Genomic DNA, 115,343 nt, shown 5'->3' on the forward strand with positions numbered 1-115,343 from the left:
TCCCCCTTTGCTTTTACGGGCAACCGTTTCGAGTTCCGTGCGGTAGGCTCGGAGGCTAACTGTGCCAGCGCAATGATTGCATTGAATACTGCCGTGGCAGAGCAGCTGGTAGAGTTTAAACAAAAGGTAGACGAACTTATAGAAAAAGGTGAACCGAAAGTGTCCGCCCTCATTCAGGTTATCCGTGAATATATCAAGGCTTCGAAGCCTATCCGTTTTGACGGTAATGGCTACAGTGAAGAGTGGAAAGCGGAAGCGGCACGTCGCGGCCTGGATTGCGAAACCAGTTGTCCGGTTATTTTCGACCAGTATCTGACACCTGCTTCGGTGAAGATGTTCGAGTCGCAGGGTGTGATGACACAGAAAGAACTGGAGGCGCGTAACGAAGTGAAATGGGAAACGTATACAAAGAAGATTCAGATTGAGGCACGTGTATTAGGCGATTTGGTGATGAACCATGTGGTGCCGGTCGCCATCGAATACCAAAGCAAGCTGATAGATAATGTGTACAAGATGAAGGGACTGTTTCCAGCTGAAGAGGCAGAGAAGCTTTCTGCCGAGAACGTTGCCATCATCCGGAAGATTTCGGAGCATACGTCTTATATCAAAGAGCACGTGGATACGATGATAGAAGCGCGTAAAGTGGCAAATAAAATTGTGGACGAGCGTGAAAAGGCCGTGGCTTACCATGACACCATTGCGCCGATGCTGGAACAGATACGTTACCACATCGACAAATTGGAACTGATAGTAGACGATCAGATGTGGACGCTGCCTAAATATAGAGAGCTGTTATTCATTAGATAATATCATTAAATTTACCTCTAATTTCCTTATTGGTTGTTTGATGAAAGCGAGTCGGGGTCTCCGCGAGGAGGTTCCGGCTTTGTTCTTTAAAATTTTTGAGGCTTTGTTTTTGTCTGCATTTCAGAGGCATTGATTGAAGCATGCCTTTTGATGAACATAAGTGAGTTGGGTGTTTCACATAAGTAACTTGGGCGTTTCACATAAGTAAGTCAGTCGTATCACTTATGTTCGTTTGAGGAGGCATTTATAGTGTTGCATTTCCTTGAACCTTTCACACCGTTTCCGTAGAGATGATGAGGGTGTATCAAAATAAAAATCAACTTTCATTTTGATACACCTTCTATAATGACATCGACAAAATGCATCAATAAATGCTGCGGAAGTATAATGTCAGTTTTTCCATCCACCTCCTAATGCTTTGTATAGGCGGACAACGGTGATTTGCTTGTCACGTACAGCATTGCTAAGTCCGATTTGCGCATTAAGATAACCACGCTGTGCATCCAGCAGGTCCATATAGCCGATCACACCATTGATGTATTGCAGCTGAGCGAGATCGAGGGTACTTTTCGATGCTTGTTCCAAGCGGAGGCGGGTTTCATAGATTTCCTTGCTTTTGTTGAAGTCGGCAATGGCATTGTAGGCTTCTTTAAAAGCGTTGAGCACTACTTTCTCATAGGCTTGGGTAGCTCCTTCCAAAGCGGCTTTTTGTGCTTTCAGTCGGGCACGGTTCTTACCCCAACTGAAGACCGGTTGTAGTAGGTTGGCACTGAGCAGGTGCCAGGGAGATTTCAGCAGTTCGCTGAGCACATCGCTCTCGCCTCCGTAGCTGGCATTCAAGGTCAGACTGGGGAACAGGCTGGTGAAGGCAATACCTACCTCGGTATTGGCTGCTATCAGTGCCTGTTCTGCTTCGCGGATGTCGGGGCGGCGTTCCAATAGGCTGGACGGCAGCCCTACAGGCAGACTGGCTGGCAACAATACGTCTTCGGGCAATGCTGTGCGCCGGATGTGGTGTGGATAGTCGCCGGTCAGGAAAGCTATGTCGTTTTCTTTTAACGTAATCTGACGTTCCAGGTCGGGAACCAGTGTGGCTGTACGTGCCAATTCCACTTGTGCTTGCCGGAAGGCGGTTTCTGAAGTCAGTCCTCCTTCGTAGCGGATGCGTGCCAGGTGGAGACTTTCGCGTCGCGCATCTACGGTTTGGCGCACGATGGCAAGTTCATTGTCGAGGGCCACCAGTTCGAAGTAGGTTTGTGCCACTTCGGCTACCAGGCTCATTTTCAATGCCCGTTGGTTTTCTATTGACCCGATGAGGTCGGCTACGCTTTTGTCTTTAGCCCAACGCAGTTTACCCCAAAGGTCAATTTCCCAGCTCATGGTACCTTTCAGGTCGAATTCATCGTCTTGTGAATAGTGATTGCCACCATAGTTTTCCCGTTCACGCTCGGCGTAGACGCGCAGTCCGATTTGGGGCAGCATATCTCCGATGGCAATGCGCTTACGTGCTGCCAACTCCTTCACCCGTGAGGCAGCTATCAGCATGTCCTTGTTGTAGGTCAGTGTTTTGCGTATCAGTGCCTGCAGGGTCGTGTCGGTATAGATTTTTTCCCAGGCGTAGTCACCTATTGAAGCGGTGTCTACGCTAAGACTGTCCAGGGTATGGGGCAGGTTCAGTTCGGGACGTGAATAATGTTTCCCTATCTGGCAACTAGCCAAGAGTGAGGTTGCCAAGATGATGCAAAGGAAATAATATGTGAGTTTTGTTACTTTCATAGGTTGCAGCAATTAATGAGTATGTTTCACTTTGAGTTTGTTTTTTGCCTTGTAAATCATCACGAAGAAGAAAGGAACCAGGAAAATACCTACTGTTACAGCCACAATCATTCCGAAGAATACGCCCGTGCCGATGGCTTGACGGCTGGCAGAACCCGGTCCGCTTGCAATGACCAGTGGCACCATGCCCAAAATAAAAGCGAGTGAGGTCATCAGGATGGGACGGAAACGTAAATGTGATGCGTGCAGCGCAGCTTCTATTACATCTTTTCCTTTGTCTACTTCGTCTTTGGCAAACTCTACAATCAGGATGGCGTTTTTGGCAGCCAGTCCGACCAGCATTACCAGGCCAATCTGGAAATACGTATCATTTTCCAATCCGCATAAGGCGACACCGGCATATGCTCCCAAAGCGGCTACCGGCAAGGAGAGCAGTACAGCGACTGGCACGCTCCAGCTTTCATACAGGGCTGCCAGGAAAAGGAAGACGAAGAGGAATACCAGTGTCAGAATCATACCGGTCTGTCCGCCTGCCTGTTTTTCCTGGTAGGAAAGTCCACTCCATTCTACTCCGATGTTGTCGGGCAGATGTTCTTTAGCCAGTTGCTCGATAAGTTCCATTGCTTGTCCTGAACTGTAACCGTGGGCGGCTGTTCCGCGGATGATGGCGGTGTTGAACATATTAAAACGTTTGATACTTCCGGGACCGGTGGTATATTCGGTATTGCCCAATGCCGTTAATGGAATCATATCGCCGGAACTTCCCCGCACGAAAAACAGGTTGATGTTGTCACGATGTTCACGGTAAGGTGCTTCAGCCTGGATGTACACACGGTAGATACGGTTGAACATATTGAAGTCGTTCACATAAAGCGATCCGGTATAAGCTTTCATTGTTGTGAAAACATCGGCCATCGGTACGCCCGACAATTTTACTTTGTCACGGTCTACGTCGAAATAAAGTTGAGGGATTTCCGCCTGCAATGAAGACGACAGTCCACTCAGCTCTTTGCGTTGCGAGGCGTAGTACATAAGCGTGTCTGCAGCAGCCACCAGATTGTCGTACGTAGCATCTCCACGGGCTTCCAGCTGCATTTCAAAACCTCCGGAGGTACCTAATCCGGGAATGACAGGTGGTGTGGAGAGGTAAACCTTGCATTCAGGGTATTTCTTGAACTCGTTCTGCACATCTGCCATAATTTGTTCAATGGTAGTGTTGTCACGTTCTTTCCATTCTTTCAAGATGACCGTAAGCGTGGTGCGTGCCTGGCTGGTACCGACACGCGGGCTGGAACCTGCTACGCTTTGTACATATTCTACAGCAGGATCTTTCATCAGGAAGGCTACGGCACGGTTGGTAATTTCGCGGGTACGTTCCAGTGTAGTACCTTCTGGCATTTCCAGTTCGACGGTGAAATATCCTTGGTCTTCCGTTGGGAGAAAACTGGTTGGTATCAGCCGGTAGAGCACGAATATGAAAACGATGACCATACCGAATCCTGCCGTCACGCGTTTAGGGTTTTTGATGAGCCGGCTGATGCCGCCTACATATTTATGATTGCCTATGTCCAGCCATTTGTTGATAGCCCGGAACACACGGTTCTTGGGTTTGTTCGGGTCTTGTGGACGTAGAATCAGTGAGCACATCACAGGGCTGAGTGTCAGTGCCACGACGGTGGATAGCAGTACAGATACTGCAATGGTGATACTGAACTGTCGATACAATTGTCCTGAAATGCCGGAAAGGAAGCTGACCGGAACAAATACGGCAGCCAGTACCATAGAGGTGGCAATCAAGGCTCCGGTCAGACCGTCCATTGCTTTTTTGGTAGCTTCGTAAGGGCTGAGGTGTTCTTCTTCCATAATACGTTCTACGTTTTCGACTACTACGATGGCATCATCCACTACCAGTCCGATGGCCAGTACCAAACCTAGCAGGGTCAGGATGTTCAGCGAAAAGCCGAAAATGAGCATAAAGCCGAAAGTACCGATCAATGAGATAGGAACGGCTATGGTAGGAATCAGAGTCGCACGCCAACTTTGTAGCGAAAGGAACACTACCACGATGACGAGGAACAAGGCTTCGAACAGGGTCTTGTATACTTCGTGGATGGATTCGGATATATAAGATGTCATGTCGAAAGGTACTTCGTATTTCATGCCTTCCGGAAAATTCTTGCTGATTTCATCCATGGCGGCTTTCACACGTTCTGCTACTTCCATGGCGTTGGCACCTGGCAGCATGTAGACTCCTAATACGGCGGCATTGCCTCCGTTGATACCACTCTCTGTATTGTATGACTGGGCTTCGAGCGATACACGCGCCACGTCCCGCATGCGTATCAGTGAACCGTCGGGGTTGGCACGCAACACGATTTCTTCGAATTGGGCAGCACTTGACAGACGCCCTTGTGCCGTTATCGGGATAGTAATGTCGAGACCGGTAACGGGTTGTTGTCCCAATACACCGGCAGCCGATTCACGGTTCTGGTCTTTCAAGGCATTTTGTACGTCTTGTACGGTGAGACCGAAATTGGCAAGACGGGCAGGGTCCAGCCAGATTTGCATGGCATAGTAGCGGCTTCCGATGTTGGATACGCGTCCTACTCCCGGTATACGGCGCAGCAGGTCGAGTACATTCAAGGTAGCAAAATTGCTCAAGTAGATTTCGTCAAACTTGGGATCGCTTGAAGTCAGGCAGATAGTCATCAGCTGGCTGGCGGCTTGTTTCTCGATTTCGATACCATTCTGTACCACTTCGGCTGGCAGACGTGATTCGGCCAGTTTGATGCGGTTCTGGATTTCCACGGCAGCAAGGTCGGGGTCTGCCGAGATGTCAAAGGTGACTGTTGCCGAGAATCCTCCGGAATTGGAACTGTTCGACTCCATATAAAGCATGCCTGGTGTACCGTTCAGTTCTTGTTCTATCGGGGTTGCGACGGCTTGTGATACCGTGAGTGCGCTCGCACCCGGATAAGATGCACTGATTTTTACCACAGGTGGCGTAATTTGCGGATATTGGTCGATAGGCAGCATGGTAAGTCCGATGACACCGATGATGACTATCAATATAGAGATGACGATTGAAAAGACTGGCCGGTCGATAAAGAAACTTACTTTCATTTTGTGAATACGTTTTGGTGATTGTGCGATTTATTCATCCTTATTTTCTTCTTCTTTTTCTATCGGGGCTGTGCCTATACGCATCTTGATGCCCGGGCTCAGCTTGTGGTAACCTTCTACTACAATGTTTTCTCCCGGTATCAGTCCGCGTTCTACTACTGCATTGTTGCCAAATTCCGGTCCCAATTCGATGAAACGTTTTTCAGCTGTAGAGTCTTTGCGCATCACGTAGATATATGCACCTCCCTTTTCAATAATCAATGCTTTTTGGGGAACTACTGTGGCATTTTCGCGTACGTCGAGCAGCAGCTTTACTTTTGTAAACTGTCCGGGCAGCAATACATGTTCGGGATTGCTCATTTCTGCACGTACGGAGAATGTTCCGGTTTTGGGGTCTACCTGCGGTTCGGCGAAGTCTACCAGTCCTTTGTAAGGATATACCGTGTTGTCGGGGAGGGTGATAGTGACAGTTGGTTGCCAAGAACGGGTAGAATCTTTCTGGCCGATGATGATGTTCCGTTCCTTGCTTTTCAGGTAATCGAGTGCTGTCATGCTGAAATCCACCAATACGGTATCACTTTTTACGATGGTGGCCAGCAGAGACTTGCCTGATGTGCCGACCAAGGTACCGAGGTCGACGTGACGTTCGCTGATTTGTCCGGTTATCGGCGAACGCACTACGGTGTAGCTTAGTTCCTGTTCTGCCTGGTCAAGGTCTGCCTGGCTCATGCCTACGCTGGCTACAGCGGTTTCGTAGGCAGCCGTGGCGTTGTCAAGGTCCAATTGGCTGGCAGCCCGTTGTTCATAAAGCGGGCGGATACGGTTCAGGTCGCGCTCTGCCTTGCGTGCCGTTGCTTCGTCTTTTTTCAGTTGGGCACGTGCCTTATCCACTTTGGCTTGGTATTGGTCTTGATTGATGATGAACAGGACTTGATTGCGTTTTACTTGTGTTCCTTCCTCGAACAGCATTTGTTCCAGAAAGCCTTCCACGCGTGCGCGTACCTCTACAAATTGTTGGGCGCGTATGCGTCCGACATATTCGCCGTAAATCTCTACGTCTTGTTGTTGAGCCGGAGCTACACTGACAATAGGCGCTTCTGGTTCTGTCTTTTTCTCTCGTGTCAGGAACAGGTATATTCCTATAATTACAACGACACCGATAATGGTGTAGATGGTTTGTTTTTTCTTCAGTTTCAAATCTTTCTTTGTTAAAAAGCGTCTCATACGAATTTTAAGTTTATGGGTTAGATGCCGTAAAGGACAAACAATACTTGTGCCAAAGATACGATAAATTTTTATATATTGAGAATCAGAAAGCTAAATCCTGCATGCAAATTTGTGTCTTGGGGAATTTCTGGCGAAGATTGTGGAATTTCTCTACACTGAGATAGCGGGAACTAGGGATATTTTTCATACCTTTGCGGCCGGAATTAAATTTAGACAAAATGAATTTAGAGGAACATTTAGAAACGACTTTGAAAGCCCACGACCAGATGTTGCATCGTCGGGTAGACCTTTTGCTCCGTACCGGAAAGCTTTTGGTGGAAAGTTTGGCGGATACCAACCGGATTATGAGAAACATGAAGCGGACAGCCGCTTATCTGGGTATTCCGGAAGAGAAACTGCATATCAACATCGGATTTACGATGTTGATGGTGAATGTGAGTGATGAAAACTTTTCGTTCACCAAATTTCAGCGTATCAACGGACATGGAGTGAACATGACTGCCATTTCGGAAGTGAGCAAACTTTCCTGGAGGGCGATAGAGAACGATTATACGCTCGACCAATATGAGGAGGAGCTGGAAAAAATCCGTACCAAGAAACGGAACTATACTCCTTTGCAGACAGCTGTCGGTGCCGGATTTGCCTGTGGCGGATTCTGCATTCAGTTCGGATGCGACTGGATGGCATTCTTGTATGCTTCAATTGCAGCGATTATCGGTATGCGCGTGCGTCAGAAATGTAATGAGTCAGGTCTGAATGGCTATGTGGGTATTGCTATTGCGGCTTTTGTTGCCACTATGATTGCATGGGCTTCTACTTACCTTCCCGAAACGTGGACTAATACACCTTGGCATCCGCTGTTGGCGTGTGCTTTGTTTATCGTTCCAGGAGTTCCTTTGATAAATTTTGTGGATGACATGCTCGACAATTTTATCCAGGTGGGTATTGTGCGGGCTGTCAATACGCTTCTGATGATGGGAGCCATGGCTTTTGGTATTGCATTTGCTGTGAAATTGTGTGCCATCGACAACTTTTTCCCGACCATCAGCATGGTGCCGCACCACGAGTATTGGGAATATGCCTTGGCGGCTGCCATTTCGGCAATGGGATTCTCTATGATTTTTAACATTCAGCGTCGTTTGCTTTGGGTAGTAGCTATCGGAGGTATTTTGGCTGTTTGTACACGTAACTTTGTCAATCTAGGACCGAGTACCAACAACATCGGTCTGGACATGGGATTGGTGGTCGGTTCGTTCACCGGTGCTTTGCTGGTCAGCCTGATAGCTGTAAAGGCGGTTCACTGGTTTCATGTCCCCAATCACGTACTGACCATTCCTTCGGTTATCCCGATGATTCCGGGAGTATTGATGTATCGAATGCTTTTCGGGCTCATCAATATGAATGTGCAGAATCTTGAAGGGGTTACTCCGTTGATGAAAGCTATTGAAAGTGGAGTAAATTCGGGATTGGTTATTCTTTGCATTTCCGTGGGGGTTGCTATCCCGAATATTTTTGGTCGTAAGTATATTGCTTCGTCCAAGAACAAACATTTGGCGGAAATATTGGAAGAACGCCACAAGCGAGGAAAGTTTGTCGAATGGTAAAGCTTTTTTGATAAAGAATGAAGTATGAAGAATGAAGAATTGTTTCGCCTGGAATTCTTCATTCTTCATTTTTATACTTTGAGCGGTGTGCAATTGTGCATTTTTAATGGGATACACACTGCCGGTGTCACTCCTGTTGCCAGTGTCACGCTGGATCGCCAATCCGCTTCTTCAATTACGCCGGGTTACACATCCGGCATGACAAGCAGGCTTTGGTCTTTCCGCAATATAGCTGCGTCGTTTGTAAGATTATTAATCTTACAGCGTGAAGATTAATAATCTTTCGGCATGAAGATTAATAATCTTACAAGCAAGGCAGCTATGCGGATTGGATTTTCAGACTAAACTGATGTTCTGGTTTGGCTTGGAAAAGCAACCGATGGACATAAAATGTATGGGCGTAAATCCGGCTTGACAAATATGACAAGCGGCAAAAATGCACACGTTAATAAATATACCTATAAATGGGGATTGACCGATTCCCGTGGATTGTCTTACTTTGCAAACAGAAATCAATTATGAATTCATTTTTTGTTATGTGTAAACACAAAACATATAAGCCGACCGATAAGATGAGCGACTTGATCTGTGAGAATTATGCGTTGCTGCAGGTGTTGAGCCGTTTTGGAGTATCTTTAGGATTTGGTGACAAGTCTGTTCAGGAAGTATGTGACATGAACGGGGTGGATTGTCCCACATTTCTGATTGTGGTTAATTTTCTGACAGAGGAGAACGACCGGATGCAGGACCATCTGGCACGACTTTCTGTGCCGGCATTGATGGATTATTTGCAACGTGCCCATTCGTATTTCCTCGATTTTCAGCTCCCCTCTATCCGGAAGAAGTTAATAGAAGCAATTGACTTTTCATTAAGCGACAAGGTATCGTATCTGATTCTTCAGTTCTTTGACGATTATGTGGGAGAAGTGAGGAAGCACATGGAATATGAGAATAAACAAGTCTTTACTTATGTGAGAGATTTGTTGGAAGGAAAGAAGACTGAAGAATTCAGCATCGGAGTGTTTGCCCGTCATCATGACCAAATCAATGTTAAGTTGACCGAGTTGAAAAATATTATTATCAAATACTATCCGGCCAATGGAGACAATCAATTGTTGAATGCAACATTATTTGACATATTTTGTTGTGAAGAGGATCTGGCATCGCACAATCGGGTAGAAGATTACCTGTTCGTCCCTGCTATAATGGAGTTGGAAAAGGGGGTAAAATGAAATCAGAGGAAAACATACTGGTGGCTGTAGCCGAGACTTCAGTCATTGTCCGGAGCGGGTTGGTTACAGTGCTGAAACGTTTGCCGGACCTGAATGTTCAGACTGTGGAAGTAACATCGCAAGAAGGTTTGCAACACTGTATGGAAGCGCATAGCCCGCAATTGCTGATAATAAATCCACAGTTCGAAGGCTGGTTCGATGTAGAGGCTTTCAGAGAATGTTACCAATCATTGGACATTAAATTGGTAGCTTTGTTGAGTTCGTTTGTTGATTCGAACCGTTTGAAGGGATATGATGAGAGTATCAATCTGTTCGAAGATATAGAATCATTGGAAAAGAAGATTTCGGTGTTGATGAATTTTACAGACGATGAAGATGCCGATCAGGATGCCTTGAGTCAGCGGGAGAAAGAAATTATCTGCTGTGTGGTGCGCGGAATGACCAACAAGGAAATAGCCGAGAAACTTTTCATTTCGGTACATACGGTCATTACGCACCGGCGAAACATCACCCGTAAGCTGCAGATACATTCGGCGGCAGGTCTGACAATTTATGCCATTGTCAACAAGTTGGTTGAGTTAAGCGAGGTAAAGATGAAGTTGTAATTGGACTATTGTTTGGAATGTTTCTAAAATACCTATATGTAGGTATTGTCTGAATGTCTGAAAGCCGGTATCTTTGCAGCGTTAGTCATATGAAATTACGTAAACCACAAAAGTAAAAAGTTAGTTATTAGTTGGGCACTCCCTGCGAAGTGATTCGCGGGGAGTACGCGCATATAGAGGGTAATTTTCTTTCCGATATCGGATAATTCTTTCTGCCAATAAAGATAATCAGTGTCTTTTCTTCAGATAGCTGTTGTTTGCTTTATCACAGAAGCGAAAATGCTTTAAAAACCCATTCCTAATCAGCGCATGATAAATTAAAATAGTCGATTATCAATTGAAAACTCTTATCTTTGCCATCCGAAAATACAGAACGACGAATTATGGAAAACTTCAGCGAAATGATAGCACGGGCACTCAAGCTGCCAGCGCATCGCGTAGAAAATACATTGAAACTATTGGAGGGCGGCGCCACCATCCCCTTTATCAGCCGCTACCGCAAGGAAGCCACCGGCGGGATGGACGAGGTGCAGATAGGCGAGATACAGGCGCGTAACGAGAAGTTGCGCGAGTTGGCGAAACGGAAAGAAACCGTGCTCTCTACCATTGAGGGGCAGGGAAAGCTTATCCCTGAACTCCGTGCGCGGATAGATGCCTGCTGGGATGCCACGGAACTGGAAGACATTTACCTGCCCTACAAGCCCAAGCGCAAGACACGTGCCGAAATGGCGCGCCAGAAAGGGCTGGAACCGCTGGCGGCGTTGCTTCTGATACAGCGCGAGAACCGTTTGGACGCACGTGTGCATGCCTTCGTAAAAGGCGAGGTGAAGGATGAGGAAGAGGCCTTGAAAGGGGCACGTGACATCATCGCCGAGCAGGTGAGCGAAGACGAACGGGCACGCAGCCTGGTGCGCGGATGTTTCGCCCGGCGGGGAGTCATCGTTTCGAAGGTGGTGAAGGGAAAAGAGGCGGACGAGGCGGCGCAGAAGTACCGCGACTATTTCGATTTTTCCGAACCTTTGAAGCGTTGTTCTTCGCACCGCCTGCTTGCCTTGCGGAGAGGGGAGGCGGAAGGCATCCTGAAGGTGAGCATCACGCCCGAAGACGACGAGGAATGCATCCGGGGGCTGGAGCGCCGCTACGTGAAGGGCGGCAATGCCTGTTCGGCGCAGGTGGCAGAGGCGGTGGCGGACGCTTACAAGCGTTTGCTTAAGCCTGCTATCGAGACCGAGTTTTCCGGCACCAGCAAGGAGCGTGCCGATGAGGAAGCCATCCGCGTGTTTGCCGAAAACCTGCGCCAGCTGCTGCTTGCTCCTCCGTTGGGGCAGAAGCGGGTGATGGGCATCGACCCCGGATACCGCACGGGATGCAAGGTGGTCTGCCTCGACGCGCAAGGCGCCCTGCTCTGCAACGATACGGTCTATCCGCATCCGCCGAAATCCGAGCGGCAGGCGGCGGCACGTAAGCTGACGACGCTGGTGGAGCAATATAAGGTGGAGGCGATAGCCATCGGCAACGGCACGGCGAGCCGGGAGACGGAACAGTTTGTCAATGCGTTGCGCTTCGGGCGCGAGGTGCAAGTGTTTGTGGTAAGCGAGGACGGGGCTTCCGTTTATTCGGCTTCGCAGACCGCCCGCGAGGAATTTCCCGACTATGATGTGACGGTGCGCGGGGCTGTGTCTATCGGCAGGAGGCTGATAGACCCGCTTGCCGAACTGGTGAAAATCGATGCCAAGTCTATCGGGGTGGGGCAGTACCAGCACGATGTGGACCAGACGAAGCTGAAAGCGGCACTCGACCGCACCGTGGAGAGCTGCGTCAACTTGGTGGGCGTGAATGTCAATACGGCAAGCCGGCATCTGCTCACGTATGTGTCAGGGCTGGGTCCGGCATTGGCGCAGAACATCGTGGACTACCGTACCGCTCACGGACCTTTCTGCTCGCGGAAGGAGCTGCTGGACGTGCCCCGTATGGGTGCGAAGGCGTTCGAACAATGTGCGGGTTTCCTCCGCATCCCGAACGCTGGCAATCCCCTCGATAATTCGGCGGTGCATCCTGAAAGCTATCCCATTGTAGAGCAGATGGCGAAAGACCTGAAATGTGCCGTCTCCGACTTGATAGCGGACAAGTCGCTCCGTGAGCGTATCCGGATGGAAGACTATGTGACAGACGAGGTAGGCATCCCCACCTTGACCGATATTCTGCACGAGCTGGAGAAGCCGGGACGCGACCCGCGCAAGCGGTTGGAGGCATTCTGTTTCGACCCTAACGTGCATACCCTTGACGACCTGTGCGAGGGCATGGAACTGCCGGGCATCGTGACCAACATCACCAACTTCGGGTGCTTCGTGGATATCGGCATCAAGGAAAAAGGGCTGGTGCACGTATCCCAGCTTGCCGGTCATTTTGTGAGCGACCCCACCACCGTGGTAAGCATCCATCAGCAGGTACGTGTGCGGGTGTTGAGCGTAGACAGGGAGCGCAAGCGCATCCAACTGACGATGAAAGAAAAATGATTGATTTTTTTCACCACACGAGGACGCAGAGGAACACAGAGTTTTTTAAATTTTTCCTCTGTGCCCCTCTGTGTCCTCTGTGGTGAAATATATGACAAATAGGAATAATTATGGAAGAACAAATAGAGAACAATTGTTATTGGTTTGCTTTTTACGAAGGGCAGGTATTGATTGAGAAACGGGTAGGCGGGTGGCATATCCCCGTGGGCACAGAGCCGCCGGCAGCTATACCCGAAGGGAGTACCGTGCACGAGATAGGCGTGATGGACGGGTGTGCGGCAAAGGCATACGCTTTGGCGGCGCCCATAGAAGGGGATGATGAAAGTCCCCGTCGGATGAAAGACCTGCGTGCCTCGTTCGACGTATTGCCCTGGGACGAATACCGGATGGCGGGGAAAGCCTCAGAGATACTGACGTGGGACCGCGACAGCAGGTTCTGTCCCCGTTGCGGAGCGCCTGCCGGACAGGTGGCGCCCATTGCCAAGCGGTGTCCCGTGTGCGGTATGGAAATTTATCCGCGCATATCGCCTGCCATCATTGTGCTCATCAAGCGGGGCGAGGACGAAGTGCTCCTGGTGCATGCGCGCAATTTCCGTGGCACCTTCAAGGGGCTGGTAGCGGGATTTCTCGAGCCGGGCGAAACGCTCGAAGAATGTGTGCGGCGCGAAGTGATGGAGGAAACGGGGCTTACCATCAAGAACCTGAAATACTTCGGGAGCCAGCCGTGGCCCTATCCCAGCGGCATTATGATAGGCTATTCCGCCGAGTACGAGAGCGGCACCATCAAGCTTCAGGATGAAGAACTGAGTGCGGGAGCCTTCTACCACAAATCGTGCCTGCCCGAGATTCCCAAGAAACTGAGCATAGCCCGCCGGCTGATAGACGCTTGGCTGGAAGGAAAACTTAATGACTAAAGGGTTATGGACTAGTATTCATTGGGCGATGTGAAAAAAGTGAGGACGCTTTGCATCAGTTGGGTGCGTGCTTTTTCTTCTTGGATACATTCGAAAGGAAAGCCAAGGGCAAAGATGCGATGGTTACCTTTGTAGGCAATGGCGGCACTGGCTTCAGAACCGGCATAGAGATAGACGGAAAAAGCATCGGATACGGGTGTCAAACTTTCGGGCGAAGGAACAGCATAAATTTCGGCATTAGCTTCACGGGCTATGTGGAAATTCAGGTTGTTGCCTTGGATTTTGTTGGTGGACGAATGACGCATGCTTCCTCCATAGTTGTATTTCAAGGTGTTCTGTAGGAAAGTATCGCTGCCTAGTTGGCTTCCGGTATATGTGCCACTAAGCAGCAAATTTCCTCCAGAGTGGCAATAGTCGGTCAGTGCTTGTTGCACGTGAAGGCTGAGCGGTTGGTTTTCTGCTCCACGGATAAGGTCAACGATTGGATAGTGTTGCAATTGGGTCGAACCACTTTCCAATGTCTCGTCACTGCACGATACGAATGACCAGTTGCCTGCCATTTGGATAGCTTTACCATGGATAAAGGGATAGTCAAATGTATTACCGGCGATGTATTTTCCTTCCAGTTCATTTCCGCTGTACCCTAGTCCGCCTTCAGTTTCTATTCCGATGCGGCTGCGTTCGAAACTTTGTTGGTATCCGCAGAAGGCGGTTGTGCCGATATAAGGTATGCCGGGGTCGGCTTTTAAGTCGAAACCTTGTAGCGTAGTGGTTTCGATGGTGGCAGGTGCGCTGGTACGGTGGAAACTGTTTACTATCAAGACTGTTCCTTTGCTATGTTTTGCCTTGTATGCCGACAGAATTTCGGAGGGGAAGCTTTCTCCGCCTCGATTAACTGCTGTGACGTAGAAACTGTAAATGATGCCCGGTTCTGCCTGAAATGTGTATTGGGGTTCGCGTACGTAGACTCCGTTGTCGAATCCTCCTCTTCCTATGCGGGTGTAGACAATGTAACCTTGTGCCTTGGCAGTAGGTTCGAGAGGGTCTTCTGTTGGTATCCACCGGAGAGTGAAAGTATTTTTCTTTTTTCCTTCATCGATGGCGAAATGCGTGACAGGGAGAGGTTGCACAGTATATTGTTCATCGTGCATGTCGGCAAGGTATTTCAGCAGGGTTTTGTATACGGAACGTGCTGTGGTAAACTTGAAAGCAGGTTCGTATCCTAGTTTTAAGTCGGCGAAATTTTGGTGCGACAGGGTTTCCAATATGGCTGAAGGCACAGCAGGCAGCCGGGTCTCACTATAGTTACGGTTCCACAAGGAGCGTCTTGCCCACTGGATGCCGAAGCGCGAACTGATATCCCGTTGCAGTTCTGTGAGGAGCATGTCGGCAAGGTCGCGCGAGGCATAGCGTGAAATACCGCAAGCCAGCTTCCCTTCATTGAAGCGGGTGGTATAGATGCCAAGTGAGCCTACCAAGCTGTTGTCTGGCTTGAAGCCGGCATCACTGTGTAGGGCGAGACTCAGTTCGAATGGAATGCCAAGTCCTTTTTCCTGTGGGTTGTAGACGGAACTGCCGCTCAGGTAATTGAGCATAAGTGAGCGGGCATTGATATCATCGTTGTAATCGTTTTCACCTTCGCTTTTACTGTAGATGGAGTAAGGCATGCCTGCCCATTGTGCCCAATAACGTGCACCTTCCGCCCATCGTGGCATGCCGCTGGTTTGTCCTTGCCGTGCAATGTTTCCCATTCCTCCCCCGAAGCGTACGGCATCAGCACACACGACACCTTTTTGCGAACTTTCGTTGCTGAGTACCACCATGCCGTAATCGTTCATACCTTGATCGAATTCGAAGGTACCCAGATAGACCCAGGTGCCTCCACCTATACGCTGGTTTACCTTAAATTCGGTCACTCCGCCGTTATGGAATACAAGATAACGTGCGTCAGTAACGCTTTCAGGAAGAGATTGATAACTGATGTAAACGGCATACCGGCCTTTTTCGGGGATGTAGGGAATCCATTCGGCAAACGCTTTTTCAGGTTTCTTGTGAGTGGGGATAAACCGGGCTGTGCCTTCGCGGAAAGGGTTTTGTCCGTCGGTGTATGTCGTGCGTTTTTGTGCAAATCCAGGCAACGATGTTGTTTGCCATACACATTTTTTCTTGTAGTTTACTTCCAGGTATTTGCTTCTGGGGGTGGAGATGTTGTTGTCTACGATGACTTCATGAGGTTGTCTGTCGCGTTCACGAGGGGTAAATACTATGGCTCCTGCATTTTCCAACATTGGAATCAGATAAGGCACTACGATGGATTGGGTGTAGAGGTCTTCGGTAGTGCCGAACAGGCGCGGACGTTGCCAGCACCATTTGTGTGTATCGTTCTTGTAAAACTTTCCGTGGCTTTGCCAAAGTGCAATGTGTTTGCCTTCCAGACCTTGGCTGGGTCGGTAGGCTTTCGAGAGGTTGCTCACCCACGGTTCGCCCCGGTATGCTGTTTTTCCGTATAGCCGTGTTTTGTCTTTCTGTTTATTGCGGAAGGCGTTCGGTACAAGGTTTTCGATAGGTTGCCCGTCGGTATATAGGGTCAGTGTGTAATAGTTTGCTGGTCCGGGCAGAAGTTGTTTCAGTTGGCGATAGATAGCCGTTGTGTTTTCTTCGGTGAAAGGTTGATAACCGAATACATCATTGGCGTAGATAGCAAGAGTTTTCTTTTGATGGTCGATAATGAAATGGTCCAGCCGGCATGTTCCGATGTCGGCGTAGTGGGTCTGGTAGTTTGCAAAGAAGTCTTCAAGCCGTTTCTCCACGTTTTTCTCCAGGCTTTGTGCCGGTGCATGGAAGAAGGAAAGGAAAAAGAAGAGAGTGAGGTATAGTTGTTTCATAGGAAATATATGTGTTTACATCCCTGTCATCCCAGTTCTCCTAACTCGAATTTTTCGGGATGTCTGCCCTTGAAATGTCTGAAATAAAGTTTGATTTCGCGCATGTCGGTTTCTATATCTCCACTGGCATAGAGATAACGTTCGGCAAAGATACATTTCTGCTGGTAGTCGATACCTACCAGGATAATTGGAATGTCTGCTCCTGCTGCGATGTAGTAAAAGCCTTTTTTCCAGTTGGGATTTGCCGAGCGTGTCCCTTCGGGGGTAATGGCCAGATGGAATTTCGTGCTTTGTTTTATTTTTTGAATCATCTGTTCAACCAGCGAGGTATGTTTATCCCGATGGACGGGTATACCGCCCATCCATCGGAATAAGATTCCCAACGGGAAAAAAAACCATTCTTTCTTCATCATAAATCCGGAATCGCGTCCGATGGCTGAAATGAACAGCTTTCCGATGAGCAAATCCCAATTGGTGGTATGTGGAGCGGCACAATAGATGCACTTGTCGAAGTCGGGGACAGATACACGCGACTTCCACCTTAATACCTTATAATAGATGAAGCGGCAGAGTGCTTGTTTCATTCCGTTTTTCCGTCTGCTAATTCGTCAATCTTGCCGATAATGGCGTTGATTCCCTCCTTAAAGTCTTCTTTCAGCTTTTTGTAGAATGGTTTGACACTTCCCGGTTCGGTGTGGCTGATACGTCCCACGATATCGTGGTGCAGGCAGACGATTTCATTTAAAAGCTGGTCGTATGCCGGACGCTTTTCATCGGATGCCACAGCCATTTCCCATAAGATAAGGCTTGTTACGTGATCGGATGTGTACTTCACGAATTTCTTTAAGTCTCTTCTTTTAGCCATAATGATATTCCTTTTTAGATAAATTGAGTATTGATTGTGGGGTAAAGATAATGTTTTTGTTTGAATTTACCGCTTTCTTTGCGAAAAAATCTTTCAAAACTCTTGTCGGGTGATTTTTTATTACAGACATTTTTGTCGTTACAAAAAAAAAAACGAAATTTGCGAAGCAGAAAAAGTGAATAACTTATATACACCTTTTTAAAATATAAACAATTATGACGAAAAGTGCATTACAAATTGCAAGAGCTGCTTATCAGCCGAAATTGCCTAAAGCATTGAAAGGTGCTGTAAAGGTAGTAGAAGGAGAAGCTACCCAGTCTGTAGCCGATCAGGAGGAAATCAAGAAATTGTTCCCCAATACCTATGGTATGCCTTTGTTGAAGTTCGTAGAAGGCGAACAGAAAGAATTTGCTCCGGTAAATGTAGGTGTCATCCTTTCGGGTGGACAGGCTCCGGGCGGACACAATGTGATTTCCGGTCTGTTCGACGGTATCAAAAAGATGAATCCAGCCAACAGACTGTACGGATTTATCTTGGGTCCTGGCGGTTTGGTAGACCATAATTATAAAGAACTGACTGCCGATGTCATCGATGAATACCGTAATACAGGTGGTTTTGATATCATCGGTTCAGGACGTACAAAACTGGAAAAGGAAGATCAGTTCGAAAAAGGATACGAAATCTTGAAAGAATTGGGCATTAAGGCACTGGTTATTATCGGTGGTGACGATTCGAATACGAATGCATGTGTGTTGGCCGAATATTATGCTGCCAAGAATTATGGCATTCAGGTAATTGGTTGCCCGAAGACCATCGACGGTGACTTGAAGAACGATATGATAGAGACTTCATTTGGTTTTGATACTGCCTGCAAGACTTATTCGGAAGTAATCGGTAACATCGAACGCGACTGTAATTCGGCACGCAAGTACTGGCATTTCATTAAGTTGATGGGACGTTCTGCTTCTCACATCGCATTGGAATGCGCTTTGCAGACTCAGCCGAACATCTGCTTGATATCAGAAGAGGTGGAAGCCAAGAATATGTCTTTGGATGATATCGTGACTTATATCGCCAATGCAGTAGTTGCCCGCGCTGCTGAAGGCAACAATTTCGGTACGGTGCTGGTTCCGGAAGGTTTGATCGAGTTTATCCCTGCAATGAAGAAGTTGATAGCAGAATTGAACGACTTCCTGGCTGTACATGCTGACGAGTATGCTGCTGTCGAGCCCAATAAACAACGTGAATATATCATCAGCAAACTGTCGGCAGACAATGCTGCTGTTTATGCTTCATTGCCCGAAGGCGTTGCACGCCAGTTGACGCTTGACCGTGACCCGCATGGAAACGTACAGGTTTCTTTGATTGAGACGGAAAAACTGTTATCGGAAATGGTGGGCAAGAAGTTGGCTGCATGGAAAGCAGAAGGCAAGTTTGCTGGCAAGTTCTCTGCACAGCATCATTTCTTCGGCTATGAAGGACGTTGCGCGGCTCCTTCCAACTTTGATGCAGACTATTGCTATTCGTTGGGTTATACAGCAGCCGTATTGATTGCAAACGGAAAGACCGGATACATGTCTTCCGTACGCAATCTGACTGCTCCTGCAGAAGAATGGATTGCAGGTGGTGTGCCTATCACAATGATGATGAACATGGAACGTCGTCACGGAGAAATGAAACCTGTTATCCAGAAAGCATTGGTTAAGTTAGACGGAGCTCCGTTTAAGGCATTTGCTGCTGTACGCGATACGTGGGCAAAAGAAACGGCATACGTATATCCGGGTCCGATTCAGTATTTCGGTCCAACAGAAGTATGTGACCAGCCGACCAAGACTTTGCAGCTGGAACACCAGAAATAAGAATAAGACGAGTTAGAGATATGCCAATGTAGATAAGCGAACGGGTCGGTAGTGCTGTGAAAAGATGTTTTTGCAGGCTGTCCGGCTCGTTTTCTTTGTCTGTTTGGATACATTCCTTTTGTGAAAAGATAGGCATTTATTTTTATGGTAAAAGAACCATCTGTTACACACACAGGCTCTTCCAGTCGGACTGTGCGGACAAAGACAAAGGCTCCTTCACGGAATCCGGTTGGAACGGGTAAGAAGAGGAGACCAACCGGCAAGAAGAACCGGCCGAAGAAGAAAATTCGCTTGAGTTTGCCGGTATGGTTGAATTATGTGGTGATGGGAGGGATGGCAGCTTTGGTTGTAATCGGTTTTTATTACCTGTTTATCCGCCCGTATGCATACCGGTGGAAGCCTTGTTACGGAACAAAAGCCTATGGTGTCTGTCTTCCGGCTGGATATACGGTGCATGGTTTTGATGTCTCGCATCATCAGGGGGATATCAATTGGGAGGAACTCCGAAAAACACAATATGCGCCTTTTCCTGTACGTTTTGTCTTTATGAAAGCATCAGAAGGGGGCGATTTCAGCGACACCACATTTATTCGTAATTTCAATTGTGCACGTCAGTATGGCTTTATTCGGGGAGCCTATCATTTCTTTAATCCGAAAACAGACGCAGCGCGTCAGGCTGCTTTTTTTATCCGTTCGGTCAAACTGGAACCGGGCGATTTGCCTCCGGTACTTGATATCGAAAAGGTGGGCGATGATGAAAATGCACTCAGGAAAGGGGTAAAGACATGGTTAGGGATAATAGAGCGACACTACCATGTAAAGCCCATTCTGTATGCTTCTTACAAGTTCAAGGAGCGTTACCTGAACGATTCGATATTCAATACTTATCCCTATTGGATAGCTCATTATTATGTAGATTCGGTACGTTATGAAGGTAAATGGAAATTTTGGCAACATACCGATGGCGGAAGTTTGCCTGGCATCAAGGAGCAGGTAGACCTGAATGTGTTTAACGGAACTTTGGACGAGTTGAAGCAGATGACTATTCTTCCCGATTCTGTATTTTTCAGACTTTAGGAGTTCAAGACAGTTCCTACTTATAATTGGCTACTTGAAGATACCAGGTCGTGTTTCCCCGGATGACGGTTTACACGACCAGTTTCTTAGATTCGCTTGATGAACTTTACGGCTACCCAGCGGTTTTTTTCTCGGTAATGTACAAATTCCATACCCAGACTTTCAGCTTTTTCTTGGATGGCAGGAATATCTTCTATATAAAATCCGCTCATATAGAGTTCCGACCCCGGATGCATACATGCTGTATATGCAGGCATGTCGGCAAGCAGGATGTTACGGTTGATGTTGGCTATGATGACATCAAAAGGTTTGCGTCCTTTCAGCAGTGAAGCGTCACCTAGTTCTACATGGATGTTGTTTATGTGGTTCAAGGCAATGTTGTCGCGCGAATTGTTTACGCACCAGTCATCTATGTCGATGGCAGTTACCGGATTGGCTCCGCGCATACTGGCAAGGATAGCAAGAATGGATGTGCCGCATCCCATATCAAGTACCGATTTGTTTTTCAGGTCGGCATCCAGCAGTTCGGCAAGAATGGAACTGGTGGTTTCGTGGTGTCCTGTTCCAAAAGCCATTTGCGGATTGATGACAATGTCGTATTCGGCTTTTGGGTAATCCGTATGAAAGGTGCTGTGTATCACGCAACGGTTGTCTATCACGATGGGTTGGAAGAAATTCTTTTCCCATTCTTCGTTCCAGTCTTTATCTTCCGGTTCGGTAAGGGTATAGGAGAGACACACGTTGGGAATCGGGAAATCAGTCAGCACATTTTTTAATGCTTCTTCATCGAACAGCGCTTTGGGGATGTAGGCCTGCATTCCTTCTTCGCAGGGTACGAAGCTTTCGAATCCGATATCCGCTGTCAATGCCGCCAGCACATCTGTAATGGTTTCGTTGCACGGTTGTGCCTTCATTGTAACTTCAATGTATTTCATAAAAGAAAAGTATTGGTTAGTAGCAGGCAAAGGTAATATAATTTGTGTGATAGTGATAAACAGAAGAAGAGAATTTGTATCTTTGTCGCGCTTATTATCAACATCTACTTATGAAGATTCGTAATTATTTATGGGCTTTGCTCTTTTTAAGTGGAGGGAGTCTGACTGCCGTCGGCCAACAGCGGGTAGCTTTTATATCCGATGCGCATATCCAAAACATCGCAGACCATCCCGAACTGGTGCGTTCGATGGAAATGCAGGTGCAGTCCACCCGCTTGTTTAATGAAAACTATTACGCCTTGATAGCAGCACTTGATGATGTGGCAAGGAGGGGCATTACGCTGGCAGTGCTTCCCGGGGACTTGACTGATAACGGTCAATTTGTCAATCAGGAAAAAATCAGGGAGATACTCGATACTTATCATAGGCGGTACGGCATACAGTTTTTTGTGACGACGGGAAATCATGACCCAGTCCGTCCGTTCGGTATGCAAAATGAGGAGCAAGGTTTTCTCCGTGCCGACGGAAGCCGTACTACACAGGAAAACCGATGTGCAGGATATGCCGACGAGATGCACTGCTATGCAGCATTTGGATTTTATCCCCAACCCGGATATGTGTATTGGGAAACCCCTTTTACTTCCTACCGGTACGAAGATTATAATTATCAGGAAGCCTTGCGCGAAGGGGCTTTAGACCAACGGCAATATACATTGTGCGATTCCTTGCAGGCTACGGATGCCAGTTATTTGGTCGAGCCTGTACAGGGATTGTGGTTGCTTGCCATTGACGGAGGAGTCTATCTGCCCGGTGCGGTGAAAAACGGCGTACAGACTTACCAAGGCTCCAGTGTAGGCTATAATAATGTATTGGAACATAAGGCTTTTTTGCTTCCGTGGGTACGGAAAGTGGTAGCCGAGGCGAAGCGAAGAAATAAAATTTTGGTGACTTATTCGCATTATCCGTTAGTGGATTTCAACGATGGAGCTTCCGGATTAGTACGCAAGGCTTGGGGAAGCAGGAAATTCGATTTGCATCGGGTGCCGGACGAAGAAGTGACAGAAGCCTTTCTGGAAGCCGGCATCAGGCTGCACGTGGCAGGACACATGCATGTAAATGATACGGGAGTGATGCGCGGAAAGAATGGCAAATGTTTGTACAACATTCAGGTACCTTCCATTGCTACGTGTGTCCCGGCTTATAAGATTCTTACAGCTGAAGATGCGGAACATTTCGAAGTGGAAACGGTATTGCTGGATAGTGTCCCAGGTTTCGACAGTCTGTTTGGTTTGTATGAGAAGGAATATGCTTATGACAGGCAGGCAGGTAAGTCTCCGGTATGGAGTAGGGAAGCACTGGCATCAGAAAACTATGCGGAGTTTTGTGACTGGCAGTTCCGCGACTTGGTGCGTGTGCGTTTCATACCGCAAGACCTCCCGGAGATAGTGCGTCAGAAAATGGTAACTATGAATGGAGCGCAGCTTTGGACGTATGTGACAGGCAAGGAAGCACAGACTGGATGGGGAACCGACTGGACGGGACATGATGTGATTGTCGATTTGTACCGTTTGCGTTATGCCGATAAGTTAGCCTTACGTCAGATTTCGGATAAGCACCTGAAGGAGTACGATGAGTTGTTCAAGGCTGTGCGCAGGTCAGGTGCCGGCGATGAGTTGACAACCCGTCTGTGTGAGATAGCCGATATATTCGAATGCTTCCTGCACGGAGAGCCGAGCATCCATTTTTACATTGACTTGGATACCGACCGGATAACAGATGTGGAATAAAGGCTTCGGTTTTATTGAATTCTGCAACATCACATGTAGGGGCAGGGTCTGCCTGCCCGAAAACATTTACATGGACGCATACAGGTGGGCTAACCCCGCCCCTACATGGAATGTTTGCGGATAGCCACTCAGAAGCTGTTTTGAATTTATCGTGCGATGATTTGGGATGAGTTTTTGAGGCATTTCCGCTTCTGTGATGAGGAAGATAGCGGGCTATCTGACGAAGAACAGGAGCGAAAAGGACCAAAAAATCGCCCAAAGCACACACGAAAACGGATACATCAAGCCAAGAAAAACTTTTTGGAGAAATTCAAAACAGCTTCTCAATATAATATATTTCCTGATCTTATTATGTGGCAGTGTAATATCTGCTTACAGCCCCTTAACCGTTTCAAGGGGAAGCCCCGTAATTTGTGCTATCAAGTCGGGAGCAATGCCTGCGGCTTTCATATCACGGGCATTTTTAAGGCGTTCTTCCGCTTCACCTTCTGCAAAGCCTTGCTGCCGTGCATATTCTATCGTTACCAACTGGTCGCGGTAAACTTTAAGGCTTGCTTCATATTTCATACGGTCTTCTTTACTCAGACCGATGGTCTCTTGTATTTGTCTTAGTTTTTCTAAAGCAGCTCCACGCTCCTTTAATAACTTCCGCCATGCTTCTATATCATGCACATCCATTGCTTTATCAATATGTATATATTTTTCTCTTTATGCTTCTTAATCTTACGATGTAGCAGGAGATATTTGCTTACAGCCTCTCAACCGTTTCAAGGGGAAGCCCCGTAATTTGTGCTATCAAGTCGGGAGCAATGCCTGCGGCTTTCATACCACGGGCGTTTCTAAGGCGTTCTGCTTCTTTACCTTCTTCTCTGCCTTCCGCCTTACCTTCCGCCTTGCCTTTCGCAAAGCCTGTCGCTTCACCTTCTGCCTTACCTTCCGCAAAACCTTCCGCCTTACCCTTTTGCCGCTCATATTCCATCGTAACCAGCTGGTCGCGGTAGACCTTGATACTTTCGTCGTATTTCATGCGGTCTTCCTTGCTCATGGCGGCAATGTCCACTATCTGCTCCAGTTTCTCGAAGACAGCTTTACGTGCCTTAAAAGGCAATCTCTGTAACTTTTCCATATTCTTCAATTTGAATGTCCGCCTTTTCCCAATACGTCCCTACATGAGCTATTTGCGGATGTCATCATAGTAGAGACGATGTGCACATCGTCTAGAAATCATTTAATGAATATCCGCATTTTACCCAATTGCCATGTAGGGGCGTATCGCATACGCCCTAAAAACATCCACGTGGATTAGTTGGCGCATTCGGGCGTATGCGATACGCCCCTACATGGGATGTTTGCGGATATTCAATAATCATTTTCACATTTTGTTTCCTGCAGACAAAGATAACATTTAATTCCTAATAAAACACGCAGCGGATAAATATATTTACGCCGTATATGGCATTTGTTTCCCTGCGGCAGTTACAAAAGTTTTATATTCCATGGGCTGGAACGTACATTCCACGCCGTGGAACGTATATTCCAGCCCATGGAATATACATTCCGCCAGCCGGAATATAAAACTTAGGTAACTGTTTGCAGAAAACCACTTGCCTGCTCGCGGAAAATCAGCCTTTTCATTCATTCTTTTATTTTTTTGAAAAAAAATATATTAGCCTATTGTTGTTGTAAAATAATATGTATATCTTTGCTCGCGATAAAAGATATATACAGATTTACAGACAGCCGCCTCTATACCTTAATATAATATAGTCCGGCTGAGTTCCCGTTTTGATAGAGTATAAATAAAAAGAGATATGCTATGAAGCGTTTGTTATTCGTCCTTTTGTCGTGCATAGGACTCTCGGTTTCGGCGCAAGATGTGGCTGTGAAGAGCAATCTATTATACGATGCTGTACTCAACATCAATGGCGGTGTGGAGTTTGGTGTTGCGCCGAAATGGACTGTCGATGTAACGGCAAACTATAATAACTGGACTTTTTCCGAAGGGAAACGGTGGAAAAACTGGTTTCTCCAGCCCGAAGCACGCTATTGGTTCTGCGACCGTTTTGCCGGACACTTCCTGGGCGTGCACCTGCATGGAGGCAAATACAATGTAGGAGGCATCGATGCAGGATTCAACTTCCTGGGCTCCGACCTCTCCAAACTGGAAGACAACCGCTACCAGGGCTGGTTTGCGGGAGCTGGCGTGGGATATGGGTACTCCTTCATCCTGGGTATGCACTGGAACCTGGAGCTGGAAATAGGCCTGGGATACGCCTATACGCGCTTTGACCGCTTCGAGTGTGTAGGCTGCGGGAAAGAGGTAGAGTCCGGAAAGTCCCACCACTACGTAGGTCCTACCAAAGCGGCCGTCAACCTGATTTATGTATTCTAATATCCATAACCGCTATGAACACTTTCTTTAAACGCTATATGATGCTTGCCTTTGCAGCGTGTTCCTTGGCTCCGTTGTCGGGGGCACAGGCCGACATGCTGGCAGACAGCCTGAAGACTGGGCGCGTATCGTTGAAACGCGACGGCAGGTATCTCACCGTATCCATGCTGCTCGACCTGCGCACGGTGACGGCGGAAGGCGACCGTGCCGTGCTTGTCACGCCCCTGCTGGTGAACGGCGATACCAACAAGGCACTGAAAGCAGTAGGCATATACAGCAGGCGCCGCTATTACCATTACGCCCGGACAGACGCGGAAAATATGTTGAGCGGTCCCGACGAGCTTTCGTTCCGCAACTCCGAAAAGCCCGACACACTGGCTTATGAGGCGGTTATCCCTTACGAAAAATGGATGGACGGAGCCAGCCTCACGCTTTTCCGGCAGGATTACGGGTGCTGCGACGCCGTGCTGGCCGAACGGCAACAGACCATCGGAAGGTTCGCCAAACGACCGGAGTTTGTCCCGCGACTGGCATACGTGCAGCCCGAAGTGGAACGCGTCAAGACCCGATTCCTTTCGGGGACGGCGTTCATCGACTTCCCGGTAAGCCGCACGGAAATCCGTCCCGACTACCGCAACAACCGCCGCGAGCTGGACAAGATAACGGCAACCATCGACTCGGTGCAGGCCGACGCCGATATCACCATTACCTCCGTCGCCATCAAGGGCTACGCATCGCCCGAAGGCTCGTATGGCCTGAACACCCGGCTGGCTGAAGGACGTACCGAAGCGTTGAAACAATACGTGTCGCGCCTCTACGACTTCGAAAACGACTTTATCCGCACCTCTTCCGAACCGGAAGACTGGGAAGGGCTGCACCGCTATGTAGCGGAATCCACGCTGGAGCACAAGCGGGAAATACTGGACATCATCGATGCCGGAGGAGACCCCGATCGCAAGGAACGGCAGATAAAGACGGCATACCCGTCAGATTACCGCCACCTCCTGCAGCACTGCTACCCGGCCCTGCGCCATAGCGATTACCGCATCGAGTATACCGTCCGCTCGTTTACCGATGTCGAGGAGATACGCCGCGTCATGCGTACCCAGCCCCAGAAGCTCAGCCTGCAGGAACTTTTCCTGGTTGCACAGGCAAGCCAGGCCGGAAGCAGGGACTTCGATGAGGTGTTCGACATAGCCGTGCGGCTCTATCCCGACAACCCCGTGGCAAACCTCAACGCCGCAAACACGGCTTTGAGCCGTAAAGACCTGCCTACCGCACGCCGCTACCTGGCCAAAGCAGGCGATATGCCACAGGCTGTCTATGCACGGGGAATCTGTGCCCTGCTGGAAAAGAACTATCCCGAAGCCGAAACCTTACTGAAACAGGCACAATCGGCTGGCATCACCGAAGCCGACACGGCACTGGAGGAACTGCAACTGTTACGTGAAGAAGATGATTAACCAATAATAAAAAACGAGTATGAAACTAAGTAGATTTTTAGTAGGAACACTGGCTTGCACCCTGTTTGCAGCGTGTTCGAATGAAGAAAATTCCGCAATAAATAGCGGCCAGGAAGAAGGACAGCTCTCGTATGTTGCGGTAAATATTGTAAATGCCAATCCTACGGGGAGCCGTGTGGAAGGAGGAAAATATGAAAACGGCGAAGATCCTGAAAATGCCATTACCAAAGCACGTTTTTATTTATTCAACGCATCTGGGAATCCTTACACTGTCACAACTAATGAAGCTCCAGGCACTGTGGGAGCAAACAATTACGTTGATATTACTACTTTAGAAGGTCAAGGCAAAGATGAACCTAATGTAGAATCAATCAAAAAAGGAGTACTTGTTTTTAAAGGAACAACGACTGAATTGCCTACATCAATAGTTGCCGTGTTGAACCCTCCTGCGACTTTAACGGGAAGCAAATCTCTTTCAGATTTACAAACAGCCATTGCCGATTACAGTTCAACAACCAGTTTTGTTATGTCCAATTCTGTCTATGCAAGTGAAGGAACTAAAGTTGTTGCGACAAATATAATCGGTAAGGTAGCCCAAAACAAAGAAGACGCAGAAGCAAATCCTGTAGATATCTATGTGGAACGTGTACTTGCTAAAGTAAGAGTGACATTTAGCAATGCCGACAAAGAAAATCAATATAAAGTATCAGAAGATGGAGAACCTGCCGTTTTTGCTAAAATCTTAGGTTGGGCAGTCACAAGGACAGCAGACAAGTCCAACCTTTTAAAAGATATTGACCCGACTTGGGACAATACGACACTCGGGTTTACTTGGAATGATGAACCTTTCCATCGTTCTTATTGGGCAACAACCCCCGCCACGGTTACGTTGGAAAAAAAATCACAAGACGAAATAATTAATGACCAAAAGCCAGCTACACCCGAGGGTGCAACGAACATTTCAGTTCAAAGATATTGCCAAGAAAACACGAAGAAAGATGAGCACACAGAAGTAGTTGTCGTAGCACAATTGGTAAATGAAGATGGTAACCCTAATCCCATTTACAAATACTTCGGTGAAGAACATGACTCGGAAGAAGCCATTCTGACATTGATTGCAAATAAATACAATAATGTATATTATACGAGAACCGAAGGAACATCATAGCCTGAAGGAGGAACAGAATACGAGTATAAAAGTTTCATTAAGCCGGACAACATTCACTTTGAGGCAACAACACCTGAAACAGGAGGTGAAGATTATGAGGCGATTGCCCAATTAGACGATGATGCCTTGGATGGTGTCACCATTTACATAGAGAATCCGGATTATAATGGAAGTAACGAAAAATACATCGAATTAGCAGATGCTGAAGCAACAATCAATGAAGAACTGGCCAAGAATCCTGCCCAAATAGCTAAGGAAGGTTATGTTTATTATTATACTCCGATTAAACATTTAGGGACTACAACAGGTTCGACTGGTGAATATGGTGTTGTACGCAACCACATCTATGATGTAACGATTACCGACATTAAGGGTTATGGTACCCCAATCTTTGACCCGGACAAAGACATAGACACAACCCATCCTTCAAATGAAGAAGTGTATATAGCGGCACGTATCAATGTCTTATCATGGAGAGTTGTATCCAGCGATGTGACATTGGAATAATACCTGTCCATCGAATTTGTACCTAAATATAAAACGACAAAACAAATCAACAAGCAAACAATCCCATCAACCTCAATCCTACTCTTGGAGAAAAGGTTGGTGGGGGACTTTTAAACCCAAACAAACCATGCAAACCCTTACCGGAATATTGAAACGAGTGGCAATAGGCGTACTGGCCGGACTAATGCCCGCATCGTGCAGCATCATGGACTACGAAGGCGACTGCTCGGTAAACTACCGCGCACGCTTCCGCTACGACATGCACCTGCACTACTCCGACGCTTTTGCACACGAGGTGGAGTCGGTTACGCTTTACGCCTTCGATGAAAGCGGTAAGTTTGTACAGCAATTCACCGACAGCGGCGAAGCCTTACAGCAAGAAGGTTACGCCCTGCCGTTCGAATTGCCTGCTGGAACCTATCAATTCGTCGCTTGGTGCGGAGTGGAAAACGAACTGCAGTCGCACGACGTGCCAACCCTTACTCCCGGCGTATCGACAGTAGAAGAATTGACCTGCTCCATCAACCGGGAATACGATGAAAACCAACAAGCTACCGTAGAAGAGATAGCACCGGTATTCCATGCTTTCGTACCCCATTGCACCCTGTCCGACGAGCCGGGCACACACGACATCGACATACCCCTCACCAAAGATACCAAGACGGTGCGCATCGTCTTGCAGCATCTTTCAGGCGAGCCGGTAGATGTCAATCAGTTCAGCTTTCAGATTACGGATGAAAACGGTCTGATGGCTCACGACAACTCCCTGCTCGATGACGAGTTGCTCCACTATCAACCTTATTACACCGCTTCGGGCACAGCCGACATGAACTCTGACGGCAGCCGTGCCACCACCGCCATATCCACCGCACTGGCGGAACTGACCGTAGGAAGACTGGTGAAGGATAAAGACACACGCACCATCCTTACGGTGCACAACGACAAAGGCGAAACCGTGCTGTCCATCCCCCTGATAGACTACGCCCTGCTGATAAAAGGCTACTACAACCAAGACTTAAGCGACCAAGAGTACCTTGACCGCCAGGACGAATACAACCTGACGTTCTTCCTCGATGAGAACAACCACTGGATAAGCTCCAGCATCATCATCAACTCCTGGCGCGTGGTGCTGAGCGAAACAGAACTTTGAAAATTAAGAATGAAAAATGAAGAAATTAGGTGCTGACATAAAAGGTTTCGGTTTACTGCTGATGGGGGTAATTGTGATGTTATGCAGTTGCCGTGACGAGTTGTATTCCATCCCTTCATCGCAGACAGAAGGGACGAGAAGAAATCTCGTCATTAGCCTGACCGTGCAGCAACCTGGCCTTCAATCGCCCACATCCCGTGCTCCATTCGATACGGGATATGAACTGGGATTTACTGAAAAAGAATGTCAGATACATACGCTTACCCTTATCATGATGGGAGTGTATAATGGGGAAGAATTGTTCGAAACTTGGCAAACCATTAAACTGGATACACCTGTATTCGGGAGCTATGACGTAACATTTACTTTATCAGGCATAACCGGCACCAAACATTTTTATATACTTGCCAATGCGGAACAAAAACATATAAATGCCTTTTGGGCTAAAGACCGGATTTTCGATGCCGGTGAAGGACAAAGCGGACATAACATTGTAGGGAGTTTGATGGATGTAGACCATGAAGATGACGGAAAAGGAAGCAACATTGTGATGGCAGGTATTGTAACATCTAATAATGGTGACAGAAATATTGTTATTCCAACGGGTGACGGAAATGAGGAAACAGTTGAAAAAATAACGATTGATACTCCTATTAACTTGGTACGTACCGTGGCTAAAATATTGCTAACCTGCGTGCCTAAATCTGATGCAGAAACAGATTATGTGAAAGTTATTGATAGAAAAGATGCGGAAACGAGTACTGATGGAGATGGAGAAAATACCGGCTGGATAAAATTAGCAGAAGTCAATTATATGCTGAATGTACTCAATCGGAAAACTTATTTGGATTATCGGGAGGATACAAAAGATGATGACTATCTGATAGACCCTAATTACGAGATGAGTGAAATAATTTCACTAAGAGAAGAAGGAGGATATGGTATTACGAATTTGGACGAATATCAGCGGAATTATCTTTTTTACGATACACAAGATATGGTAGAAATGCTTAATAAAAGCGTGCCAACATATAAAGGAGGGGAACGGTGTATCGTTAGAAGTGCTACTCAATATGATGCAGACAAAATGGAAGTAGATGAAACTACAAATATGGGGAATGAAAATCACTATACCGAAGGACTGTATTGCACCGAGAACACGGTTCATAACGACATGACATTCGATAAGGACGCCGATTTCCAATCTGCCATCCGCTATGTAACCACCCGGGTAATGATAGGAGCGAAATATACACCGAAGAAGATTTGGAATGGTGAAGATGCACCAGTACAGGCAAGTACGGAAGCCGAAGCACAAGGGATATTGGATAAAGTGGAGGATGTAGATAATCCGTTAGAACCAGTCACTTACCCGGCAGGTACGTTTTGGCGGGATAGCCAAGGCAACTATTATTCATTGGCAGGTATGAAAAAGAAATTAAAAGAATCTCCCGAAACCGAATTTAGCCGTTACGATGGAGGCTGGGGCTATTATTACACTTATATAGATGAAAATGCCAAAAATGGAGCAATAAGCAAAGACACTCAAACCCGTTGGGGTATCAAGCGAAATCATTATTATATATTAAAGGTCGAGAAAATCATCGCTCCCGGCTCGCCTTTTCCGGGTAATGAGACCATGCGCATTCACTCTGAACTGGTGGACTGGGTAGACAAAGGCGGTTCGGAGGTAGAGATAAAAGTACCACAACAATTAGAAACGGCACAACCATGAGAAAGAACAGTTTTTACATAGGAACAGGAGTGTTTGGCATGTGGCTCTTTGCGGCATGCTCGCAAGACGGTGTGCCGGGCAGCGAAACATCCGGTAGTGCGGAAATGCGTATCTATACAGATGTGGCACGTGCAGACGGAGAAGAAACCGATGCCGGAAGTACAGCCAACGATGCGGTCTTTCTCTTTTGGGACTTTGGCGATGTGTTGGGAAATGTAGCAAATCCGAATCCGCTCCATGTTAAATATCCCCAAGAGCACATTGATACCTACAAGCGTCCCAATGAACCTTATAATACCGGTGAACTGTATCCCGATGGCAACCGGCGTGTGATGGCTACAGGATATGCGCCTGCTACATTCTTAGTTCCGGAAACGGATGGGGGTCGCACTGATTATGAAAAGTTGGGTTTGCCTAAGAAGGACGAGGACATGCCTGAGGACGAGGAAATTAAGAATCTATGTCAGATTGATGTGTTGACTTCGATAGAACCATTGGTAGCATCTGCTGCCCTGCCTTTCGATAGAGAGGACGGAGAGACTTTACAATTTATGCATGCGCAGTCGCGAGTGTATTTCTATGCAAAACTGGCAGAAAATGCGGAAGAATATCTGAAGAATGTACGCATTACACTTCCTCCCAACGTAGTGGCAACACAAGTGGAATGGAACCGGGATAAAAGCCTTTACGTTCCGATAGCATCCGGACAGGAAAGTTATGAACTCGCTCAACAACCCAACGATGACAACGATTACTACATGCTGACCCCTGAAAATCCATTGGAAATCGGCTGGGCATACATCATACCTGAACAGACCAACCTGCCTGTAAGTGTTACGGTAGCAAGGGCAGAGACAGCAGGCGCTTCCGAAGAAGAATGGAAAGATGTCACTATGGAGGCTACGCTTCACTTCGATATCGAAAGAGACGGGCAGGCAGAGGAAGACCAAGGGAAAAACACCAATACACTCTATGCCAACGAGTCATACACCTTCACCCTCGTCTTCAGCGAAGAGGGCATCGAACTGATAGGAAATAAATGTCCATGGGAAGAAGGTGGTTATCTGGTAATTCCCATTTATCCTTTAACTGATTGAAAGAAGGAGGAACGATACATGATACTGAAACAATTGAAATACGGAGCAGGCATATTAGCCCTACTGGGTATCACAGCCTGTACGCACGAGGACGCAATTTCCGTCACTCCGTCAGAAGAGCAGGAAACCATACTTTCTGCCCGAAAAAGCCACATCATTACCCGTGCAGGTGATGAAGTGACCCAGTTTGAAGTAGGAACAAAATATTTGCTTTACGCTAACAGAGGAAACGAATGGCCCTTATATAATACGGAAGGGACAGAGCAAGCCAACAATACAATCGGTTACGGATCACCTCTTGTCTATGACGATACTCCAATTAGTATTTACGGGGTGACGTATGGCACAGCAGCCAGCAGCCCAAGCCAAGCGCCCGAAAATACCCCGCTTGACAATCCGATGATTGAAGAAGAAGTAACAGATAACAGCCTGCCCGACCTGATGTATTCCAATAATCTGACCAACCAAACTCTTGCCTCAAACGGCTATCGGCTGGAAATGGACTTCAAGCATGCCATGAGCAAAGTGAAATTCATGATTGTAAAACAGGATGAATCGGAAGATACAGATAAGAAATTGGAGGGCGTAACGCTAAAAGCCATAACGGTCAAGAGAACACACCAAAGCGGTACATTCGATATTGTAAAAGGAACATGGCATTATGACAATTCAGATGGATTCGGTGAACGAAACTATTTTAACGGAGACCAATCCATTACAACGTCCAACACTGAAGTACCAGGTGAACTGTTGCTTTTCCCCAATGCCGATAACGAAGAAGTTTCTATATCTGTTACCTTAGGAAATCTGGAGGGAGAAGATAAAGAGGTAGAGTACAAATTAAGAAAAGTCGATGAAGAAGGCAATGACGTCGGCGTATTCCAGTTTGAAGTTAACCATCAATATACCCTGCTCATCACCGTACTGAAAGACGAAGTGCGTACCATTGCCATAGCTCCGCAGGTGTATGACTGGATTGACAAGAACAGAGATGACAACTACTTGGGACAACCCGTTACCTTTGCCAACCTGATGTGGATGGATCGGAATTTAGGAGCAAAGAGTGCCGATTGCGAGAACGACTGGGAGGCGTGCCGGGGGTATTATTACCAGTATGCGAGGAATATACCTTATATATTAGATAAGGAGAAATATGATGCGGCACCTAATAAGATACCAGTGTATCCGTTTCTTTATACTTATAACCAATATGGGGAAAAAGTGTATAGTGTAGACGATGTACAGACAACGGTTCTGACATCCCAAACAATCAGAGGCAGAAAAAAAATAGCTGTCAATCCGGGAGAAGATGGAGAATATCGGTTTATTTCTGATGTAAATAATGGAGGATATTGGATGTTAGATGAAAATGGACAGGAAGAATCATTTATTAATGAATTTTGGACAAGCAGCGTAGAAAATCATCCTTGTCCCAAAGGGTGGCGGTTGCCTACGAAAGAAGATTTTGCCTCATTCATGCCAGATATAACCCTTAATGCACCATGGAGCAAAGGATTCAACAGCCGTATATATAATGGAGCGGTTTTAGGAATCCGTGAACAACTTGTTTATGGGGAAATAGGCGATGAAAAAGCGATGTATTTAATCAAACGTCAAGGACACCCTGATTGCTATCGCATACGAATTCTAATGAAGGAATCAAAAGAATCAGGGAAATGGTACTTTGAATTTGCCTATTTCTCTGGTGATCCTACCATGACATTTGAGGATTTGACTACAGAAGAAAAATTCCTGGAATCTATGACCAATCGTCGGTTTGACTGGTCTACACCTACGGCAATCATGGAAGTACCGGCATGCGGCTTCATCCATCCGTCTACCGAAAACAGATTAAATGGTGATGGTATCAATGCACTTCTTAGGGCAGACGAACCAAACGAGCAATATAATTGGATTTGTTACTTGCGAGACGATGCTTATCAATTCGGATTAATTAAAACCAGCCGCAAAGCCCTGGGCGACCAAATCCGTTGTGTACGTGATGTAACCGCAAAATAAAGAATGCGTATGAAGAGAACAATCATCATAGGAATCCTGACGGGAATGCTGATAGCTTGCAGCCCCGAAGAAAATACTCCTGTATCTGTACCCGATGGCAAGGTGCAGGTAGAGTTCCAATTGCCCGGTACTTATGGCATCGGTGTTTCCGGTGTGCAATCGAGGGCGGACAATCTACCCGATGCAGAAGAAGAGTGGCATGCTTTACCTCTGCCGGCCGAAGAAGAATTATTGCCCGTAGGCAGCACGTTGTGGCTTAGTTATGCTAAACGGAATGATGATGATGGAACTACTTACGGTACGCCCAACTTGCAGGGATATGTAGTGGGGACAACCACCGGAGGGTATAATACGCTTTATCCTTGTACGACCCAAGAAGTGAATGGCAAGCTCGAAATCAATGCGGAAGAAATAGGCGCGCCTCTCTACTTGGAAGCAGGCACATACAAGTTCAAGATGATTTCGCCGGCATATCCGGTTTCTACAGACCTGAAGATGAACATTGATAATGGCATGTATCTCTACTCTACTGACGGAAGGTACGAGGAAACATATTCCCAACCTATTCCCATCGAAGTAAATACATCGGGAGTGCAATACATTAAACTGAACCCCATCATCAGCCAAGTGGCACGCTTCACTTTTACTATCCATAAAGGTACAGGGGTCTACACCTTGGAACCGCTGGAAGCCGGCATTGAGATAAGCGGATTGCAGAATCCTTTCAATCACGGAGAAGAGGGGCAATTGCAATATAATTGGAGTTCGGAAAACATCGCTGACACATTGGTCATGCGCATGGGAGATAAACGTTCGTGGGTGACATTGCCTGGCTCAGAAATAGAGACGGAGACGGATGGAGCCTTAACCGGCGATATAGGCGTATTGCCTACGCTTACGATGTCTACCCCAGTCGCTGTATTGATAAACATGGCAGTCAACGGCGTGCCTACCCAATACATGACATTGGTGAACGAAACGCACCTGCTGCATGCCCGTTCGTATAATTTCGATTGGACGGTAAATGTAGAAGACGGACAAATCAGTGTGGTCACCTGGCAAAACCAGTCGTGGACTACCGATATAATAGGAAATTAAAAAAGCACAAAGCATACAAACATGAAAGATAAACTAACGAAATACATCCTGTTGTGCCTGTTAGTGTGTATAGGAACAGGATGCGAACAAACGGAAATGCCAAGTAATGCCAATATAGGGAAAGAGGTCAACGTCCGGTTCTCGCTTGGTATGCTTCCGGCAGAAGGAACGGACACCCGTGCGTCGGCTCCCCATTTGCCCGAAGTGGAAAACCTGATCTATGACATTTGGGTATTGCAGTTCAACGAGAACGGCATCTTGCTCGATACGGAAACAAAATATTATCCACGGGAAGGTGAATCGGGCTTGTATGTAGAAGACTTTGAAGCCACCCTGATAGCGGCACAAAACAGTACGGTTTGCTTAGTAGTCAACACCGATGACCCCACGATTTCCTGGCCGAACAACTTTCCCGCATTCCAACGGATGCTGCTGGATGTACAGGCAAGCAATGACCTTTCCCTGCGCGACCGTATGCCCATGTGTGGGTATTGGCAAGGCAATGTCACCGGAGACGGTCAGGTGCTTTCGGCATTGCTGTGCCGCATGATGACCCGCATCAATTTAGTGGTAAACAATCAGACCGATGCTGCATTGGCAGGCGGAACCGTCGCATTGGAAAATGTGCCTACAAGGGCATACGTTTATCCGCGTATCAATCAGGAAGCATTGCCCGATGACGCTTATACCAGTGAAGGTTTTAGCGACAGTTTTACAAGCATAGCCTCAGAAGCTTCGCAAGAATTTTACTATTACATCGCTCCCAACATCTGTTCGGGAGAAGACCATGCGACAAAAGTGACCGTAACTTCTGGGGATAAGACATGGAGTGTCACCTTAGGAACAAGCGCACCCGATGAGGCGGATCGTATTTACACATTGTATGCCAACAATTATTATACGTTTACGCTAAACCTAAAGTAATCAGCCAAACCCTCGTCAACTAAAAAGAAGAAACTAAAGATAAATCTCTATCGCGGGGAAGCGTCCCCGCACATTTTACTTAAATTAGTAATCCAAGAGCCGGTTCGCAGGGATGCGCGCCGGCTCTGCCTTTTATGTCTCATACGAAGCGAAAGACAAAAAGAGAATCAGAAGAAGCCGTTATCCATCTTGCGGGCTTGGTAGCTGAAACCAATGCCTTGATGAATAGCCATAGTTAGCCACGATGTACATGACAATTATCAGCGATTCATTGGCAATTATTGAAATTTTTCGTATGTTTGCCGAAAATATGAATCAAAAAACAAAAAATGCATCTTATGAAAAAAACGTGGATTATCGTAATCGTGATTCTTGTCGTACTGATAGGATACAGTGTTTCATCATACAACTCGATGGTGGCACAGGAAGAGGAAGTCGGGACGGCATGGAGCAACGTGGAAAATCAATACCAGCGGCGCTCTGACCTGATTCCTAACCTTGTAAGCACCGTCAAAGGATATGCCGCACATGAAAAAGAAACGTTTGATGCCGTAGTATCGGCACGTGCCAAAGCTACCCAAATGTCGGTTGACATCGATGACCTGACCCCTGAAAAGCTGGCTGCCTACCAACGTGCTCAAGGCGAGATAGGAAGTGCACTGGGACGCCTGCTTGCCGTAACTGAAAATTATCCCGAACTGAAGGCGAACGAAAACTTCCAGACCCTTCAGGCTCAATTAGAAGGTACAGAGAACCGTATCAGCGTAGAGCGGCGTAAATTCAACGAAACAGCCCGCAAATTCAATACTACCATACGCCGGTTTCCCAAGAACATCTTTGCCAGCATGTTCGGATTCGAGAAACGTCCTTATTTTGAAGCAGAAGAAGGGAGTGAGAAAGCGCCCGAAGTAAAGTTTTAATTTCTGCGTATGAAAAAACTGTTTCTGCTCGGTTTCCTGTTTCTGTCTTTTGCCTTGGCAGAAGCGCAAAGCCGCATCTACAAAGTAGAAGACATCCCTTTGGTGCATCTGAAAGACGCACGCCGCTACGTGAGCAACCCCGATGGTATCTTAAGCCCTGCTGTAGTAAGTGCCATCGACTCTACTCTTTATGCCCTTGAGCATGAAACAGGAATACAAACCCTTGTGGTAGCTGTAGGGCAAATAGAAGGAGGAGACTGCTTTGACTTTGCTTACCGGCTGGGACGGGAAAACGGGATAGGACAAAAAGAGACAGACAACGGGTTGGTCGTCCTGCTCGTTACAGGCGAACGATGCATACAGTTTGCCACAGGATACGGAATCGAAGGCGACCTGCCTGACGCCACATGTAAGCAAATACAGGTGCGTTACATGAATCCCTACTTCAAGGATGGCAACTGGGATGCAGGTATGCTGGCAGGCATCCATGCCATACGCGCCCAGCTGAACGGGACAGGCGAACCGCTTCAAGCTCCAGAAGACGATGATACTTTTCTTTTGTTCAGCATTTTCTTTTGCTGTTTTATCTTAGTACCTTTGTTCTTATGGCTGAATGCACGCCAGCGCAAACGCTGTCCGAAATGTCATAAACACACCCTCCGGCAAGTCTCTGTGCAGACCCTTTCGCGGACAGCAGGCTATCACACCGACGAAGTGACTTACGTATGCAGACATTGTGGAAACGTAGTGCGTAAACAGCGTCGTATACGTGATGACGATGATTTCCATCATCGTGGAGGAAATGGCTGGCCTTTTCTGGGTGGTCCGTTCTTCGGTGGAGGTGGACATAGCGGCGGAAACTTCGGCGGCGGAAGCTTTGGAGGTGGAGATTTCGGAGGTGGAGGAGCCGGAAGTAAATTCTGACATGAAAACCTAAGAACAGAAAAGAGACACAAGAGTTCACAGAAGCAGCCTCTAACGAACGAATAAACTTATCTACTTATGAGCAACATTTTTGGAAACATATTCAGACTGACCAGCTTTGGCGAATCGCACGGCAAAGCCATCGGTGGTGTCATTGACGGATTTCCCGCCGGTATTGCTATTGACGAAAACTTTGTGCAACAAGAATTAAACCGACGCCGACCGGGACAATCAACCATTACCACCGGCCGTAAAGAACCCGATGCCGTAGAGTTCCTTTCTGGTATTTACGAAGGTGTATCTACCGGGTGCCCCATCGGATTTGTCGTGTGGAACACCAACCAGCATTCTTCTGATTACGACAATATGAAGGACGTGTTCCGTCCTTCGCATGCCGACTTTACCTATTTCCAGAAGTACGGTGTGCGTGACCACCGTGGCGGAGGACGTTCTTCGGCACGTGAAACCATAGCACGGGTGGTAGCGGGAGCACTTGCTAAGCTAGCCCTTAAGGAAATAGGCATACGCATCACGGCATTCACCTCACAGGTAGGTGCATTGAAACTGAATGAAGACTATACGCACTACGACCTGAACCTTACTGAAAGTAATCCTGTACGGTGTCCCGACCCCAAGCTGGCACAACAGATGGAAGAACTTATTTTCCGTACGAAAGGAGAAGGTGATACACTGGGAGGCGTGGTGACCTGTGTTATCCAGGGATGTCCTGCCGGATTGGGTGAACCTGTATTCGGGAAACTCCATGCAGCCCTTGGCAGTGCAATGTTAAGTATCAATGCTGCCAAAGGTTTCGAATACGGACAAGGATTCAGCAATATGGAATGGAAAGGCAGCCAGCAAAATGACCTGTTTTACAACCAAGACGGACACATTGCCCTGCGTACCAACCGCTCGGGGGGCATCCAGGGAGGTATCAGCAACGGTGAAGATATTTATTTCCGCGTTGCATTCAAACCTGTAGCCACTGTTCTGATGGAACAACCTACAGTAGACAAGAACGGAAATGAAACCATACTGAAAGCCCGTGGGCGTCACGACCCTTGCGTCTTGCCCCGTGCCGTTCCCATAGTAGAAGCGATGGCGGCAATGACCCTGCTTGATTACTACTTACTGAACAAAACTACCCGATTATGATAAAACCTCCACAGACGGCACCGAAATCAAATAGGCTTGATGTTATTTTCAGCTGTGCCATCTGTGATGAAAATACGCACAACCATGGAAATCAAACAATACATTCAAGAAAACGAAAAACGGTTCCTCGATGAACTGTTCAGCCTGATACGCATCCCCAGCATCAGTGCCCTGCCGGAACACAAAAAAGACATGCTTGCCTGTGCCGAACGCTGGCGCCAGCTCCTCCTTGAAGCAGGAGCCGATAAGGCAATGATTATGCCTTCGGAAGGCAACCCGTTGGTATATGCCGAAAAATGCATTGACCCTCAGGCTCCTACAGTGCTTGTTTATGCACATTATGACGTAATGCCTGCCGAACCACTCGAGCTATGGCAAAGCCAACCGTTTGAACCAGAGATACGCGAAGGACGTATTTGGGCACGTGGTGCCGATGACGACAAAGGACAGGCAATGATTCAAGTAAAGGCTTTCGAGTACCTCGTACGCGAAGGGTTACTTCGTCACAATGTGAAATTTATCTTCGAAGGCGAAGAAGAAATTGGCTCGCCCAGCCTGAATGCTTTCCTCAACGAACACCGCGAATTGCTCCGTGCCGATGTTACCCTGGTGTCGGATACCAGTATGCTGGGTGCAGACACTCCTTCGCTCACAACCGGTCTTCGGGGACTTGCTTATTGGGAAATCGAAGTGACTGGTCCTAACCGCGACCTGCATTCGGGACATTTCGGCGGAGCGGTGGCAAACCCCATCAATGTGCTATGCAATCTTCTTTCACAGATAACCGATGATGACGGACACATTGCCATCCCGCATTTCTATGATGATGTAGAGCCTGTTCCGGAAGCCGAGCGTCAAATGATAGCCAGCATTCCTTTTGATGAAGAAGCCTACAAGGCAGCCATCGGTGTACGTGCACTGAAAGGTGAGAAAGGTTATTCCACCCTTGAGCGGAACAGTTGCCGCCCTTCGTTCGACATCTGTGGCATTTGGGGAGGTTATACCGGCGAAGGTTCGAAAACAGTTCTTCCATCAAAAGCATACGCTAAAGTGTCGTGCCGGCTTGTCCCTCACCAGAACCACGAAACCATCTCACGTCTATTTACCGACTACATCCATGCCATCGCCCCCGACTACGTACAGGTCAAAGTCACTCCGATGCATGGCGGCGAGGGTTATGTATGCCCTATCTCGCATCCAGCTTATCAGGCTGCCGAAAAAGGATTTACCCAGGCATTCGGTAAAAAGCCGCTGGCGGTACGACGTGGAGGGAGTATTCCCATTATCAGTGATTTCGAACGGATATTGGGTATCAAAACCATCTTGATGGGATTCGGGCTGGAAAGCGATGCCATCCATTCGCCCAACGAAAACTTCCGGCTTGACATCTTCCGCCGGGGTATTGAAGCTGTAGTAGGATTTCACTTGGAACTGCATCTCCAGAACATCTGACTACCAAGAAACAGTTTTGAATTTCTCTAAAAAGTTTTTTGGGCTTGATGGTTAAAAAGCTCCCTCGAACGAACATAAGTGATCGACCTGATTTACTTATGTGAAACGCCCGACTTACTTATGTGAAACGGTTCACTCACTTATGTTCATCAAAATGCATACTTGAATCCTTGTCATGGGTTCAGGTATGCATTTTTTGTTTGTATTGGTTTTGTCTTTGTTCTCACATAGTAATGTCATTAAGGTGTAACTGATTTGAAATGCCACAGGTTTACTTTTGCTTTCGTAAACAAAACTAGATTAAATTTATAAAATCAAAAGTAAAGATGGATGGTAAATCTTTAATTATTAGTGCTTTCTTTTGTGGTATGTGCCTGGCTTCAGGTGCTCAGGAAGCAATGTTGCGTTTCAATGGGAAGGTGACAGACCAAAGCGGTAAGGGAATACCTGGTGTGGTGGTAAATGACGGTGTGCATTTTACCAAGACAGACAAGCTGGGAGCATGGGCATTGAATTCGGATACGACAATCAGTAAATTTGTAGCAATATCTACTCCGGCTGCGTATGTTTTGCCACAGCAGGACGGGTTGGCTACAGGACATTATATTGCGGTACGTGACTTGGCTCAAGCAGGCGGAAAGTATGATTTCGTATTGGAGAAGCGGAAGCAAGCAGACGGACGTTTCCATTATATAGCCATATCGGATCCTCAGGTAAAAAATGAAAAACAACTGAAACGCTGGCGTCAGGAAACGGTACCCGATTTGAAAGAAGTTATCGATTCTTTAAAGCAGACGCGTGAAGTGGTTGCCATGACCTTGGGCGATTTGGTGTGGGACAACATGCCTTTGTTCGATGAATATCAAGAGTCGGTAAAAAATACCGGTGCTGTTTTCTTCCAATGCATCGGAAACCACGATTTCGATAAGCAATACCAAGACCTTCACAATATGGCGATGGGCACTCCGGTATACGGTGAAAGGATATACGGAAGCTATTTCGGTCCCACCGATTATTCGTTTAATATCGGTAAGGCGCACATTGTAACGATGAAAGACATCAACTATGTGGGCGGGAAGAATTATGTAGAAAGCCTTACAGGGCAGCAGTTGGAATGGCTGAAGAAGGATTTAAGTTATGTGCCGAAAGGAAGTCTGGTTATCTTGAACCTGCATGCGCCGGTATGGAATAAAGTGTCGCCGGGCGGAAATGTCCGTAACGCAGACGCTCTGAAAGAGGTGCTGAAAGATTATAAGGTGCATGTGTTTTCCGGTCATACGCATTTTTTCCAAAACAACGAAGTGACGCCTACGCTTTACGAGCACAATATCGGCGCAGCCTGTGGCGGCTGGTGGGCTGGCTGGGTAAACCAGTGTGGTGCGCCCAATGGCTATATGGTAGTAGATGTAGATGTAGATGGCGATAATGTGAAATGGCATTACAAGGCAACGCGCCGCGATTTCGCTTATCAGTTCCGTATATATAATAAAGGAGAGTTTACGGCTCAAAGCAGTTTTGTGGTAGCCAATGTCTGGGACTGGGACAGTGCTTGCCGTGTGGTATGGTATCAGGATGGCAAGCCGATGGGGGATATGGAACAGTTTGTCGGTTCGGATGAAGAGCGTGCTTCACAACTGAAAGACCGCAGCCAGGCTGAACCTACGGCTCACCTGTTCCGTGCCATGCCTTCCGATGGTGCCAGACAAATCAAAATAGAGTTTACCAACCGTTTCGGCGAAGTCTATACACAGACTATCAGCCTGTGACATCCTTGAAGGCTGTTATTTTTCGTGTAAATACACATTCTTAACCAATAAATAATGAGAACATTACAATCTGTAGTTTTGTTCCTGATATTGGTCTTGGCGGGAAGCAATGTGACGCTTTCTGCACAGAACCGGACCATATCGGGAAAAGTGTTGGATGCAAACGATGAACCTCTTATTGGGGTGACGGTTGCGGTTGAAAGTTCTACTATCGGAGCGATAACCGATGTGGATGGTACATTTTCGATTCAGGTGCCACAAGGAAAGGTCACTTTGAATGTATCGTATGTAGGTTTTGCCGCACAAAAAGTGACGGTGGCACCCAATCAGAAAAGTGTTACGGTGCATCTGAGTGAGGATGCGGTTTTGTTGAATGAGACCGTGGTTGTGGGATATGGCAAGCAGAAGAAAGTAAATCTTACGGGAGCTGTATCTACGGTGAACGGAGATGAACTGGAACACCGCGTGACGACTTCGCTCAGCAATATGCTGCAAGGTACGGTGGCTGGTTTGAACGTAACCACTTCTTCGGGCGTACCGGGAAGCTCGGCTACTATCAATGTGCGTGGTGTGACTTCTATCAACGATGCCGAACCGCTGGTGTTGATAGACGGTGCGGTAGGCGAGATAGACCGTATCAATCCCAACGATGTAGAATCAATCTCCGTAATTAAAGACGCATCGGCTGCCGCTATTTACGGTGCACGTGCAGCCTTTGGTGTGATTTTGGTGACTACCAAGTCCGGAGCTGCTAAAGACGGGAAAGCTACGGTGCATTATAGCGGCCGTTTCGGCTGGCAGGCACCTACCACTTCTACCGACTACGAAACGACCGGTTATTGGTCGGTATATACTATCAACAAGTTCTGGCAAGCCAATTCGGGTACATTGTATGTCGATTATACAGACCAGGACATGCAGGAGTTGCTGAACCGTGTGAACGACAAGACCGAGAACCCCGACCGCCCGTGGGTGGTAGAAGACGTACGTAACGGACGCCGCCAGTGGGTATATTATGGAAACCACGACTGGTGGCACGAATTGTACCGCGATAATCGTCCGATGCAGCAGCACAACCTTTCTGTCAGCGGCGGAAAAGACGATATCAAGTATTATTTGTCTGGTTCATTCGACAAGCAGACCGGTATCTTGCGTGAAAACCCGGATGTGTACCGGAAATACAACTTACGCTCGAAGATTGACTTCCGGATTAATAAGTGGTTTACGATGTCGAACAATACGTCGTTCTACAGTTCGCAATACAGCTACTTGGGCGATGGCAGTGTAGAAAATACCTTGGCATACAGTGCCCGCCACGCTTTGGCTTGTTTCCCGCAGAAGAATCCCGATGGTTCGTGGTTGTATAGTACACCTTATCTGAATTATAAGGTGGCAAATGGCCGTCATATTCTGTTGGGCGAAGATTCACACCGCAATGTAGAGCGTGGTACAGACTTTTCGAATACAACCCGTTTGGTTTATTCTCCGATAAAAGAACTGAGCTTTACGGGCGACTTCACATACCGTTTGTATCAGACACGCAATACAAGCCGTTCCAATCCGATGTATTACCGTGAATATCCCGATGGCGAACTGCTTTCGTATGCTACCGGTGCCGGTGCCAACCGTTTGGATGAATCGGTGAATACGAGCAATTATTATTCGACGAACATCTTCGGTAATTATACCGATACGTTCAACGATGCGCATCATTTGACCGTAGTAGCCGGTATGAACTACGAAGCATGGAAGAGCAAAAACATTTCGGCATACGGTGAAAACCTGGTATCTGCTGACCTGGACGATTTGGACTTGGTAGGTCAGAATGCCGAGGGTGCTACCATTACCGGTGTAGGCGGCGGACAGAACGAGTACGCTTTGTTAGGTATCTTCGGCCGTATCAACTACGATTACAAGAGCCGTTACCTGTTCGAAGTGAGCGGGCGTTACGACGGTACTTCCCGTTTTGCGAAAGGCAACCGCTGGGGATTCTTTCCTTCGGCTTCTGTAGGATGGCGCATTTCGGAAGAGCCTTTCTTCCTGCCTGCACGCCGTTTGGTTGACAACTTGAAAATCAGGGCTTCTTTCGGTAGCCTGGGCAATCAGAATGTGTCTTCTTATTACACCTTCGCGCGTCTGGTATCTATCGCCAATCTGAATTATACGTTTGGTGAAGGAAGCGTATTGCCCAAATATTCTACGTTGGGTGCTCCGATTGCTTCGGACATGACATGGGAAACCGCCCAACAATGGGACTTCGGTTTCGACTTGACGATGCTGGGCAACCGCTTGAACTTGACGGTAGACGGTTATATACGTGATACCCGCGATATGTTGACCGACGGTGTGGAACTGCCTTCTGTATATGGAGCGAGTATGCCGGAGATGAATGCTGCCGACTTGCGTACGAAAGGATACGAAATCACCTTGAACTGGCATGACCAGTTGACGCTGGGAGGCAAACCGTTTGAGTACAGCATCGGGGTTAACCTGAGTGACTACAAGAGCATTGTTACGAAATATGATAATCAGGACAAGACTTTTGCCCGAGACTTTTATGAAGGTATGGAAATCGGTGAAATCTGGGGATTCGTGACCGACGGGCTTTTCCAAACCGATGAAGAAGCACAGGCATACGCCGACCAAGTAGACTTGACTTATGTATTGAATGGACAAACCGGAGGCTGGCAGGCAGGCGACGTGAAGTTTGTCGATTTGAATGGTGACAATAAGGTAAATATCGGAAGCAATAATGTGAATGCTCCGGGCGACCGTAAGATACTCGGTAATTCGTTGCCTTCGCTTTCTTACGGTATTACGGCAAGCGTGCGTTGGAACGGCATTGATGTATCGGCATTCTTCCAGGGGACAGGTAACCATTATTGGTATCCCGACGGAGAATCCATGCCTTTCTGGGGGGCTTACTCTTATCCGTACTTGTCTTTCTTGCAGAAAGATTTCTTGAAAGACGTATGGTCCACAGATAATACAGATGCTTATTTCCCGCGTGCAATGGCTTATTCGGCATCAGGCGGTGTGCTGAGCAATGTAAACGACCGTTATTTGCAGAATATACGTTACCTGCGTTTCAAGAATCTGACTGTAGGGTATACCTTGCCGCAACAGTGGACGCAGAAAGCCGGCATAGAGTCAGTACGCGTATATTTTACGGGTGAAAACCTCTGCTATTGGTCTCCGTTGAAGAAACATTCGAAGTATGTCGACCCTGAAGGTGCTATCGACCGGAGCGGAGCTTACAACAATGCATTCTATCCGTGGCAGAAGTCATTCCTGTTCGGTATCGATGTCACTTTCTAACATGAATTTTTAAACAGAAGAGAAAAAACGATTATGAAAAATAGAAATATCTTTATAGCGCTTGCATTGTTTGCCGGACTTTCATCGTGTGACGACTGGATAGATAAAAGCCCTTTGAGTGATATAACGGAAGAAAATTATTTCAGGACAGAGACCGACCTGCAGCTTTTCAGCAACGGTTTTTATAACAGTATCCTGAATAAATCACCGTATGACGAGCAGAGCGATGTGTATGTACAGCAAGAACTTTCCGACGAGATGTTGGGCGGAGAAAACCGCATCGTTCCTGCCAGCGGGGGAGGATGGAGCTGGACGGCGTTGCGTAGTGTCAATACCTTGCTGGGCAATGTAGACAAATGTGAAGATGCGGAAGCGGCTGTGAAATATACGGCGTTGGCACGTTTCTTCCGTGCCTACTTCTATTATGATAAGGTAAAGCGTTTCGGCGATGTGCCTTGGTATGACAAGGAATTGTTTTCGGATGACCCCGACCTGTACAAGGCACGCGATTCGCGCGAACTGGTGATGACCAATATGCTTGCCGACATCGATTATGCTATCGAGAACCTGCCTACCAAGGAGGAAGAGACCAGCAGTCCTTTCCGTGTAAACCGCTGGGCGGCACTGGCGTTGAAGTCCCGCTTCTGTCTGTACGAAGGTACATACCGGAAATATCATAACCTGACTTTGGAGGGGAATGATTATGCGTATTATCTGCAACAGGCAGCGGATGCGGCGGAAGAATTGATTAATAGCGGTGAATATCATTTGTATTCGACCGATAATCCGGAAGAAGACTATCTGATGCTTTTTGCCGAAGAAGATGCCAATCCCGATGAATACATCCTTGCCATCAAGTTCGATTACGGCATGAGCGTTTACCACAATGCGACGGCACATACATTGGTGCCCACCCAAGGACGTCCGGGCCTGACCCGTAAGCTTGTCAATACGTATCTGATGAAAGACGGAACACGTTTTACCGACCGTGAAGGATGGGAAACCATGCCGTTTACCGAAGAAGTGAAAGACCGCGACCCGCGTCTGGCACAAAGCATCCGTACTCCGGGGTATCACCGTATCGGACAGACAGACATCCTGGCTCCCGATTTATCGGTTAGTGTAACAGGATACCAGCCGATAAAATATGTGCAAGACCCGTCGGCTTCGGGCGGTCAGGTAGACCGTAACGACCGTTCTACCTGCGACCTTCCTGTATTCCGTCTGGCTGAAGTCATGCTGAATTTTGCTGAGGCTAAGGCAGAACTGGGAACATTGACGCAAGAAGACTTGGATAAGTCGGTGAATGAAATCCGTGACCGCGTAGGTATGCCGCATTTGGATATGGCTCAGGCTAATGCAAATCCCGATAGTTACCTGTCGTCTGCCGATTACGGCTATACCAATGTGACCGGAAGCAATCAAGGGGTTATCTTGGAAATCCGTCGCGAGCGTGCCATTGAGTTGACTCAGGAAGGTTTCCGTTTCGATGACTTGGTGCGCTGGAAAGCGGGTGCCTGCATCAACCAGTCTATTATGGGCATGTATTTCCCCGGCGCAGGTGAATACGACTTGAGCGGCGACGGTCAGATTGACGTGGTTTTGTATGATGAAGGCGATACTGAACCCGAAGTGCCAGATGCGCAGGTATATCAGATTGGGTCGGACATTATTCTGTCGGAAGGCGATCATGGGTATATCGATTATCATCACGATATTGTACGTACGGCTTTCAATGAAGAGCGTGATTACCTGTATCCGATACCTATCAACGAACGGTCGCTGAATCCGAATCTGACTCAGAACCCGGGTTGGAACGACGGATTGTCTTTCTGATTCATGTCAATCGGGAGTTAAGGAGTTAAGAAGTTAAGAAGGAGTTAAGGAGTTAAGTCAATAGCTTTGTTGGTGGAAACATCAGTAAAAGTATTGGCTTAACTCCTTAACTCCTTCTAACTCCTTAACTCCTTCTAACTCCTTAACTCCCCCTAATTCCCTCTGACTTTTTTAAATCCGCAATAGGTTTTTCCGAAGCTTTTCCTTACTTTTGCAGACGCTAAAATGATAGGTATATGCATACAAGAGAAGAAAAGATAGAAGCCTTCGGGCGGTTGCTCGATGTGCTCGACGAGTTGCGGGTAAAGTGCCCGTGGGACCGGAAGCAGACCAACGAGAGTTTGCGTCCCAACACGATAGAAGAAGTGTATGAGTTGTGCGACGCTCTGATGAAGGACGACAAGAAAAACATTTGCAAGGAATTGGGCGACGTGTTGCTTCACGTGGTGTTCTATGCCAAGATAGGAAGCGAGACGGGCGATTTCGACATCAAGGACGTGTGCGACCGCCTGTGCGACAAGCTGATATTCCGCCATCCACACGTATTCGGCGAAGTGAAGGCGGACACGGCAGAGCAGGTTTCCGAGAACTGGGAGCAAATCAAGCTGAAGGAAAAAGACGGGAACAAGTCTGTGTTGAGCGGAGTGCCCGAGGCATTGCCCTCACTGATAAAAGCATACCGCATTCAGGACAAGGCGCGTAACGTGGGATTTGATTGGGAAGACCGTACGCAGATATGGGATAAGGTGAAGGAAGAAATCAGCGAGTTCGAATCGGAAGTGGCTACGATGGATAAGGAGAAGGCGGAAGCCGAGTTCGGCGACGTAATGTTCAGCCTTATCAATGCCGCACGTCTGTATAAAATCAATCCCGATAATGCTTTGGAACGGACAAATCAGAAATTCATCCGCCGGTTCAACTATCTGGAAGAACATACGCTGAAAGCCGGACGGAAACTGACGGATATGTCATTGGAAGAGATGGACGCTATCTGGGAAGAGGCGAAAAGGCAAGGGCTTTAGGTGATGTTTAAGAAGCTGTTTTGAATTTATCGCCCAAAGCACACACGAAAACGGATACATCAAGCCAAGAAAAACTTTTTGGAGAAATTCAAAACAGCTTCTTAAAAGACTCTGTGTTCTGTGGTGAGAAAATGCACAATTTCATACCGCGCAAAGTATAATTGGCAAGATGCGGACATTTGTACAAATTCATACTGCTCATAGTATAAAATAAAAAACGATTATCAAAAAGTAATCTGAATTCCGCAACCATCTCATGTAGGAAGGTATGAAAAGCCTTGCGGCATTTGTTACTTTTTCTTTGCGGAGTATGGCAGTTCGGTAAGGTTTTTATATCTTTGCGAGGATATATCACCTGTTAAGTATGAAAGAAGAAAACCAAACGCTCAGTGTAGAGGGTGCCCGTGTGCACAACTTGAAGAATATAGATGTAGATATACCCCGCGACAGCCTGACGGTCATTACAGGTCTGAGTGGGAGCGGGAAGTCATCGTTGGCTTTTGACACTATCTTTGCCGAGGGACAACGTCGTTACATCGAAACCTTTTCGGCATATGCCCGCAATTTCCTGGGAGGAATGGAGCGGCCCGATGTGGATAAGATTACGGGGTTGAGTCCGGTGATCTCCATTGAGCAGAAAACCACGAATAAGAATCCTCGTTCTACCGTAGGTACCACTACCGAGATTTACGACTACTTGCGTCTGCTCTTTGCGCGTGCCGGAGTAGCCTATTCGTATTTGTCGGGCGAAAAGATGGTGAAGTATACCGAAGAACAGATTCTCGACCTTATCCGGCGCGACTATAAAGGAAAACGGATTTATATCCTGGCACCGTTGGTGCGTACTCGGAAGGGGCATTATAAAGAACTTTTCGAACAGGTGCGGAAGAAAGGCTACCTGTATGTGCGGGTCGACGGAGAGGTGAAGGAAATCGTGCATGGCATGAAGCTGGACCGTTATAAGAACCATGATATCGAGGTGGTTATCGATAAGACCGTGGTGACGGACAAAGAGGAAAAACGCTTGAAACAGAGCGTGGCTACGGCGATGCAGCAGGGTGACGGGCTGCTGATGATACTCGATGCGCAGACCGAAAACGTACGCCATTACAGCAAGCGGCTGATGTGTCCCGTCACGGGACTTTCGTACAAGGAGCCGGCTCCTCATAATTTCTCTTTCAATTCGCCTCAGGGTGCGTGCCCGCGTTGCAAGGGATTGGGTTACGTCAATCTGATAGATGTGGACAAAGTGATTCCCAACCGTTCCCTCTCGGTCTACGAAGGGGCGATTGCTCCCCTGGGAAAGTATAAGAATGGCATGATATTCTGGCAAATCGATGCCTTGCTCGAACGGTATGATGCAAATCTGAAGACGCCGGTCAACCAGTTGCCCGAGGATGCCATTAACGAGATATTGTACGGATGCGACGAACGTTTGAAGATAAAAGAGTCCCTGATACATGCTTCGTCCGATTATTTTGTGACGTACGAGGGAATTGTCAAATATATCCAGCTGATGCAGGACCGTGATGCTTCGGCTACCGCACAGAAATGGGCGGACCAGTTTGCCAAGACCGATGTATGTCCCGAATGCAAGGGGGCGCGGCTGAATAAGGAGGCGTTGCATTTCCGCATTCACGATAAGAATATCTATCAATTGGCAACGATGGACATCAGCGAGCTGTATGCATGGCTGCAGCATGTGGAGCCTTTTCTGGAAGAGAAGCAGCGCCTGATTGCAGCGGAAATCTTGAAAGAAATCCGTACCCGCCTGAAGTTCCTGCTGGATGTGGGGTTGGATTACCTGTCGCTCAACCGTTCTTCGGTCAGCCTTTCGGGAGGCGAGAGCCAGCGCATCCGCCTTGCCACGCAGATAGGGTCGCAACTGGTAAACGTGTTGTATATTCTTGACGAGCCGAGCATCGGGCTTCACCAGCGCGACAATATCCGCCTGATAAATTCGTTGAAGGAATTGCGCGACTTGGGAAATACCGTCATTGTGGTAGAGCACGACAAGGACATGATGCTTGCGGCTGATTATGTTGTCGATATGGGACCGAAAGCCGGACGGCTGGGTGGGGAAGTGGTCTTCGCCGGAACCCCAGCTGAGATGCTGAAGACCAGTACGCTGACCTCGCAATACCTTAACGGGCAAATGAGAATCGAAGTGCCTGCCAAGCGCCGGGAAGGAAACGGGAAATCGCTTTGGATTCGGGGAGCGAGGGGAAACAACCTGAAGCATGTCGATGTGGAATTCCCGTTGGGCAAGCTGATTTGCGTGACCGGGGTTTCCGGAAGCGGCAAGTCTACGTTGATTAATGATACCTTGCAGCCCATTCTCTCGCAACATTTCTACCGCTCGTTGCAAGACCCGTTGCCTTACGATGCCGTCGAAGGGCTGGAATACATCGATAAGGTGGTCAATGTCGACCAGTCGCCGTTGGGGCGTACGCCGCGTTCCAATCCGGCTACCTATACGGGCGTGTTCAGCGATATCCGGAATCTCTTTGTAAGTCTTCCCGAAGCGAAGATGCGCGGATACAAGCCCGGACGCTTTTCGTTTAATGTGTCAGGAGGCAGGTGCGAGGCATGCGGAGGAAACGGTTACAAGACCATTGAGATGAATTTCTTGCCCGATGTGCTGGTGCCTTGTGAGGTGTGCCACGGCAAGCGGTACAACCGCGAGACTCTGGAGGTGCGCTTCAAAGGAAAGTCGATTGCTGATGTGCTGGATATGACCATCAACCGTGCGGTAGAGTTTTTCGAAAACGTGCCACAGATTCTGAATAAGATTAAGGTGTTGCAGGAAGTAGGGTTGGGCTATATCAAGCTGGGACAGCCCTCCACCACCTTGTCGGGAGGCGAGAGCCAGCGTGTGAAGCTCGCCACCGAACTTTCGAAACGCGATACAGGCAAGACCGTGTATATTCTGGACGAGCCGACCACAGGCTTGCACTTCGAAGACATCCGGGTACTGATGAACGTGCTGAACCGGCTGGTGGACAAGGGCAATACGGTGATTGTCATTGAGCATAACCTGGACGTCATTAAAATGGCGGATTATATCATTGATATGGGACCCGAAGGCGGAAGGGGAGGAGGTGAGGTGCTTTCTACCGGCACGCCCGAAGAAGTGGCACTGAGTCCGAAAGGTTATACGCCTAAGTTTTTGAAGGAAGAACTGAAGGTAAATGAAGAATTAAGAATGAAGAATTAAGAATGAAGAATTAAGAATGATACCATGTGCGGTATGAAATTGTGCATATTTTCACCACAGAGGCACACAGATTCTATTTTAATGTGCCAATGAATAATAGGGCAATGTGCTAATTTATTTTCACATTAGCATATTGTTTAATTGACCTATTCTTCTGTGTTCCTTTGTGGCACTCTGTGTCTTCTGTGGTGAGATTCAAACGAAATTGCTTATGAAAATTAACAAGACCAATGTGGCACGCTTGCTGGATAAGGCAAAAGTGCCTTACGAACTGATTCCTTACGAAGTGGACGAGAACGACTTGAGTGCCGTGCATGTGGCGGCATCGTTGGGAGAAGACATCGAATGTGTATTCAAGACCTTGGTGTTGCACGGCGATAAGAGCGGATATTTTGTCTGTGTGATTCCTGGCGAGCATGAAGTCGACTTAAAATTAGCGGCAAAGGTTTCGGGTAATAAGAAGTGTGATTTGATACCTGTAAAGGAATTGCTTCCGCTCACGGGGTACATACGCGGTGGATGTTCGCCTATCGGGATGAAAAAGCATTTCCCGACGTATATTCATAAAACCTGCCTGGATTTTCCTTTTATTTATGTAAGTGCGGGCGTACGGGGGCTGCAAATCAAGCTTGCTCCTGATGACCTGATACGTGAGGCGCGGGCGGAAGTGGCTGCATTGTTTTGAAAGCACATTGCGTAGCCTTGCGGATGTTTTCCCGTGCAATATCCGGTTGTATGGCTTGCTCGGGAGACAACGTGTCAGGTGAGATTTGGATGATCCGGCAGAACCCCATCTTTTCCAATAAGTCGCGGTCTTCTGTCTTTCCTGCCAGCAGAAGGGTAGGGATGCCGGCTTTTGTCGCTCTTTTCAGTACTCCTGCAGGAACCTTTCCCTCGCAAGTCTGGCGGTCTGCCTTGCCTTCTCCGGTGATGACGAGGTCGGCATCTTTGATTTGTTCATCGAATCCTACGGTGTCCAACAGTAATTCGATACCCGATTGAAGCCGGCTTTTCATCAATACGTGGAAGGCTCCGCCAAGCCCTCCGGCAGCTCCCGCTCCCTTTACCTTATTTATATAGATGTGAAAATCCTGTTCGATGAGACGGGCGAGATGTTGCATCCCTTTGTCCAGCAGATGTATTTGTTCGTCGGTAGCTCCTTTTTGCCGGGCAAAGACATAGGCGGCTCCTTGTGGCCCGTAGAAAGGATTCTGTACATCGCAAGCTACGGTAAAACTTGTTTCCTTCAGAGCCGGGTGCAGGAGATCGAGGTCAATACGTGCGATGTGTTGCATGATTTTCCCTCCTTGTCCCAATTCGTTTCCTTCTTTATCGTAGAGCCGTGCACCGAGTGCCTGCATCATGCCCATGCCTGCATCGTTGGTGGCACTTCCTCCGATACCGATAATGAACCGTCGGAATCCCTTTTCCAAAGCCTCCTTTATCAGTTCTCCCGTACCGTATGTGCTGGTCTCCATCGGATTCCGTTCGGCGGGAGAGAGTGTGGTCAGGCCGTTTATTTCCGCCATTTCGATAACAGCGGTTTGTTGATTGCCCAGTATGCCGTAGCGTGTTGTACGCATTCGCATGAGTGGGTCGTGGGCGCGGGTATAAATGATTTGTCCTTGCATGGCATTTATCAGTGTGTCGAGCATACCTTCTCCTCCGTCAGCAATAGGGATGGCTACGGTTTGGCATTGAGGGTGGAGGCGATGTATTTCTTCTGCTACACATTGCTCCACTTCTTCTGATGTGAGACATCCTTTGAACGAATCGATAGCTAAAACAATCTTTTTCATAACGTATGGTGCTTATTCCTTTGCAAAAATAAGTAATTTTCATACCTTTGTCGGTGGAATAATGTTTTTTTATTAATCTAAAATAGTTTTATGTATGTTTGAAGGACAACCTAAAGGTCTTTATGCGCTGGCGCTCGCCAATACGGGCGAACGTTTCGGCTATTACACCATGCTGGCTATCTTCGTTTTGTTCTTGATGGACAATTTCGGCATGTCGCCGAGTACAGCCGGCAACATTTATGCCATGTTTTTGGCTTTAGTTTATTTTTTGCCGTTTATAGGAGGTATTCTTGCCGATAAGTTCGGTTATGGGCGTATGGTGACGGTGGGCGTCATTGCGATGTTTGCCGGTTACGTATTACTTGCCCTGCCGATGGGAAGCAGCACATTGGGGCTGGTGGCGATGTTTGCCGCACTGGTCGTAATCAGTTGCGGTACGGGACTTTTCAAAGGCAACCTGCAGGTGATGGTAGGCAACCTCTACGATGATCCCCAGTATGCCAAGCGGCGCGACTCGGCGTTCAGCATTTTCTATATGGCGATTAATATCGGTGCGCTTTTTGCTCCGACAGCAGCGGTCGAGATTATGAAGTATGCGCAGAACAGCCTGGGTGTAAGTGCGAACGATTCCTATCACTTTGCGTTCGGCGTGGCTTGTGTTTCGCTGATTGTTTCCATGGCTATCTATTACGGGTTCCGTAGCACGTTCCGCCACGTGGAAGGGGGAAGTGTGAAAGAAGCAGGCAAGGGGGCTGCTGCGGCAGAAAAGCACGAGGAGCTTTCGCCGCGTGAGACGAAAGAGCGCATCGTGGCACTGTGTCTGGTATTTGCCGTGGTGATTTTCTTCTGGATGGCATTCCATCAGAACGGTTTGACATTGACTTATTTTGCCAAGCAGTTTACCGCACGCAGCTCGGAAGGATTGGAAAGCATGATGTTCAGCGTATGGAACCTGGTGGCGGTGATATTCATCGTTTATGCCCTGTTCTCGTTTTTCCAGTCGAAAACAGGCAAAGGCAAGCTTGTTTCGTGTGTGGTCATCTTTCTGGCAATGTGCTTCTTGGGTTATCAGTACGTCGCACTTCCTGCAAGCACTCCGGTGGATGCGCCTATCTTCCAGCAGTTCAATCCGTTCTTTGTCGTAGCACTTACGCCTGTATCTATGGCGATATTCGGTTCGTTGGCAGCCCGTGGCAAAGAGCCTTCGGCACCGCGTAAAATCGGTTTGGGTATGTTGGTGGCTGCTTGCGGTTATGTGCTGATGTTGGCTGCTTCGGTCGGTTTGCTTTGTCCTACCGAGCAGGCTCAGGCTATTGAGGCGGGAACCGCTTCGTTTGTGTCGCCCAACTGGCTGGTATCGACTTACCTGGTATTGACGTTTGCCGAGTTGCTTCTTTCTCCGATGGGTATTTCGTTCGTGTCGAAAGTGGCTCCTCCTAAGTATAAGGGTATGATGATGGGAGGTTGGTTCGTGGCTACGGCTATCGGTAATTACCTCACTTCGGTGGCTTCTTGGTTATGGGGAGATATGCCGCTTTATGTGGTATGGGGTACGTTGATGGTACTCTGTCTCTTGGCTGCCTTGTTCATCTTCTCGGTGATGAAGCGGTTGGAGAAAGTAGCATAGGAAAAATAAAGCTTCTAAGAAGCTGTTTTGAATTTATCGTGCGATGATTTGGGATGAGTTTTTGAGGCATTTCCGCTTCTGTGATGAGGAAGATAGCGGGCTATCTGACGAAGAACAGGAGCGGAAAGGACCAAAAAATCGCCCAAAGCACACACGAAAACGGATACATCAAGCCAAGAAAAACTTTTTGGAGAAATTCAAAAACAGCTTCTAAGTTTTTAGGCTATTTTTTGATTGACTAGGTTCTAGGTTTTAGGTATTGGATGCCATTTGTAAAACTATTCAGAACCTAGTCATTTAGTATCTGGCTGATGCAAAGGTACGCATCTGAAATTAGCCAATCCGGCGAGTTGAAAAACACACTAGTACTGTGTTTGCTGATGCAGTATATATCCGTAGGCTGATGCAGTTATATTCAATCGCCGATGCAGTTATATTCAACTGCTGATGCAGTTATATTCAACTGCCGATGCAGTATATATTCATTTTTCCGGGGTATGTATTGTATTGGCTGTTTACGTAAAAATCAATTGTCCATATTGCTTTTGGCAATTGAAATGAATTCTTTTATCATAGGGTTTTCTTTGAACGAGGCTGGGGCTTCGTTGATGATGTCTTGCATTACTGGAGTCAATACGGGATAAGGCATGCCGTAACACAGAATGATGAATATTTCCGGTCCCAATACGTTGTCGTAGTTAGTCTGTATGAATGTCTTGGCAAGGCTGTCTATTTGTGTGGCCACCTGGTTGCGTTGCTTCTCTATTTCACGGTGTACTTCTGCAGGGTCTTTTCCATCCAATATCATGCGTGCTTCCAGATGCTCCACTTCATCGGCACGGTCGCTTAGCGAATTACGTTTCAGGATAAATTCGTTGAAGCTGTCGTTTAAGGGAGTTCCTTTCAGTGTAAAGCCGGCATTGTTGATATTGATGTCGATGTTTCCTTTCTCAATGACTACCGGCATGATGCACTTGTCATCCATAAAGAGGGAAGCTACGACCGTAGAGTCGACCTTGCCTTCCATTTTGAAAAGGCCATGTATCACTTCTGCCGAATCGATGCTGACCAGCTTGTCACCTGAAGGGACTTTGATAAAAAGCATTTTACCGTCAAGACTCGAAACAGAAGATACACCTTCTATTTTGTATTTTTTACCGCACGAGGTGCAGAGTATTGTACAACATAGTAGAAACAAATACCATTTATGCATAGATATAAGCCTTATAAGATTTGTGTGGCAAATGTATAACGTTTACTATTTTCATGGAAATAAATTATCAAAAATTAAACTTAATAGAGGATTATTACTGAATGTAGATGCAGGAAACGCTTTTTTCGCTATCTTTGTTCGCTGATTAGAAAAAAGAAAGAAATAATAAACAGTTAAATTGATAACAACGACATGAGAAAACTGAAACTTTTGGCATTCGCACTGATTTGTGCGGTATTTGCGCCGGCGAAAGCCGATGAAGGAATGTGGCTCCTCCAGCTGATGCAGGAGCAGAACCTTGCTGACCGTATGAAGGCACAAGGTTTGAAGATAGGCGTGGATGATATTTATAGTCCGAATCATGTGGCTTTGAAAGATGCCGTAGGTATTTTCGGGCGCGGATGTACGGGTGAAATCATTTCGCCCGAAGGCTTGATTCTTACAAATCATCATTGTGGATACGATGCTATCCAGCAGCATAGCTCGGTGGAGCATGATTACCTGACCGATGGGTTTTGGGCGAAAAGCCGTGCTGAAGAACTTCCTACTCCGGGATTGACTTTCAAGTTTGTAGAGCGTATTGTTGATGTGACTGATAAGGTGAACCAGGACATCAAAGACGGGAAGGTGACAGAATTGAATTCGTTTGGTTCGGAATATTTAAAAAAACTGGCCGATGAAGAACTGAAGAAGAGTGACCTGAAAGGCAAACCCGGCATCACGGCACAGGCACTTCCTTTTTATCAAGGTAATAAATTTTACTTGTTCTTCATCAAGACTTATAGCGATGTGCGTATGGTGGCAGCTCCTCCTTCGTCTATCGGTAAGTTCGGGGGTGAAACGGATAACTGGATGTGGCCCCGCCATACGGGCGACTTCTCGATGTTCCGTATCTATGCCGACAAGAACGGGGATCCTGCGCCTTATAGTGCCGAAAATGTGCCTTTAAAGGTAAAGAAGCATCTTGCCATCTCGTTGAGAGGATTGCAGGAAGGCGACTATGCCATGATTATGGGATTTCCCGGAAGCACCAGCCGCTATCTGACCCAAAGCGAGGTGAAGCTCCGTATGGACGGAACCAATACACCGCGCATTCAGGTGCGCGAGGCACGTCAGGAAGTGTTGCGCAAGGAAATGGCAGCAAGTGATAAGGTACGTATCCAGTATGCCAGCAAGTTTGCTTCTTCCAGCAACTATTGGAAAAATTCGATTGGAATGAATAAGGCTATCATCGACAACCGTGTGTTGGAAACCAAGGCAGAGCAGGAAGCCAACTTCGCTAAGTTTGCCAAGGAAAAGAACAATGCCGATTATGCTTCGGTAGTAGGAAAAATCGATGAGTATGTGACTCGGGTGACTCCGCTTGCCAAACAGCTGACTTATTTCACCGAAACTTTCCGTTCTGGTATCGAGTTTGGCGCTACTTACCTGATTTTCGATAACTTGAAAACTGCACTCGAAAAGAATAAGAAGAAAGACATTGAGAAAGCACTCGAACAACTGAAAGAAGGATATGCCAACGTGCACAATAAGGATTATGACCACGAGGTAGACCGCAAGGTGGCTAAGGTTCTGATTCCGCTTTATGCAAAGAGCGTTCCGGCAGATGCGCTTCCCGCTTTCTATGAAACGATTAAGACGAAATATAACGGTGATTACAATGCTTATATTGACGCGTTGTATGATACCAGCATTTTCTCGAATCAGAAGAACTTTGATGCGTTCGTGGCTAATCCGACACTGGAAGCTATCGATAAGGACTTGGCTATCCAGTATTCGACCGCTAAGAACGCAATGTCGAAGAAACTGTATGAAGACTATGATAAGGCGTGTGGTGATATTGATTTGCTTCATAAGACTTATGTGCGCGGCTTGTGCGAGATGTATGCTCCTACGCCGAAAGCTCCGGATGCCAACTTCACCATTCGTCTGACTTACGGTAATGTGAAATCGTATGACCCGAAGGATGGCGTACATTATAAATATTATACTACGTTGAAGGGTGTAATGGAGAAAGAAGACCCCAATAATCCGGAATTTGTTGTACCGGCGAAGCTGAAAGAACTTTACGCTACGAAGAATTACGGACGCTATGCTTTGCCCAACGGGGAGATGCCGACTTGTTTCCTGACTACAAACGACATTACGGGCGGTAACTCCGGTTCACCGGTGATGAACGGTAACGGTGAGTTGATTGGCGCTGCATTCGACGGCAACTGGGAGTCGCTTTCGGGTGACATCAATTTCGATAACAACCTTCAGCGTTGCATTGCCGTAGATATCCGCTATGTATTGTTTATCGTGGAGAAATTGGGCGGATGCAAGAACCTGATTGATGAAATGACGATTGTAGAATAAGTTTTTTCACCACAGATTACACAGATTATTTATGTTATTCATACGTGATTATGATAATTGTCAATTAAAATAATCTGTGTAATCTGTGGTGATTTTTTTATAAGCATTATGAGAAAATCCCTATTGATAACATTCTTTTCCGCTTGCTTCCTGGCTTCTCATGCCGATGAAGGCATGTGGATGCTGACCGACCTGAAGAAACAGAATGCGGCGGTGATGCAAGATTTGGGACTGGACATCAGCATTGATAAGGTGTATTGTCCTGAGGGCATCAGCCTGAAAGATGCGGTGGTTCACTTTGGTGGAGGCTGTACGGGCGAAGTAGTATCGGCGGAAGGGCTGGTGCTTACCAATCACCATTGTGGGTACAGTTATATCCAGCAACACAGTTCTGTAGAACACGATTACCTGACCGATGGATTTTGGGCGAAGACATACGCCGAAGAGCTTCCTTGCGAAGGGCTGACCGTGACTTTTATCGACCGCATCCTTGATGTGACCGATTATGTATTGGAACAATTAAAGAAAGACGAAGACCCCGAAGGACTGAATTATCTTTCGCCTTCCTATTTGGAGAAAGTGGCGGTTCGGTTTGCCAAGAAAGAAAAGATAAAGACCGATGACTTTACGGTACTCGAACTGAAACCGTTTTATGGTGCCAATAAGTATTATCTGTTCGTCAAGACCGTTTATAAGGACATCCGTATGGTGGGAGCTCCTCCTTCGTCTATCGGAAAGTTTGGTGCTGATACCGATAATTGGATGTGGCCACGCCATTGCGGAGATTTTTCTATCTTCCGCATTTATGCCTCGAAAGACGGGAAGCCGGCTTTGTATTCTTCCGAGAATGTGCCTCTGAAGGTGAAGAAGCATCTGACTATCAATGCCGGCGGCATCAAGGAAGGTGATTTCACGTTTGTGATGGGATTTCCCGGACGCAATTGGCGTTACATGATTAGCGATGAGGTGGAAGAGCGTATGAGTACCACGAACTTTATGCGTGATACCGTGCGGGGCGTGCGGCTTCGGGTATTGGGTGAAGAAATGGCAAAGGATGCCAAAACCCGCATCCAGTATGCGGCTAAGTATGCTTCGTCTGCCAACTATTGGAAGAACGCCATTGGCATGAACGAAGGGCTGGTGCGCCTCAAAGTGCTTGACCGCAAGAAAGCAGAGCAAGAGCGTTTGCTGGCATACGGGCGTGAGACGGGAAACGATGCCTATCAGCAAGCCTACGATGCCATTAAGCAGATTGTAGCCAAACGTCATGATGCCGTTTATCACCAGCAAGCCATTTATGAGGCGTTGATGTTGGGAACGGAATTTTCGAAAGTGCCTGATACAGACGGTTTGTTGAAAGCTTTGGAGAATGGAAAGAAGAAAGAGATAGACGAAGCGGTATCTGCCTTGCGGACAGAGGGAGCGAAGTTCTTCAATAAGGATTACAGTCCCGAAGTGGACCGGAAAGTATCAAAGCAATTGATTGCCCTTTATGCACGGTTGGTTCCTGCGGCTCAGCATATCGGTATCTTTGAGGTGGTAAACGAGCGGTTCGGAGGGAATACCGATGCCTTTGTAGATGCTTGTTTCGATAGTTCAATCTTCAGCACTCCCGAAGCATTGGAAGCATTCCTGGCGCATCCCGGTGCGGATAAGTTGAAGAATGACCTGATGGTGCAATATGCCCGTTCGGTAAAGGAAGGTTATCGGAAGACAGGCGAGGAGATGAAAGCCGAAACCAATGCCTATAACCGTGCGCACAAGACGTGGGTGGCAGGTATGCTGGCGTTGAAGCAAAAGGAAGGGAAAGCTATCTATCCGGATGCCAACTCTACGTTGCGCCTGACGTACGGCAAGATAGGCTCGTATGAACCTGCGGATGGAGAAGAGTATCTGTATTACACCACACTGAAAGGGGTGATGGAAAAAGAAGATCCGGACAATCCTGAATTTATTGTGCCCGATAAGCTGAAGGAATTATATCGCACGAAAGATTTCGGTCCGTATGCCATGTCCGACGGACGTATGCCGGTTTGCTTTGTGACAGCTACCGATAATACTGGAGGCAATTCTGGTTCACCGGTGTTCAATGCTCAAGGCGAACTGATAGGTATCGGTTTCGACCGAAACTATGAAGGGCTGACGGGGGATATCGCTTATAACCCGCAGCTTCAGCGCGCCGCTTGTGTGGACATCCGCTACGTGTTGTTCATCATCGACAAGTATGCGGGCATCCAAAGGCTGATAGATGAAATGACGATTGTTCGTTGAGTATAATTTGAATGGCACATAGACAGTGTGAAAAAATGTCTGTGTGCCATTCTTGTTTTGTATAGGAAAGGTAGAACGTATGTTATTGTTTTTCTTTTTGCTCTTCCTGAGGAATGCGGAATGCCGTGTAGAGCTCTAGTATGGCAGCAATGGTAAGACACAATATCCATTCGTTACGGTGCCAAAGTATCATCATAACTCCGGCTAGTACCAGTAGAGCAGCTCCCAGCATCTGCTGGCGGCGCAGACGGCGGATGATAAGATTTGCCCCTTCGTATCTGTCTGTTACTTGTACATAGGCGAAAAGTATAGCTCCTACGAGGTATACGTAAGGTGCCCATACTGCTTGGGTAATTTGGATAATAGCGCCTCCTAATAGCAGGATGGCTCCGATAACGGATATTGTCGGATAGTATTTATTTGTCATTGTTTTTGTCCAAGTCTTCTTCGAAGATGTAAATATCTTCATTGGGTTTCTTCATCAGGTATTTCTCGCGTGCCACCTTTTCCAACATCTCAGGGTTTGAGGTTAATTCTTTCAGTTCCTCACTGCTTTTTTCATACTGATTACGGTAATGCTTGATTTCACGTTTCAGTTCGTATATCTCACGTTTGTGCTTTACACGCTGAATCAGGCTGTTTTCTTCATCCAGCACGCCGATAATCAAGAGGAATGCCAGGATGGTAATCAGATATTTGTGGCGGCGGATATAGTTCCACACAGCTTTCAGTTTACTCATATCGGATACTTTTTTGCTCAGATAACGGTACAAAGATAAAAAGATTTCGTGGCAAGTCCTTAAGAAAAACCGAGATTTTATGTACTTTTGTGCTATCGAATAAAATTATCGTATCATTAACAGCACCGGAAGTATGGAGAATTATATCGTATCGGCACGAAAATACCGTCCTTCGACCTTCGACACCGTTGTAGGTCAAAAGGCACTGACCACTACTTTGAAAAACGCGATAGCCAATCATAAACTGGCGCACGCCTATTTGTTCTGTGGACCGCGAGGAGTAGGGAAGACTACATGTGCCCGTATTTTTGCCAAAACCATCAATTGTCTTCATCCTACTTCCGAGGGCGAGGCATGTAATACATGCGAATCGTGTGTGGCTTTCAACGAGCAGCGTTCTTATAACATCCATGAACTGGATGCGGCATCAAACAACTCGGTGGAAGACATCCGCTCGCTTATCGAGCAGGTACGCATCCCGCCTCAGGTGGGCAAGTACAAGGTGTATATCATCGACGAGGTGCACATGCTTTCGCAAGCTGCATTCAACGCTTTCCTCAAAACGCTGGAAGAGCCTCCCCGGCATGCAATCTTTATTCTTGCTACGACCGAGAAGCACAAGATACTTCCTACTATCCTGAGCCGGTGCCAGATATACGATTTCAACCGTATCAGCGTGAACGATATGGTGGAGCATCTGGAGGGCGTGGCCTTGAAAGAGCATATAGAAGCGGAACCCGAGGCACTTACGGTTATTGCCCAAAAAGCGGACGGAGGAATGCGTGACGCATTGTCTATCTTCGACCAGGTGGCAAGCTTCACCAACGGACACATCACTTACCGGAGTGTCATCGAAAACCTGAATGTGCTGGATTACGAATATTATTTTAAACTGACAGATTTCATTCTGGAGAACAAAGTGCCCGATTGCCTTCTTACATTCAACGATGTATTGCAGAAAGGATTTGACGGCAACCATTTCATCACCGGACTGGCTTCGCATTTCCGCGACCTGCTGGTGAGTCATGACTCTGCTACTTTGCCTTTGCTGGAAGTCGGGGCTTCTATCCGTGAAAGATATTTGAAACAGGCTCAGAAATGTACGGCATCCTTCCTTTTCAAGGCGATGAAGCTTTGCAATGATTGTGACTTGAACTATCGGGTGAGCAAAAATAAGCGGTTGTTGATAGAACTGACCTTGATTCAGCTGGCACAACTGGGCGGACCGGATGAGGAAAGTGAGGGGCGTAGCCCTAAGCAGACCTTAAAACCCGTATTCAATCAATCCCAGCCGGTCCAATCGTCTCGTCCGGCAGCGCAAGTTCAGCCTTCAACAGTATCTGAGTCTGAGGCAATTTATCCCCAGACGGTTTCTTCCCAACCGGTTGCCGCACCTGTTGGTCCGGTTATGCACGCAAATCCGCTTCCCAAGCAAGAGGCGGGAAAAAAGATTCCGGTGGTAAAGGCTGGGAGTATGGGGATTTCTATCCGTCGTCCACATGTCGCACAAAAGCAAGATACGGTGAGATCGACTGATGTGTCGACCTCTTCTTCCGAAGACAAGGATTATGAAGATTATCTCATTACGGAAAGAGATCTGAATGTTTATTGGAACGAATTTGCTGTGAATCTTCCGAAAGAAGAGGCGGCAAATGCAGCACGCATGCGCAATATTCATCCACATTTGCTGGAAGACGGTGTGACGTTTGAAGTAGTTGTGGATAACGAAATGGTGCAGAAGTATATGACCAATCTGGGGGCAGGTATTGAGGCGCATTTGCGCAACAGACTTCATAATCGGAAAATTAAGATGAAAGTACGCGTGAGTGCTCCCAATGAAAATGTGCGTGCCTATAGTCATCTGGAACGTTTCCAAATGATGAGCAAGAAAAACCCCGACCTCTTGAAACTGAAAGAGGAACTGGGGCTGGAACTTGCCTGACAGGTAATGATTATACTTTAGTAAGTCAGTCGTATCACATATGTTCGTTTGAGGAAGCTTTGGACAATGTGTCTAAATATCGTGATTTCTCATCCGGTATTCCGCCAGTTCTTCGTACTTTGTGCCGGGGCGCCCATAATTGCAATACGGGTAGATGGAGATGCCCCCACGGGGTGTGAAGATGCCCGTTACCTCGATGTACTTCGGATCCATCAGGCGGATAAGGTCTTTCATGATGATGTTTACACAATCCTCATGGAAGTCTCCGTGATTGCGGAAGCTGAAGAGGTATAGTTTCAAGCTTTTGCTTTCCACCATTTTCATGTCGGGCAGATAGCTGATGCGTATTTCCGCAAAGTCGGGCTGCCCTGTAATGGGGCATAGACTGGTAAACTCCGGACAATTAAACCGTACCCAATAGTCGTTTTCGGGATGCTTGTTAGTAAACGCCTCCAACACTTCGGGGGCATAATCTTGCTTGTAAGCGGTGGTCTTTCCCAAGATAGTCAATTCGTCTTTTCTTTCCATGATTTTTTAATTTGCTAATGAGCTAATAAACAATGTGACAATAAACAATGAAATAATACGCTAATTCATTATTACATTAGCACATTGGCACATTATTTATTAGCACATTATTTATTAGCACATTATTACATTGTCACATTGTTTATTTTCCAAGTACTTTTCCAATCCTTCCCGGCGGAGTTTGCAGGCGGGACAATGTCCGCATCCGTCTCCAGGGATTCCATTATAACACGTCAGGGTCTCGTGGCGTACCAGGTCGAGCACTCCCAGTTCGTCTGCCAAAGCCCAGGTCTCTGCCTTGTCTATCCACATCAGTGGGGTATGGATGACGAACTGCTCGTCCATGGCAAGGTTAAGCGTGACGTTGAGCGATTTGATAAATGAATCGCGGCAATCGGGATAACCGCTGAAATCGGTTTGCGATACACCTGTCACCAGGTGGCTGATGCCCCGTTCGCGTGCATATACGGCGGCAATGCTCAAGAAAAACAGGTTGCGCCCCGGTACGAAAGTGTTCGGGTAGTTGCCTTCGGGCTTTTCTTCGTCCATCGGAATGGAAAGGTCGGTAAGCGAGTTTTTACCCAAATGCCCGATAAACGATACGTCCATCACATCGAAATGTACTTCTGCCTTACGGGCGATTTCGCGTGCCAAGTCCACTTCCTTTACATGTTTCTGCCCGTAAAGGAAAGTCAGTGCATATACTTCCTTGAAATGTTTTTTTGCCCAAAACAAGCAAGTGGTGGAGTCTTGTCCGCCACTGAATACGACTAATGCTTTGTTTTTATCCATTGTTTTTGTTATCTTAGGTACTAGGTGACTAGGTTCTAGTTTTTTAATACCAAATACTAAGACTATTTAAAACCTAGTACCTAGTTATCTAGTCACCTGGTCCCTGATTTATAGTTCGTTAATTTTAAGAATGTTATAAGATATGTTCTCGTCGTAGGTGTCCGTTCCGTCAATGTGCTTGATGTAACGTACGACACGGACGGTAACGGGGAGTACAATGATTTCGTACATCGTCTTCAGCGCTACTTGCACCAGCATCATTTTGCCCAGCTCGGGAAGCGGCATCAGTCCGCCGAATGCTAAGGGGAAGAAGATAAGCGAATCGGCACTTTCGCCATATACCGTAGAGAGGATGGCACGTGCCGAGAAATGTTTTCCTTGTGAAGACAGCTTCATACGGCTCATCACGTAGGCATTGATAAACGAGCCTGCCAGAAAAGCCAGCAAGCTTGCCGCGGCAATGCGGGGAGCCATGCCAAATACAAAATTGAATCCCGCTTCACCTTCCCAAAACGGGGCAGCGGGCAATGCTACGGCAAGCTGGCCCAAGGCAACGGTCATGAAATTCATAAGGAATCCCATCCAGATGATGAGACGAGCCTTACGGAAGCCCCACACTTCGGCTATGCAATCATTGATAATGTATGAGACGGGAAAAACAATCAGCCCGGCAGTAACCGCTATCGGTCCCAACTGCACGACTTTGGTTTCTAATAGATTTGCCGCTACGAGGCATACACAAAACACGATGCCCAAAACCATAAAAGGCACCGATACGAGATTTTCTTTTTTCATCGCTCCTGTTTTTTACGTGGTTGTCCTAGAATACACGGAAGATGTTTCGGCAAAGAAACATCCTCATCTTTTTATCGGGTGCAAAGTTACGGATAATTTGTCGGATTAGCAAGAAAACCCTATATTTGTACACTTTCTATAGGCAAGATTATGGCAAAGAACAATCTTTTGACGGAAGAACTGAACTATATCGGAGGGAGCAAGACCCCGACGCACCTGCACTTGTGTACGTATGGACCAGCCGGAGCGGAAAACCATGACGGTGACACCATAGAAGACATATTGCCTTATTTCAAGGCGGGCTCCATGCACTGGATTCAGATACATGGGCTGAAGGATACGGAAGAAATACAGAAGGTATGCCGGCATTTCGGCATTGGGTTCCTTACCGAGCAGGATATTCTCAATTCGCTTCATCTCACCAAGATTGAAGCACACGAAGACTATAATGTCGTAATCCTGAAACTGCTTTCCGCTACAGGTGAGGACGAATATCTTCCCCAACAGCTTTGTCTGGTGCAAGGCGAAGATTACCTGCTCACTTTTACGGAAAACGATACCGATTTTTTCGATGAAATCTATACGGCGATAGAAAATGACGTGTTGAAAATCCGTACCCGCTCGTCAGACTTTCTGCTGAGCGTGATTCTGAATAGCGTGATGACCAGTTTCATGTCCATCATTTCGGATATGGAAGACAAGCTGGAAGACTTGGAAGAGCGCTTGCTCACGCCCGGTGTGATGGACCCAACAATCGGCGACCTGCACGTGTTCCGGCGTAATTATCGCCTGATAAAGAAATGCATCTTCCCGCTGAAGGAACAAATCGCCAAACTTCTTCATCCTGAAGATACCCGGTTGCTGCATAAGGCGAGCCGCCCCTTCTTCAACGATGTAAACGACCACCTGCAATTTGTCCTGCAAACATTGGAAGGATGCCGTGACCTGCTCGGTGCGCTGGTCGATATGATTCTTTCCAGCAACGACCGGCACATGAACAACATCATGCGCCAGCTCACCGTGGTGTCTACCATCTTTATTCCGCTGACTTTTCTCGCCGGCATCTGGGGGATGAACTTCCGCGTCATGCCCGAACTGGACTGGAAATACGGATACCTCTATGCTTGGGGACTGATGTTGCTCATCGCCATCGGTGTATGCGTGTACTTTAAGCGGAAGAAATGGTATTAAAAGCCGGAGAGATTGCGATTTGCCTCAACGGCACTTTTTATATAAAAATGGGAACGAAAGAAAAATGAGAAAAAAAGAACTTTACGACCGGGTAATCGCTTATTTCGAGCAGGCGATGCCCGTGGCAGAAACCGAATTGCATTACGAAGACCCTTTCCAGTTGCTTGTAGCCGTTATCTTAAGCGCACAATGCACCGACAAGCGGGTCAATATGATTACTCCGGCATTGTTCCGTGATTTTCCTACGGCAGAAGCTATGGCTGCCACCACTTCCGATGTGGTTTACGAATACATCCGGAGCGTGAGCTATCCCAACAACAAGGCGAAGCATCTGGTAGGAATGGCACAGATGCTGGTGCGTGATTATGGAGGGCAGGTGCCCGATACGCTGGAAGAACTGGTGAAGCTTCCCGGAGTAGGACGGAAGACAGCGAATGTCATCCAAAGCGTGGTGTTCCATAAAGCCGCCATGGCGGTCGATACCCACGTGTTCCGTGTGAGCCACCGCATCGGGCTGGTGCCCGGCACCTGCACTACTCCGCTTGCTACCGAAAAACATCTTACCCGTTATATTCCTGAAGCCTTGATACCCAAGGCACACCATTGGCTTATCCTGCACGGACGGTACGTGTGTACGGCACGCAATCCGAAATGCGACAAATGCGGATTGAACGGCATCTGCCAGGCATCGCTGAAAGCAAAGATTTGATTGAAATATTCACCACAGAGCTTTTGAGTATGGATTTGTGCATTTCCTGCATGTTCCACACCATCTACATTTGATGGCATATACAAGAGTAAGACGGTAAGGAACATTTGGTTTTGCATATAGGTCGTATCTTTGTTTCAGCAGGCATACTTTTACGTTCTTGATATCAAAACCGTACGGTTTTGAATTGGAAACCGTACGTTCTCGATATGGAAACCGTACGGTTTTCATATGGAAACCATAAATGGAAGCCGTCTGAAACGATCATGTAATCCAAATGTGGAAACAACTGTTCCGGGGAGAAATCAGAAACTCACCACAGAGGGTACAGGGGAAAATCTATTTTTCTCAATTTACGAAGTACGATTCCATATCAAAATAGTAAGAAGCTGTTTTGAATTTCTCCAAAAAGTTTTTCTTGGCTTGATGTGTTCGTTTTCGTGTGTGCTTTGGGCGATTTTTTGGTCCTTTTCGCTCCTGTTCTTCGTCAGATAGCCCGCTATCTTCCTCATCACAGAAGCGAAAATGCCTCAAAAACTCATCCCAAATCATCGCACGATAAATTCAAAACAGCTTCTAAATAGTAAATTGCCCAATCGTAAATTAAAAACCCCTGCGTCCTCTGTGGTGAACAAATCATACGTATTTCGTGTTCCGCATATCACCTGTTTCGGCAAATGCCAGATGCATCTGGAAGGCGTTACGGAGCGACATCGGGGTATGACAATGCCCTTCTGAAAGTTTCAGGTAATCCCAAAGCAGTTCTTTATAGTCGGGATGCGCACAATTCTCGATGATGAGACGTGCCCGTTGAAGCGGTGATTTTCCTCTCAAGTCTGCTACTCCCTGTTCGGTCACAAGAATGCGTACATCGTGTTCGGTACTGTCTACGTGCGATACTTGAGGTACGATGGACGAGATAAGACCGCCTTTCGCCGTAGAAGGGGTGGTAAAGATAGACAGGTAGGCATTACGTGCAAAGTCGCCCGAGCCTCCGATGCCGTTCATCATCTTGCTTCCCGACACATGAGTGCTGTTTACATTGCCGAAGATGTCAGCTTCAAGTGCTGTATTGACCGCAATGATACCTAACCGGCGGATGACTTCAGGGTGATTGGTGATTTCTTGCGGACGGAGCAGGACGCGGTCTTTCATTTCACCGATGTGTTCGTAAAGCAGGTTCAACTTATCGTCCGAGAGTGTAAGCGAGCTGCCTGCCACAAAACGGATGCGCTCTTCCAGCATCAGGTCGATAACGGAGTTCTGTATCACTTCGGTATACATCGAAAAGGCAGGCAAGTGCGGGTCGCCACCCAAAGCTCCCAATACGGCATTGGCAATGTTTCCTACGCCCGATTGCAAGGGAAGAAATTCTTTGGGAATCGCTCCCTGACGATATTCCTTTACCAAAAAGTCTGCTACGTTTTGTCCGATTTGGCGTGTGGTTTCGTTCAGAGGAGTGAAGGCGGCTATCTGGTCACGCTCGTTTGTCAACACCACTCCAGCCACTTTCTTGGGGTCTACTTTCACGCTGATGCTTCCGGTACGGTCGTTTACCTTATAGATAGGGATTTCACGGCGGTAAGGCGGATTGTCGAGCACAAAGATGTCGTGCATTCCCGTCAATTTGCCCGCATGAGCTTCGTTCAATTCGATAATGATTTTGTCTGCCACACATGTCAGGGTGGGCGAAATGCCTACCGAGGTGCTCAGAATAAGGTCGCCTTCAGGGGTAATGCCGGAAGCTTCGATGATAGCCACATCGATTTTCCCCAAGAATCCGTAGCGCACGTCTTGTCCGATTTGCGAAAGGTGAAGATCGAAATATTGCACCTCGCCGCTATTGATGGCATTCCGCATTTCCTTGTTCGACTGGAAAGGAGTGCGGAAAGCAACGGCATGCGCTTCGGTCAGGGCACTGTCCACCTGGTTTCCTGTTGCCCCTCCGGTAATAAGTCCTATTTTAAACGGTTTTCCTTCATTGTGTAATGTTTCTGCATGCTTTGCCAATGCAGCGGGGACTGCTTTCGGTGTACCTACTGACGAGAATCCTCCGATGCCGACCGTCTGTCCGTCGATGATAAGCGCTGCAGCTTCTTCTGCTGATAAAATTGGATATTTCATGGATGCTGTTATTTATTAGTGCCACAAAAATAGATGTTTTCTGATTAAATAGCAAAAGTTTTGTTTATGTATATGACAAAATATTGAATAAGTTGCTTGTATATGTAATATAATGATATTTTTATGCATTGTTCTCTGTGGAGGTGAATGTTGTCTTATAAACGTTTTTTTGTGGATAATTGAAAAAAAACTGCCGATTTCTTTTGTAGGTTCAAAGAAAGCCGTATCTTTGCATCGCTTTTCAGAAAAAGCCATAAGCCGAAATAACTCAGTTGGTAGAGTAACTCATTCGTAATGAGTAAGTCGCGGGTTCGAGTCCCGCTTTCGGCTCGAAGATTCACATTGTGGGTCTTTTTTTATGCCCGAACTTTTATAATTAAAAAGAGAATGTATAAGTTTTATTTTTACATAAAAAATTAGCATATGTACATGAATACCTGAACTTACCGATTCGGTAATTCAGGTATTTTTTTTATCTTAACGGCGACTAAACGAAAACGAGCAATATGGAACCACTTAAACACGAATGCGGAGTAGCGATGATACGGTTGCTTAAACCGTTGGAATATTATCAAGAGAAATACGGAACATGGATGTATGGGCTCAACAAGTTGTATCTGTTGATGGAAAAGCAGCACAACCGCGGGCAGGAAGGTGCCGGACTGGCGTGTGTAAAGCTTCAGGCAAATCCGGGAGAGGAATACATGTTCCGTGAAAGAGGGTTAGGGTCGGGAGCGATTACCGAAATATTCGGAACGGTGCACGGTTATTTCAAAGAGCTTACTCCCGAACAGATGGCAGATGCGGAATATGCCAAGCAATGCCTGCCTTTTGCCGGCGAGCTTTATATGGGGCATCTGCGTTACTCTACCACAGGCAAAAGTGGCATTTCGTATGTGCATCCCTTTTTGCGGCGCAATAATTGGCGGGCAAAGAACCTTGCCTTGTGCGGCAATTTCAACTTGACGAATGTCGATGAGATATTTGCCGACATTACAGCCGCGGGTCAGCATCCGCGCAAGTATGCCGATACGTATATCATGCTGGAACAGGTGGGGCACCGGCTCGACCGCGAAGTGGAACGCCTTTATAATGAATGTAAGGCGGAAGGGCTGGAAGGAATGGACATTACGCATACGATTGAAGACCGTATTGACATTACCAATGTGTTGAAGACTTCTACTCCGAAGTGGGATGGAGGATATGTGATATGCGGGCTGACGGGAAGCGGTGAAGCGTTTGCCGTGCGTGACCCGTGGGGCATCCGTCCGGGATTCTGGTATATGGACGATGAGATTATGGTACTTGCATCCGAGCGGCCGGTCATTCAGACGGTACTGAATGTGCCTGCAGACAGCATCAACGAACTTTTGCCCGGGCAGGCTATCTGGGTGAACAAGAAGGGGCAGATGCGTCTGGAGCAAATCAATGAGCCGAAGAAGAAGAAGGCTTGTTCGTTCGAACGCATTTACTTCAGCCGGGGAAGCGATATGGATATCTACCGCGAACGGAAACTCTTGGGGCAGAAACTGGTGGATCCGATTCTGAAAGTAATCGATTACGATGTGGTGCATACCGTATTTTCTTTTATTCCGAATACGGCGGAGGTGGCATTTTATGGCATGTTGGAAGGTTTCGACAATTACCTGAACCAGCTCAAGGTGCAGCGCATCGAGGCATTGGGGCATAAGCCCAGCCATACGGAACTGGAACAAATCCTGTCGCAACGCATCCGGAGCGAAAAGGTAGCTATCAAGGATATCAAGTTGCGTACATTTATCGCCGAAGGCAATACGCGGAACGACCTTGCCGCCCATGTATATGATGTAACGTATGGAAGTCTGGTGCCCTATGCCGATAACCTGGTGATAATCGACGATAGCATCGTGCGGGGAACTACGTTGAAGCAGAGCATTATTAGTATTCTCGACCGTTTGCATCCGAAAAAGATTGTCATTGTGTCATCTTCGCCCCAAGTGCGTTATCCCGACTATTACGGCATTGATATGGCAAGTATGGAGCAGTTCATTGCTTTCCGTGCCGCTATTGCCTTGTTGGAGGACAGGGGGATGCGTCGCGTCATCGAAGATGCATACCGTAAGTCGAAAGAGCAAGTGGGCTTGCCTAAAGAAGACATGGTGAATTATGTGAAAGAAATCTATGCGCCATTTACCGATGAGGAAATCTCACGCAAGATGGTGGAACTTCTTACCCCTGTGGGCACACAGGCAAAAGTGGAAATCGTTTACCAGACGCTCGATGGCTTGCACGAGGCTTGTCCCGACCATGAAGGAGACTGGTACTTCAGCGGTGACTATCCTACTCCAGGGGGCGTGAAACTGGTCAACAAGGCATTTATTGATTACATTGAACAAATATACCAATTTTAACTCCTATATATAATAAGGTATGAGAAGATTTTTCTTGGCTTCGGTTGCAGCTTTGGTTCTTGCCGGAGGACATGCGCAAAATGTGCAGAAAGGCGATTACGGGTATCTGTATTGCCACATGAGCGGACGCGGGGAATGGACGGCATACGCCTTGAGCCGCGACGGACTGAACTATCACGACCTGTTGGACGGAGGTCCCGTGTATGATGTGCAGAAGCTTTCGCCTATTGAGGGAGGCGCGCGCGATGCTTTTATCTGCCGCACTTCGGACGGGAAAGGTTATCTGATGGTTACTACTGACATGTGTGTCGGAAAGAGCAAGCAATGGTTTAACTATGGCATCAACCTGCTCCGTAGCGATGATTTGATTCATTGGACTTCTACTACCTTCGACTTCCGCAAGGGACCGGATATTTTCTGCGATCCCGATTCACCGGATGTGTATAAGGATTATGCCGGCATCAAGCGGGTATGGGCACCTCAAATCTTTTGGGACCCTGCTTATGTATGGCCCGACGGAACCAAAGGAGGATACATGATTTATTATTCCTTGCTCAATCCTGCCGAGGACCAATACGACCGGGTATTTTATTCGTACGCCGATGCTTCGTTCACCCGATTGACCAAGCCTCGTGTGCTGGTCGACTGGGGATATGCTACCATTGATGCTGACATCAACTATGTGCCTGCCGACGGGCTTTACCACATGCTTATCAAGAAAGAGGGAGGTACGCCGGGCATCTTTGCCGCTACTTCTGACAAACTGACCGGACCTTATAAGATAAAGGATGAAAACGATTATGTGAAGTTCGAGGGCAACAAGAAGTGCGAAGGCTGCTCGGCATTCCAGCTGGTGGGCGATTCTACGTGGCGCGTTGCCTACATCGAGTATTCGTCCAATCCCAAGCGGTACCGCATTTGCCAGGCTGATGAATATCTTCAGAATTTTCATTCGCCCGTTACCCTTGAAGGCGTAGCCCATCCTCAGCATGGTTCGTTTATGCGGCTTACAAAAGAGGAATACGAACGCCTTCAGAAATGGTCGGATGAACAAATGAAAAAGTGATATGGAAGAGAAAAACAAATCGAAATTTGATGCCGGATATGGTTTGGCAGTAGGGCTGATGCTGGGAGTGACAATCGGTGTTTGCCTTGATAACATAGCCTTATGGATGCCCTTAGGCTTACTCGTTGGCATTACTATTGATTGCGGTTTGAAAGGAAAGAAAGATAATAAAAAGCAATGAGTGAACAAAAGGACAAAAATTATCTTTGGCTTGTATTTATAGCTTTAGGTATGGGTATTGCGATAATAGCGGATAATTTGCTGATAGGCCTTTGTTTAGTTGCTATAGGAATTTATCTTTATACTAAGAATAAGAAAAAAACACAAAACAATAAAGACGAATTAGATTAGAATGAGAAACGTGACGTTAATCCTTGACGACGGGAGCCGGTTTCACGGCAAGTCGTTCGGTTATGAGAAGCCGGTAGCGGGTGAAGTGGTGTTTAATACGGCGATGACCGGATATCCGGAAAGCCTGACAGACCCTTCGTATGCAGGTCAGCTGATGACGTTGACTTATCCGCTGGTAGGAAACTACGGGGTGCCTCCGTTCACATTCGAGGCGAACGGTTTGCCTACTTTTATGGAGAGTGAAAAAATACATGCTGAGGCGATTATCGTGAGTGATTATAGCGAGCGGTATAGCCACTGGAATGCTGTGGAGAGCTTGGCGGACTGGTTGAAGCGTGAGCAGATTCCCGGTATCACAGGCATTGACACACGCGAACTTACGAAGGTGTTGCGTGAGCACGGTGTGATGATGGGAAAGATTGTGTTCGATGATGAACCGGACAACGTTCCCGAAGCGCAATACGCCGGAGTGAACTATGTGGATAAAGTATCGTGTAAGGAAGTGATTCGCTATAACGAGGGTAACGGGTGCAAGAAGGTAGTGTTGGTGGATTGTGGGGTGAAGTCCAATATCATCCGTTGTCTGCTCAAGCGCGGTGTGGAGGTTATCCGTGTGCCTTGGGATTACGACTTTAACGGACTGGACTTTGACGGGCTTTTTATTTCCAACGGACCGGGCGACCCTGATACGTGCGATGCGGCTGTGCAGAACATCCGCAAAGCGATGCAGAACGAAAAACTTCCCATTTTCGGTATCTGTATGGGGAATCAGTTGCTTTCGAAGGCAGGAGGTGCAAAAATATATAAGTTAAAGTACGGTCATCGGAGCCATAACCAGCCGGTACGTATGGTAGGGACGGAGCGTTGTTTCATCACTTCGCAGAATCACGGATATGCGGTGGACAATAATACCTTGGGAGCCGATTGGGAACCGCTTTTCATCAACATGAACGATGGCTCGAACGAAGGAATCCGCCACAAATGCAATCCTTGGTTCTCGGCTCAGTTTCATCCGGAAGCAGCCAGCGGGCCTACAGATACGGAATTCCTTTTCGATGAGTTCGTGAAACTGCTCTGAGATTTAGGATAAAACGCGGATTAACGCAGATTTCCGCGGATTATTTTAATAAAAAATTTAATCTGCGTGAATCTGCGCTAATCTGCGTTTCAAAAAAGGAATAAGAACTAACAACTAATTATAGAAATATCAATGAAAGATAACATAAAGAAAGTATTGTTGCTGGGTTCCGGCGCATTGAAGATCGGTGAAGCTGGCGAATTTGATTATTCCGGTTCGCAGGCACTGAAGGCTCTTAAGGAAGAAGGTATCGAAACGGTGCTTATCAATCCCAATATCGCTACGGTGCAGACTTCGGAAGGTGTGGCTGATAAAATTTATTTCCTTCCTGTCACTCCTTATTTTGTGGAGAAAGTCATCGATAAGGAACGTCCGGATGGGGTGTTGCTCTCGTTTGGCGGACAAACGGCATTGAATTGCGGTGTCGCTCTCTATCAGGGAGGGGTGTTCGAGAAATACGGCGTGCAGGTATTGGGTACTCCCGTACAGGCCATTATGGATACGGAAGATCGCGAACTCTTTGTGAAGAAGCTGGATGAAATCAACGTGAAGACCATCAAGAGCGAGGCTTGCGAGAATATTGAGCAGGCACGCCAGGCGGCACGCGACTTGGGCTATCCGGTTATTATCCGTGCAGCATACGCCTTGGGAGGTCTTGGTTCAGGCTTTTGCGATAACGAAGAAGAACTGAATGTGCTGGCGGAAAAAGCATTTTCCTTCTCTCCGCAGGTTTTGGTGGAAAAGAGCCTGAAAGGATGGAAAGAAGTGGAATACGAGGTAGTGCGTGACCGGTTCGACAATTGCATCACGGTCTGCAATATGGAAAACTTTGACCCGCTGGGCATTCATACGGGTGAAAGTATCGTCATTGCTCCGAGCCAGACGCTGACCAACAGTGAATACCATAAGCTGCGCGAGCTTGCCATCCGTATCATCCGTCACATCGGTATCGTGGGCGAATGTAATGTGCAATATGCTTTCGACCCTGAATCGGAAGACTATCGTGTGATTGAGGTAAATGCCCGTCTGAGCCGTTCCTCTGCACTGGCATCGAAGGCAACAGGATATCCGCTGGCATTTGTAGCTGCCAAGTTGGGACTGGGCTATGGACTGTTCGACCTGAAGAACTCAGTGACCAAGACCACATCGGCATTTTTCGAACCTGCACTCGACTATGTGGTATGCAAGATTCCGCGCTGGGACTTGGGCAAGTTCCACGGTGTAGACCGTGAGTTAGGCTCTTCGATGAAGTCGGTAGGCGAGGTTATGGCTATCGGACGTACGTTTGAGGAAGCGATTCAGAAAGGCCTTCGTATGATAGGGCAGGGCATGCACGGTTTTGTAGAAAACAAAGAACTGGTCATTGCCGATATCGACAAGGCATTGCGCGAACCTACCGACAAGCGTATCTTTGTTATTTCGAAGGCGATGCGTGCCGGTTATACCGTTGACCAAATCCACGACCTGACCAAGATAGACAAATGGTTCCTTTACAAACTGGAAAACATTATGCAGACTTCCAAAGAACTGCACGAATGGGGGAACAATCATATACAGCTTTCCGAACTTCCGAAAGAATTGCTTTATAAAGCCAAACGTCAGGGATTTTCCGATTTTCAGGTGGCACGTGCCATCGGTTATCAAGGTGAGATGGAAGACGGTATTCTTGCCGTGCGTGCGTACCGTAAAGCCATCGGTGTACTTCCGGTCGTAAAACAGATTGATACCCTTGCCGCTGAATATCCTGCACAGACCAACTATCTGTATCTGACGTATAGCGGTGTGGCAAACGATGTGCATTACTTGGGCGACCACAAAAGTATTGTGGTGCTTGGTTCGGGAGCTTACCGTATCGGTTCATCGGTGGAATTTGACTGGTGCGGCGTGCAGGCATTGAATACCATCCGCGAGGAAGGTTATCGTTCGGTAATGATTAACTATAATCCCGAAACGGTTTCTACCGACTATGATATGTGCGATCGTCTCTATTTCGACGAACTGACATTTGAACGCGTAATGGATATTCTTGACTTGGAAAATCCGCATGGAGTCATTGTTTCGACTGGCGGTCAGATTCCAAACAATCTTGCCATGCGCCTCGATGCACAAAAAGTGAATATTCTGGGAACATCCGCCAAGAGTATCGACAATGCTGAAGACCGCGATAAGTTCTCGGCTATGCTCGACCGCATCGGTGTAGACCAGCCCGAATGGAGCGCATTGACTTCGATGGACGACATCAACGCCTTTATTCAGAAAGTCGGTTTCCCGGTATTGGTACGTCCGTCGTATGTACTTTCAGGAGCCGCTATGAATGTTTGTTCCAACCAAGACGAACTGGAACGTTTCTTGCAGCTTGCCGCCAATGTATCGAAAAAACATCCGGTAGTAGTGAGCCAGTTCATCGAACATGCCAAGGAAGTGGAAATGGACGCCGTGGCTCAGAACGGTGAGATTATCGTTTATGCCATCTCCGAGCATATCGAGTTTGCCGGTGTACATTCGGGAGATGCTACCATTCAGTTCCCTCCCCAAAAACTGTATGTGGAGACGGTGCGCCGTATCAAGCGCATTTCCCGTCAGATAGCCAAGGAACTGAACATTTCCGGACCATTCAATATCCAATTCCTTGCCCGCGACAATGATATCAAGGTGATTGAGTGTAATCTCCGTGCTTCCCGTTCGTTCCCGTTCGTGAGCAAGGTGCTCAAGATAAACTTCATTGAACTTGCCACTAAGGTGATGCTCGGTCTTCCGGTAGAGAAACCCGAAAAGAACCTCTTCGAACTGGATTATGTAGGCATCAAGGCGAGCCAGTTCTCGTTTAACCGCTTGCAGAAAGCCGACCCTGTATTGGGCGTGGATATGGCATCTACGGGCGAAGTCGGTTGTTTGGGTGATGATACTTCATGCGCCATCCTGAAAGCGATGCTTTCGGTGGGATATCGTATTCCCGAAAAGAATATTCTGCTTTCTACGGGTAGCACCAAGCAGAAGGTGGATATGCTTCAGGCATCGCGTGCATTGAAGGCGAAAGGCTATAATCTCTATGCTACTGGCGGTACTTCGAAGTTCCTCACCGAGAACGGCATTGAGAATACCCGTGTGTACTGGCCCAGCGAAGAAGGACATCCGCAGGCACTTGAGATGCTTCATAAGAAAGAAATCGATATGGTGGTGAACATTCCGCGTGACTTGTCGGTAGGTGAACTTACCAATGGTTACAAGATTCGTCGTGCGGCTATTGACTTGAATATCCCGTTGATAACAAATGCCCGTCTGGCAAGTGCGTTTATCAATGCATTTTGCTCGATGAGCATTGATGACATTGCCATCAAGAGTTGGGACGAGTATAAATAAAGGTCGATTTTTTAGATAGAAAAAGAGGCTGTATCAAAATAAAAATTAGTTTTCATTTTGATACAGCCTCTTTCTTGTGTATAAGTGAAATCGTCTTTTATTCGGCAAGCACTTTCTGAAAAAGTTCAGGCTGGTCTAGATTGACCAAGTCTGGCTCTTTCTCTATAGCAGTGCGATAGGCTTTTTCATTTGCGTTTAGGATAGCTGCCATAATGCGGATGCCGTTAGCCTTGCAGAACGCCTTGAATTCCGGTGTGATTTGTTCGGGATTGATTTCTACGTATGACGGGCGGCATACCGTCATCCAATATTGCAGGCGGGCGATGTCACCAGCGTTTACCTTGATTTTCATTTCCGGAGCAAGGCGGACAAACTCTTTCAGCATTCCTTCATCGGCGAACCAGAAGAAACTGTTCGTGGCGAATCCTTTCAGGCGGACCAGTCTTACGAGGTCTTTTACGGGCGTGCCGCGTTTCACATCGAAGAATACATTTGCTTTTCCGTAGAGTGAATCGAGCATTTCCGAGATGCGGGGAATACGTGTGCCGGCATATTCTTTTCCAAACCAACTTCCTGCGTCTAATTTGTCCACTTCGTCAGAATTCATATCGGCTAATGCGCCTTGCCCGTTGGTGGTGCGGTCGAGGGTCTCGTCGTGCAGGTTATACAGCACTCCGTCTTTGCTTTTCCGTACATCCAGCTCTATCCACGTGGCACCGTGTTCCAAAGCTGCGTATGCCGAAGCCACCGTGTTTTCGGGTGCCAAATGGTTGGCGCCCCGGTGTACCACTACCTCTATCGGATCCTTGTATGTAGCAGAAGGATGCTCTACCTGCCAGTTTACGTTCAGCGGATTGTTCTGCATCTTCCATACCAAGGGCAGGGACTCATTATCCAATATCCATATTTCTGCTCCTTCGGTTTGGTCTATGCAATAGATGAGCGGGCATTCCAAGGCTTCTCCTTTTTTGTTTCCTTTCTTGTAAACCGTCTGGTTATAGTGAAATGCCCCGGTCGTCTTCAGTTCCTTGTAGGCTTGGCGTGAGAGCATGTAGGCGGTTTCGTTTATGCCTAACAGGCGGTTTTCTTTATCTACGGGCTGGAGGAAGCATAATGAGTTTCCCGCTTCTTGCGATGCGGGAGCCATCAGGTAGCTTCCTTTTTGCCAATGCAGGTTCCGCAAGATGCGCCAGTCGATGCGCAACGTGTCGTTCTTTTCGCGGAATGACATTTCGTATTTGCGGGTCTGTCCGTGGAGTTTGAACACGAACAGTAATGTATCAGGCAGGGCGGTTTGCGCGCATATACTTCCGGTGCAGCATGCACCTATAATCAATAAAGAGAGAAGATATATCTTTTTCATGATGCAACTATATTCGTTTATAATCCTAATTCTGTTCCCCATTTGCCGGGCTTGTTTCCCATCTTCAATACCAGTTCGCCGCCAGCCACGAGGTCTTTATGGCGCAGGGCGGAGTAAGGGTAATCCTTCCCGTTCAAAGTAACCGACTGGATGTACCGGTTCTCGTCCGAGAGGCGTTCTGCTCGGATGGTAAAGTCTTTTCCGTCTTCCAGATGGAAGGTGGTTTCTTTCAGCATCGGGGCATGTATCAGATAATAGTCTTGTCCGGCATTGGGATAAAGTCCTGTCATGTGGAAGGCAAGCCACGAAGACATCGCTCCCGAATCATCGTTTCCGGGAAGTCCCATCGGAGAGTCGTTAAAGTGGGTGGTGATGATTTCGCGGATGCGGTCATCGCTCCGCCAGGGTTTCCCTATCCAGTGATACAGGCAGGGGGTAAGGAACGAAGGCTCGTTGTTCACATTATAAAACCCTTTGTCGAAGAAGATGTCGAGGCGTTCTTCGAATTTCTCCTTCCCTCCGCATTGTGCGATAAGCCCCGGCACATCGTGAGGGATGCTGAGCGAGTATTCCCACGAGCTGGCTTCGTAGAAGAACATGTCCCACCACGGGGTGTACCACGGTCCTTCGAAGGTGACCGGTGTGTAGGTGTACGTAGGCTTCTGCACTTTCGAGTTACCGAAAGGTATCTGGTCGAGCCAGTTCCCCTCCTTGTCGCGCGGCATGATGAATCCTTTTGCCCCTTCGTGTTCGTAATCGCTTCGCCACAGGTTTTTCCAGTTGCCCGATTGTTTCAGGTATTGCCGGTAGAGGTCTTCTTTGCCCAAACCTTTTGCCACCAGAGCAATGGCATAATCGCAATACGCATATTCTACGGTGCGGTTTCCTGCACGTGGAATGCCATACGGGATGTAGCCTAATTCCAGGTAGGGGACCAGTCCGCCCCGTCCTTCCGCTTCCTGATTTCCTCCGGGTGCTGCGGTAGCATCCTGCAACATGGCTTTCAGTGCCAGTTCATAGTCGATGCCTTTCAAGCCTTTCACAAAAGCGTCGGCGATGACGATTTCGGCATTCGAGCCTCCTTGCGTACGTCCGTTGGCGTTTCCGCTTCGTGCATCGGGCATGTATCCATCCCGTTTATAGATGGTGATGAGCGAGCGCACGATGTCGGTTTCGCGTTGCGGGTCGATAAGTGTGATGAGTGGGGTAGAGGTGCGGTAAGTGTCCCAAATGGCGTAATAGTCATCGTAATAAGGCTCAGGGTCGTTCCAAAGCGGATTCTCTCCGGTGCGGTCTACGGGCATAATCATCGTGTGATAGAGCGCGGTATAGAACATCCGCTTTTGCGATTCAGGAGTTTCGGGAGCGATTTCAATCGCCTTGAACAGCTTTTCCCATTGTGCCAGCAGGCCGTTATGCACTTTCTCGAAAGACCAGTGGGGAATGTAGGTATGGGCATTGTGCTTGGCACGTTGGCTGCTCAGGAAAGAGATGCCGATTTTCAGTTGCACCACCGAGTCTCCTTGGGCAAAACGGAGCAAGGCGCCGGTTTTCTCATACGAATCGAATTGGGAGCGTTCGTCGGTTATCTTGCTTCCTTTCCATGTGCGGCACTGGGTGAAAGGCTTGTCGGTTTCGGCGTAAAAGTAAACCGTATAGGCGCGTCCGTTGTTCCAGCCTCCCCGGATTCGGGTATAGCCGCTCACTTCATGGTCGGACAGGATTTCTATTTCCGAACCTACGAACTGTTGGGCTTCACGTGCATCGGGCACGGGGCTTTCTCCCAAGAAGAAACCGGCATCGATAGCCAATGATTTCAAGGAATCAGCGGGATAGGTGAAGCGGTAGAACGAAGCCCGCTCCGTGGTGGTGATTTCCGTACGGATGCCGCTCTGCTTAAATCGGGTATCGTAATATCCCAGCCGGATATTTTCGTAAGCCCGATAATCCAAGTGTTGGGTTTGGTCCATTCCGTTGCAGAAAGGCGTCACTAAAATATTCCCATACTTGGGACCTCCTCCGGTTCCGCTTACGTGTACTTGCGAGAATCCGTCCACCCGTTCAGGCATGGGCAGCCAGCCGCTATTGGGTGAAGGAGTGCAGTCGGGCGAAGGTTTGACCATTCCATAAGGGCAAGACGGACCGATAAATACCCGTCCCAGTCCTTCCGACCCGATGCGCGGGTCTACATAGTCGGTCAGTTGCGTTTGAGCGGAGGCGTAAATTATGCCGCTTAGGCACAAACCAGCCGTCAAGCCAATCAGTTTTTGAAGTTTCATGTTGCTCTATTGTATTTTATGTAAAAAGTTGATAATGGTTGGGTTGATGTTTTTACAAAGATACATTTTTTTACCTTCTCTGTCAAAGAAACCTATTCCTTAGTTTCCATGATTGGGTGAAAAAATAATCTTTGTATGGCAATAAGAAATTGTTTTGAAATATTCCAAAAGTTTTCTTGGCTTGATGTATTCGTTTTCGTGTGTGCTTTGGGCGATTTTGGGGGTTCTTCCCGTTTTTGTTTTCGTCAGAGATAGCCCGCTATCTTCCTTATCACACAAACGGAAATGCCTCAAAAACTCATCCCAATATAGCTGCATTGTTTGTAAGAAGCTGTTTTGAATTTCTCCAAAAAGTTTTTCTTGGCTTGATGTATCCGTTTTCGTGTGTGCTTTGGGCGATTTTTTGGTCCTTTTCGCTCCTGTTCTTCGTCAGATAGCCCGCTATCTTCCTCATCACAGAAGCGAAAATGCCTCAAAAACTCATCCCAAATCATCGCACGATAAATTCAAAACAGCTTCTAAGATTATTAATCTTACAGCGTGAAGATTAATAATCTTTCGGCATGAAGATTAATAATCTTACAAGAAATGCACTCATACTATTATTACTAAAAACGCCCGACTTCATTCATATGAAATCGGGCGCAAACTTAACAAAAACTGTTTTGAATTTCTACAAAAAGTATTCTTGGCTTAATGTATTCGTTTTCGTATGCGTTTTGGGCGATTTTTTAATCCTTTCCGCTTCTGTTCTTGTCAGATAGCTTGCTGTCTTCTTCTTCACAGTATTGGAAATGCCTTAAAAACCCATCCCCAACCAGCACACGATAAATTCAAAACAGTTTCTCAAATATCTGAAAAAATTACTTTTCTTTCTTAGCCGCAGCTGTCTTTCTTGTGGTTGTTGTTTTCTTTGCCGCAGGCTTCTTAGCTTCAGATTTCTTCAATTCGGCTTGAAGCTTGGTCACCTCATCGTTCAGCTGAACCAACTCTTCACCTTGATTCTTGATAGTGGTAAGCAAAGACCCTAACTCTTCATTGTCCATATCTGCCGGATACAACGAATTGACACGAGCCAAGAAATCGCCTAAGATGTTCATATAATTAGTAAATGCATCATAAGGTGAATCATAGATACCTCTATCCAGCCCAACTCCCGTATCTTTTGTAGTCATAAAACGGAAATTATTGCTTGCCTGCAGGTAGAACCAGTCTTGCTTGATACGGCGGTCGTCGCACAAATGCACACGCTCGGCCACACTGTACAGTTTGTTAAACGCTTCGCGCTGCATCACATTACCCAGCCATGGACTGATGTCTCTTTCTTCATCCGACCAAGACATCGGATAAGGCACATCCATCATATCTACCGATTTCAATTTCGTAACAATTTCGGTAGGGGTCGAGAATGTGATGCCCCGCTGCTTGGCACATGCAGGCAATGCTTTCAAGAATTCCAGGATGTTGGAAGACAACGGTTGTGCTATACCGAGAGCCGACAGTTCCATAAAAATGTTGATGACCTGTTCGTTTTCGGGCAAAGTGGCAATCCAGTCTATATAAGTATCTGCAAACAAGGGATATTCGCTCCATTCCGAATTAGAGAAGCGCAGGCTGATATCATCCGACAACTTGAAGTCGCGCATCAACAGTTTCAGATTCGGGTTCTCGGCGCAATGATACAGATAGTGCGGGCTCTTCCATCCCAACACATGCTTCGCACCTTCTATCAGTTGGCCCTTAAAGCCCATGCTGGCTACGATTCCACCTATTTCATTGTCGTAAATCAAGCTGGAATTACGGAACACTTTCGGATCCTGACCGAAATAATCCTTGATTTTTTTACGCATAAATTCTACTTCTTCACGGAAGCATTCTTCGTTTGCCAACGAAGACAAGCCGTGAGAATAAGGCTCGCATATAAATTCGCAACAGCCTGTGGCATTCAGTTCCTGCAACAGTTCGATAACAGCCGGTGCATGTATCTCCAATTGTTCGAGTGCTACACCTGAAATGGAAAGACCAACCTTAAAAGCTCCTTCATTGTTTTTTGCCATTTCAATCAGGGTGGTCAATGCCGGAATATACGAACGTTCCGCCACGTCGTTGATGCCCTGTTCGTTTGCGTAATCATCGTAGTAATAATGGTCTGTACCAATTTCAAAAAAACGATAGCGTTTGAGATGTGTTATCTGATGTATTTCAAAGTAAAGACAGATTGTTTTCATATCGATTTTGTATAATTATAGTTTTCCACAATTTTTTAAAGTCTGTTCGTATAAGCCGCGAATCTTCACGCCTACTTTCTCCCATACAATACCGTCGACTTCTTTCTTTCCTTCATCGCGCAGGTATTCGTACAATGCCGGATAAGTACAAATAGCATGAATGGCATCTGCCATGGCATGAATATCCCAATAATCGGTCTTTATACATTTACTCAAGATTTCGGCACACCCCGACTGCTTGGAAATAATGGTAGGCACACTACATTGCATAGCTTCCAGTGGCGATATGCCGAACGGCTCGGATACGGAAGGCATGATGTACACATCGCTGGCTTTCAATACCTCGTACACCTGTTTGCCTCTCATGAAGCCCGGGAAATGGAAACGGTCGGCAATGCCTCTTTCGGCAGCCAGACGAATCATGGCATTCATCATATCACCGCTACCTGCCATGACGAAACGCACGTGACGCGCACGGCGCAATACCATCGCAGCTGCTTCAACAAAATATTCCGGTCCTTTCTGCATGGTGATACGTCCCAAGAAGGTAACGATTTTCTCTTTCGGATTTTTACGCGGTACAATATCCTGAATCTCTTTCGACAACGGGGACACGGCATTGTGGACCGTAAAGACTTTACGCGGATCCTGATAGTATTTATGAATAACCGTCTGTCGTGTCAATTCACTCACACACATGATGCAATCGGCGTGGTCCATACCGTTCTTTTCGATGGAATAAACCGTAGGGTTTACATTGCCACGGCTACGGTCGAAATCGGTAGCATGAACATGGATGACCAACGGTTTGCCTGATACCTGCTTGGCATGTATACCTGCCGGATAGGTCAGCCAGTCGTGCGAATGGATGATATCAAATTCTTGCTGACGGGCAACCACTCCCGCCACAATGGAATAATTGTTTATTTCTTCATGCAAATTATCCGGATAACGCCCTGAAAATTCAAGGCAACCCAAATCATTGGTATGCATATAGTTGAAATCGGCATAGATATGGTCGCGCAAGTCGTAATAGAGCTGCGGGTCCATATAGTTTCCTACACGGCTTTTTACGTAATCCCATTGTACATCGCGCCATACGATAGGTACGCTGTTCATGCCGATGATTTTCAAGAAGCTTTGGTCTTCATCTCCCCATGGCTTCGGTATGCAGAAGGTAATCTGCATGTCCTCTTGTTGCGCTAAACCTTTGGTAAGTCCGTAACTGGCTGTACCTAAACCTCCCAAGATATGGGGAGGAAATTCCCATCCAAACATTAAAACTTTCATAGTATTTCCTCCCTTTTACTGATTGTCATATTTTTCTAACAGATTTAAAGTTCTCAATATTTGAGCCACGTTCATGGCGAACGAAATGGCTCCTCTGCCTCTGAATGGCGGGTTTCCATCGAATAATTCAGGAATAGAGCCTACGCAATGGAGTGATAATTCGTCTTCGAAGCTAATCATCTGACGTTCTACGAACGAAATGGCACTACGCTTGTAGATGCGCAAATAGGCTTCGAGATAGAATCCTTCCAGCCAGGGCCATGCCGTACCTTGATGGTAAGCGTAATCGCGTTGGATTTGCGGGCCTACATAATTCGGGTTGTAGCCTCCGCTCTTCGGGCTTAACGAGCGTAAACCTTTCGGAGTAAGAAGTTCCTTTGTCACAATATCGACCACGCCTTTCTTCTGTTTGGCATTCAACGGAGAATAATCGAATGCTGCTGCAAAAATCATGTTCGGGCGTACGCTCCAGTCCATCATGTCTCCGTCTACGTAATCGAGCAGATAACCGTATTCGTTCAAGAATGTGTCAATGAAAGCCTTTCCTGCTTTTTCTGCCAATTGGGTTAAGGTTCCGGCAAATTCTGTATCACCTCCTTCGCCCAGCAATTCTCCGGCAAACATCAACGCGTTGTACCACAGTGTATTGAATTCGACGATATATCCTGTACGCGGAGTAACCGGACGGCCGTTCGACATTGCATTCATCCACGTAATGGCTTTGTCTCTTCCTTGGGCGTATACCAGTCCGTTATCACATACTTTCAGGTTCGGATGTTTTCCTTCGGTAAGATACGTCATGATGTCTTTCAATAATGCCCCGTATTTGCTTCGTGCCGCATCGCGTGATACCATTTTCGCGTATTGTTGGATAGTCCATACTGCCCATAACAATACATCCGGATGTTCCATTTCGTAGACTTTCAGCGTTGCGGGTTCGCCTTTCATGAATTCGTAAATCGCTTTAGATGCCGTGTCCATCACTGTTTCGAACTTGTCTGTTTCGTTGATAGCAAGCATCAGTCCCGGCAGAGAGATGAACATGTCACGAGCACGGCATTTGAACCATGGGTAGCCTGCCAAGACGTATGACTCGTCTCCTTGTTTGTTCAGGAACTGGTGGGCGGCATTAATCAGGCAATGCTTGAAATTGTCGCGCGGAGTACGGCGGTCTGCTTCTTCCGAGAAGAGCTGGTCCAGATTAGCGGTTTCAATTTCCGAAATGCCTCCCGAGAACACAACCGGATGGTCTTTGGTGATTTCCATTTCGAAATACCCCGGCACATACAGGTCTTCATTGAAATCGTATCCGCGTTCTTGTTCTTTCGGATACTCTATGCCCCGGTACCAATCCGGTTGGAAATGGAATTCGTTCGGGCAATTGGTCTGCATGAACAATTCGGGATATCCCGGATACATACATGTTTTGATTCCGTTTTTTACGGTATCATACTGGCGACTTGCCTGTGCGTTTTCATGAGTGTACTGACGTACGCTACGGAAAGCTAAATACGGGCGCAAGCGAAGTGTCGTACTGGAATGAGCGTCCAGCAAAGTATAACGAATCAAAATACGGTTCTCATGATGCACGAACAACTTTTCTTTCTTCAGCACTACACCTCCCACTCTGTAAATAGTAGTAGGCACTTTCTCGCATTCGAACTCCCGGATGTACTTGTGACCACGCGGACTGAAAGTGTCTCCATGATATTTATGGAGTCCCAGATTAAATTCAGCCCCATGCTGGATGACCGTTTCATCGAGCGAGGACAACAACACATGGTTTTCATCATCCAGTTCCGGCACGGGGATGACCAATAAACCATGGTATTTGCGAGTGTTGCAATCTACTATTGTAGAGCAATGATACGCGCCAGAACGATTAGTCCGAAGAATTTCACGTGTCAAAGATTCTTCCAAATTCGTCATCAGCGTCTTGTCAAATCGTAAATAACTCATAGCTGTTATATTAAGGTTATTAATTGCATAAAAAATGTTATTTCTTTAACACCTCAAAATTAGTAATTAAATAAACAAGGCAAAATGAAAAGTTCGTTTTTTTTTCCCGTTTACCTAAAAAAATTGCATTTTTCTTATTACAGGCAACACTATATTACAGAATGTGTGTTTTATAGCATAATTTAAGACATCGGCCTAACGAAATGCCCCAATCGGAACAAGATACACAAAAATGATGTCTGATGTTCCAATCGGGGACTGAGGATCTAATGTTAATAAGAGAAATTTTCGCCTTTCACATATACTTTAAAATCTTTGATGCCTCCGGGCACATTGCTTTCCATACGGGGCAGATATTGGATTGCAGTCAGGGTATGCTTCGCTCCCAAATCAATTACGACCGCATGAGGATAAGCCGAACCGGTTTCGGTACTCCAGTAGGTAGACTCCTGCAAATCGAAAATCTTATCCGCCGAACGGTTTACTTGCGATACATCTTCGCTGTCCGCATATTTTACAATCCACGGTTCACGCGAAAGACGTTCTCCGTTTTCATCAAGCAGATACATTTCGGCAATACATGCCAAGTCTTTTCCGTCTTGCGCATTCAAGGCTTCAATACAGACATAACGTCCCGAAACCGGCTTGCCGAATTTCATTTCCTGCCATCCGTTGCCCGCTTTGAAGCTTCCGCTCAATACCGGAGTCTCTCCTGCAAGCCGGAGCTCTTCACCCTTATTGCGATGTGTCAGCGGCTTATTCACCAGCAATTGGTTCAGAATCGGTTCTTCCAACCCTTCCGTACGGGCTTCTTTTGGACCTACGATATCAAATACCAATATTTCATTTTCGCCTTCTTTCAACCAACATCCCGGGACATACAATGTCTGCTGAGGACCGATTTCCCAAATGCGTCCGATGCCATATCCGTTTACATAAACCAAGCCTTTGCCCCATGTTTCAAAGTTCAAGAACGTATCGCCCGGCTTCTCTACGTGGAATGTAGCCCGGTAGCAACCCGGCACACGCTGGCCTTGCGCATCTTTTACCGACTTCAGCGGTTCAAACTTCAAACCTTTATACCATTCGTAACGGTCTTCCAGGTTATAAACCTTCCAACCTTTCAATTCGGTAGTACGTCCTCCGTTCTTCAATTCGACCTTTTCGGTAATTCCTTTAAAGTCTTTGATAGCCCGTCCGAAATTGATACGTCCCATGGCTTCCACCAAGATATCCAATTGCGCACCTTCGGCACATGCCGGAATATCCAGTTGCTTTTCCCCGTTCCGGCGGTCCAGTTTGCCGATATATTTCCCGTCAATAAAGATTTGTGCATAATCGTGAGCTTCGGTTACGGTAAGTGTAGCCGAACGGTCAATCTTGGGCAAAGTTGTGCGGTAAAGAATGCTTCCGAATCCCTGATCGTACTCTTCCATCGTGCGGATGGTATCATCGCTCTTCGGTTCGGGCAGATTAGCGAACAGCGGAGCCACTTCGGTAAACTCGAAAGCCGGTACGGAGATAGTCGGGATATCATCGGGCACTTTAGCCTGCTTCTTTCCGTCCATATATTTCGCCAAGGTCTCACGCAATTTCTCGTATTTCGGCGTAATCTTTCCCGATTCGCTGATAGGCGCATCATAATCATACGAAGTCACATCCGGTGCAAATCCCGGCGAGTTCGCTCCAGCCCAGTGTCCCCAGTTGGTACCTCCATGTGTCATATAGAGACTGAACGAAATCCCCTTCGAAAGCATCTCGTCGATACCTGCAATCATATCATCTGCCGCACGGGTTTCGTGATTGGCTCCCCATTTGTCGAACCATCCGCTCCAGAACTCGCTACACATCAACGGGCTGTCGGGACGTACTTTCTTTAATGGAGCAAACTGTTCGTCGATATTCGCACCCGTACCGAAGTTCATGGTCCATACCAAATCGTCTAATGCATTGAGTTGGAAATTGGATGCCCAGTCGCATTGGAACAAGGTTACATCGCCGAAATTCCCGCGCACGATGTCGCGTATCTTCGCTACATATTCCTTGCTTTCGCCATACGAACCGTATTCATTCTCTACCTGTACCATAATAATAGGACCGCCCTTCTGTATGGTCAATCCAGCCACCTGATTGGCAACTTCTTTCTCGAAGATAGCCACACGTTCCAGGAAATACGGGTCGTCCTCACGCAAACGGATGTCTTTTTTCTTTAAAAGCCACCAGGGCAGACCGCCCATTTCCCACTCGGCACATACATACGGACCGGGACGGAGGATAACATACATATCATTCTTCTGGCACAGGCGGCAGAACTCAGCCAAGTCCTTTTGCCCGGTAAAGTCGAACTCTCCCGGCTTCTCTTCATGGAAATTCCAGAAAACATACAGGCAAATAGTATTCATCCCTAACGCCTTGCATTGCTTGATGCGATGCTCCCAATAGGCACGTGGAATACGAGGATAATGCAACTCGGCAGCCTTTACCACAAAAGGCTCGCCATTGAGCAGGAAACTTCCTTTCCCTGCCTCAAACGTTCCGCTTTCAGCTTTCGGCGCACACGACTGAAATCCAGTCATCGCTCCAATAGAAAGCAGAAGCGACACGCCAATAGTTGCCAATTTATTCATACAAGTTTTCTTTAAAAGTTAACAAATAATTTCACGTTATCAGATTGTCTGCACAAAGATAGGAAAAAATGGATAGCCGAAAGAGAAAATAATCAGTCAAATTAGGGGCATAAACCGGTCAAAAACACTTTCTCGCATACATCGTAATGCAGAAAGCCCTATCTTTGTTAAAAGAATAATCCAAACAAATACTATTAACCAAAAACAATTAACCATGAATTACAAGACACGTATGCTTGCCTTGCTCGCGTTGTTTCTGCTGACAATTTCAGTATCGCGGGCATCCCAGACAGAAGAAAAAGACTATGTAGGCTATCTCTTCACGTATTTCACCGGAAACCACATCAGTGAAGAAGCGGTATGTTTTGCCGTCAGTATGGACGGGTATTCTTTTTATGCACTGAACGGCAACAAGCCGGTGCTCGACTCGAAAGTCATCAGTTCGACCGGAGGTGTACGCGACCCGCATATCCTGCGGTGCGAAGACGGAAAGACTTTCTACATGGTCGTGACCGATATGGTGTCGGATAACGGATGGGATTCGAACCGCGCCCTGGTGATGCTGAAATCTACCGACCTTGTCAACTGGTCGCACTCCATCATCAACATGCAGAAGCGTTATAAAGGACAGGAAAAACTGAAACGTGTATGGGCGCCTCAGACCATCTTCGATAAAGAAGCAGGCAAGTATATGCTTTACTGGTCCATGCAATACGAAGGCGGACCGGACGTTATCTATTACGCATACGCCAACGAGGACTTCACCGACCTGACCGGTGAACCGAAACCTTTATTTATCCCTGCCGACAAGAAATCGTGCATTGACGGGGATATTGTTTATAAAGACGGAGTGTACCATCTGTTCTATAAAACAGAAGGACATGGAAACGGCATCAAAGTAGCCACTACCCGCTCGCTTACATCAGGGGAATGGAAAGAAAGCCCCGACTACAAACAACAGACCAAAGAAGCGGTAGAAGGTGCAGGCACATTCAAGCTGATAGGACAGGACAAATACATCCTGATGTATGACGTGTACATGAAAGGGGCTTACCAATTTACGGAAACCACCGACCTGAAACACTTTAAAGTGATTGACCATGCAGTAAAGATGGACTTCCATCCGCGTCACGGAACGGTTATTCCCATTACCCGTGCCGAACTGAAACGCATTACAGATAAATGGGGAAAGCCGGAGGAACTGGGCGAATTGCCTCAGAATCCGGTATTGCCCGGTTTTCATGCCGACCCCGAAGTGCTCTATTCAAAGAAAACCGATAAATATTACATTTATTCCACTACCGACGGTCAACCCGGGTGGGGAGGCTGGTATTTCACGGCATTCTCTTCTCCCGACCTGAAAGACTGGACTTATGAAGGCGTAATCCTCGACCTACGCTCTCCACAAGTTCCTTGGGCAAACGGCAATGCATGGGCACCCGCCATTGAAGAAAAACTGATAGACGGAAAATACAAATACTTCTTCTATTATAGCGGCAACCCCAACGACAATTCGCGCAAACAAATCGGTGTAGCCATAGCCGACTCGCCCACAGGTCCGTTTAAGGACATGGGACAACCCATCATCACCGATTCTCCTGCCGGACACGGGCAGCAAATTGATGTGGATGTATTTACCGACCCAATGACTGGTACACCTTATATATATTGGGGCAACGGTTACATGGCAGGAGCCGAACTGAACAGCGATATGGTATCGGTAAAGAAAGAAACCATCAAGGTGTTGACTCCCAAAGGCGGAACCCTGAAAGACTATGCCTATCGCGAAGCCCCGTATGTATTCTACCGGAAAGGTACCTATTACTTCTTATGGTCGGTAGACGATACCGGCTCGCCCAACTATCATGTGGCATACGGCACATCCGATTCGCCTCTCGGTCCGATAAAGGTAGCCAAGGACCCTATCGTAACCATTCAAGACCCGGCTAAAGAAATCTACGGACCAGCGCATAACTCTGTCGTACGCAAACCAGGTACCGATGAATGGTACATCGTCTACCACCGCATCAACAAGAATTATCTGGATAAAGACAAAGGTCCGGGCGTGCACCGCGAAGTCTGCATCGACCGGCTTGAGTTCAATGAAGACGGAACCATCAGACGCGTGACACTCAACAGGTAAATCATCTAAAAACGACTTCGTACCAATATAAGAATCAACAAAAAGACACAGAGATACAAAAATATTTGATATTCACCATAAAACTTTGTATTTCTGTGTCTTCCGGTTAAAATCTTTTCAGCGTTCAGAACCTGATAGAATATTACTTTATTGGAAAATTTAAACAGGTTCTAAGACATTCTTAAAAATGCACACCTAACGTGAACAACAGCTGATGACGGTCATTGTTTACTTTGACGGCAGGAAGACCTTCCTCCAAATCAAACGCATAAAAGTCGGCCTTATAAAAATCGTACTTATAAGCCAAGTCGGCATAGAACAGCTTACCCCGATAGCCCAGACCTACCGTTACGGCCTGCAATGACTTCGTATTCATATATTCCGGATTCGTACGCGTCTCGTCAGTATCTGCGATATTTTTATACGAATCATCGTATATCAATGCCGAACGGAAATTATAACCGGCACGCACGCTGAACGTTGATGATACTTTTGTTTCCATACCGACACGAAATGTATGAACACCTTTTAACGACTCATTTACAGCTGCCGTTCCGTTAATGTATTCACTACCGTCCGTTTCAGACAACTTAGCAGAAGAATATTTGGCATATTCGTATTCTGCATCCAACGCCATGATGCCCCCTACTACCGTTCCCATACTGACATTGAAACGCCAAGGAGTGGTCAGACGAAAATCACGGACATACTGAGGATGAAGATAATCAGCTAAATTTTCAGTCATTTCTCCAAACCCCGGCAGGTTAGAAGTTAAATTAGCCGTATAACGTTCGGTTATCGAGTACCATATCGGGGTATGAATCGCCAAACCTATACGGAACGGCGAATAAGCAAACGGACGGACAATTGCTCCCAATTTCAAATCAATACCCGAACCGTCTGCACTATAAAAGTTGTTTAAAGTATAACTGCCATTGCCCGACAATGTTTCACCATACGATGAATAACGATTATAATCGAGGGTATATATACCTAATGTCACACCAAAATAATAACGGTCCTGCACATTGACAGCCATATTGATATCATACTCGTTGACGCTTCCTTCCTCACGACTGTAATATTGATTACTTAACGCCTTCCAACCTTCCATACCTACTATCCGATCACCCGATTCAGATGATTGAAGGATGGGAGAAACCAAATGAGTGCGTGCACCTAATGCGCCCAAAAAAGGAGTACCGTAAAAATACTCGTCGATGTATGGATTTTCGGCATCATACAACTCCGCAAAATCTACCTCCGTATTATAATAACCTGCGTTCAGCAACATATCCGCCATTTGCCACGTAAGTGAAGCACCATTGGCGTATTGTCCCGATGTTGAGAACTGGCGATTAAAGTTAGCACGCTTGTGATAATTAAATGCAAAATTCAAATAACGGATATTGGTCTTGTTGCCTATTTTCGTGCTCCACACCAGTCCCGCCTGGTCGAACGAAGCTTTCGTACGTTTCTCATTGGCAACCGAACCACCCATATCCGATTTTGCCTGATTATTGTTCATGCCAAATGAGACCGTAACATCATTTCCCCGAAATAGTCCAATACCTGCAGGATTGGTTCCAATGGTCGAGATATCCGCTCCTAACGCACTCATCGCACCTCCCATGCCGACAAAACGAGCTGTCCCATTTAAATCATCGTCCATATAACGGACTACATCATATTGATTTTGAGCCATCACTGCCGACATACAGCCAAGCAGTAAGGCTATCATGCTTATCTTTTTCATATCTGTAGTTTAACTAATTTATCTTCTACGTGAACCACCGCCTCCACCTGTACTACGTGTACGTGTGCTTCCGCCTCCCATTGAACCCCGATTGAATCCGCTTCCTCCACTTGAGAAACTGTTACGGTTCGAATTATAGCTGCGGGTTTTATTCGAATTATTCACGTTACGATTATAAACCTGATTGTATGTACGTCGTGTACTGCTTGGACGGTTATAAGACGAGCCGGTCCGATCTATCGTACTGCTCGGACGTACGTAACTGCTATTACCGCGTGAAGGACGGACATTTCCTACCCCGTTGTTCCGGTTTCCAAACGACTGAACTGAAGGACGGACAGATACACCTTCTCCTCCTGTACTTGGACGGACTACCCTACCATTCGTATACCGGCGTGCTCCTGATGAGGAGCCATTGACAACACGTCTTCTCGTAGATTGCGTGCCGCTTACCATACGGCTCCGGCGAGAACCGGAATAGCCTTCATAACGCGTGTACCTGTAATCTGTATGTCCCGGACGATGCCATCCGCTGCCTCCCCAATACGGATGCGGATGATGCCACGGTCCCCAATAGCCGGCATACCAACCGCCCCAGTAACCGCCATACCAGTACGAAGAATACCACCCACCATAATGCCATGGCGAGTACCATCCCCAACGCGGACCGGCTATACTCCAGTTCCAGCGCCAGTCCCACCACAACGGATTAGAATAGGTGGGGAACACGTAAGCATATAATCCATCGTCGTATACGTTCCAGTCCCACGATGGAAAAGCACCATACACAACATCCCAATACAAGGGGCTGCTGATAGGAATGGCATACGCCGGACTACGGAAACGGACGATACGCATGGCGTATTCGTAATCGTCTTGCGAACCTTCGAAGCCGTTCACCCATTCACCCCGTTCTCCGTAAGGTTTCTCTTCTATGTATAGGGTATCGTTCTGCATGCTGAACGTATTCTCTCTCGATGTATACCGGCGGTTGTATTCATCAATGTCACGCGTTTTCCCCGTCACGTCCTTTACCACCACTGTTGTGCCCGGAGAAACCGATGCCGTTGTAGTTGTAGTCGTTGTTGTCTGCCTCGTCACCTGACGTACCTCGGTTTTCGTTTCCGCCTTCTTTTCTTTCTTCGGAACAAAATAAAGGTCGTCATTCTGTGCCATAGCCAGCCACGGCAAGCAAGCTATCAGCAACGAAACGCCTAATCTTATCTTCATCTTCATACCTATTAAAAATTTATTGTTTACCATAATCTGCCGGAACCTGCCTATTCCTGCAATACAAAGTTAGCGAGAATCTTGTATCCCGCAAGTAGGATTTCCCTATTTCGCGGTAGGGTTTTCCCTATTTTAGAATTATTTATAGTCAATCCAAAATGAAATGCTGAAATTCCGCATGATTCGTTCCATTGAACACAGAGACACAGAAGAATTGACAATGGGCAATTTGTGCCTCTGTGTTCCATTCCATTTTCACAAACCAATTTTTCTATAAAAGACTGTTTTAGAAGCTGTTTTGAATTTATCGTGCGATGATTTGGGATGAATTTTTGAGGCATTTTCGCTTCTGTGATGAGGAAGATAGCGGGCTATCTGACGAAGAACAGGAGCGAAAAGGACCAAAAAATCACCCAAAGCACACACGAAAACAGATACATCAAGCCAAGAAAAACTTTTTGGAGAAATTCAAAACAGCTTCTTAATTTCTCCGATAAGTTTGCTTAGCAGATACGGGTCAATGTATGATTGAAAGGTTCAGTATCTGTTTCAAGCTGTCTTCTTTTTATGTTCTCCATATCAAAACCGTACGGTTTCCATATCGAGAACGTACGGTTTTCAATTGGAGAACGTACGGTTTTGATATGGAAACCATAAAAGGATGATGCCTGGATTGATAATATAATCCAATCCAATCAGAAATACCAATTATTTTAATGGCTTTTGGAATTTGATTATGATGCCCATAACATTATTCTTGGATTAATTCAACACCTTTCCATCCTCCCAGTTTAACAAGTTTGTAACAAGTTTAACGCACAAATGAAATATCGGTGAAACACCCCTGCAAAACCGCTATTTTACTTTTGCAACGAATTTAAACCCTAATAAACAAACAACTTATGCAAAGCAAACTTATTACAAACAAACATGCGCTGAGGAAACTCTTCTCCTTGGCTGTTTTCTTATTGGTAAGTACGTATGCATTTGCCCAAAGTGCAGTAACCGGAACAGTTACCGATAAATCCGGTATGCCGCTGATTGGGGTAAGTGTAGTAGAAAAAGGTACTACAAATGGCAATGTTACCGACATTGATGGTAAATATTCAGTTAAAGTAGAAAAAGGAAAGACACTGGTATTCTCTTACATCGGATATCAGACACAAGAAGTGAAAGTAGAATCAAGCGTCATCAATGTTACGATGAACGAAGACAGCCAGTTGTTGGACGAAGTGGTAGTCATCGGTTACGGTTCAATGGAACGCAAAGACGTGACCAGCTCCATCACAACCGTAAAGGCTGAAGACCTGAATGTGGGTGTCTACACCACTCCGGCACAATTGCTGCAAGGAAAAGTACCCGGTCTGACTATCGCCAACACCAGCGACCCGAACGGTTCGGCTTCTATCTCTTTGCGTGGCGCCTCTACACTTCGTACAGGCGAGGCAATGGAACCTTATTACGTTATAGACGGTGTGCCCGGTGTAAGCCTTTCATTGGTAGCTCCAGAAGACATTGAAAGCATTGATGTCTTGCGTGACGCTTCGGCTACCGCCATCTATGGTTCGAAAGCTGCCAACGGCGTAATCATCGTCACCACCAAGAAAGGCAATAAGGATGGACGTACCAACGTAAGTTACAGCGGATATGTAGCATGGGACAAGACGATGAAAACCGTAGATATGATGGATGCCAACGAACTGCTGACATATGCCAATGCAAACGACATAGATATTTCGGCTTATTATGATGCAAGTAACCCAGCCAATACCAACTGGCAAGATGAAGTGCTTCGTACCGGATTCAGCCACAACCATAATGTGTCTATCAACGGGGGTAATGAAAAAACCAGTTATAATGCTTCTCTCAACTTTCTCGAACGCCAAGGCGTAGTAAGAGGTACTAACATGGACCGCCTGACCGCACGTTCTTTCCTGCAAACCAAAGCATTCAACAACCGGTTGGACATCTCGCTGAGTCTGAATGCCAGCATCCGTAACAGTTCTACCGGTCCTACCGGCTCACAAGGACAAAGTGTTCTGGATGCCATGTATTATTACAGCCCATTGGTTCCTGTTAAGAATGCCGATGACTCTTGGTACAGTAATACATCCATTTCACAAAACTACAACCCGATGTCGATGGTCAATGAAGACCGTTACGATACTAAAGAAAAATTGCTGCAAGGTGTGGCCAAAGCCACTTTCCATATCATAGACGGTCTGGACTGGAATTTAAATCTCTCTTATCAAAACCAACAGTATATCTACAGCAATTACAACAGCAGCAAGACTCAATTGCCCAGCGTAGCAGCCCGAAACGGACAAGCAGACCGTAGCACGGTAGAAAACATCCGCAAACAGATGGAAACTTATCTGAACTGGAACCATACATTCAACGACACACACAAGGTGGGCGTAATGTTAGGATACTCATGGGAACAGTCTGACAACAACGATGGTTTCGGACTGAGAGTATATAACTTCTACAGTGATGACCTGGGTTATTACAACATGGGCATGGCAAACAACATTGACATCAACGATGTTATCAGCAACAATCTTGCCACCCTGCGTATGATTTCATTCTACGGACGTGCCAACTACAGTTATAAAAGCAAATACTTGCTGCAAGCTACTGTACGCCGAGACGGTTCTTCGGCTTTCGGTGTTAACAATCGTTGGGGTACGTTTCCTTCGGTATCTGCCGCATGGCGCATCATAGAAGAAGACTTCATGAAAGACCAAGACATATTCGATGACTTGAAATTCCGTATCGGTTATGGTGTGAGCGGTAACTCATTAGGTTTCGATGCCTTCTATGCCCGTCAGGTATACGGACACACCGGATGGTTTACTTATGTAGATGCCAACGGTACTGAATCCGATTACCGCATCTTAGGGGCAACCCGTAACTCGAACCCTGATTTGAAATGGGAAAGCACCGGTATGTTTAATGTAGGTCTGGACTTTGGTTTTTTCAACAACCGCCTGACCGGTACCATCGAGTACTACAGCAAGAAAACCAGTGACTTGATTTACGACTATCCGGTTTCTACCAACCGCTATTCATACGGTGTAATGACTGCCAATGTAGGCGATATCAGCAACAAAGGTATTGAAATAACCTTGAATGCAGTACCGGTACAAACTAAAGACTTTACATGGAGTACTACCCTCAACCTTTCGCACAACAAGAACGTAGTAGAAAAGCTTTCTAACGAAACCTACTCGGTGAACTACATTGACCAAGCGAATCCGGACGTAGGTGGTTATTCCAGCACTAATGTACAACGCATCATGGAGGGTGCACCTATCGGACAATTCTACTTGTGGGAATGGGCAGGATATGATGAAAACGGTGGTTCTATATTTAATGACTATGACGAAAACGGAAATCTGGTAGGTGTAACAGATGCACCTGATGATAGCGATCGTCGTATGGCTGGTTCAGCACAACCTAAAATCACCTACGGATGGAACAATGACTTGACATGGAAAAACTGGACACTGACCGCATTCTTCCAGGGGGTAGCAGGGAACAAGATTTTCAATTCTACCCGTTGCTATTACAGCCAAGTGGGTCTGGTGGCTGCTGGGAAAAATGTACTGGCAGAAGTCGCAACCGAACAAAATCCACATGATTCACGGGCACAAGCTCCTTCTGATCGTTATTTGGAAAACGGTTCGTACCTTCGTTTGTCTACATTGACACTGGGTTACAACTTCGGCAAGATTGGCAACTGGGTGAACAACCTGCGTCTGTATGCTACGTGCAACAACGTCTTTACTATCACCGGTTATAGCGGTGTCGACCCAGAAGTAAACCTTGGCGGATTGACTCCCGGTATGGACTGGAGAAATACCAACTATCCGCGTACCCGCACGTTCCTTGTAGGAATAAACGTAAATTTCTAAATTAACAAAAAAAGACTTTTATGAAAACAAAACATATATTTTTTTCGGGTGCCTTATTGGCACTGACAAGCGTTGGGTGTACCGACCTTGACGTAGACATCAAATCCCAATATACAGAACTGCCTGACTCGGAGATTGCCATAGAAGCCACTATGAACAATGCTTTCTATGCATTTCGTGCAGCTATCGGACGCCGTTATGATGAAGGCGTATCCTGTAATTCGGATGAATACACCGCGGTCAGTTTCGATAGTGACTACTTGAACGGTCGTGACATGGCAAACTTCTCGTTACATATGATTGACCCGACTAATTCGGCAAACCAATTGAATGTGTACAACGATTTGCAGACGGGTATCACCAATTGCAACCGGGTCATTTTTGATTTGGGAGGCGAGGATGTCCCTGAAGTAGCTCCTGTACGTGCAGCTCGTGCTTTTTACACATTTATGATGATGGAGCACTGGGGAGACACGCCTATTCTCGACCATCTGCTGGCAGATGATGAACGCATTGACCGTTCTCCGCGTGCTGATGTAGCCCGTTGGATTGAATCGGAACTGCTTGCCGTACGTGACAATTGTTATGAAAACGTCGATGCTTCTACCTACGGTAAACCTACTCGCTGGATGGTAGATGCATTACTTGCCAAATTATATATCAACTGGAATGTTTATACACAGGACGTAACCAGTTCAAGCTGGGATCCAAACGCCACTAATGAAAAGTTAAACGATTGTATTGCTGCCTGCGACCGTATCATCGCTTCCGGATACTTTGATTTAAGCGATGACTACAAAACCAAGTTTATGTATAATAACGGCTATCAGATAAAAGATTTCATTTATGTGATGCCGTTCGATGCCTCTACAGCACAAGGAATGACATACGCCCGTTTCCGCACATGGCGCCGTGGACAAAGTGAAAACGGATTCTATAGCATTCCTCTTACTAATTCATTAGGAGGTAATATGACGTTGACACCGGAATTTGTAGAACTATTCAACCTTCCAGGTGACCGCCGTAACGATGTCATAGCCGGTAATGTAGGTGAGAACATTGATATGGAAACTTTTGATGTTTACCAATACAACAATGCTACCGGCGAACCGACTGATGTTCGCAATACATATGGAGGAGTGGATGTGACTTTCACCAAATCCATTACCTTAAAGTCTGACCCAACAGCTGATCCTCCTATCGTCCCGGATGGAGATCTCAATGTGGGTAACGACATGACCGGATGGACACAAGGATATCGCTCCATCAAGTTCTTCCCGAATGCTACAGATTATAACACCTATAGCCGTAACCAAAGCAACGACGTACCTGTATTCCGTTATGCGGATGTGCTGCTGATGAAATGCGAAGCCATCGTACGTGGCGGAACAGCGACCAACGGTGATACACCGATGAGCTTGTTTAATCAAATCCGTGCGTATGTCAATGCTCCTCAAATCGTTGGTGACCCCAGCCTGCAAGACATCCTGGACGAACGTGGTCGCGAATTTCTGGATGAACACTGGCGCCGTAATGACCTAATCCGCTTTGGTGATTTCGAACGCGACTGGGGGTTCAAAAACGACTTTAATCCGAACGCCAATGATCCAAGATACCGCTTATGGCCGTTGAGTCTTGATGTGCTTAATGCCAACACCAACTGGGAACAGAACGCCGGATACTAAATGGACATTCATTTTTAATATTTCTAATAAGTCAAAACCTTGCATTGCAACCTGTCGTCGGGAGGACGATAGGGCAATACAAGGTTTTTTTATTTTTCATGCGGTCTCTCCCAAGCAGAAAATCCAAACTGTTTTTGTCCTAAATAAAATTAATTCCTATCTTTGCATCAAGCCATAAACATCTGAATATGAAAGATAATTTTATACGTTTCGACTGGGCGATGAAAAGGTTATTGCGTGACAAAAGCAATTATGTCGTGCTTGAAGGATTCTTGTCAACTTTATTGGAAGAAGATTTGCGCATTTCCCGCTTTTTGGAAAGTGAATCAAACCAAACAGATGAAACAGACAAATTCAATCGCGCTGATATCTTGGTAGAAGACAGCAAAGGAAGGCTGCTTGTCATTAAAATCCAAAACTATCGCGAACTATATTATTATCACCAAATGCTTTATGGGGCTTCTGACATCCTATCGCGATACACTGATGAGGAAACAGACTATAATAAGATATGCAAAATCTATTCCATCAATATTGTTTATTTCAGCATGATTAAAAGCAAGGACTATGCATATCATGGGGAAATAATCTTCCGTGGTTTACACGATTCAGACAACTTTCTAAAATTATCCGCCCGGCAGCAAGAAATTTTTACAGGTAAAGATGCAGGAGATATCTTTCCTGAATATTATGTGTTGCGCGTAAATGATTTCGATAAAGTAGCAAAGACTCCTCTTGATGAATGGATTAAATTTCTCAAAACCGGAGAAATAGATAAAGAAGCTACTGCAAAAGGACTCCCGGAAGCAAGAGAACGGCTTCGTATCGACACGCTACCCGATGCAGAAAAGCGTGCCTATTACCGGGATATGGAAGCCCTGCGCTACCAACGCAGTGTTATTAAGACAGGCTGGGACGAAGGACATACAGAAGGATTCAAAGAAGGAAGAGCTGAAGGAAGAGCTGAAGGAAGAGCTGAAGGAGAGAAAATGAAAGCAAAAGAAGTTGCTAAAAGGATGAAAGAAATGGGACTTTCCGTAAAAGACATAATCCAATGTACGGGGCTTACACATGGAGAAATAGAAGAATTATAATCCTACATCATTTTACCACAGAGGATACGGAAACTTTCACTGCAAAATGAGATTTACCTGTAATACTCTGTGGTGAATTTTCATTATATAAATGCCAATTAGGAGTTAAAAGGGAGTTATAGGAAGTTATCGCCCACTTGGCGGGCTGGGAGTCAGATGCCACTACCTTTTTGCGCCGGTTTCAGAAGCAAGGCTATTGGCCTTTAACTCCTGAACGAAGTGATAACTCCTGTGAAACATAACTACGTTTAACTCCTGATTCGCATTATATAAACTAATCATAATACTTCGTTAAATTTATTTGAATATCCGCAAACATCCCATGTAGGGGCGTATTGCATACGCCCGAATGCGCCAACTAATCCACGTGGATGTTTTCAGGGCGTATGCGATACTCCCCCTACAATACGGATCAGTACTATTCATTATAAATAGTGGGTAATCCCTAAGAGAATTATCATCAGTCATAATGTATGTTTACCGGCAGCAGCACGAATCGTTGCAATGGCTTCCGGGAGACTCGCATTCTACGGTACTGTGCTGAATGCCATGTTCGCACAGTTCTTCTTTTACAGCATGTTTTACGGTTTCCATTTGGGTCAGGTCTTTTAACACGATGTGGATGGTGGCAGCATTTTCGGTAGTGCTCATCGCCCATACGTGGAAATGGTGGAAGCTTTCCACGCCAGGTACTTCGGCGATGTGTTTCCTCACTTCTTGCAGGTCAATGCTTTCGGGTACGGCGTCTAAGGAAAGGAAAAGACTTTCTTTCAATAATTTCCAGGTAGAAACCAGTATCAAGAGGGCGATGGCTAAACTGATGAAGGTATCAATGAGTACAAATCCGGTCAACATGATGATGATGCCGGATATGACCACGCCTACTGAAACCAAGGTGTCCATTGCCATGTGAAGGAAAGCTCCCCGCACATTTAGGTCGTGCTTCTGGTTTTTCATCAGGAGCCAAGCTGTTACGCCGTTTACAATGATGCCGATGCCTGCCGTCCATGATACAGCTGCGCCTGATACGTGTTCGGGAGTTTTCAGCTTGTAAATGCTTTCGATAATAATGGCGCCTACGGCAATCAGCAGGATGATGGCGTTGAGCAGTGATACTAGCACCGTACTTTTTTTGTACCCATAAGTAAAATGTTCGGTGCTGCGGTGTTTTGACATGCGGAAAGCGAAAAGTGACAGCAGCAGGCTGAACACATCGCTCAGGTTGTGTCCGGCATCGGACAGCAGTCCCAGTGAATTGAAGATGAAGCCTGCACCGGCTTCGATGACGACAAAGAGCAGATTGATGACGATGCATACGATGAATATCGAGTTGAGCGATGTCAGCGTATGGTTGTGTTCGTGTACGTGTTGATGTGACATGATTCTTGTTATTTTATGTTGCTGCAAAGGTAAACGTAATCTTCAGGTTAGCCAATACTTGAAAGTCCGGATTTTGTATTCAATTTGTGTTTTTGCAACTTGGTTGCAATAGAATGGAACCGGAAATACTAAATAATGTAAAAAAGAAGGAGCGAACTGCTATACATTGGGTTATTTATATTTACTTTGAAAATGTTTAAGGTCAAAATAGAAAAAGCTATGAACGAATTAATTGCAAAAATCAAAGAATTGAATGAAGTTTTGATTGCAGATGCCGAATTGCAGGCTTCAAAAGGAAATAAGGCTGCAGGTACGCGTGCTCGCAAAGCTTCGTTGGAATTGGAAAAGGCATTGAAAGAATTTAGAAAAGTATCTTTAGAGGAATCTAAAAAATAACAATTCTTTCGACTGGAGCTAAGAGGTTGTACCATTTGGTTTTATGTACCTGATGGTATGACCTCTTTTTTCATTGTCATGCAGGGAGGGATTATGCGGACATTACACGGTGCGGTTTGGTTATGGATGGTGTTTTTAGGGGTATGCCTGTCATGTGGCAGGCACACGGGACGAACGGATGCTTATTTGCGGGCGGATTCGCTGAACCGGACGGCTTATGCCATGCGTTACCGCGACCTGGATGCATCGGCACAGGCTGCACGGGAAGCGTTTCGGCTGGCGGCTGGCAACTCTGACCTGCGTGCCGAGGCATTGAATAGTGAGGCTTTCTGTGCTTTTATGCGGATGGATTTCGAACATGCTTCCCGGCTGTACCGTCAGGCGCTTGGAGAAGGTGATAATGAAATCGAGTTCCTGATAGCTGATGTGGGAATGATGAAGATTTGCCAGCGCACGGCTATGAATAAAGAGTTTTATGATTACCGGAGCAGTGCACTTCGCAGGATGAAGCGCATCCGTGAAGACGAGAAGCAGATTACCGACGCACATACCAGGCTTCGCCTGAACTATGCCATATCCGAGTTTTATATCGTTTCAGGTATTTACTTTTATTACCTTCAGCAGCAAGAGGCATCTTTGCAGGCTATAGATGCTATAGATGTGGATGCTATCCGGAAAGATACGGCGCAATGGTTGTATTATGTTTATATGCGGGGGTCAGGCGGTATGTATGAAGCTCCTACACGCGAGAAGTTGCTTGCGGGAGAGTTGGGGTATTTGGTCAATTGTCTGATGACTAGCCGGGCGAGAGGTTATGTTTATTTTGAGGCAAACGCGTTGCAGGCATTGGCCGAATTGTTGAATTTCCGGCGGAACCGTGAGATATTGTCTCGCAACAGCCGGGATATGTTACGTCTGGTAAACGACCGCGACCTGCCTCTTGACAGCCTTCCGCTTGCGTATGCGCGTCAGGCTTTGGATTTGTTCAAGCAATACGGTGACTGGTATCAGATTTCGGGGACTTACCGCACTTTGGCTACCTATTATAATTATATGGGTTGTCCTGAGAAGGCTTTGCCCAATCTGGACACAGCTTTGCGATATGTTAACTTGCATCATGAAAGGTTTTATCATTGTACCGATACCTTTGACCGCCTCCGCACGTATATTCCAGGCAGTGGACGTCCCATTGAATTGAAATGGATAGCTGATGAGGGCATTAAAACCGTTCCGGAGTGGATTCTGCGTCTGCGCGAACAGCTGAGCCGTACGTATTCGGCAATGGGGATGAAGCAGCAATCCGACTATAACCGGAATATTTACCTGGACTTGCTGGACTATACCCGGCAGGATAAGTTACTGGAAAGCCGTTATGCTGCTTTAGAGCGTGAAGCGAAACAGCTCAATGCATTGCTCTTTCTGGTATTGTTTGGACTGGGAATGCTGATAGGTCTGTTTGTCATGTTGAACCGGCGTTGGAAAAAACGGAACCGGCTGTATCTGTCTGTCTTGAAACAGGTGTTTGAATTGTGCCGGAAAATCATATCGGCTGTACCGGCTTCGGCAGGAGACATGAAAGAGGTAGTCGATGCGGTTCAACAGACTGTACGGGAAGATTTCTTCCATATATTCGGTGCCGTGGACATACAGATTTGCCTGAAGGATGAAGATACGGGGGTATTGTCCGATACATTGCCGTTTCTGTTGCCAGAGGGAACAACAGGTTTTCGTTTCGATTTGATTTCTTCCGAGGACGAAAGGGTTATCGGATGTGTCTGGATGGCTTTGAAGCATCCCTTGCATAAGGAAGGAAAAGCTTTGTTGCAATTGGTCTCGCCTTACCTGGCATGGACATTGGTCAATGGGGCTAATCTGGTTTCGCTTGATGACGAGCGCCGCAAGGTGGAAAAAGAGCAATATATCCACCAGCAACATCTGACAGAAAACAAGAAGGAAAATGTGGTGAAGAAAGCTTGTCTGGCTATCGTGACCGGCATTTTACCTTATATCGACCGTGTGGCCAATGAAGTGCGTAAGTTGAGGCTGGCTCCCTATGCCCGTCAGGAGGCAGTAAAGAGGGGGAAATATGTTTATATTGATGAATTGATAACTCGTATCAACGAGTACAATGATATTCTTGCCCTTTGGATTAAGATGCGCCAAGGGATAGTCAGCTTGAACATCGAGAATTTCTCCTTGAATGAATTGTTCGAAATGATAGGGAAGGGCAGGCGGTCGTTTGAAATGAAACGGCAGACCCTGGATATTTGTTCTACCAGTGCCGTGGTAAAGGCTGATCGTGCCCTGACTCTGTTCATGATTAATACGCTGGCCGAAAATGCGCGTAAATATACGCCTGAAGGAGGGCATGTGGAACTGAGGGCGGATGAAACTGATGCGTATGTGGAAATATCGGTTTCGGACAACGGACCTGGATTGACGGCAGAAGATGTGAACTGTATTTTGGGTGAGAAGGTTTACGATTCGGGTCATATCGGACTGGCTACGGCGGGTGATGTGCAATCATTGCGCAGCCAGAAAGGGCACGGATTCGGATTGATGAATTGTAAAGGCATTATTGAAAAATACCGGAAGACCAATGCCTTGTTTAGCGTGTGCTGTTTTGCCATCGAAAGCACACCGGGCAAGGGAAGCCGCTTTTATTTTCGTTTGCCCAAAGGGGTGAAACGGGCATTGTGTCTCATAGGGATCGTATTGGTGGCATGTGCCGGAACCAGTTGCGGCAGGCATGTTTCTGATGAGGTCCAGGCTCCTGGTCAGGTGGCTTCGTACGATAGTCTGCTGGCAATAGCAAATGATTATGCCAATCAGGTTTACGAGTGTAATGTGGAAGGTTGTTATGCCGATGCATTGGTTTATGCGGACAGTGTGCTCCGTTACCTCAATATGCATTATTTGTGCTATTCGGGATGCGATGCTCCGTTGTTGCAGCTGTATCGCAATGATAACGTGCTGGCAGAGCAAAGCTGGCTGGAGAAGGATTTTGATACTGATTATTACATTTTGCTGGATGTGCGCAACGAGTCAGCTGTAGCCGCTTTGGCTGTGAAAGATTTTCCTACTTATTATTATAATAACCTGGCTTATACTTCGCTATACAAGCAAATCAGCAAAGACCGTTCGCTGGAGCAGTATTGTGTGCAGATGCGTCAGTCTGCCAATAATAAAATCATTGCTTTGGTATTGTTGGTATTGCTTGTTGTCGCTTGTCTGGTGGGGTATTATTTGCTGTACTGGCGGAAGAGGGTGCATTACCGTTACAATATGGAGCAAGTGTTTGTCATAAACCAGGGGATTGTTTCATCGGTCCGGCTTAATGGAGACGGTGAAATTATGTCTGAGGTATTGTTTTCTAGGCTGATTGATGAGTTGAATGAACTTTTCCCTGTTTCAGCTTTGGGACTGGCGCTTTTCGATGAAGAAACGGCTGCATTGCGTTGGTATTTCTCTTTTCATACCGATGCTGATGAGGCACGCACATTGATGCAGCGGTGTTTCGACAAGCAGGCTGTGGTGTATGGTGAAGCATCGGGATGGATGACTTTGCCGCTTCGGGTAGAAGTGGGTGGTGAAATCCATCATATGGGAGTGTTTGCGCTGCAGGTCATGCAGCAAAGGCTGAACGAGGAAGATGTGTTGTTGGTAGAGTTGGTGGTAGATTATTTGGCGGCCGTATTGTATAATGCAGTGGTGCGGGTGCGCGAAAAATATACCGACATTGAGTTGGCTCAGGATGATGCCCGCAGGGTGTTTCACGAGGAAAATATGCTTCACGTACAGAATATGGTGCTCGACAACTGCTTGTCTACTATCAAGCACGAGACTATTTATTATCCCAACCGCATCAAGCAGATAATCGACCGGTTGAATGAAAAGGATGTGCTTCCGGAAACGGAAGAACAAGAGCAGTTGCAGACTGTGGATGAGCTGGTAAATTATTATAAGGATATTTTTACCTTGCTCAGTTCGTGTGCTGCCCGCCAATTGGATGAGGTGACTTTTCGTCGTGCTGAAGTCCGTGTAGAATACTTGAATGAAAGACTGGACCGCTATTTCCGGAAGGTTACCCGTAAATTGCCTTTTCAGCTTATGCTGGAAACTCAGATGCCTGAAGGACTGGCGGTCTCGGGCGACAGTGTCCTGTTGGAGTTTCTGTTCGAGAATCTGGTAAATGAAGTATTGCGTTATCCGGAATCTGGTACGATTACGGTATCAGCACAATTGGATAATGGATTTGTCCGGTTTTGTTTTACCGACAGGCGTCGCACGTTTACGCAAGAAGAATTGAATGGTTTGTTTTATCCCTCACTTTCGAGGATGTATGCCGGAAGTGGTAATAAACTGGTCGGGACCGAATTTCTGGTGTGCAAGCAGATTATACGTGACCACGATGAGTTTGCGGGCAGGCGGGGCTGTCGTATCAATGCATGTCCCGAAGAGGGAGGAGGATATACGGTATGGTTTACCATTCCGCAAAAAACAAATAAGGTATAACACAGGAAATCTATTGATATTAACCCATTAGCACATTATCAAATTATCACATTATAATTATGGAAAAGTTTAAAGTCATTATTGTTGAGGATGTGAAATTAGAATTGAAAGGTACGGAAGAAATCTTCCGTCATGAGATACCGAATGCTGAAGTGATTGGAACTGCAATGACTGAGGCTGAGTTTTGGGATTTACTTGATCAACAGACGCCGGATTTGGTTTTGCTTGACTTGGGTCTGGGAGGCTCCACCACTATCGGTGTATCTATCTGTGCCCGTCTGCATAAGGAGCGTCCAGGACTGAAGGTTCTGATATTCACTGGAGAGGTGCTGAACGAAAGGTTATGGGTAGATGCCTTGAACGCTGGTGCCGACGGCATCATATTGAAGACCGGTGAATTACTGACCGCTACTGATGTAGACGCAGTTATGGCAGGTAAGAAATTGGTTTTCAATTATCCTATTTTGGAGAAGATTGTGGAACGTTTCAAACAATCGGTGCTTGTCGAACAACGCAGGCAGGAAGCTTTGATTGATTATGATATTGACGAGTATGACGAACGTTTGCTCCGTCACTTGGCATTGGGGTATACTAAAGAAATGATAACGAATCTGAAAGGGATGCCTTTCGGGGTAAAATCCATTGAGAAACGTCAGAATGACTTGATAAGCCGTCTCTTCCGTCCTGACGAGCGTACCGGTGTCAATGCCTGCCGACTGGTGACCCGTGCTTTCGAATTACGTATTTTGGATATTGATAACCTGGAGCCTGATGACGAATAGGTATTTTTTGCATCCGGCTACTGTGTTCTTCTTGCTTACGTTGCTGGCAGCGTTTTTATCGTGGGTAGGAAGCATTTACGGCTGGGAAGGCATACAGAGCCTGCTCAGCGCCGAAGGTTTCCGCTGGCAATTACGTAATAGTGTGCCTGGGTTTCTGCATGCTCCTTTGCTGGGACATTTGCTGGTGCTGGCATTCGGTGCAGGGTTGTGGATGCATTCAGGATTGGGGGCACTTGGATTACGCTTGTTGCAGAAACGTGGAAAGTGTACCCGTAAAGAAAAGCGGGCATTGGGATGGAGTATCGTAGCGGGAGCCATATGTTTGTTTATCGGTATTGTATTGGCATGGGGACCGTGGGGTGTTGTGCGAAGTATAACAGGTGGGTTAAGAAACTCTCCATTGGCCGAGGGATTTACCAGTTTATTGTCGGTAATGGTAGGGATGATGGCTATGGTGTATGGCTTTGCAATCGATATGTACCGTACCGACCGTGATTTGGTACGAGGTCTGTCGTATGGCTTTGTTTATTTTTCGGGCTATTTTATTACATTGTTTTTCGTAGTGCAGTTTTTTGCCTCTTTACACTATACAGGGCTTGATGCCTTGTTAGGGATAAGTCCTGTAGCATTTCGCATCTGTTATACCGTATGTGCATTGGGCATGTTGTTTTTTTCGGGGAATAAGCCTGCAAGAGACAGGGACAACAGATGATGTGGTTTCTGGCTTTTTACAACAAAAGCGGGCAAAAAAGAAAGAATCTGATAAGATTGAAAAGAGAAGTGTGATGATATTTGAGAAATTAAAAAATGTAAAAAAAAGAGGCGTGTCTCGTTTTGTCAAAGAAAAAGCGTATATTTGCTCAGCGAAAAAAAATTATAATAATCATAAGATATGAAAACATTTTTGTGGATGGCAACCGCCGGTATGTTGGCGTTTGCTTCTTGTCAGAACAAACCGGGTTACACAATTAATGGTACAATTGCCGATGTAGCTGATGGTGAGATGGTGTATTTGCAGAATTTTGTGGATGGACAGATGATTAACCTCGATTCTGCAGTAGTTAAAGGTGGGGCTTTCCAGTTCAAGGGAGATGCTGATACGATTGCTGCAAGCCGTATCGTATCCTATGCTCCGAAAGGTATGAGTTCCCCGGTATTCCTCGAAGCAGGAACTATTACGATGGAATTGAATAATGAACTGTCGAAGGTATCAGGTACTGTATGTAACGATGCTTACCAGAAGTTCATTGAAGAGTTTTATGCAATCAATAAAGAAATGCGTGCGTTGTATGAGCAGACTCAAAATGATTCATTGAGTGAAGAACAACGTAAGGAAGCCGAAGAACAGCTTAATGTGAAAGATAGCTTAAGCCGTGAAATTATTTATAATACAATTTCTTCGAATATCACCAATGTGGCAGGTGTACAGCTGTTGACTCGTTTTTCAAGCTCGTTCCCGTCAGAACGTATCCAGCCGTTGGTAGATCAGATTCCTGCTTCTATTGCTGCCAATAACGAAGGTGTCGCTCAGCTGAAAGAGCACTTGGCTACTTTGGCTAAGACTGCTGTAGGTCAGAAGTTTGTAGATTTCACCATGAATACTCCGGAAGGAGAAAGTGTAAAATTGTCTGACTTCATTGGCAAGAATAAATATACACTGATTGATTTTTGGGCAAGCTGGTGTGGTCCTTGTCGTGCTGAAATGCCGAATGTCGTAGCTGCTTATAAAAAGTACAGTGCCAAAGGTTTTGGTATCGTAGGTGTATCTCTTGACCGTGATGCAGAAGCATGGAAGAAAGCGATTAAAGATTTGAATATTACATGGCCGCAGATGTCTGACCTGAAAGCTTGGGAATGCGAGGGTGCCAAATTGTATGGTGTACGTGCTATCCCTGCTACAGTATTGGTAGATCAGGAAGGAAATATCATTGCGCGTGACTTGCGTGGTGAAGACATTGCTGCCAAGCTGGCTGAATTATTGAAATAATATAATTTATCTGATATAAAATAAACACCCGAGGGTGCATCTGTTTTAGATGTACCCTCGGCGTGTTTTATGGGGGATTATTTACAATGTTCCTTTGCTTGATGGTATTTCGAAGTGATAGATATCCCGGCGGATAGCCATTTTCAGGCTTCGGGCAAAAGCTTTGAAGATACCTTCTATCTTATGGTGTTCATTTTCACCTTCAGCACAGATGTTCAGGTTCATCCGGGCGGCATCGCTTAACGACTTGAAAAAATGCAAGAACATTTCGGTAGGCATATCGCCTATCTTTTCCCGGTGGAACGAGGCATTCCATACTAGCCAGGAGCGTCCTCCGAAATCGAGTGCTACCCGGCACAGACAATCGTCCATCGGTAGGCAATAGCCGTATCGTTCGATACCACGTTTGTTCCCCAAGGCTTGGTTTAAGCATTCGCCCAATGCTATTGCCGTATCTTCGATGGTGTGATGCTCATCTACCTCCAAATCTCCTTTTACATCAATGTCCAAGTCGATTCCTCCGTGTTTGGCTATCTGTTCCAGCATGTGATTGAAGAAGCCTAATCCGGTTTGTATGTGGCATGTACCATTCCCGTCCAGATTCATGCAGATGTGGATATCTGTTTCCTTGGTAGTGCGACGCACTTCTGCAGTACGTTCTCCGGCAAAAAGAAATTCTGCAATTTTGTTCCAATCGGTAGTGGCAAGGACACAGGTCTTTTTCAGGTCAGCCTCTTTTATCATTGACATATCCGGTTGTAATAAGATAGCCCGGCATCCTAGGTTTTTTGCCAGTTCTACATCCGTAACACGGTCGCCTATTACAAAACTGCCGGCAAGGTCGTATGTGTCATTGTCCAGATAATCGGTCAGCATACCCGTACGGGGCTTTCGGGTAGGGGCATTCTCTTCAGGGAAAGAGCGGTCGATACAGATGCGGTCGAAGGTAATGCCTTCATTGGCAAAAGTTTTCAGTATGAGGTTATGTACGGGCCAGAAGGTTTCTTCGGGAAAGGAACTTGTCCCCAATCCGTCTTGATTAGTTACCATGACAAACTCAAAATCCAGTCTTGTCCGGATGAAATGCAGGTTGCGGAACACATAAGGATAAAATTCCAGCTTTTCGAAAGCGTCGAGCTGGTAATCGACAGGTGGTTCGATAACGAGTGTTCCGTCACGGTCTATAAAAAGGACTTTCTTTTTCATTTCGTATCAGATGTGCTATAGTTTCGTAATGCTTCCAGTAACTTGTCGTTTTCCGGGCGTGTGCCGATGGTAATGCGCAGGCAATCTTCGCAAAGTGTAACATTCGAACGGTTCCGTACGATGATGCCTTGTCCTACCAGATAGTCGTAAATGGCTTTGGCATGGGTTACACGTGTCAGGAAGAAGTTGGCATCAGTTGGGAATATACGTTTGCAGCACGGCAGTTGTGCAAATGCTTTCATTAATCGTGTGCGTTCTTCCAGTACCGAATTTACCCAGCGTTGTACCTCATAATGACGTTGCATCATGCTGATGGCCTCCTGCTGGGTAAGTCGGTTGATGTTGTAAGGGTATTTTATTTTCGTAAAGATGCCGATGATTTCCGGTGAGGCGAATGCCATTCCCAACCGGATGGCAGCGCACCCCCATGCTTTCGAGAAAGTCTGCAGGATAATCAGATTGGGATATTCGTCAAGGATACCTGTGAATGATGGCTGGTCGGAAAAGTCGGCGTATGCCTCGTCTACGATGACAATGCCTTGGAATTCATTGAGCAAGGTAATGATTTCCTTGGAGTCGAGGTTGTTTCCGGTCGGATTATTGGGCGAGCAGAGGAATATCAGCTTGGTATTGTTGTCTGAAGCGTTGAGCAAGTCTGCTGCTTTGAACTGGAACTTCTCATCCAGCAGTACTTTCCGGTATTCTACATCATTGATGTCTGCACATACCTGGTACATGCCATACGTAGGGTGTATGGCAACTACATTGTCTATGCCCGGCCTGCAGAAGGCACGGAATGCCAAATCAATAGCTTCATCGCTTCCATTGCCCAGGAAGATTTGTTCGGGAGCTACTTTTTTCACAGGGGAAATCAGTCCTTTCAGTTCCCGTTGCAACGGGTCAGGGTAACGGTTGTTGGGTATGTTATAAGGATTTTCGTTGGCATCGAGAAATACCGAAGCGCTTTTTCCGCTGTATTCATCACGGGCAGAAGAGTAAGGTTTCAGTGCCCATATATTGGGGCGTGTCAGTTCTTGTAATGGTTTCATTCGTTCACGGTTTTACGGTTTGTTTTCAGGTTTATTCAGTCGAGCCGTACGGTAACGGCATTTTTATGTGCATCCAGCTGTTCATTGGCTGCCAGTATTTGGATGGCAGGTCCTAAGCGCCGTATTCCTTCTTTCGTGATTTCCTGGAAGGTGATTTTACGGATAAAGCTATCCAGGCTGACTCCGCTATATGCCTTGGCATAGCCGTTGGTAGGTAAGGTATGGTTGGTACCTGACGCATAGTCGCCGGCACTTTCCGGAGCATACGGCCCCATGAATACCGAGCCGGCATTGACTATCTGTTCTGCCACATCTCTGTAATTTTGGGTCTCGATAATCAGGTGTTCGGGAGCGTATTCGTTTACCATGTCAATGGCTTCTGCCAGGTCTTTTACCAGAATCAGTTTGCTGGAACGGAGCGAAAGTTCGGTCAATGCTTTGCGGGGAAGCGTGGCGAGCTGGCGCTCTACTTCTGCTTTTGTCTTTTCCAGCAACTGTTCCGATGTGGTGATGAGGATGGCTTGGCTATCGGCACCGTGTTCGGCTTGAGACAGCAGATCGGAAGCAACATATACCGGGCTGGCAGTTCCGTCGGCAAGTACGGCTACTTCCGATGGACCTGCAGGCATATCGATGGCTACCTCACGCAGGGACACCTGTTGTTTGGCTACGGTTACGTATTGATTTCCCGGACCGAATATCTTGTATACTTTGGGAATGCTTTCTGTACCGTAAGCCATGGCTGCTATGGCTTGTACGCCTCCCGCTTTGAATACTTTTTTTACACCAGCCATGCGTGCTGCGTAAAGGATGGCTGGGTGTATTTTCCCTTTTTGTCCGGGAGGGGAGCAGAGTACGATTTCCTTGCAGCCGGCTATTTGGGCGGGGATGGCAAGCATCAGTACGGTAGAGAAGAGGGGGGCTGTACCGCCTGGTACATATAGTCCTACTTTTTCAATGGCTACAGCTTTTTGCCAGCAGGTCACGCCCGGTGTGGTTTCTATTTTTTTGCTTTCGAAACGTTGGGCTGCATGAAAGGTACGGATGTTGGCTGAAGCTTGCCGGATGGCTTCTTTCAGTTCGGGTGCAATCATGTTTTCTGCTTCTTTAAATTCGGTTTCGTCTACGGCGAGCGATTCAAGTTTTACTTTGTCGAATTGTTCTTCGTATGCGATGATGGCGCGGTCTCCTTCGGTGCGTACTTTATTGATGATGGTGTTTACTGCATCGCGTATGTCTTCGGTATGGAGTGCCGAACGTTTCAGTATCTCTTTCCATTCGGAACGTTCCGGATAACGTATGATGTTCATAAGCGTTTTGAAGTTAAGTGTTTGTTAAAAATAATGATGCGCAAAATAAAGATATATGAATGTCCGCATCTTGCCGATTAACTTGTAGGGGCAGGGTTTGCCTGCCCGAATACATCCACGCAGGCGCATACGGGCGGGCGACCCCCACCCCTACATTGGCTCATTGCGGATATTCAATTAAAGATATATTACTTTGCCGTTTCAGTTATCTTCGTGGACTGCAGCAGTTGACTGAAATGGCTTATGAATCATGCCAGTCAGGAGTTAAAAGGGAGTTAGATGGAGTTATTGCCCACTTGGTGGGCTGGAAGCTAGATGCCAATACCTCTTGCACTGTTTTCAGAAGCAGGACTATTGGCCTTTAACTCCTGAACGAAGTGATAACTCCTATGGAATATACCTACGTTTAACTCCTGATTCGCATGAATATATCTTCGT

General features: G+C 46.8%; 86 protein-coding genes and 1 tRNA gene (1 of these 87 only partly in view). 55 read left to right on the forward strand and 32 right to left on the reverse strand.

Translation table 11 applies throughout. The features are described from left to right. Positions 1 to 807 carry the final stretch of a glutamine synthetase III gene (locus B5G04_RS15535; RefSeq protein WP_022040729.1) on the forward strand. Its footprint begins 1,383 nt before the window's first position, so 807 of the gene's 2,190 nt are visible here — the last part of the coding sequence; its start codon lies beyond the left edge, outside the window; the stop codon is at positions 805 to 807. 390 nt (positions 808 to 1,197) lie between these two features. Here B5G04_RS15535 and B5G04_RS15540 read toward each other — a convergent pair whose 3' ends face one another. Genes B5G04_RS15540 through B5G04_RS15550 form a run of 3 tightly spaced genes read right to left on the reverse strand, consistent with a single transcriptional unit; the run spans position 1,198 to position 6,930 of the window. Beyond that, complete coding sequence (locus B5G04_RS15540; protein WP_087398036.1) at positions 1,198 to 2,583, reverse strand: efflux transporter outer membrane subunit; 1,386 nt, start codon at positions 2,581 to 2,583, stop codon at positions 1,198 to 1,200. A gap of 12 nt (positions 2,584 to 2,595) precedes the next feature. Continuing rightward, complete coding sequence (locus tag B5G04_RS15545) at positions 2,596 to 5,706, reverse strand: multidrug efflux RND transporter permease subunit (protein WP_022040727.1); 3,111 nt, start codon at positions 5,704 to 5,706, stop codon at positions 2,596 to 2,598. 30 nt (positions 5,707 to 5,736) lie between these two features. After that, the gene (locus B5G04_RS15550; RefSeq protein ID WP_022040726.1) at positions 5,737 to 6,930 is read right to left on the reverse strand and encodes an efflux RND transporter periplasmic adaptor subunit; all 1,194 of its coding nucleotides are present in this window, start codon (positions 6,928 to 6,930) and stop codon (positions 5,737 to 5,739) included. Between the two features lie 221 nt (positions 6,931 to 7,151). Between B5G04_RS15550 and B5G04_RS15555 the strand changes: the two genes are divergently transcribed. From B5G04_RS15555 to nudC, 6 genes are all read left to right on the forward strand, one after another. Beyond that, positions 7,152 to 8,537: a threonine/serine exporter family protein gene (locus B5G04_RS15555; protein WP_022040725.1), complete on the forward strand. Its 1,386-nt coding sequence runs from the start codon at positions 7,152 to 7,154 to the stop codon at positions 8,535 to 8,537. A gap of 24 nt (positions 8,538 to 8,561) precedes the next feature. Continuing rightward, complete coding sequence (locus tag B5G04_RS19440; RefSeq protein ID WP_022040724.1) at positions 8,562 to 8,813, forward strand: hypothetical protein; 252 nt, start codon at positions 8,562 to 8,564, stop codon at positions 8,811 to 8,813. A 242-nt stretch (positions 8,814 to 9,055) separates the two neighbouring features. Next, positions 9,056 to 9,769 carry a hemerythrin domain-containing protein gene (locus B5G04_RS15560; protein WP_087397983.1) on the forward strand — a complete coding sequence of 238 codons (714 nt, stop codon included), beginning with the start codon at positions 9,056 to 9,058 and terminating at the stop codon, positions 9,767 to 9,769. After that, the gene (locus B5G04_RS15565; protein ID WP_022040721.1) at positions 9,766 to 10,374 is read left to right on the forward strand and encodes a response regulator transcription factor; all 609 of its coding nucleotides are present in this window, start codon (positions 9,766 to 9,768) and stop codon (positions 10,372 to 10,374) included. The genes B5G04_RS15560 and B5G04_RS15565 overlap by 4 nt, the downstream gene beginning before the upstream one ends. 383 nt (positions 10,375 to 10,757) lie before the next feature. Next, on the forward strand, positions 10,758 to 12,890 hold the full coding sequence (locus B5G04_RS15570) for a Tex family protein (protein WP_087397984.1): 2,133 nt from the start codon (positions 10,758 to 10,760) through the stop codon (positions 12,888 to 12,890). 110 nt (positions 12,891 to 13,000) lie between these two features. Beyond that, positions 13,001 to 13,804, forward strand: a complete 804-nt coding sequence (nudC, locus tag B5G04_RS15575; RefSeq protein WP_087397985.1) for an NAD(+) diphosphatase — start codon at positions 13,001 to 13,003, stop codon at positions 13,802 to 13,804. Between the two features lie 11 nt (positions 13,805 to 13,815). Here nudC and B5G04_RS15580 read toward each other — a convergent pair whose 3' ends face one another. From B5G04_RS15580 to B5G04_RS15590, 3 genes are read right to left on the reverse strand one after another with little or no spacing between them, the layout of a single operon-like run. Beyond that, complete coding sequence (locus B5G04_RS15580) at positions 13,816 to 16,689, reverse strand: xanthan lyase (protein ID WP_087247280.1); 2,874 nt, start codon at positions 16,687 to 16,689, stop codon at positions 13,816 to 13,818. 26 nt (positions 16,690 to 16,715) lie between these two features. Next, positions 16,716 to 17,273 carry a 1-acyl-sn-glycerol-3-phosphate acyltransferase gene (locus tag B5G04_RS15585; protein WP_022040717.1) on the reverse strand — a complete coding sequence of 186 codons (558 nt, stop codon included), beginning with the start codon at positions 17,271 to 17,273 and terminating at the stop codon, positions 16,716 to 16,718. Then, a complete protein-coding gene (locus B5G04_RS15590) occupies positions 17,270 to 17,554 on the reverse strand; it encodes a hypothetical protein (protein ID WP_022040716.1) in 285 nt (94 codons plus the stop codon). Before B5G04_RS15590 ends, B5G04_RS15585 begins: the two co-directional genes overlap by 4 nt. Before the next feature lie 215 nt (positions 17,555 to 17,769). Here B5G04_RS15590 and B5G04_RS15595 point away from each other — a divergent pair, with 215 nt between their 5' ends. Together B5G04_RS15595 and B5G04_RS15600 are read left to right on the forward strand one after the other, a co-directional pair. Next, a complete protein-coding gene (locus tag B5G04_RS15595; RefSeq protein WP_087212730.1) occupies positions 17,770 to 19,413 on the forward strand; it encodes a diphosphate--fructose-6-phosphate 1-phosphotransferase in 1,644 nt (547 codons plus the stop codon). A gap of 144 nt (positions 19,414 to 19,557) precedes the next feature. Further along, positions 19,558 to 20,490: a glycoside hydrolase family 25 protein gene (locus tag B5G04_RS15600; RefSeq protein ID WP_087397986.1), complete on the forward strand. Its 933-nt coding sequence runs from the start codon at positions 19,558 to 19,560 to the stop codon at positions 20,488 to 20,490. A gap of 86 nt (positions 20,491 to 20,576) precedes the next feature. Here B5G04_RS15600 and prmA read toward each other — a convergent pair whose 3' ends face one another. Further along, a complete protein-coding gene (prmA, locus tag B5G04_RS15605; protein WP_087212728.1) occupies positions 20,577 to 21,425 on the reverse strand; it encodes a 50S ribosomal protein L11 methyltransferase in 849 nt (282 codons plus the stop codon). 110 nt (positions 21,426 to 21,535) lie between these two features. On the opposite strand from prmA, the gene B5G04_RS15610 reads away from it, so the two are divergent. Next, positions 21,536 to 23,212: a metallophosphoesterase gene (locus B5G04_RS15610; RefSeq protein ID WP_087397987.1), complete on the forward strand. Its 1,677-nt coding sequence runs from the start codon at positions 21,536 to 21,538 to the stop codon at positions 23,210 to 23,212. A gap of 156 nt (positions 23,213 to 23,368) precedes the next feature. After that, positions 23,369 to 23,824, forward strand: a complete 456-nt coding sequence (locus tag B5G04_RS19975; RefSeq protein ID WP_158100117.1) for a hypothetical protein — start codon at positions 23,369 to 23,371, stop codon at positions 23,822 to 23,824. A 136-nt stretch (positions 23,825 to 23,960) separates the two neighbouring features. On the opposite strand, the gene B5G04_RS20585 is transcribed toward B5G04_RS19975, so the two are convergent. Together B5G04_RS20585 and B5G04_RS20590 are read right to left on the reverse strand one after the other, a co-directional pair. Then, complete coding sequence (locus tag B5G04_RS20585) at positions 23,961 to 24,338, reverse strand: hypothetical protein (protein ID WP_239414122.1); 378 nt, start codon at positions 24,336 to 24,338, stop codon at positions 23,961 to 23,963. A 315-nt stretch (positions 24,339 to 24,653) separates the two neighbouring features. Continuing rightward, the gene (locus B5G04_RS20590; RefSeq protein ID WP_087397989.1) at positions 24,654 to 24,851 is read right to left on the reverse strand and encodes a hypothetical protein; all 198 of its coding nucleotides are present in this window, start codon (positions 24,849 to 24,851) and stop codon (positions 24,654 to 24,656) included. Between the two features lie 177 nt (positions 24,852 to 25,028). Between B5G04_RS20590 and B5G04_RS15630 the strand changes: the two genes are divergently transcribed. From B5G04_RS15630 to ybaK, 20 genes are all read left to right on the forward strand, one after another. After that, entirely contained in the window at positions 25,029 to 25,604 is a 576-nt protein-coding gene (locus B5G04_RS15630; protein WP_087397990.1) for a DUF3575 domain-containing protein, read from the forward strand. Positions 25,605 to 25,618: 14 nt separating this feature from the next. Further along, positions 25,619 to 27,067: a DUF3868 domain-containing protein gene (locus tag B5G04_RS15635; protein ID WP_239414123.1), complete on the forward strand. Its 1,449-nt coding sequence runs from the start codon at positions 25,619 to 25,621 to the stop codon at positions 27,065 to 27,067. Between the two features lie 19 nt (positions 27,068 to 27,086). Next, positions 27,087 to 28,235 (forward strand): hypothetical protein, encoded by a 1,149-nt coding sequence (locus B5G04_RS15640; RefSeq protein WP_087397991.1) that lies wholly within the window; start codon positions 27,087 to 27,089, stop codon positions 28,233 to 28,235. 126 nt (positions 28,236 to 28,361) lie between these two features. Then, positions 28,362 to 28,742, forward strand: a complete 381-nt coding sequence (locus tag B5G04_RS15645; protein WP_158100118.1) for a fimbria major subunit — start codon at positions 28,362 to 28,364, stop codon at positions 28,740 to 28,742. A 127-nt stretch (positions 28,743 to 28,869) separates the two neighbouring features. Continuing rightward, on the forward strand, positions 28,870 to 29,892 hold the full coding sequence (locus B5G04_RS15650) for a FimB/Mfa2 family fimbrial subunit (protein WP_087397993.1): 1,023 nt from the start codon (positions 28,870 to 28,872) through the stop codon (positions 29,890 to 29,892). 16 nt (positions 29,893 to 29,908) lie between these two features. Then, positions 29,909 to 31,627, forward strand: a complete 1,719-nt coding sequence (locus B5G04_RS15655) for an Mfa1 family fimbria major subunit (RefSeq protein WP_087397994.1) — start codon at positions 29,909 to 29,911, stop codon at positions 31,625 to 31,627. After that, positions 31,624 to 32,724 carry a hypothetical protein gene (locus tag B5G04_RS15660; protein WP_087397995.1) on the forward strand — a complete coding sequence of 367 codons (1,101 nt, stop codon included), beginning with the start codon at positions 31,624 to 31,626 and terminating at the stop codon, positions 32,722 to 32,724. The genes B5G04_RS15655 and B5G04_RS15660 overlap by 4 nt, the downstream gene beginning before the upstream one ends. An 18-nt stretch (positions 32,725 to 32,742) precedes the next feature. Beyond that, positions 32,743 to 34,743 carry a fimbrillin family protein gene (locus B5G04_RS15665; protein ID WP_087397996.1) on the forward strand — a complete coding sequence of 667 codons (2,001 nt, stop codon included), beginning with the start codon at positions 32,743 to 32,745 and terminating at the stop codon, positions 34,741 to 34,743. A 9-nt stretch (positions 34,744 to 34,752) separates the two neighbouring features. After that, the gene (locus B5G04_RS15670) at positions 34,753 to 35,841 is read left to right on the forward strand and encodes a BF2992 family fimbrillin-A clan protein (protein WP_158100119.1); all 1,089 of its coding nucleotides are present in this window, start codon (positions 34,753 to 34,755) and stop codon (positions 35,839 to 35,841) included. A 21-nt stretch (positions 35,842 to 35,862) separates the two neighbouring features. Beyond that, positions 35,863 to 36,765 carry a DUF4906 domain-containing protein gene (locus tag B5G04_RS15675; protein ID WP_087397998.1) on the forward strand — a complete coding sequence of 301 codons (903 nt, stop codon included), beginning with the start codon at positions 35,863 to 35,865 and terminating at the stop codon, positions 36,763 to 36,765. Between the two features lie 338 nt (positions 36,766 to 37,103). Then, positions 37,104 to 37,685, forward strand: a complete 582-nt coding sequence (locus B5G04_RS15680; protein WP_087210346.1) for a LemA family protein — start codon at positions 37,104 to 37,106, stop codon at positions 37,683 to 37,685. 9 nt (positions 37,686 to 37,694) lie between these two features. Beyond that, a complete protein-coding gene (locus tag B5G04_RS15685) occupies positions 37,695 to 38,609 on the forward strand; it encodes a TPM domain-containing protein (protein ID WP_087397999.1) in 915 nt (304 codons plus the stop codon). Between the two features lie 78 nt (positions 38,610 to 38,687). Continuing rightward, positions 38,688 to 39,764: a chorismate synthase gene (gene aroC / locus B5G04_RS15690; protein WP_087398000.1), complete on the forward strand. Its 1,077-nt coding sequence runs from the start codon at positions 38,688 to 38,690 to the stop codon at positions 39,762 to 39,764. A gap of 84 nt (positions 39,765 to 39,848) precedes the next feature. Beyond that, positions 39,849 to 41,216: a dipeptidase gene (locus B5G04_RS15695; protein ID WP_087210352.1), complete on the forward strand. Its 1,368-nt coding sequence runs from the start codon at positions 39,849 to 39,851 to the stop codon at positions 41,214 to 41,216. 326 nt (positions 41,217 to 41,542) lie between these two features. Further along, positions 41,543 to 42,982, forward strand: a complete 1,440-nt coding sequence (locus tag B5G04_RS15700) for a calcineurin-like phosphoesterase family protein (RefSeq protein WP_087398001.1) — start codon at positions 41,543 to 41,545, stop codon at positions 42,980 to 42,982. A 54-nt stretch (positions 42,983 to 43,036) separates the two neighbouring features. Beyond that, the gene (locus B5G04_RS15705; protein WP_087398002.1) at positions 43,037 to 46,300 is read left to right on the forward strand and encodes a TonB-dependent receptor; all 3,264 of its coding nucleotides are present in this window, start codon (positions 43,037 to 43,039) and stop codon (positions 46,298 to 46,300) included. A 33-nt stretch (positions 46,301 to 46,333) separates the two neighbouring features. Continuing rightward, positions 46,334 to 48,136: a RagB/SusD family nutrient uptake outer membrane protein gene (locus tag B5G04_RS15710; RefSeq protein WP_087398003.1), complete on the forward strand. Its 1,803-nt coding sequence runs from the start codon at positions 46,334 to 46,336 to the stop codon at positions 48,134 to 48,136. Between the two features lie 236 nt (positions 48,137 to 48,372). Further along, entirely contained in the window at positions 48,373 to 49,158 is a 786-nt protein-coding gene (gene mazG, locus B5G04_RS15715; RefSeq protein ID WP_087398004.1) for a nucleoside triphosphate pyrophosphohydrolase, read from the forward strand. 364 nt (positions 49,159 to 49,522) lie between these two features. Next, positions 49,523 to 52,375, forward strand: a complete 2,853-nt coding sequence (uvrA, locus tag B5G04_RS15720; RefSeq protein ID WP_087398005.1) for an excinuclease ABC subunit UvrA — start codon at positions 49,523 to 49,525, stop codon at positions 52,373 to 52,375. A 211-nt stretch (positions 52,376 to 52,586) separates the two neighbouring features. After that, positions 52,587 to 53,060 (forward strand): Cys-tRNA(Pro) deacylase, encoded by a 474-nt coding sequence (gene ybaK, locus B5G04_RS15725; RefSeq protein ID WP_013617433.1) that lies wholly within the window; start codon positions 52,587 to 52,589, stop codon positions 53,058 to 53,060. On the opposite strand, the gene B5G04_RS15730 is transcribed toward ybaK, so the two are convergent. Beyond that, positions 52,999 to 54,174 carry a glycerate kinase gene (locus B5G04_RS15730; protein ID WP_087398006.1) on the reverse strand — a complete coding sequence of 392 codons (1,176 nt, stop codon included), beginning with the start codon at positions 54,172 to 54,174 and terminating at the stop codon, positions 52,999 to 53,001. The genes ybaK and B5G04_RS15730 overlap by 62 nt on opposite strands. 94 nt (positions 54,175 to 54,268) lie before the next feature. On the opposite strand from B5G04_RS15730, the gene B5G04_RS15735 reads away from it, so the two are divergent. Beyond that, entirely contained in the window at positions 54,269 to 55,801 is a 1,533-nt protein-coding gene (locus B5G04_RS15735) for a peptide MFS transporter (protein ID WP_022040353.1), read from the forward strand. Positions 55,802 to 55,844: 43 nt separating this feature from the next. Next, positions 55,845 to 56,015: a hypothetical protein gene (locus B5G04_RS19980; protein WP_158100120.1), complete on the forward strand. Its 171-nt coding sequence runs from the start codon at positions 55,845 to 55,847 to the stop codon at positions 56,013 to 56,015. 312 nt (positions 56,016 to 56,327) lie between these two features. Here the strand turns inward: B5G04_RS19980 and B5G04_RS15740 are convergent, their stop codons facing one another. Next, on the reverse strand, positions 56,328 to 57,014 hold the full coding sequence (locus B5G04_RS15740) for a DUF4369 domain-containing protein (RefSeq protein ID WP_087211400.1): 687 nt from the start codon (positions 57,012 to 57,014) through the stop codon (positions 56,328 to 56,330). Between the two features lie 192 nt (positions 57,015 to 57,206). On the opposite strand from B5G04_RS15740, the gene B5G04_RS15745 reads away from it, so the two are divergent. Together B5G04_RS15745 and B5G04_RS15750 are read left to right on the forward strand one after the other, a co-directional pair. Continuing rightward, on the forward strand, positions 57,207 to 59,372 hold the full coding sequence (locus tag B5G04_RS15745; RefSeq protein ID WP_087398007.1) for a S46 family peptidase: 2,166 nt from the start codon (positions 57,207 to 57,209) through the stop codon (positions 59,370 to 59,372). A 108-nt stretch (positions 59,373 to 59,480) separates the two neighbouring features. After that, positions 59,481 to 61,643, forward strand: a complete 2,163-nt coding sequence (locus tag B5G04_RS15750; RefSeq protein WP_022041156.1) for a S46 family peptidase — start codon at positions 59,481 to 59,483, stop codon at positions 61,641 to 61,643. Positions 61,644 to 61,725: 82 nt separating this feature from the next. Here the strand turns inward: B5G04_RS15750 and B5G04_RS15755 are convergent, their stop codons facing one another. Together B5G04_RS15755 and B5G04_RS15760 are read right to left on the reverse strand one after the other, a co-directional pair. Next, positions 61,726 to 62,070, reverse strand: coding sequence for a hypothetical protein (locus tag B5G04_RS15755; RefSeq protein WP_022041157.1), 345 nt, complete (start codon positions 62,068 to 62,070; stop codon positions 61,726 to 61,728). Continuing rightward, on the reverse strand, positions 62,060 to 62,383 hold the full coding sequence (locus tag B5G04_RS15760) for a septum formation initiator family protein (protein WP_022041158.1): 324 nt from the start codon (positions 62,381 to 62,383) through the stop codon (positions 62,060 to 62,062). The genes B5G04_RS15755 and B5G04_RS15760 overlap by 11 nt, the downstream gene beginning before the upstream one ends. Positions 62,384 to 62,516: 133 nt before the next feature. Here B5G04_RS15760 and B5G04_RS15765 point away from each other — a divergent pair, with 133 nt between their 5' ends. Then, a complete protein-coding gene (locus B5G04_RS15765; protein WP_087398008.1) occupies positions 62,517 to 64,325 on the forward strand; it encodes a DNA polymerase III subunit gamma/tau in 1,809 nt (602 codons plus the stop codon). A gap of 72 nt (positions 64,326 to 64,397) precedes the next feature. Here B5G04_RS15765 and queF read toward each other — a convergent pair whose 3' ends face one another. The 3 genes from queF to B5G04_RS15780 all read right to left on the reverse strand — a co-directional run bounded on the left by queF (position 64,398) and on the right by B5G04_RS15780 (position 66,440). After that, positions 64,398 to 64,853 (reverse strand): preQ(1) synthase, encoded by a 456-nt coding sequence (queF, locus tag B5G04_RS15770; RefSeq protein WP_013617425.1) that lies wholly within the window; start codon positions 64,851 to 64,853, stop codon positions 64,398 to 64,400. 114 nt (positions 64,854 to 64,967) lie between these two features. Continuing rightward, entirely contained in the window at positions 64,968 to 65,645 is a 678-nt protein-coding gene (queC, locus tag B5G04_RS15775) for a 7-cyano-7-deazaguanine synthase QueC (RefSeq protein ID WP_087398009.1), read from the reverse strand. Between the two features lie 108 nt (positions 65,646 to 65,753). After that, positions 65,754 to 66,440: a queuosine precursor transporter gene (locus tag B5G04_RS15780; RefSeq protein WP_087247323.1), complete on the reverse strand. Its 687-nt coding sequence runs from the start codon at positions 66,438 to 66,440 to the stop codon at positions 65,754 to 65,756. A gap of 150 nt (positions 66,441 to 66,590) precedes the next feature. On the opposite strand from B5G04_RS15780, the gene corA reads away from it, so the two are divergent. Both corA and nth read left to right on the forward strand, forming a co-directional pair. Beyond that, on the forward strand, positions 66,591 to 67,631 hold the full coding sequence (gene corA / locus B5G04_RS15785; RefSeq protein ID WP_013617428.1) for a magnesium/cobalt transporter CorA: 1,041 nt from the start codon (positions 66,591 to 66,593) through the stop codon (positions 67,629 to 67,631). Between the two features lie 64 nt (positions 67,632 to 67,695). Continuing rightward, positions 67,696 to 68,340, forward strand: a complete 645-nt coding sequence (nth, locus tag B5G04_RS15790; RefSeq protein ID WP_087247325.1) for an endonuclease III — start codon at positions 67,696 to 67,698, stop codon at positions 68,338 to 68,340. A gap of 348 nt (positions 68,341 to 68,688) precedes the next feature. Here the strand turns inward: nth and B5G04_RS19985 are convergent, their stop codons facing one another. Beyond that, on the reverse strand, positions 68,689 to 68,892 hold the full coding sequence (locus tag B5G04_RS19985) for a hypothetical protein (RefSeq protein ID WP_158100121.1): 204 nt from the start codon (positions 68,890 to 68,892) through the stop codon (positions 68,689 to 68,691). A gap of 84 nt (positions 68,893 to 68,976) precedes the next feature. After that, complete coding sequence (locus B5G04_RS15795; RefSeq protein ID WP_087398010.1) at positions 68,977 to 70,464, reverse strand: succinate CoA transferase; 1,488 nt, start codon at positions 70,462 to 70,464, stop codon at positions 68,977 to 68,979. 257 nt (positions 70,465 to 70,721) lie between these two features. Between B5G04_RS15795 and B5G04_RS15800 the strand changes: the two genes are divergently transcribed. The 7 genes from B5G04_RS15800 to carB all read left to right on the forward strand — a co-directional run bounded on the left by B5G04_RS15800 (position 70,722) and on the right by carB (position 78,709). Next, positions 70,722 to 70,794 (forward strand) — tRNA-Thr (locus B5G04_RS15800). A 176-nt stretch (positions 70,795 to 70,970) separates the two neighbouring features. Then, positions 70,971 to 72,854: an amidophosphoribosyltransferase gene (locus B5G04_RS15805; RefSeq protein WP_022041166.1), complete on the forward strand. Its 1,884-nt coding sequence runs from the start codon at positions 70,971 to 70,973 to the stop codon at positions 72,852 to 72,854. 19 nt (positions 72,855 to 72,873) lie between these two features. Then, positions 72,874 to 73,920 (forward strand): glycoside hydrolase family 43 protein, encoded by a 1,047-nt coding sequence (locus B5G04_RS15810; RefSeq protein WP_087398011.1) that lies wholly within the window; start codon positions 72,874 to 72,876, stop codon positions 73,918 to 73,920. Position 73,921: 1 nt separating this feature from the next. Beyond that, the gene (locus B5G04_RS15815; protein WP_022041168.1) at positions 73,922 to 74,101 is read left to right on the forward strand and encodes a hypothetical protein; all 180 of its coding nucleotides are present in this window, start codon (positions 73,922 to 73,924) and stop codon (positions 74,099 to 74,101) included. Then, positions 74,098 to 74,271 (forward strand): hypothetical protein, encoded by a 174-nt coding sequence (locus tag B5G04_RS19990; protein ID WP_022041169.1) that lies wholly within the window; start codon positions 74,098 to 74,100, stop codon positions 74,269 to 74,271. Before B5G04_RS15815 ends, B5G04_RS19990 begins: the two co-directional genes overlap by 4 nt. 1 nt (position 74,272) lies before the next feature. Beyond that, entirely contained in the window at positions 74,273 to 75,349 is a 1,077-nt protein-coding gene (gene carA, locus B5G04_RS15820; protein WP_022041170.1) for a glutamine-hydrolyzing carbamoyl-phosphate synthase small subunit, read from the forward strand. A gap of 132 nt (positions 75,350 to 75,481) precedes the next feature. Beyond that, positions 75,482 to 78,709: a carbamoyl-phosphate synthase (glutamine-hydrolyzing) large subunit gene (gene carB, locus B5G04_RS15825; protein WP_022041171.1), complete on the forward strand. Its 3,228-nt coding sequence runs from the start codon at positions 75,482 to 75,484 to the stop codon at positions 78,707 to 78,709. Positions 78,710 to 78,806: 97 nt separating this feature from the next. Here the strand turns inward: carB and B5G04_RS20595 are convergent, their stop codons facing one another. From B5G04_RS20595 to B5G04_RS15855, 8 genes are all read right to left on the reverse strand, one after another. Next, a complete protein-coding gene (locus B5G04_RS20595) occupies positions 78,807 to 80,072 on the reverse strand; it encodes a glycerophosphodiester phosphodiesterase family protein (protein WP_239414124.1) in 1,266 nt (421 codons plus the stop codon). A gap of 17 nt (positions 80,073 to 80,089) precedes the next feature. Then, positions 80,090 to 82,351, reverse strand: a complete 2,262-nt coding sequence (locus B5G04_RS15835) for a GH92 family glycosyl hydrolase (RefSeq protein ID WP_087398012.1) — start codon at positions 82,349 to 82,351, stop codon at positions 80,090 to 80,092. A 99-nt stretch (positions 82,352 to 82,450) separates the two neighbouring features. Then, positions 82,451 to 82,669, reverse strand: a complete 219-nt coding sequence (locus B5G04_RS20165) for a hypothetical protein (RefSeq protein WP_162612732.1) — start codon at positions 82,667 to 82,669, stop codon at positions 82,451 to 82,453. Then, positions 82,642 to 82,845 carry a hypothetical protein gene (locus B5G04_RS19995; RefSeq protein ID WP_158098102.1) on the reverse strand — a complete coding sequence of 68 codons (204 nt, stop codon included), beginning with the start codon at positions 82,843 to 82,845 and terminating at the stop codon, positions 82,642 to 82,644. The genes B5G04_RS20165 and B5G04_RS19995 overlap by 28 nt, the downstream gene beginning before the upstream one ends. Positions 82,846 to 83,214: 369 nt before the next feature. Then, on the reverse strand, positions 83,215 to 84,579 hold the full coding sequence (locus tag B5G04_RS15840; RefSeq protein ID WP_022041175.1) for a glycoside hydrolase family 57 protein: 1,365 nt from the start codon (positions 84,577 to 84,579) through the stop codon (positions 83,215 to 83,217). 15 nt (positions 84,580 to 84,594) lie between these two features. Then, entirely contained in the window at positions 84,595 to 85,869 is a 1,275-nt protein-coding gene (locus B5G04_RS15845; RefSeq protein ID WP_087247337.1) for a glycosyltransferase family 4 protein, read from the reverse strand. 15 nt (positions 85,870 to 85,884) lie between these two features. After that, positions 85,885 to 87,828, reverse strand: coding sequence for a glycogen debranching enzyme N-terminal domain-containing protein (locus tag B5G04_RS15850; RefSeq protein ID WP_022041177.1), 1,944 nt, complete (start codon positions 87,826 to 87,828; stop codon positions 85,885 to 85,887). 272 nt (positions 87,829 to 88,100) lie between these two features. Continuing rightward, entirely contained in the window at positions 88,101 to 90,455 is a 2,355-nt protein-coding gene (locus tag B5G04_RS15855) for a beta-galactosidase (protein ID WP_087398013.1), read from the reverse strand. A 214-nt stretch (positions 90,456 to 90,669) separates the two neighbouring features. Between B5G04_RS15855 and B5G04_RS15860 the strand changes: the two genes are divergently transcribed. Continuing rightward, positions 90,670 to 92,598, forward strand: coding sequence for a family 43 glycosylhydrolase (locus B5G04_RS15860; protein WP_140406843.1), 1,929 nt, complete (start codon positions 90,670 to 90,672; stop codon positions 92,596 to 92,598). 181 nt (positions 92,599 to 92,779) lie between these two features. Here the strand turns inward: B5G04_RS15860 and B5G04_RS15865 are convergent, their stop codons facing one another. Together B5G04_RS15865 and B5G04_RS15870 are read right to left on the reverse strand one after the other, a co-directional pair. Beyond that, positions 92,780 to 94,354 carry a hypothetical protein gene (locus B5G04_RS15865; RefSeq protein WP_087213051.1) on the reverse strand — a complete coding sequence of 525 codons (1,575 nt, stop codon included), beginning with the start codon at positions 94,352 to 94,354 and terminating at the stop codon, positions 92,780 to 92,782. Between the two features lie 18 nt (positions 94,355 to 94,372). Continuing rightward, a complete protein-coding gene (locus B5G04_RS15870) occupies positions 94,373 to 95,584 on the reverse strand; it encodes a hypothetical protein (RefSeq protein ID WP_087213056.1) in 1,212 nt (403 codons plus the stop codon). Between the two features lie 314 nt (positions 95,585 to 95,898). Between B5G04_RS15870 and B5G04_RS20000 the strand changes: the two genes are divergently transcribed. The 4 genes from B5G04_RS20000 to B5G04_RS15885 all read left to right on the forward strand — a co-directional run bounded on the left by B5G04_RS20000 (position 95,899) and on the right by B5G04_RS15885 (position 102,280). After that, positions 95,899 to 96,069, forward strand: coding sequence for a hypothetical protein (locus B5G04_RS20000; RefSeq protein WP_158098095.1), 171 nt, complete (start codon positions 95,899 to 95,901; stop codon positions 96,067 to 96,069). A gap of 417 nt (positions 96,070 to 96,486) precedes the next feature. Further along, the gene (locus tag B5G04_RS15875) at positions 96,487 to 99,501 is read left to right on the forward strand and encodes a TonB-dependent receptor (protein WP_087398014.1); all 3,015 of its coding nucleotides are present in this window, start codon (positions 96,487 to 96,489) and stop codon (positions 99,499 to 99,501) included. A 20-nt stretch (positions 99,502 to 99,521) separates the two neighbouring features. Then, entirely contained in the window at positions 99,522 to 101,186 is a 1,665-nt protein-coding gene (locus B5G04_RS15880; protein WP_087247343.1) for a RagB/SusD family nutrient uptake outer membrane protein, read from the forward strand. 188 nt (positions 101,187 to 101,374) lie between these two features. Continuing rightward, positions 101,375 to 102,280: an Rpn family recombination-promoting nuclease/putative transposase gene (locus B5G04_RS15885; protein WP_087398015.1), complete on the forward strand. Its 906-nt coding sequence runs from the start codon at positions 101,375 to 101,377 to the stop codon at positions 102,278 to 102,280. A 477-nt stretch (positions 102,281 to 102,757) separates the two neighbouring features. On the opposite strand, the gene B5G04_RS15890 is transcribed toward B5G04_RS15885, so the two are convergent. Next, entirely contained in the window at positions 102,758 to 103,660 is a 903-nt protein-coding gene (locus B5G04_RS15890; RefSeq protein WP_022041187.1) for a cation diffusion facilitator family transporter, read from the reverse strand. Positions 103,661 to 103,879: 219 nt separating this feature from the next. On the opposite strand from B5G04_RS15890, the gene B5G04_RS15895 reads away from it, so the two are divergent. The 5 genes from B5G04_RS15895 to B5G04_RS15920 all read left to right on the forward strand — a co-directional run bounded on the left by B5G04_RS15895 (position 103,880) and on the right by B5G04_RS15920 (position 111,340). After that, positions 103,880 to 104,056, forward strand: a complete 177-nt coding sequence (locus tag B5G04_RS15895) for a hypothetical protein (protein WP_022041188.1) — start codon at positions 103,880 to 103,882, stop codon at positions 104,054 to 104,056. Between the two features lie 93 nt (positions 104,057 to 104,149). Further along, a complete protein-coding gene (locus B5G04_RS15900) occupies positions 104,150 to 108,571 on the forward strand; it encodes a DUF5113 domain-containing protein (protein WP_239414125.1) in 4,422 nt (1,473 codons plus the stop codon). 59 nt (positions 108,572 to 108,630) lie between these two features. Beyond that, positions 108,631 to 109,353, forward strand: coding sequence for a DUF5932 domain-containing protein (locus B5G04_RS15905; RefSeq protein WP_022041190.1), 723 nt, complete (start codon positions 108,631 to 108,633; stop codon positions 109,351 to 109,353). After that, on the forward strand, positions 109,343 to 110,065 hold the full coding sequence (locus B5G04_RS15910; RefSeq protein ID WP_022041191.1) for an AbgT family transporter: 723 nt from the start codon (positions 109,343 to 109,345) through the stop codon (positions 110,063 to 110,065). Before B5G04_RS15905 ends, B5G04_RS15910 begins: the two co-directional genes overlap by 11 nt. 180 nt (positions 110,066 to 110,245) lie before the next feature. Beyond that, positions 110,246 to 111,340, forward strand: a complete 1,095-nt coding sequence (locus B5G04_RS15920) for a TlpA disulfide reductase family protein (protein WP_087211158.1) — start codon at positions 110,246 to 110,248, stop codon at positions 111,338 to 111,340. An 81-nt stretch (positions 111,341 to 111,421) separates the two neighbouring features. Here the strand turns inward: B5G04_RS15920 and hisB are convergent, their stop codons facing one another. From hisB to hisD, 3 genes are read right to left on the reverse strand one after another with little or no spacing between them, the layout of a single operon-like run. Next, a complete protein-coding gene (gene hisB / locus B5G04_RS15925) occupies positions 111,422 to 112,546 on the reverse strand; it encodes a bifunctional histidinol-phosphatase/imidazoleglycerol-phosphate dehydratase HisB (RefSeq protein WP_087398017.1) in 1,125 nt (374 codons plus the stop codon). Further along, entirely contained in the window at positions 112,543 to 113,595 is a 1,053-nt protein-coding gene (gene hisC, locus B5G04_RS15930; protein WP_022041194.1) for a histidinol-phosphate transaminase, read from the reverse strand. The genes hisB and hisC overlap by 4 nt, the downstream gene beginning before the upstream one ends. Positions 113,596 to 113,630: 35 nt before the next feature. Next, entirely contained in the window at positions 113,631 to 114,905 is a 1,275-nt protein-coding gene (gene hisD / locus B5G04_RS15935) for a histidinol dehydrogenase (RefSeq protein ID WP_087211152.1), read from the reverse strand. Positions 114,906 to 115,343 lie beyond the last annotated feature (438 nt).

This window comes from Bacteroides sp. An51A, from assembly GCF_002161565.1.
GTDB lineage: Bacteria > Bacteroidota > Bacteroidia > Bacteroidales > Bacteroidaceae > Phocaeicola > Phocaeicola intestinalis.

Excerpts from the sequence above, each read along its gene's own strand:
- B5G04_RS15735 (WP_022040353.1), top strand. The coding sequence starts at position 54,269 with ATGTTTGAAGGACAACCTAAAGGTCTTTATGCGCTGGCGCTCGCCAAT.
- corA (WP_013617428.1), top strand. The coding sequence starts at position 66,591 with ATGGCAAAGAACAATCTTTTGACGGAAGAACTGAACTATATCGGAGGG.
- B5G04_RS15845 (WP_087247337.1), bottom strand. The coding sequence starts at position 85,869 with ATGAAAGTTTTAATGTTTGGATGGGAATTTCCTCCCCATATCTTGGGA.
- B5G04_RS20165 (WP_162612732.1), bottom strand. The coding sequence starts at position 82,669 with ATGCAGCTATATTGGGATGAGTTTTTGAGGCATTTCCGTTTGTGTGAT.
- ybaK (WP_013617433.1), top strand. The coding sequence starts at position 52,587 with ATGAAAATTAACAAGACCAATGTGGCACGCTTGCTGGATAAGGCAAAA.
- B5G04_RS15855 (WP_087398013.1), bottom strand. The coding sequence starts at position 90,455 with ATGAATAAATTGGCAACTATTGGCGTGTCGCTTCTGCTTTCTATTGGA.
- B5G04_RS15635 (WP_239414123.1), top strand. The coding sequence starts at position 25,619 with ATGAACACTTTCTTTAAACGCTATATGATGCTTGCCTTTGCAGCGTGT.
- B5G04_RS19990 (WP_022041169.1), top strand. The coding sequence starts at position 74,098 with ATGAGTGAACAAAAGGACAAAAATTATCTTTGGCTTGTATTTATAGCT.
- B5G04_RS15555 (WP_022040725.1), top strand. The coding sequence starts at position 7,152 with ATGAATTTAGAGGAACATTTAGAAACGACTTTGAAAGCCCACGACCAG.
- B5G04_RS15675 (WP_087397998.1), top strand. The coding sequence starts at position 35,863 with ATGAAAGATAAACTAACGAAATACATCCTGTTGTGCCTGTTAGTGTGT.
- B5G04_RS15900 (WP_239414125.1), top strand. The coding sequence starts at position 104,150 with ATGCGGACATTACACGGTGCGGTTTGGTTATGGATGGTGTTTTTAGGG.
- B5G04_RS15660 (WP_087397995.1), top strand. The coding sequence starts at position 31,624 with ATGAGAAAGAACAGTTTTTACATAGGAACAGGAGTGTTTGGCATGTGG.
- B5G04_RS15705 (WP_087398002.1), top strand. The coding sequence starts at position 43,037 with ATGAGAACATTACAATCTGTAGTTTTGTTCCTGATATTGGTCTTGGCG.
- B5G04_RS15755 (WP_022041157.1), bottom strand. The coding sequence starts at position 62,070 with ATGACAAATAAATACTATCCGACAATATCCGTTATCGGAGCCATCCTG.
- B5G04_RS20590 (WP_087397989.1), bottom strand. The coding sequence starts at position 24,851 with ATGAATGAAAAGGCTGATTTTCCGCGAGCAGGCAAGTGGTTTTCTGCA.
- aroC (WP_087398000.1), top strand. The coding sequence starts at position 38,688 with ATGAGCAACATTTTTGGAAACATATTCAGACTGACCAGCTTTGGCGAA.
- B5G04_RS15565 (WP_022040721.1), top strand. The coding sequence starts at position 9,766 with ATGAAATCAGAGGAAAACATACTGGTGGCTGTAGCCGAGACTTCAGTC.
- B5G04_RS15920 (WP_087211158.1), top strand. The coding sequence starts at position 110,246 with ATGAAAACATTTTTGTGGATGGCAACCGCCGGTATGTTGGCGTTTGCT.
- B5G04_RS15840 (WP_022041175.1), bottom strand. The coding sequence starts at position 84,579 with ATGAAAACAATCTGTCTTTACTTTGAAATACATCAGATAACACATCTC.
- B5G04_RS15570 (WP_087397984.1), top strand. The coding sequence starts at position 10,758 with ATGGAAAACTTCAGCGAAATGATAGCACGGGCACTCAAGCTGCCAGCG.
- B5G04_RS20595 (WP_239414124.1), bottom strand. The coding sequence starts at position 80,072 with ATGAAAAAGATATATCTTCTCTCTTTATTGATTATAGGTGCATGCTGC.
- B5G04_RS15610 (WP_087397987.1), top strand. The coding sequence starts at position 21,536 with ATGAAGATTCGTAATTATTTATGGGCTTTGCTCTTTTTAAGTGGAGGG.
- hisC (WP_022041194.1), bottom strand. The coding sequence starts at position 113,595 with ATGAAACCATTACAAGAACTGACACGCCCCAATATATGGGCACTGAAA.
- B5G04_RS15585 (WP_022040717.1), bottom strand. The coding sequence starts at position 17,273 with ATGAAACAAGCACTCTGCCGCTTCATCTATTATAAGGTATTAAGGTGG.
- B5G04_RS15750 (WP_022041156.1), top strand. The coding sequence starts at position 59,481 with ATGAGAAAATCCCTATTGATAACATTCTTTTCCGCTTGCTTCCTGGCT.
- uvrA (WP_087398005.1), top strand. The coding sequence starts at position 49,523 with ATGAAAGAAGAAAACCAAACGCTCAGTGTAGAGGGTGCCCGTGTGCAC.
- B5G04_RS15860 (WP_140406843.1), top strand. The coding sequence starts at position 90,670 with ATGAATTACAAGACACGTATGCTTGCCTTGCTCGCGTTGTTTCTGCTG.
- B5G04_RS19980 (WP_158100120.1), top strand. The coding sequence starts at position 55,845 with ATGATTTGGGATGAGTTTTTGAGGCATTTCCGCTTCTGTGATGAGGAA.
- B5G04_RS15760 (WP_022041158.1), bottom strand. The coding sequence starts at position 62,383 with ATGAGTAAACTGAAAGCTGTGTGGAACTATATCCGCCGCCACAAATAT.
- B5G04_RS15665 (WP_087397996.1), top strand. The coding sequence starts at position 32,743 with ATGATACTGAAACAATTGAAATACGGAGCAGGCATATTAGCCCTACTG.
- hisB (WP_087398017.1), bottom strand. The coding sequence starts at position 112,546 with ATGAAAAAGAAAGTCCTTTTTATAGACCGTGACGGAACACTCGTTATC.
- B5G04_RS15745 (WP_087398007.1), top strand. The coding sequence starts at position 57,207 with ATGAGAAAACTGAAACTTTTGGCATTCGCACTGATTTGTGCGGTATTT.
- B5G04_RS15865 (WP_087213051.1), bottom strand. The coding sequence starts at position 94,354 with ATGAAAAAGATAAGCATGATAGCCTTACTGCTTGGCTGTATGTCGGCA.
- B5G04_RS15875 (WP_087398014.1), top strand. The coding sequence starts at position 96,487 with ATGCAAAGCAAACTTATTACAAACAAACATGCGCTGAGGAAACTCTTC.
- B5G04_RS15580 (WP_087247280.1), bottom strand. The coding sequence starts at position 16,689 with ATGAAACAACTATACCTCACTCTCTTCTTTTTCCTTTCCTTCTTCCAT.
- carB (WP_022041171.1), top strand. The coding sequence starts at position 75,482 with ATGAAAGATAACATAAAGAAAGTATTGTTGCTGGGTTCCGGCGCATTG.
- B5G04_RS19995 (WP_158098102.1), bottom strand. The coding sequence starts at position 82,845 with ATGATTTGGGATGAGTTTTTGAGGCATTTTCGCTTCTGTGATGAGGAA.
- B5G04_RS15685 (WP_087397999.1), top strand. The coding sequence starts at position 37,695 with ATGAAAAAACTGTTTCTGCTCGGTTTCCTGTTTCTGTCTTTTGCCTTG.
- hisD (WP_087211152.1), bottom strand. The coding sequence starts at position 114,905 with ATGAACATCATACGTTATCCGGAACGTTCCGAATGGAAAGAGATACTG.
- B5G04_RS15810 (WP_087398011.1), top strand. The coding sequence starts at position 72,874 with ATGAGAAGATTTTTCTTGGCTTCGGTTGCAGCTTTGGTTCTTGCCGGA.
- B5G04_RS15880 (WP_087247343.1), top strand. The coding sequence starts at position 99,522 with ATGAAAACAAAACATATATTTTTTTCGGGTGCCTTATTGGCACTGACA.
- B5G04_RS19440 (WP_022040724.1), top strand. The coding sequence starts at position 8,562 with ATGAAGAATGAAGAATTGTTTCGCCTGGAATTCTTCATTCTTCATTTT.
- mazG (WP_087398004.1), top strand. The coding sequence starts at position 48,373 with ATGCATACAAGAGAAGAAAAGATAGAAGCCTTCGGGCGGTTGCTCGAT.
- B5G04_RS15780 (WP_087247323.1), bottom strand. The coding sequence starts at position 66,440 with ATGAAAAAAGAAAATCTCGTATCGGTGCCTTTTATGGTTTTGGGCATC.
- B5G04_RS15730 (WP_087398006.1), bottom strand. The coding sequence starts at position 54,174 with ATGAAAAAGATTGTTTTAGCTATCGATTCGTTCAAAGGATGTCTCACA.
- B5G04_RS15680 (WP_087210346.1), top strand. The coding sequence starts at position 37,104 with ATGAAAAAAACGTGGATTATCGTAATCGTGATTCTTGTCGTACTGATA.
- B5G04_RS15885 (WP_087398015.1), top strand. The coding sequence starts at position 101,375 with ATGAAAGATAATTTTATACGTTTCGACTGGGCGATGAAAAGGTTATTG.
- B5G04_RS15600 (WP_087397986.1), top strand. The coding sequence starts at position 19,558 with ATGGTAAAAGAACCATCTGTTACACACACAGGCTCTTCCAGTCGGACT.
- B5G04_RS15545 (WP_022040727.1), bottom strand. The coding sequence starts at position 5,706 with ATGAAAGTAAGTTTCTTTATCGACCGGCCAGTCTTTTCAATCGTCATC.
- B5G04_RS15560 (WP_087397983.1), top strand. The coding sequence starts at position 9,056 with ATGAATTCATTTTTTGTTATGTGTAAACACAAAACATATAAGCCGACC.
- B5G04_RS15700 (WP_087398001.1), top strand. The coding sequence starts at position 41,543 with ATGGATGGTAAATCTTTAATTATTAGTGCTTTCTTTTGTGGTATGTGC.
- B5G04_RS15765 (WP_087398008.1), top strand. The coding sequence starts at position 62,517 with ATGGAGAATTATATCGTATCGGCACGAAAATACCGTCCTTCGACCTTC.
- B5G04_RS15710 (WP_087398003.1), top strand. The coding sequence starts at position 46,334 with ATGAAAAATAGAAATATCTTTATAGCGCTTGCATTGTTTGCCGGACTT.
- prmA (WP_087212728.1), bottom strand. The coding sequence starts at position 21,425 with ATGAAATACATTGAAGTTACAATGAAGGCACAACCGTGCAACGAAACC.
- B5G04_RS15795 (WP_087398010.1), bottom strand. The coding sequence starts at position 70,464 with ATGAAATATCCAATTTTATCAGCAGAAGAAGCTGCAGCGCTTATCATC.
- B5G04_RS15695 (WP_087210352.1), top strand. The coding sequence starts at position 39,849 with ATGGAAATCAAACAATACATTCAAGAAAACGAAAAACGGTTCCTCGAT.
- B5G04_RS19985 (WP_158100121.1), bottom strand. The coding sequence starts at position 68,892 with ATGATTTGGGATGAGTTTTTGAGGCATTTTCGCTTCTGTGATGAGGAA.
- B5G04_RS15895 (WP_022041188.1), top strand. The coding sequence starts at position 103,880 with ATGAACGAATTAATTGCAAAAATCAAAGAATTGAATGAAGTTTTGATT.
- B5G04_RS15815 (WP_022041168.1), top strand. The coding sequence starts at position 73,922 with ATGGAAGAGAAAAACAAATCGAAATTTGATGCCGGATATGGTTTGGCA.
- B5G04_RS20000 (WP_158098095.1), top strand. The coding sequence starts at position 95,899 with ATGATTTGGGATGAATTTTTGAGGCATTTTCGCTTCTGTGATGAGGAA.
- nudC (WP_087397985.1), top strand. The coding sequence starts at position 13,001 with ATGGAAGAACAAATAGAGAACAATTGTTATTGGTTTGCTTTTTACGAA.
- B5G04_RS15630 (WP_087397990.1), top strand. The coding sequence starts at position 25,029 with ATGAAGCGTTTGTTATTCGTCCTTTTGTCGTGCATAGGACTCTCGGTT.
- carA (WP_022041170.1), top strand. The coding sequence starts at position 74,273 with ATGAGAAACGTGACGTTAATCCTTGACGACGGGAGCCGGTTTCACGGC.
- B5G04_RS15670 (WP_158100119.1), top strand. The coding sequence starts at position 34,753 with ATGAAGAGAACAATCATCATAGGAATCCTGACGGGAATGCTGATAGCT.
- B5G04_RS15850 (WP_022041177.1), bottom strand. The coding sequence starts at position 87,828 with ATGAGTTATTTACGATTTGACAAGACGCTGATGACGAATTTGGAAGAA.
- B5G04_RS15650 (WP_087397993.1), top strand. The coding sequence starts at position 28,870 with ATGCAAACCCTTACCGGAATATTGAAACGAGTGGCAATAGGCGTACTG.
- B5G04_RS15590 (WP_022040716.1), bottom strand. The coding sequence starts at position 17,554 with ATGGCTAAAAGAAGAGACTTAAAGAAATTCGTGAAGTACACATCCGAT.
- B5G04_RS15910 (WP_022041191.1), top strand. The coding sequence starts at position 109,343 with ATGACGAATAGGTATTTTTTGCATCCGGCTACTGTGTTCTTCTTGCTT.
- B5G04_RS15740 (WP_087211400.1), bottom strand. The coding sequence starts at position 57,014 with ATGCATAAATGGTATTTGTTTCTACTATGTTGTACAATACTCTGCACC.
- B5G04_RS15655 (WP_087397994.1), top strand. The coding sequence starts at position 29,909 with ATGAAGAAATTAGGTGCTGACATAAAAGGTTTCGGTTTACTGCTGATG.
- queF (WP_013617425.1), bottom strand. The coding sequence starts at position 64,853 with ATGGAAAGAAAAGACGAATTGACTATCTTGGGAAAGACCACCGCTTAC.
- B5G04_RS20585 (WP_239414122.1), bottom strand. The coding sequence starts at position 24,338 with ATGGAAAAGTTACAGAGATTGCCTTTTAAGGCACGTAAAGCTGTCTTC.
- queC (WP_087398009.1), bottom strand. The coding sequence starts at position 65,645 with ATGGATAAAAACAAAGCATTAGTCGTATTCAGTGGCGGACAAGACTCC.
- B5G04_RS15905 (WP_022041190.1), top strand. The coding sequence starts at position 108,631 with ATGGAAAAGTTTAAAGTCATTATTGTTGAGGATGTGAAATTAGAATTG.
- B5G04_RS15640 (WP_087397991.1), top strand. The coding sequence starts at position 27,087 with ATGAAACTAAGTAGATTTTTAGTAGGAACACTGGCTTGCACCCTGTTT.
- nth (WP_087247325.1), top strand. The coding sequence starts at position 67,696 with ATGAGAAAAAAAGAACTTTACGACCGGGTAATCGCTTATTTCGAGCAG.
- B5G04_RS15870 (WP_087213056.1), bottom strand. The coding sequence starts at position 95,584 with ATGAAGATAAGATTAGGCGTTTCGTTGCTGATAGCTTGCTTGCCGTGG.
- B5G04_RS15550 (WP_022040726.1), bottom strand. The coding sequence starts at position 6,930 with ATGAGACGCTTTTTAACAAAGAAAGATTTGAAACTGAAGAAAAAACAA.
- B5G04_RS15890 (WP_022041187.1), bottom strand. The coding sequence starts at position 103,660 with ATGTCACATCAACACGTACACGAACACAACCATACGCTGACATCGCTC.
- B5G04_RS15540 (WP_087398036.1), bottom strand. The coding sequence starts at position 2,583 with ATGAAAGTAACAAAACTCACATATTATTTCCTTTGCATCATCTTGGCA.
- B5G04_RS19975 (WP_158100117.1), top strand. The coding sequence starts at position 23,369 with ATGATTTGGGATGAGTTTTTGAGGCATTTCCGCTTCTGTGATGAGGAA.
- B5G04_RS15835 (WP_087398012.1), bottom strand. The coding sequence starts at position 82,351 with ATGAAACTTCAAAAACTGATTGGCTTGACGGCTGGTTTGTGCCTAAGC.
- B5G04_RS15805 (WP_022041166.1), top strand. The coding sequence starts at position 70,971 with ATGGAACCACTTAAACACGAATGCGGAGTAGCGATGATACGGTTGCTT.
- B5G04_RS15595 (WP_087212730.1), top strand. The coding sequence starts at position 17,770 with ATGACGAAAAGTGCATTACAAATTGCAAGAGCTGCTTATCAGCCGAAA.